Annotated in this window: 109 protein-coding genes, 3 pseudogenes and 1 riboswitch (1 of these 113 running past the window's edge); of the genes and pseudogenes, 69 read left to right on the top strand and 43 right to left on the bottom strand. The window is 70.0% G+C overall.

All coding sequences use genetic code 11. The features are described from left to right. A protein-coding gene (locus tag BJ964_RS29375; RefSeq protein ID WP_188123707.1) for a hypothetical protein crosses the window boundary here: on the top strand, positions 1-130 show its 3' portion. 308 nt of this gene lie to the left of the window's left edge; the window shows 130 of its 438 coding nt (coding positions 309-438); the start codon falls outside the window, past its left edge; its stop codon occupies positions 128-130. Positions 131-295: 165 nt separating this feature from the next. Here BJ964_RS29375 and BJ964_RS29380 read toward each other — a convergent pair whose 3' ends face one another. Continuing rightward, the gene (locus BJ964_RS29380; RefSeq protein ID WP_203832706.1) at positions 296-910 is read right to left on the bottom strand and encodes a DJ-1/PfpI family protein; all 615 of its coding nucleotides are present in this window, start codon (positions 908-910) and stop codon (positions 296-298) included. Between the two features lie 52 nt (positions 911-962). Between BJ964_RS29380 and BJ964_RS29385 the strand changes: the two genes are divergently transcribed. Both BJ964_RS29385 and BJ964_RS29390 read left to right on the top strand, forming a co-directional pair. Further along, positions 963-1,910 (top strand): GlxA family transcriptional regulator, encoded by a 948-nt coding sequence (locus BJ964_RS29385; RefSeq protein ID WP_188123709.1) that lies wholly within the window; start codon positions 963-965, stop codon positions 1,908-1,910. Between the two features lie 147 nt (positions 1,911-2,057). After that, a complete protein-coding gene (locus BJ964_RS29390) occupies positions 2,058-2,573 on the top strand; it encodes a GNAT family N-acetyltransferase (protein ID WP_229806791.1) in 516 nt (171 codons plus the stop codon). On the opposite strand, the gene BJ964_RS29395 is transcribed toward BJ964_RS29390, so the two are convergent. Together BJ964_RS29395 and BJ964_RS29400 are read right to left on the bottom strand one after the other, a co-directional pair. Next, the gene (locus BJ964_RS29395) at positions 2,549-5,734 is read right to left on the bottom strand and encodes a hypothetical protein (RefSeq protein ID WP_188123710.1); all 3,186 of its coding nucleotides are present in this window, start codon (positions 5,732-5,734) and stop codon (positions 2,549-2,551) included. The genes BJ964_RS29390 and BJ964_RS29395 overlap by 25 nt on opposite strands. A gap of 87 nt (positions 5,735-5,821) precedes the next feature. Then, the gene (locus BJ964_RS29400) at positions 5,822-9,670 is read right to left on the bottom strand and encodes a tetratricopeptide repeat protein (protein WP_188123711.1); all 3,849 of its coding nucleotides are present in this window, start codon (positions 9,668-9,670) and stop codon (positions 5,822-5,824) included. A gap of 203 nt (positions 9,671-9,873) precedes the next feature. Between BJ964_RS29400 and BJ964_RS29405 the strand changes: the two genes are divergently transcribed. Then, positions 9,874-10,260: a hypothetical protein gene (locus tag BJ964_RS29405; RefSeq protein ID WP_188123712.1), complete on the top strand. Its 387-nt coding sequence runs from the start codon at positions 9,874-9,876 to the stop codon at positions 10,258-10,260. On the opposite strand, the gene BJ964_RS29410 is transcribed toward BJ964_RS29405, so the two are convergent. Next, entirely contained in the window at positions 10,236-11,264 is a 1,029-nt protein-coding gene (locus BJ964_RS29410; protein ID WP_188123713.1) for an LLM class flavin-dependent oxidoreductase, read from the bottom strand. The two genes, BJ964_RS29405 and BJ964_RS29410, sit on opposite strands and share 25 nt — an antisense overlap. Before the next feature lie 100 nt (positions 11,265-11,364). On the opposite strand from BJ964_RS29410, the gene BJ964_RS29415 reads away from it, so the two are divergent. Continuing rightward, a complete protein-coding gene (locus tag BJ964_RS29415; protein ID WP_188123714.1) occupies positions 11,365-11,826 on the top strand; it encodes a pyridoxamine 5'-phosphate oxidase family protein in 462 nt (153 codons plus the stop codon). 4 nt (positions 11,827-11,830) lie between these two features. On the opposite strand, the gene BJ964_RS29420 is transcribed toward BJ964_RS29415, so the two are convergent. Continuing rightward, entirely contained in the window at positions 11,831-12,478 is a 648-nt protein-coding gene (locus BJ964_RS29420; protein WP_188123715.1) for an NADPH-dependent F420 reductase, read from the bottom strand. A gap of 64 nt (positions 12,479-12,542) precedes the next feature. On the opposite strand from BJ964_RS29420, the gene BJ964_RS29425 reads away from it, so the two are divergent. From BJ964_RS29425 to BJ964_RS29435, 3 genes are all read left to right on the top strand, one after another. Next, positions 12,543-12,896 (top strand): winged helix-turn-helix transcriptional regulator, encoded by a 354-nt coding sequence (locus BJ964_RS29425; RefSeq protein WP_188123716.1) that lies wholly within the window; start codon positions 12,543-12,545, stop codon positions 12,894-12,896. 101 nt (positions 12,897-12,997) lie between these two features. After that, a complete protein-coding gene (locus BJ964_RS29430) occupies positions 12,998-14,221 on the top strand; it encodes a cytochrome P450 family protein (protein ID WP_203832708.1) in 1,224 nt (407 codons plus the stop codon). Positions 14,222-14,320: 99 nt separating this feature from the next. Then, a complete protein-coding gene (locus tag BJ964_RS29435) occupies positions 14,321-15,187 on the top strand; it encodes an ABC transporter permease (RefSeq protein WP_188123717.1) in 867 nt (288 codons plus the stop codon). 79 nt (positions 15,188-15,266) lie between these two features. Here the strand turns inward: BJ964_RS29435 and BJ964_RS29440 are convergent, their stop codons facing one another. Continuing rightward, positions 15,267-15,755, bottom strand: a complete 489-nt coding sequence (locus BJ964_RS29440) for a hypothetical protein (protein WP_188123718.1) — start codon at positions 15,753-15,755, stop codon at positions 15,267-15,269. Beyond that, the gene (locus BJ964_RS29445; RefSeq protein WP_188123719.1) at positions 15,752-16,411 is read right to left on the bottom strand and encodes an MSMEG_1061 family FMN-dependent PPOX-type flavoprotein; all 660 of its coding nucleotides are present in this window, start codon (positions 16,409-16,411) and stop codon (positions 15,752-15,754) included. The genes BJ964_RS29440 and BJ964_RS29445 overlap by 4 nt, the downstream gene beginning before the upstream one ends. A 64-nt stretch (positions 16,412-16,475) precedes the next feature. On the opposite strand from BJ964_RS29445, the gene BJ964_RS29450 reads away from it, so the two are divergent. The 6 genes from BJ964_RS29450 to BJ964_RS29475 all read left to right on the top strand — a co-directional run bounded on the left by BJ964_RS29450 (position 16,476) and on the right by BJ964_RS29475 (position 20,939). Then, on the top strand, positions 16,476-16,817 hold the full coding sequence (locus BJ964_RS29450; protein WP_188123720.1) for a mycothiol transferase: 342 nt from the start codon (positions 16,476-16,478) through the stop codon (positions 16,815-16,817). Positions 16,818-16,954: 137 nt separating this feature from the next. After that, positions 16,955-18,292, top strand: a complete 1,338-nt coding sequence (locus tag BJ964_RS29455; RefSeq protein WP_188123721.1) for a lysyl oxidase family protein — start codon at positions 16,955-16,957, stop codon at positions 18,290-18,292. A 413-nt stretch (positions 18,293-18,705) separates the two neighbouring features. Beyond that, positions 18,706-19,299, top strand: a complete 594-nt coding sequence (locus BJ964_RS29460; protein WP_188123722.1) for a hypothetical protein — start codon at positions 18,706-18,708, stop codon at positions 19,297-19,299. Positions 19,300-19,455: 156 nt separating this feature from the next. Further along, positions 19,456-19,797: an ArsR/SmtB family transcription factor gene (locus BJ964_RS29465; RefSeq protein WP_188123723.1), complete on the top strand. Its 342-nt coding sequence runs from the start codon at positions 19,456-19,458 to the stop codon at positions 19,795-19,797. Positions 19,798-19,800: 3 nt separating this feature from the next. After that, positions 19,801-20,274, top strand: a complete 474-nt coding sequence (locus BJ964_RS29470) for an SRPBCC family protein (RefSeq protein WP_188123724.1) — start codon at positions 19,801-19,803, stop codon at positions 20,272-20,274. Continuing rightward, positions 20,274-20,939, top strand: coding sequence for a dihydrofolate reductase family protein (locus tag BJ964_RS29475; RefSeq protein ID WP_188123725.1), 666 nt, complete (start codon positions 20,274-20,276; stop codon positions 20,937-20,939). Before BJ964_RS29470 ends, BJ964_RS29475 begins: the two co-directional genes overlap by 1 nt. Here BJ964_RS29475 and BJ964_RS29480 read toward each other — a convergent pair. Both BJ964_RS29480 and BJ964_RS29485 read right to left on the bottom strand, forming a co-directional pair. Further along, the gene (locus tag BJ964_RS29480) at positions 20,918-21,826 is read right to left on the bottom strand and encodes a dihydrodipicolinate synthase family protein (RefSeq protein ID WP_188123726.1); all 909 of its coding nucleotides are present in this window, start codon (positions 21,824-21,826) and stop codon (positions 20,918-20,920) included. The two genes, BJ964_RS29475 and BJ964_RS29480, sit on opposite strands and share 22 nt — an antisense overlap. Before the next feature lie 21 nt (positions 21,827-21,847). Beyond that, positions 21,848-22,507, bottom strand: coding sequence for a TetR/AcrR family transcriptional regulator (locus tag BJ964_RS29485; protein ID WP_188123727.1), 660 nt, complete (start codon positions 22,505-22,507; stop codon positions 21,848-21,850). Between the two features lie 81 nt (positions 22,508-22,588). Between BJ964_RS29485 and BJ964_RS29490 the strand changes: the two genes are divergently transcribed. After that, on the top strand, positions 22,589-23,494 hold the full coding sequence (locus tag BJ964_RS29490; RefSeq protein WP_188123728.1) for an alpha/beta fold hydrolase: 906 nt from the start codon (positions 22,589-22,591) through the stop codon (positions 23,492-23,494). Between the two features lie 62 nt (positions 23,495-23,556). Here the strand turns inward: BJ964_RS29490 and BJ964_RS29495 are convergent, their stop codons facing one another. Beyond that, the gene (locus BJ964_RS29495) at positions 23,557-23,973 is read right to left on the bottom strand and encodes a protease complex subunit PrcB family protein (protein WP_188123729.1); all 417 of its coding nucleotides are present in this window, start codon (positions 23,971-23,973) and stop codon (positions 23,557-23,559) included. Between the two features lie 55 nt (positions 23,974-24,028). Next, the gene (locus BJ964_RS29500; protein WP_188123730.1) at positions 24,029-24,421 is read right to left on the bottom strand and encodes a hypothetical protein; all 393 of its coding nucleotides are present in this window, start codon (positions 24,419-24,421) and stop codon (positions 24,029-24,031) included. Positions 24,422-24,847: 426 nt separating this feature from the next. Here BJ964_RS29500 and BJ964_RS29505 point away from each other — a divergent pair, with 426 nt between their 5' ends. Genes BJ964_RS29505 through argF form a run of 4 tightly spaced genes read left to right on the top strand, consistent with a single transcriptional unit; the run spans position 24,848 to position 29,478 of the window. Continuing rightward, the gene (locus tag BJ964_RS29505) at positions 24,848-26,248 is read left to right on the top strand and encodes an APC family permease (protein ID WP_188123731.1); all 1,401 of its coding nucleotides are present in this window, start codon (positions 24,848-24,850) and stop codon (positions 26,246-26,248) included. A 15-nt stretch (positions 26,249-26,263) separates the two neighbouring features. After that, positions 26,264-27,229, top strand: coding sequence for a carbamate kinase (locus tag BJ964_RS29510; protein WP_188123732.1), 966 nt, complete (start codon positions 26,264-26,266; stop codon positions 27,227-27,229). Between the two features lie 13 nt (positions 27,230-27,242). Beyond that, positions 27,243-28,463, top strand: coding sequence for an arginine deiminase (locus BJ964_RS29515; protein WP_188123733.1), 1,221 nt, complete (start codon positions 27,243-27,245; stop codon positions 28,461-28,463). A gap of 13 nt (positions 28,464-28,476) precedes the next feature. Further along, complete coding sequence (gene argF / locus BJ964_RS29520) at positions 28,477-29,478, top strand: ornithine carbamoyltransferase (protein WP_188123734.1); 1,002 nt, start codon at positions 28,477-28,479, stop codon at positions 29,476-29,478. On the opposite strand, the gene BJ964_RS29525 is transcribed toward argF, so the two are convergent. Further along, the gene (locus BJ964_RS29525; protein WP_188123735.1) at positions 29,447-30,586 is read right to left on the bottom strand and encodes an ROK family transcriptional regulator; all 1,140 of its coding nucleotides are present in this window, start codon (positions 30,584-30,586) and stop codon (positions 29,447-29,449) included. The genes argF and BJ964_RS29525 overlap by 32 nt on opposite strands. A 46-nt stretch (positions 30,587-30,632) precedes the next feature. Here BJ964_RS29525 and BJ964_RS29530 point away from each other — a divergent pair, with 46 nt between their 5' ends. The 5 genes from BJ964_RS29530 to BJ964_RS29550 all read left to right on the top strand — a co-directional run bounded on the left by BJ964_RS29530 (position 30,633) and on the right by BJ964_RS29550 (position 35,228). Next, positions 30,633-31,874, top strand: a complete 1,242-nt coding sequence (locus tag BJ964_RS29530) for an MFS transporter (RefSeq protein WP_188123736.1) — start codon at positions 30,633-30,635, stop codon at positions 31,872-31,874. Between the two features lie 92 nt (positions 31,875-31,966). Beyond that, positions 31,967-32,347, top strand: coding sequence for a YciI family protein (locus tag BJ964_RS29535; protein WP_188123737.1), 381 nt, complete (start codon positions 31,967-31,969; stop codon positions 32,345-32,347). After that, entirely contained in the window at positions 32,344-33,606 is a 1,263-nt protein-coding gene (locus BJ964_RS29540; protein ID WP_188123738.1) for an RNA polymerase sigma factor, read from the top strand. Before BJ964_RS29535 ends, BJ964_RS29540 begins: the two co-directional genes overlap by 4 nt. A gap of 102 nt (positions 33,607-33,708) precedes the next feature. Then, entirely contained in the window at positions 33,709-34,911 is a 1,203-nt protein-coding gene (locus BJ964_RS29545; RefSeq protein WP_188123739.1) for a cytochrome P450, read from the top strand. Positions 34,912-35,021: 110 nt separating this feature from the next. Then, positions 35,022-35,228 (top strand): heavy-metal-associated domain-containing protein, encoded by a 207-nt coding sequence (locus BJ964_RS29550; RefSeq protein ID WP_188123740.1) that lies wholly within the window; start codon positions 35,022-35,024, stop codon positions 35,226-35,228. Between the two features lie 51 nt (positions 35,229-35,279). Here the strand turns inward: BJ964_RS29550 and BJ964_RS29555 are convergent, their stop codons facing one another. Then, complete coding sequence (locus tag BJ964_RS29555) at positions 35,280-35,867, bottom strand: C40 family peptidase (protein WP_188123741.1); 588 nt, start codon at positions 35,865-35,867, stop codon at positions 35,280-35,282. A gap of 6 nt (positions 35,868-35,873) precedes the next feature. Continuing rightward, positions 35,874-36,042: riboswitch (cyclic di-AMP (ydaO/yuaA leader) on the bottom strand. A gap of 676 nt (positions 36,043-36,718) precedes the next feature. Between BJ964_RS29555 and BJ964_RS29560 the strand changes: the two genes are divergently transcribed. The 5 genes from BJ964_RS29560 to BJ964_RS29580 all read left to right on the top strand — a co-directional run bounded on the left by BJ964_RS29560 (position 36,719) and on the right by BJ964_RS29580 (position 40,850). Continuing rightward, positions 36,719-37,465, top strand: coding sequence for a CAP domain-containing protein (locus tag BJ964_RS29560; RefSeq protein WP_229806792.1), 747 nt, complete (start codon positions 36,719-36,721; stop codon positions 37,463-37,465). Positions 37,466-37,556: 91 nt separating this feature from the next. Beyond that, entirely contained in the window at positions 37,557-38,585 is a 1,029-nt protein-coding gene (locus tag BJ964_RS29565; protein WP_188123742.1) for an aldo/keto reductase family protein, read from the top strand. A 100-nt stretch (positions 38,586-38,685) separates the two neighbouring features. Beyond that, entirely contained in the window at positions 38,686-39,522 is an 837-nt protein-coding gene (locus BJ964_RS29570) for a hypothetical protein (protein ID WP_188123743.1), read from the top strand. A gap of 122 nt (positions 39,523-39,644) precedes the next feature. Beyond that, on the top strand, positions 39,645-40,220 hold the full coding sequence (locus BJ964_RS29575; RefSeq protein ID WP_229806801.1) for a GrpB family protein: 576 nt from the start codon (positions 39,645-39,647) through the stop codon (positions 40,218-40,220). Positions 40,221-40,325: 105 nt separating this feature from the next. Continuing rightward, positions 40,326-40,850, top strand: coding sequence for a GNAT family N-acetyltransferase (locus tag BJ964_RS29580; RefSeq protein WP_188123744.1), 525 nt, complete (start codon positions 40,326-40,328; stop codon positions 40,848-40,850). A 31-nt stretch (positions 40,851-40,881) separates the two neighbouring features. On the opposite strand, the gene BJ964_RS29585 is transcribed toward BJ964_RS29580, so the two are convergent. Both BJ964_RS29585 and BJ964_RS29590 read right to left on the bottom strand, forming a co-directional pair. Continuing rightward, the gene (locus BJ964_RS29585) at positions 40,882-41,550 is read right to left on the bottom strand and encodes a potassium channel family protein (protein WP_188123745.1); all 669 of its coding nucleotides are present in this window, start codon (positions 41,548-41,550) and stop codon (positions 40,882-40,884) included. Then, the gene (locus BJ964_RS29590; protein WP_229806793.1) at positions 41,543-43,117 is read right to left on the bottom strand and encodes a TrkH family potassium uptake protein; all 1,575 of its coding nucleotides are present in this window, start codon (positions 43,115-43,117) and stop codon (positions 41,543-41,545) included. The genes BJ964_RS29585 and BJ964_RS29590 overlap by 8 nt, the downstream gene beginning before the upstream one ends. A gap of 268 nt (positions 43,118-43,385) precedes the next feature. On the opposite strand from BJ964_RS29590, the gene BJ964_RS29595 reads away from it, so the two are divergent. Genes BJ964_RS29595 through BJ964_RS29620 form a run of 6 tightly spaced genes read left to right on the top strand, consistent with a single transcriptional unit; the run spans position 43,386 to position 51,218 of the window. After that, a complete protein-coding gene (locus BJ964_RS29595; protein ID WP_188123746.1) occupies positions 43,386-43,475 on the top strand; it encodes a potassium-transporting ATPase subunit F in 90 nt (29 codons plus the stop codon). Then, a complete protein-coding gene (kdpA, locus tag BJ964_RS29600; RefSeq protein ID WP_188123747.1) occupies positions 43,475-45,121 on the top strand; it encodes a potassium-transporting ATPase subunit KdpA in 1,647 nt (548 codons plus the stop codon). Before BJ964_RS29595 ends, kdpA begins: the two co-directional genes overlap by 1 nt. A 32-nt stretch (positions 45,122-45,153) precedes the next feature. Then, positions 45,154-47,250: a potassium-transporting ATPase subunit KdpB gene (gene kdpB / locus BJ964_RS29605; RefSeq protein ID WP_188123748.1), complete on the top strand. Its 2,097-nt coding sequence runs from the start codon at positions 45,154-45,156 to the stop codon at positions 47,248-47,250. 5 nt (positions 47,251-47,255) lie between these two features. Further along, complete coding sequence (locus BJ964_RS29610; protein ID WP_188123749.1) at positions 47,256-48,074, top strand: potassium-transporting ATPase subunit C; 819 nt, start codon at positions 47,256-47,258, stop codon at positions 48,072-48,074. After that, positions 48,061-50,544, top strand: coding sequence for a DUF4118 domain-containing protein (locus BJ964_RS29615; protein ID WP_188123750.1), 2,484 nt, complete (start codon positions 48,061-48,063; stop codon positions 50,542-50,544). Before BJ964_RS29610 ends, BJ964_RS29615 begins: the two co-directional genes overlap by 14 nt. Then, positions 50,541-51,218, top strand: coding sequence for a response regulator (locus tag BJ964_RS29620; protein WP_188123751.1), 678 nt, complete (start codon positions 50,541-50,543; stop codon positions 51,216-51,218). Before BJ964_RS29615 ends, BJ964_RS29620 begins: the two co-directional genes overlap by 4 nt. Before the next feature lie 6 nt (positions 51,219-51,224). On the opposite strand, the gene BJ964_RS29625 is transcribed toward BJ964_RS29620, so the two are convergent. After that, entirely contained in the window at positions 51,225-51,719 is a 495-nt protein-coding gene (locus BJ964_RS29625) for a GNAT family N-acetyltransferase (RefSeq protein ID WP_188123752.1), read from the bottom strand. A 234-nt stretch (positions 51,720-51,953) separates the two neighbouring features. Here BJ964_RS29625 and BJ964_RS29630 point away from each other — a divergent pair, with 234 nt between their 5' ends. Then, positions 51,954-52,700, top strand: coding sequence for an alpha/beta fold hydrolase (locus BJ964_RS29630; RefSeq protein ID WP_188123753.1), 747 nt, complete (start codon positions 51,954-51,956; stop codon positions 52,698-52,700). Here BJ964_RS29630 and BJ964_RS29635 read toward each other — a convergent pair. Further along, entirely contained in the window at positions 52,688-53,047 is a 360-nt protein-coding gene (locus BJ964_RS29635) for a VOC family protein (RefSeq protein WP_188123754.1), read from the bottom strand. The genes BJ964_RS29630 and BJ964_RS29635 overlap by 13 nt on opposite strands. Before the next feature lie 32 nt (positions 53,048-53,079). After that, the gene (locus BJ964_RS29640; protein WP_188123755.1) at positions 53,080-53,478 is read right to left on the bottom strand and encodes a tautomerase family protein; all 399 of its coding nucleotides are present in this window, start codon (positions 53,476-53,478) and stop codon (positions 53,080-53,082) included. Between the two features lie 178 nt (positions 53,479-53,656). Here BJ964_RS29640 and BJ964_RS29645 point away from each other — a divergent pair, with 178 nt between their 5' ends. The 6 genes from BJ964_RS29645 (at position 53,657) to BJ964_RS29670 (ending at position 56,439) form a co-directional block, all read left to right on the top strand. Beyond that, a complete protein-coding gene (locus tag BJ964_RS29645) occupies positions 53,657-53,986 on the top strand; it encodes a hypothetical protein (protein ID WP_188123756.1) in 330 nt (109 codons plus the stop codon). A gap of 44 nt (positions 53,987-54,030) precedes the next feature. Beyond that, entirely contained in the window at positions 54,031-54,363 is a 333-nt protein-coding gene (locus BJ964_RS29650) for a hypothetical protein (RefSeq protein WP_188123757.1), read from the top strand. After that, positions 54,360-54,770: a MerR family transcriptional regulator gene (locus BJ964_RS29655; RefSeq protein WP_188123758.1), complete on the top strand. Its 411-nt coding sequence runs from the start codon at positions 54,360-54,362 to the stop codon at positions 54,768-54,770. Before BJ964_RS29650 ends, BJ964_RS29655 begins: the two co-directional genes overlap by 4 nt. A gap of 10 nt (positions 54,771-54,780) precedes the next feature. Next, complete coding sequence (locus tag BJ964_RS29660) at positions 54,781-55,119, top strand: YnfA family protein (RefSeq protein WP_188123759.1); 339 nt, start codon at positions 54,781-54,783, stop codon at positions 55,117-55,119. A 206-nt stretch (positions 55,120-55,325) separates the two neighbouring features. Next, positions 55,326-55,685 (top strand): hypothetical protein, encoded by a 360-nt coding sequence (locus BJ964_RS29665; protein ID WP_188123760.1) that lies wholly within the window; start codon positions 55,326-55,328, stop codon positions 55,683-55,685. A 262-nt stretch (positions 55,686-55,947) separates the two neighbouring features. Beyond that, positions 55,948-56,439 (top strand): GNAT family N-acetyltransferase, encoded by a 492-nt coding sequence (locus BJ964_RS29670; protein WP_188123761.1) that lies wholly within the window; start codon positions 55,948-55,950, stop codon positions 56,437-56,439. A gap of 49 nt (positions 56,440-56,488) precedes the next feature. Here the strand turns inward: BJ964_RS29670 and BJ964_RS29675 are convergent, their stop codons facing one another. Continuing rightward, positions 56,489-56,782 carry a YciI family protein gene (locus BJ964_RS29675; protein ID WP_188123762.1) on the bottom strand — a complete coding sequence of 98 codons (294 nt, stop codon included), beginning with the start codon at positions 56,780-56,782 and terminating at the stop codon, positions 56,489-56,491. Positions 56,783-56,794: 12 nt separating this feature from the next. Then, positions 56,795-57,352 carry a TetR/AcrR family transcriptional regulator gene (locus BJ964_RS29680; RefSeq protein WP_188123763.1) on the bottom strand — a complete coding sequence of 186 codons (558 nt, stop codon included), beginning with the start codon at positions 57,350-57,352 and terminating at the stop codon, positions 56,795-56,797. A 106-nt stretch (positions 57,353-57,458) separates the two neighbouring features. On the opposite strand from BJ964_RS29680, the gene BJ964_RS29685 reads away from it, so the two are divergent. Further along, positions 57,459-57,992 carry a DM13 domain-containing protein gene (locus BJ964_RS29685; RefSeq protein ID WP_188123764.1) on the top strand — a complete coding sequence of 178 codons (534 nt, stop codon included), beginning with the start codon at positions 57,459-57,461 and terminating at the stop codon, positions 57,990-57,992. Here BJ964_RS29685 and BJ964_RS29690 read toward each other — a convergent pair. From BJ964_RS29690 to BJ964_RS29715, 6 genes are all read right to left on the bottom strand, one after another. After that, positions 57,989-58,762 carry an ABC transporter ATP-binding protein gene (locus tag BJ964_RS29690; protein ID WP_188123765.1) on the bottom strand — a complete coding sequence of 258 codons (774 nt, stop codon included), beginning with the start codon at positions 58,760-58,762 and terminating at the stop codon, positions 57,989-57,991. The two genes, BJ964_RS29685 and BJ964_RS29690, sit on opposite strands and share 4 nt — an antisense overlap. Next, positions 58,759-59,517 carry an ABC transporter permease gene (locus tag BJ964_RS29695; protein WP_188123766.1) on the bottom strand — a complete coding sequence of 253 codons (759 nt, stop codon included), beginning with the start codon at positions 59,515-59,517 and terminating at the stop codon, positions 58,759-58,761. Before BJ964_RS29695 ends, BJ964_RS29690 begins: the two co-directional genes overlap by 4 nt. Next, complete coding sequence (locus BJ964_RS29700; RefSeq protein WP_188123767.1) at positions 59,514-60,293, bottom strand: class I SAM-dependent methyltransferase; 780 nt, start codon at positions 60,291-60,293, stop codon at positions 59,514-59,516. The genes BJ964_RS29695 and BJ964_RS29700 overlap by 4 nt, the downstream gene beginning before the upstream one ends. Then, positions 60,290-61,270, bottom strand: a complete 981-nt coding sequence (locus tag BJ964_RS29705) for an ABC transporter substrate-binding protein (protein WP_229806794.1) — start codon at positions 61,268-61,270, stop codon at positions 60,290-60,292. Before BJ964_RS29705 ends, BJ964_RS29700 begins: the two co-directional genes overlap by 4 nt. A 70-nt stretch (positions 61,271-61,340) precedes the next feature. Continuing rightward, a complete protein-coding gene (locus BJ964_RS29710; protein ID WP_188123768.1) occupies positions 61,341-62,051 on the bottom strand; it encodes an ankyrin repeat domain-containing protein in 711 nt (236 codons plus the stop codon). Between the two features lie 28 nt (positions 62,052-62,079). Then, positions 62,080-63,273, bottom strand: a complete 1,194-nt coding sequence (locus BJ964_RS29715) for an MFS transporter (protein ID WP_188123769.1) — start codon at positions 63,271-63,273, stop codon at positions 62,080-62,082. A gap of 61 nt (positions 63,274-63,334) precedes the next feature. Between BJ964_RS29715 and BJ964_RS29720 the strand changes: the two genes are divergently transcribed. Continuing rightward, a complete protein-coding gene (locus BJ964_RS29720; protein ID WP_188123770.1) occupies positions 63,335-64,336 on the top strand; it encodes an ArsR/SmtB family transcription factor in 1,002 nt (333 codons plus the stop codon). 40 nt (positions 64,337-64,376) lie between these two features. Here BJ964_RS29720 and BJ964_RS29725 read toward each other — a convergent pair whose 3' ends face one another. Next, the gene (locus tag BJ964_RS29725) at positions 64,377-65,435 is read right to left on the bottom strand and encodes an NAD(P)/FAD-dependent oxidoreductase (protein ID WP_188123771.1); all 1,059 of its coding nucleotides are present in this window, start codon (positions 65,433-65,435) and stop codon (positions 64,377-64,379) included. A gap of 125 nt (positions 65,436-65,560) precedes the next feature. Between BJ964_RS29725 and BJ964_RS29730 the strand changes: the two genes are divergently transcribed. Beyond that, positions 65,561-66,379: a helix-turn-helix domain-containing protein gene (locus BJ964_RS29730; RefSeq protein ID WP_188123772.1), complete on the top strand. Its 819-nt coding sequence runs from the start codon at positions 65,561-65,563 to the stop codon at positions 66,377-66,379. Between the two features lie 3 nt (positions 66,380-66,382). Here the strand turns inward: BJ964_RS29730 and BJ964_RS29735 are convergent, their stop codons facing one another. Next, positions 66,383-67,420: a magnesium and cobalt transport protein CorA gene (locus tag BJ964_RS29735; protein ID WP_229806795.1), complete on the bottom strand. Its 1,038-nt coding sequence runs from the start codon at positions 67,418-67,420 to the stop codon at positions 66,383-66,385. A gap of 209 nt (positions 67,421-67,629) precedes the next feature. Here BJ964_RS29735 and BJ964_RS29740 point away from each other — a divergent pair, with 209 nt between their 5' ends. Further along, positions 67,630-67,854 carry a tautomerase family protein gene (locus BJ964_RS29740; protein ID WP_183220859.1) on the top strand — a complete coding sequence of 75 codons (225 nt, stop codon included), beginning with the start codon at positions 67,630-67,632 and terminating at the stop codon, positions 67,852-67,854. Between the two features lie 63 nt (positions 67,855-67,917). Here BJ964_RS29740 and BJ964_RS29745 read toward each other — a convergent pair whose 3' ends face one another. After that, positions 67,918-68,709, bottom strand: a complete 792-nt coding sequence (locus BJ964_RS29745; RefSeq protein ID WP_203832710.1) for an IclR family transcriptional regulator — start codon at positions 68,707-68,709, stop codon at positions 67,918-67,920. 165 nt (positions 68,710-68,874) lie between these two features. On the opposite strand from BJ964_RS29745, the gene kduI reads away from it, so the two are divergent. From kduI to BJ964_RS29800, 11 genes are all read left to right on the top strand, one after another. After that, entirely contained in the window at positions 68,875-69,690 is an 816-nt protein-coding gene (kduI, locus tag BJ964_RS29750; RefSeq protein WP_188123775.1) for a 5-dehydro-4-deoxy-D-glucuronate isomerase, read from the top strand. Beyond that, positions 69,687-70,439: a 2-dehydro-3-deoxy-D-gluconate 5-dehydrogenase KduD gene (gene kduD, locus BJ964_RS29755; protein ID WP_188123776.1), complete on the top strand. Its 753-nt coding sequence runs from the start codon at positions 69,687-69,689 to the stop codon at positions 70,437-70,439. The genes kduI and kduD overlap by 4 nt, the downstream gene beginning before the upstream one ends. A 58-nt stretch (positions 70,440-70,497) precedes the next feature. Then, positions 70,498-71,583, top strand: a complete 1,086-nt coding sequence (locus BJ964_RS29760; RefSeq protein WP_188123777.1) for a sugar ABC transporter substrate-binding protein — start codon at positions 70,498-70,500, stop codon at positions 71,581-71,583. After that, positions 71,580-72,581 carry an ABC transporter permease gene (locus BJ964_RS29765; protein WP_203832711.1) on the top strand — a complete coding sequence of 334 codons (1,002 nt, stop codon included), beginning with the start codon at positions 71,580-71,582 and terminating at the stop codon, positions 72,579-72,581. Before BJ964_RS29760 ends, BJ964_RS29765 begins: the two co-directional genes overlap by 4 nt. Positions 72,582-72,654: 73 nt before the next feature. Then, a complete protein-coding gene (locus BJ964_RS29770; RefSeq protein WP_188123778.1) occupies positions 72,655-74,172 on the top strand; it encodes a sugar ABC transporter ATP-binding protein in 1,518 nt (505 codons plus the stop codon). Beyond that, positions 74,169-75,152 carry an ABC transporter permease gene (locus BJ964_RS29775; protein ID WP_203832712.1) on the top strand — a complete coding sequence of 328 codons (984 nt, stop codon included), beginning with the start codon at positions 74,169-74,171 and terminating at the stop codon, positions 75,150-75,152. Before BJ964_RS29770 ends, BJ964_RS29775 begins: the two co-directional genes overlap by 4 nt. Positions 75,153-75,170: 18 nt before the next feature. Continuing rightward, complete coding sequence (locus BJ964_RS29780; protein ID WP_188123779.1) at positions 75,171-76,658, top strand: aldehyde dehydrogenase family protein; 1,488 nt, start codon at positions 75,171-75,173, stop codon at positions 76,656-76,658. Next, positions 76,655-77,284, top strand: coding sequence for a bifunctional 4-hydroxy-2-oxoglutarate aldolase/2-dehydro-3-deoxy-phosphogluconate aldolase (gene eda, locus BJ964_RS29785; RefSeq protein ID WP_188123780.1), 630 nt, complete (start codon positions 76,655-76,657; stop codon positions 77,282-77,284). Before BJ964_RS29780 ends, eda begins: the two co-directional genes overlap by 4 nt. Next, positions 77,281-78,378 (top strand): sugar kinase, encoded by a 1,098-nt coding sequence (locus BJ964_RS29790; protein ID WP_229806796.1) that lies wholly within the window; start codon positions 77,281-77,283, stop codon positions 78,376-78,378. The genes eda and BJ964_RS29790 overlap by 4 nt, the downstream gene beginning before the upstream one ends. Positions 78,379-78,587: 209 nt before the next feature. Beyond that, positions 78,588-82,832 carry a LamG-like jellyroll fold domain-containing protein gene (locus BJ964_RS29795; protein WP_203832713.1) on the top strand — a complete coding sequence of 1,415 codons (4,245 nt, stop codon included), beginning with the start codon at positions 78,588-78,590 and terminating at the stop codon, positions 82,830-82,832. 144 nt (positions 82,833-82,976) lie between these two features. Further along, positions 82,977-83,369, top strand: a complete 393-nt coding sequence (locus tag BJ964_RS29800; RefSeq protein WP_188123782.1) for an STAS domain-containing protein — start codon at positions 82,977-82,979, stop codon at positions 83,367-83,369. 45 nt (positions 83,370-83,414) lie between these two features. Here BJ964_RS29800 and BJ964_RS29805 read toward each other — a convergent pair whose 3' ends face one another. Both BJ964_RS29805 and BJ964_RS29810 read right to left on the bottom strand, forming a co-directional pair. Further along, on the bottom strand, positions 83,415-83,939 hold the full coding sequence (locus BJ964_RS29805; RefSeq protein WP_188123783.1) for a BON domain-containing protein: 525 nt from the start codon (positions 83,937-83,939) through the stop codon (positions 83,415-83,417). A 167-nt stretch (positions 83,940-84,106) separates the two neighbouring features. Further along, the gene (locus BJ964_RS29810; RefSeq protein ID WP_229806797.1) at positions 84,107-85,702 is read right to left on the bottom strand and encodes a cellulase family glycosylhydrolase; all 1,596 of its coding nucleotides are present in this window, start codon (positions 85,700-85,702) and stop codon (positions 84,107-84,109) included. Between the two features lie 283 nt (positions 85,703-85,985). Between BJ964_RS29810 and BJ964_RS29820 the strand changes: the two genes are divergently transcribed. From BJ964_RS29820 to BJ964_RS29830, 3 genes are all read left to right on the top strand, one after another. Continuing rightward, the gene (locus tag BJ964_RS29820) at positions 85,986-86,441 is read left to right on the top strand and encodes a MarR family winged helix-turn-helix transcriptional regulator (protein ID WP_188123784.1); all 456 of its coding nucleotides are present in this window, start codon (positions 85,986-85,988) and stop codon (positions 86,439-86,441) included. Further along, a complete protein-coding gene (locus BJ964_RS29825) occupies positions 86,438-86,875 on the top strand; it encodes a hypothetical protein (protein ID WP_188123785.1) in 438 nt (145 codons plus the stop codon). The genes BJ964_RS29820 and BJ964_RS29825 overlap by 4 nt, the downstream gene beginning before the upstream one ends. A 509-nt stretch (positions 86,876-87,384) precedes the next feature. Beyond that, positions 87,385-88,389 (top strand): glycoside hydrolase family 26 protein, encoded by a 1,005-nt coding sequence (locus tag BJ964_RS29830; RefSeq protein ID WP_262479368.1) that lies wholly within the window; start codon positions 87,385-87,387, stop codon positions 88,387-88,389. Between the two features lie 42 nt (positions 88,390-88,431). On the opposite strand, the gene BJ964_RS29835 is transcribed toward BJ964_RS29830, so the two are convergent. Next, positions 88,432-89,409: a hypothetical protein gene (locus BJ964_RS29835; protein ID WP_188123786.1), complete on the bottom strand. Its 978-nt coding sequence runs from the start codon at positions 89,407-89,409 to the stop codon at positions 88,432-88,434. A 156-nt stretch (positions 89,410-89,565) separates the two neighbouring features. On the opposite strand from BJ964_RS29835, the gene BJ964_RS29840 reads away from it, so the two are divergent. The 6 genes and pseudogenes from BJ964_RS29840 to BJ964_RS29860 all read left to right on the top strand — a co-directional run bounded on the left by BJ964_RS29840 (position 89,566) and on the right by BJ964_RS29860 (position 103,406). Continuing rightward, positions 89,566-92,211, top strand: a complete 2,646-nt coding sequence (locus BJ964_RS29840) for a PEP/pyruvate-binding domain-containing protein (protein WP_203832963.1) — start codon at positions 89,566-89,568, stop codon at positions 92,209-92,211. Between the two features lie 214 nt (positions 92,212-92,425). Beyond that, a pseudogene (locus BJ964_RS49575) lies at positions 92,426-93,130 on the top strand (PA domain-containing protein); the annotation flags it as partial. Between the two features lie 27 nt (positions 93,131-93,157). Then, positions 93,158-93,853: pseudogene (locus BJ964_RS49580) on the top strand (M28 family metallopeptidase); the annotation flags it as partial. Between the two features lie 115 nt (positions 93,854-93,968). After that, a complete protein-coding gene (locus BJ964_RS29850) occupies positions 93,969-101,261 on the top strand; it encodes a hemopexin repeat-containing protein (protein WP_188123787.1) in 7,293 nt (2,430 codons plus the stop codon). 4 nt (positions 101,262-101,265) lie between these two features. Continuing rightward, positions 101,266-102,363: a Clp protease N-terminal domain-containing protein gene (locus BJ964_RS29855; RefSeq protein WP_188123788.1), complete on the top strand. Its 1,098-nt coding sequence runs from the start codon at positions 101,266-101,268 to the stop codon at positions 102,361-102,363. Between the two features lie 275 nt (positions 102,364-102,638). After that, the gene (locus tag BJ964_RS29860; RefSeq protein ID WP_188123789.1) at positions 102,639-103,406 is read left to right on the top strand and encodes a DUF5984 family protein; all 768 of its coding nucleotides are present in this window, start codon (positions 102,639-102,641) and stop codon (positions 103,404-103,406) included. A 15-nt stretch (positions 103,407-103,421) separates the two neighbouring features. On the opposite strand, the gene BJ964_RS29865 is transcribed toward BJ964_RS29860, so the two are convergent. The 5 genes from BJ964_RS29865 to BJ964_RS29885 form a co-directional block, all read right to left on the bottom strand. Continuing rightward, a complete protein-coding gene (locus tag BJ964_RS29865) occupies positions 103,422-103,781 on the bottom strand; it encodes a hypothetical protein (RefSeq protein WP_188123790.1) in 360 nt (119 codons plus the stop codon). 199 nt (positions 103,782-103,980) lie between these two features. Then, the gene (locus tag BJ964_RS29870; protein ID WP_188123791.1) at positions 103,981-104,655 is read right to left on the bottom strand and encodes a molybdopterin-dependent oxidoreductase; all 675 of its coding nucleotides are present in this window, start codon (positions 104,653-104,655) and stop codon (positions 103,981-103,983) included. A 97-nt stretch (positions 104,656-104,752) separates the two neighbouring features. Then, positions 104,753-105,136: a hypothetical protein gene (locus tag BJ964_RS29875; RefSeq protein ID WP_203832965.1), complete on the bottom strand. Its 384-nt coding sequence runs from the start codon at positions 105,134-105,136 to the stop codon at positions 104,753-104,755. 123 nt (positions 105,137-105,259) lie between these two features. Continuing rightward, positions 105,260-105,808, bottom strand: a complete 549-nt coding sequence (locus BJ964_RS29880) for a hypothetical protein (RefSeq protein WP_188123793.1) — start codon at positions 105,806-105,808, stop codon at positions 105,260-105,262. Positions 105,809-105,918: 110 nt separating this feature from the next. Further along, positions 105,919-106,179, bottom strand: a complete 261-nt coding sequence (locus BJ964_RS29885) for a hypothetical protein (protein ID WP_188123794.1) — start codon at positions 106,177-106,179, stop codon at positions 105,919-105,921. A gap of 283 nt (positions 106,180-106,462) precedes the next feature. Here BJ964_RS29885 and BJ964_RS29890 point away from each other — a divergent pair, with 283 nt between their 5' ends. Next, positions 106,463-107,062, top strand: a complete 600-nt coding sequence (locus tag BJ964_RS29890) for a DUF4291 domain-containing protein (protein ID WP_188123795.1) — start codon at positions 106,463-106,465, stop codon at positions 107,060-107,062. A 39-nt stretch (positions 107,063-107,101) separates the two neighbouring features. Here the strand turns inward: BJ964_RS29890 and BJ964_RS29895 are convergent. Beyond that, positions 107,102-107,925 (bottom strand): IS5 family transposase gene (locus BJ964_RS29895; RefSeq protein WP_203832997.1). Its coding sequence is split into 2 segments (ribosomal slippage): positions 107,102-107,590 and positions 107,593-107,925, totalling 822 coding nucleotides; the frame shifts between segments, so codons are not numbered across the junction. A 61-nt stretch (positions 107,926-107,986) separates the two neighbouring features. After that, on the bottom strand, positions 107,987-109,207 hold the full coding sequence (locus BJ964_RS29900; RefSeq protein WP_229807478.1) for an RNA-guided endonuclease InsQ/TnpB family protein: 1,221 nt from the start codon (positions 109,205-109,207) through the stop codon (positions 107,987-107,989). Here BJ964_RS29900 and BJ964_RS48240 point away from each other — a divergent pair. Then, a pseudogene (locus BJ964_RS48240) lies at positions 109,193-109,375 on the top strand (IS200/IS605 family transposase); the annotation flags it as partial. The gene BJ964_RS29900 and the pseudogene BJ964_RS48240 sit on opposite strands and share 15 nt — an antisense overlap. A gap of 249 nt (positions 109,376-109,624) precedes the next feature. Here the strand turns inward: BJ964_RS48240 and BJ964_RS29910 are convergent. Then, a protein-coding gene (locus BJ964_RS29910) for an IS5 family transposase (RefSeq protein WP_188123797.1) occupies positions 109,625-110,430 on the bottom strand; the annotation gives its coding sequence in 2 pieces (ribosomal slippage) (positions 109,625-110,100 and positions 110,100-110,430; 807 coding nt in all). Positions 110,431-110,510: 80 nt separating this feature from the next. Between BJ964_RS29910 and BJ964_RS29915 the strand changes: the two genes are divergently transcribed. Further along, positions 110,511-110,927: a hypothetical protein gene (locus tag BJ964_RS29915; protein WP_229807479.1), complete on the top strand. Its 417-nt coding sequence runs from the start codon at positions 110,511-110,513 to the stop codon at positions 110,925-110,927. 63 nt (positions 110,928-110,990) lie between these two features. Here BJ964_RS29915 and BJ964_RS29920 read toward each other — a convergent pair whose 3' ends face one another. The 3 genes from BJ964_RS29920 to BJ964_RS29930 all read right to left on the bottom strand — a co-directional run bounded on the left by BJ964_RS29920 (position 110,991) and on the right by BJ964_RS29930 (position 113,471). Then, entirely contained in the window at positions 110,991-111,848 is an 858-nt protein-coding gene (locus BJ964_RS29920) for a HEAT repeat domain-containing protein (protein ID WP_188123798.1), read from the bottom strand. A 105-nt stretch (positions 111,849-111,953) separates the two neighbouring features. Next, positions 111,954-112,667, bottom strand: a complete 714-nt coding sequence (locus tag BJ964_RS29925; protein ID WP_188123799.1) for a hypothetical protein — start codon at positions 112,665-112,667, stop codon at positions 111,954-111,956. A 339-nt stretch (positions 112,668-113,006) separates the two neighbouring features. After that, positions 113,007-113,471, bottom strand: a complete 465-nt coding sequence (locus BJ964_RS29930) for a DIP1984 family protein (RefSeq protein ID WP_188123800.1) — start codon at positions 113,469-113,471, stop codon at positions 113,007-113,009. Positions 113,472-113,858 lie beyond the last annotated feature (387 nt).

The raw sequence follows: 113,858 nt of genomic DNA on the forward strand, positions 1-113,858 counted from the left end.
TTCGTTCCAAGTCGAGTACGCGGGCGAGTTCATCGGCATGGTGGAGTCCGGTCGAATGGATTCCGGGCTTGCGGACAACCTGATCGGTGAGTGGGAGCGGGTTATCGATGCCGCGAGATCCGCGGAGTGACTGCCGACAGGGAGGCGCTCCCCGTCTCCGGCTGGTCCTACTTCCGGCGTACTCGCCGAGCATCCCTTCCGCCTTCCGCCAGGCCGCGCGAGTTTCATGCCGAAATGCCGCCAAGGAGAATCGCGGCGACGGCAGCGTCGACACGATTCCCACCGCCCAGCATCGTCACTGCGCCCAGTGGCTCTGGTGGTGACATATAACGCCCGCCTTCCAGACTGGTGACCGCAGGGAGAAGTCGATGCCGGTGGCCACCTCTGCGGCTCGTTCCGCGCCGAGCTCCCGCTCAGTCAGCCACAGGCCCAGATCCATTCCAGCGCTCAACGCGCCTGCGGTGACTCGATCACCGTCGTCGACCACCCGTTGCTCGATCACGTTGACGCCGTAGGCGCGTAGTTCGTTGTACGCGTTGCGGTTCGTCGTAGCGCTGCGTCCGGTCAGCAGACCCGCTGCGGCGAGCAGCATCCCGCCTGTGCACACCGACGCCGTCCACCGCGCGGAACCGGCCGCATCAGCCAGCCGCTCGGGCAGGACGCCGCGCTGCGCCTGCGCCCAGGCGCCTTCCTCAGCCCGGTTCACCCATCCACCGCCAACCACGATCACCCCGTCCGGGCGGCCCAGCACGCCGGGAATATCCAACCGGATGCCCCGCATGCTGCGCACCGGACCAGGCTTTCGCACGGCTACCAACTCCACGTCGAACCCGGCGCTGGACAGCACCTCGAACGGGCCGAAGGCGTCAAGCTCGTCGAAGCCGTCGAACACGATGATCTCTATTCGCACCTGCCCAGGCTCGTCGGTCGCGCCCTGGTGTGCCAGTGGCATCCTTGCCGTCATGCGTGAGGAATCGGCCATCCACCGTGTCGCCGTCCTGGCCCTGCCGCCGGTGGTGGCGTTCGACGCCGCCATCGCCACGCAGGTCTTCGGCCACGAGGGTTACGGCCGCTACGAGGCCGTGTTGTGCTCCCTGCAGGCGGGGCCGGTGCCGACCACCACGCCGGGATTCGGTATCACCGTCGCCGCGGGCCTTGAAGCCGTCGCGGCCGCCGACACCGTTATCGTGCCCGGCTTCCGGCGTGGACCGGCGCCGGCGGCCGCGCTCGACGCCCTGCGCGCTGCGCACCAGCGCGGAGCCCGGATCGTCTCCATCTGCAGCGGTGCCTTCGCCTTGGCCCAGGCCGGCCTGCTCGACGGCCGCCGGGCCACCACCCACTGGGCTCACGCCGGCGACCTCGCCCGCGAACACCCCGCCGTGTACGTCGACCCGGCCGTCCTCTACGTCGACGAAGGCACCGTGTTGACCAGCGCCGGGCTCGCCGCCGGCCTCGACCTGTGCCTCTACCTCATCGGTCTCGACCATGGGCAATCGGCAGCGATCCAGCGCGCCCGGCAGATGGTCACCGCACTGCACCGCACCGGTGGGCAAGCCCAATACAGCCTCGCCGGCGCGACCGCGGCAGGCGAGCGGCTCACGAGTGTGACGCAATGGGCGCTGGCCAACCTGCACCAGTCCATCACCGTGGCCGACCTTGCCCGGCAAGCGATGCAATCCACCCGAACGCTCAGCCGCGCCTTCGCGACAGAGCTAGGCACCAGTCCGCGCGCCTGGCTGATCGCCGCCCGGCTGCGCAAAGCCTGCACCCTACTGGAGACCGGCGACCTGACCGTCGAAGAAATCGCCCGGCGCACCGGACTGGGCAGCGCCGCCAACCTTCGACTGCAGTTCCGCCGAACCTACGCCACCACCCCGCTCGCCTATCGAAGCGCATTCCAACGACGCTGAGCGCTCGACCGACGGCATCCGGATCCAGCCGCGATCCAGGCGTCGACCCGGCCCGCTGCATCGCGACGCGACCCAGGGGTGATGGGTCGGCTCGCCGACGGCCGGCATCGGCCGGTAGTTTGCGTCCTCGTGAGGGATTTGACGCGCTTGGAAACGCCTCGGCTCGTGCTGCGCCACTGGACCGACGACGACCTGGATCCGATGGCCGCCATCAACGCCGATCCGGAGGTGATGCGCTGGATCCGCAACGGGCAGCCCCTCGACCGCGACGGCACCGCGGAACGTCTCGCCACCTGGCGCAGGCACTGGGACGAGCACGGTTTCGGCCTGTTCGCGCTCACCCTGCGCGACACCGGCGAGCTGGCCGGCTTCACCGGGCTGGCGGTTCCCACCTTCCTGCCGGAGATCCTGCCGAACGTGGAGATCGGCTGGCGCCTGGCCCGCCGGCACTGGGGCCGCGGCCTCGCCACCGAGGCGGCCCGGGCGGTGCTCGGGCACGCCCGCGACGACCTGGGCATGAAACACCTGGTCAGCATCCATCAGGTCGGCAACGAGGCGTCCGCCCGCGTCATGCTCAAGATCGGCATGCGCCTGGACCGGGAGACCAACGACCCGACCCACGGCACACCGCTGCGCGTCTACGCCATCGACCTGGCCGAGTAGCCGTCGAGGCCCCGGCGGACGCGGACCAGTTCGGCGGCGAGGTCCGGCGCCCGGCCGGCCAGATCCTCCAGCGAGGACCGGGTGTCCAGCAGACCGGTCCAGAGCACGCCGCGGCCACGTTCCAGCAGTTCCACGGCGCCGCCCGGATCCTGATTGGCCAGCGCGGCCGCGCTCGCCTGCGGGGCGGCGCCGGACCAGTTGCCCAGGGCCGTCTCCTGGCTGATCCGGCTGATGCCCCGCCAGGCCAGCGGGGCGAGCAGGCCGACCGCGTACGCGAACGCCGTCTGCACCTCGGGCAGGTCATCGAGCCATCGCGCCGCGTTCCCCCAGGTGGCGGCACCCTCGATGCGGGATTGCGCCGGCACCGCCGGGTGGTGTGCGGCCTCGCGGCCGTGGTCGCGGGCGACGGCCACCGTCGACGGGTCTCCGCGGTGCAGGCCGTCGGTCAGTAGCACCCCGGCCAGCACCGCGCGGAGCTGGGCGTGGTCGGGGGACGCCGGCTCCTCCCCGGCCAGGGCGTCCCGCAGGGCCGTGACCGCGGCGCGCAGATCCGCGTCGTCGTGGTACTCCCGCCAGCGCCGTTCCAGTGCCTGCCCCAGCGTGGTGAGAAACGACGACCGATACAGATCGTCGGCTGACGACACCTCGATCGCCTCACGGATCCGGTCGATCGCCTCCTCGAGGTGGGCGCGCTGTCCGGTGTGCTCGAACGCCGCGATCAGCGTGGCCGCCAGGTCGGTACGGAGCCGGCCGCCTTCGAAGTGACCGAGGTCCGGTCCGTCCATCGCCGCCGCGCGCCGCCCCACCGTGACGGCCTCGTCCAGGTCGCCCCGGGCCATCAGCAGTCGGCCGAGCCGGGAGAGCAGGCCGGCACGAGCGGTGTGGCCGTTGGCCCGTTCGACGGCGGTTCTCGACGCCTCGATCGCGTCGTCGAGGTCCGGCAGGTGACCGTGCAGGTCGTACCGGTTCTTGAGATGGGCGGACAGGTTGGCGGCGAACCGTGGATCCGGCTCGTCGTCGCCGGCCAGGGTGCGCCCGATGGCGATGGCCCGGTCGAGGTCCTCGGCCCGGCCGTCGCGGTGGAACCGCAGGACGAGAGCGGTGGCGAGATTGGCCGCGGCCACGCCGTACTCGATATGGGTTCGGGGAATCGCGTCGAGGATGTCGCGGAGCAGGCCGATGCCCTCGTCGAGGCCGTCCTCGCCGCCGGGCCGCTGCAACCTGGTGCGCAGGGTGATCTCCAGGAGGATGCTGCCGTACGAGCGGGTCAGCCCGGCCTTGGCGGTGACCGTGCGCATCAGGTCGGCCGCCGTCTCGATGTCGGCGGGGTCGCCGTACTGTTCGAAGCGCGCCGACAGGGCCATGGCCAGCTCCATCTGCGTGATCCAGCGGCCGATGCCCTCGACGGTCATCTGTGCCAGGGCCTGCCGGAGATTCACGATTCCCTCGGTGAGGTCCTCCGGTCGACCGTACGCATGGAATCTGAGCGTCAAGGCCGAGCCGAGCCGGCCGATCGCCTGCGCCCGGGTGACCAGCAGCGGATCGGGCCCGCGCAGCACCGCCCGCAGCAGGCCGACGGCCTCGTCCAACCGGCCGGCGTCCCGGAAACCGGCGGTCGCCAGGGCGTTCCCGAGCTGGTAGCGCAGCGCCGCCGCCTGGGTGGCGCGGCCGTCGACCATGCTCTCGGCCCGCCGTAGGACCGTGATCGCCTCGTGGATGCCGGCACCGCCGAGGTATCTCGCGGACGCCGTCAGGGTGGTGCCCAGCAGCAGGAGCCGCTCCACCACGTCACGGCGTGCGGGCTCGGCCGGATCCTCGCGGCGCAGCGCCCGGATCGCGTGGTCCAGGTCCTCCGGATCGCCGCCGATCTGGTAGGCGGCCAGGTAGGCGGCGCCGGTCGCGGTGGCGTGCACGGTCGCGGCGGCCGGACTCGGGCGGGTGCCGTCGAGCAGTGCCAGGGCCCGGCGGGCGTCGCCGAGATCGCCGCTGTGGTGGGTGGCCCGCACCGAGAGGATCATCGCGAGGATGATCCGGGGCTGCTCCTCGTCCTTCACCCCGGCGAGCAGTTCCACGGCCGCGTCGAGGTCGGCCCGGTCGCCGCGCTGGCGCAGCGCCTGCGCGCAGGCGGCGGCCAAACCGATCTCCAGGCCCGTCGGTGACGCCCGCAGCTCCGCGAACATGGCGAGGGACCGGTCCAGGTCGATGCGGTCGCCGTTGGCGAGAAACCGTCGCAGGTACGCCTGCCCGCCGGCCGCCAGCGCGCCGAGCCGGGCCACACCCCGGGTGGCCGCGGCGGCCTGCTCCGCCAGCGCCGCGGCCCGGTCGACGTCGGCGCGGCTGTCGGTCCGCGCCGACCGCAGCAGCAGGGCCTCGGCGAGAACCTGCAGCACGTCGGGATGTCGTTCCTCCGCGCTCAGCTCGTGGATCGCCAGCTCGACGTCGCCGGGATCCTCCGTGGCGATCAGGCATCGGGCGTACGCCGGAACGAGCTGCGCCCGCTCCCGGTGACCGGCCGGGATCGTGGCCAGCACGCTCGCGAGCAGCTCCCGCGCCTCGCCGACGGCCGCGGGGTCGCCGGTGGCCTCGGACAGCGACGCCAGCGAGAGCCCGAGCATGCTCGCCAGCGACGGCCGCTGCGGCGACCCGGGCGGCACCACGGCCAGGCATTCGCGCAGCAGGCCGATCTGTTCGCCGAGCTGTTCCGCGCTGGTCACCCCGACCGCCGTCCCGCGCAGGAACAGGGCGGTGGCGAGAAGATGCAGCACCGCCGGCGTACGCGGCTCGACCGGCCGCAGCAGGTCGACGGCGCGATCCAGCACGCCGATGTTCTGGCTGACGTAGTAGGCCGACACGTACGTCATGGCCGACGCGAGCGCCCATTCCGCATGATCCGGATCCGCCGGATCCGCCGCACCGAGGTCACCGGCCCGCCGCAGCACGCCGAGCGCCTCCCGCAGATCCCGCTCGTCGCCGGCGAGCATGAAACGGCCGGCAAGCAGATTCGCGATCAACAGCAAAACCTCGACCGACGGGGTACGCCCATCGCCGCCGATCGACCGCAGCCGCATCAGCAGCCGGTCCACCACGTGCCGGTCGCCGCGCCCGATCCCGTCCATGTACTCCCGGCGGATCTCAGCGAGGTCGATGTCCGGCGCCGGCATCGTTCCACTGTGCACATCCGCCGACCCGTCCGCCAGCCCCGCGGACGGGCTTGAGGGCCTCCGGTGCGGCGATGCAAGATCAACCGATCAGCCGTCTTCCGGGTGAGGTGCGGAGCCGGTGCCCCGCAGAAGCTCACCGATCTGCTGAGCGAGAGGTGTGAGCCCGACCTTGGTCGCTGCCGCGAGGCTCTTCTCCCATACCTTTCGGGCATCGTCCGGTTTTCCATAGGCGGTGAGAAGCACACCGAGGTTGGCTCCCACGACAGCAAGCCCGTCGGGCCGTCGCAAGCGATCGAAGATCTCGAACGCCTTGAGCATGTTGGACAACGCTGAGGGGAAGTCCTGGCGTTGCACCTGGATCTGCGATATGCCCCAGGTGGTGGTGGCGATGCCCTCCATGTCGTTCAGCCGTTCGGCCGCCGGCAGCACCATTTCGAGGCGGATACGGAGTGCTTCGTCGTAGTCGCCACGCTCGAAGAGGATCTCGGCGATTCTTTCCCAGTTGAGAGCGATGGCGCGGGTGTCGCCGAGTCGCTGGTAGACGGGTAGCTGGACCTCTTGGCGGATGCGGAGCGCATCATCGGACTCGCCACGCTGGTAGCGGATGTCGGCGATCTTTCCCCAGGTGACAGCGATGGCGCGGGTGTCGCCGAGTCGTTGGTAGACGGGGAGTTCGATTTCGTGGCGGATGCGGAATGCTTCGTCGAAGTCGCGGCGCTGGTAGCGGATGTCGGCGATCTTTCCCCACGTTATGGCGGTTTCGCGGGTGTCGCCGAGCCGTTGGTAGACGGGTAGCTCGATTTCGTGGCGGATGCGGAGCGCTTCGTCGTACTCGCCACGCTGGTAGCGGATGTCGGCGACAGCGCCCCAGGCGATGGCGGTGGAGCGGGTGTCGCCGAGTCGTTGGTAGACGGGTAGTTGGACCTCTTGGCGGATGCGGAGTGCTTCGTCGTACTCGCCACGCTGGTAGTGGATGTCGGCGATTCGTCCCCAGGCGATGGCGATGGCGCGGGTGTCGCCGAGTCGTTGGTAGACGGGGAGTTCGATTTCGTGGCGGATGCGGAGCGCTTCGTCGTAGCCGCCACGGAGGAAGAGGATCTCGGCCAGATCCCCCCACGCCGTTGCCGCCTCACGTTCGGATCCCGCGGTGGTGAACATTTCGCGGGCCTGGTTCAGCAACTGTTCGGCCTGTTCCAGCGCACCCCGGGTGATCAGGAGCTTGGCGTGTTCGCCAGTGACTCTGGCGTGGGTCAACGGGTCGGCCGCTTCACCTTGGGCCGTGACCTGCTGGACCGCCTGCTCGGAAAGCGCGACCGCCGTGTCACCGTCGCCGCTGATCTGTGCCGCGTCAGCAACATTGCGCAACAACCAGACCGGCGCAGACCTGGCGCACCGGTCGAGCACGGCGAGAGCCTGCTGCCCGAGCGCAAGCGCCTGCTCCGCCGGGCCCGCAAGCAGAGCCCGCACCGCGTCCCCGGAGCACAGCGCGACCACCGTCGGGTCCTCAGCCATCACCGCCAGCCGGGTGAGTTGTAGATCCAAGGCGGCGTTCCAGGTTGGTTGCTCGTCGGTGCCACCCCACGCGGTCAGCAGAGGCCGGACCACCGCAGTCGCGAGTTCGACCTGTTCAGCATCCGTCAGCGGGGTGAGCCGGCCGGCGGCCAGGGCGTTGACCGCGGCAGCGGTCGCCCGCTGATCGCGGGCGTCGGAGAAGGTGTCGGCCAGCCCGAGACCGCAGAGCCGCCGCACCGACCCGAGGGTGCGGCTTTCCAGCAGGTCGGTGACGGCCGCGGGCATCGGCAGTTCGAAGAGGGTCAGCGCTCGCAGCAGGGCGATGTGGGCGGCCCCGGCCTGCTCGATCAGCGCATCCAGAGCCAGGTTCTCCACGAATGCGCGGATCTCGGTGTCCGCCGGTAGATCGCCACGATCGAGGTAGCTCTCGATGTCGGTGACCGCCTGTTCGGCCCGGGCCAGGTCGACCTGCGGGCTGTAGACCAGCCGCAACACGACCAGATCCTGTAGGCCGGGGTTGCCCCGGCTCACCGCCACCGCCCGTGCCGCCAATGCGGTCCGCGTCAGCCGCAATCGTTCGGACGGCACGGCCTGCTGCCGCACCGCCAGCTTCCGTCGCGCCACCTCGGTCAACGGCGCCAACTGCACTCGCTCCAAACGATCCGGCAGTCCGTCGAGCGTGAACACGAACCGGCTGGTCAGGATCAATCGGCTGTCACCCCGTTCCGGGTCGAACGCCCGCAGTACCGCCGCCAGCACCGGCGCATGGCGGCCGGACACCCGGTGCGGGCCTTCCTCCTGTGGCTCGAGGACTTGTTCGAGGTCGTCGATGATCAGCAGTAGCGGCCGTTGCCCGTCGCTGCCGGGCTGGGAACAGGGGCCGGACAGCAGATCCACCAGCAGCCACCGCAACGCCTCCGGCTGGTCGCGCACCTCGGCCCGTTTCGCCTCGATCAACGACCGGGCCGCCGCGTTGTCCTCCACCGCTGCCGCGATCGCCTCCAGAATCCCCATCGCGGTGTAGTCGCCGAACACCACCGCCACCGCGCGGTCGCCGAACCGGTCCGCCAACCGTGCCGCCAGACTCGACTTGCCCAACCGGCCCTGGCCGTGCAGCAGCACCCCGGCGTGCTCGTTGCCGCGCAGCGCTCGCAACGCCCGCCGCATCTCCCGGCGCCGGCCGACGAACATCTCCGCCGTGGCCACCGGCACGTGCCGGCGCTTGAGGTCCAGGAACGTCTTCGTGCCGTGCAACGCCGACGTCCACTGCCGCTTGCGTGTTCCGGCGACCACCGGCCCGCCGCCGGCCGGGCCCAGCCAGATCCGGGCCAGGTGCCAATCCGCCCGCAATCGCGGCTGCTCACAGGCCAGCAGTTTGCGGCGAGCGTCACCGACCGCCGTGGCCAGGTCCAGCCGTCGCCCCAGGCGCTCGTAGAGATGTCGCGCGAACAGGGTCGCGGCGCCGTCGGTGACCGACCCGTCCCAGCCGACCACGGCGGGCACCCCGGCGCGCACCAGGCTGGTGGACAGCGAATGCGCCACCGGCACCACCTCGATGGTGCCGGCATCGCTGTCGGGCGGCTTGCCGGGGGAGCGGTGATCCTCGCCGGGAGGCAGGTAGCCTTCCGCGTCCGCCGGGGTCGCGGTCAGGCACGCCGAGACGAACATCAACCGTGGCATCACCGACAACCGGCCGATGAGATCGGGCGCCGTCACCGGCAGGCCGTCGCCGACCTCGTCCTCCATCATCAGCACCGGCACCCGAGGTCCGTCCGGAGACGTCGGCCAGCTGTTCACACCGTGGCAGGACAGATGCAGCACCGGAAGCCCGCCGAGGTCGGCCCACCGCAGGCCCAGCTGCTCCGGATCGCCGGTGTCCTCCACCACCAGGTCTGCCCGGGTATCGCCGACCGCGGTGAGGATGGCCGACTCCTCGGCCTCGAAGTCGAGTTCCCGCTGCCGGTGCGGGGCCGAGGCCATGAACATCAACCCCAGCCGGTACTCGTCAAGCGGTGTAGCGTCCGTCGGCGTCCCCAGGCGGCGAACCACCTCGAACCGGCGTATCCCGTCGGCAGCCAGGAATCCGGTCTGGTCGGCCAGTACCTCCCACGGCGCGCGTAGCACCGCCCACCCGGCCGTCGACGGCGACTGCGGCGCCCGAACCTCGAACACGAGCGGTGCCGTCACCTGTTCCAAACAGGTGCTCAACCGTCCTCGGCCGCCGTCGATCCAGTCGAACAGCTCCCGGCCCAGCTCTACGAGAACCGCATCGTCGGAGCCCGCATGCACCGCGTCCACATACCGGCCGGCGACATCGAGCAGCAACTTGACGTCAGGGGCGCCCAGTGGCCGTCGGGCACCCACCGGCACGCCGTCGACCAGCACTTCGAAGCCGGCGTCATCCAGAACCAGACCGGTAGTCACTCCGCGTAGTCCTCCTCACCCGACGCGGTCAGCACGGTGGGCCCACCGGGTCGTCACCTTTACCTGGCGAACAGACGTGAGCCGGGCTGTTCGGCGCCTCGCCGGGTGTGGCGGCCGGAGTGAGGATGTCGCTGGGATCGAACCGCTGGCCAGCGGCGTACGTAGACGCCTTCTGTTCGGGTCCATGTGACGAAAGGATTGCTGTGAACACGGTGGTTCTGGTGTTCGATCGCACTGATGTCGGATTGCGTCACATCGCGGGCGCGTTCGGTGAAGCGGCCTTCGTCGCCGGCAAAGTGGCCACAATCGAGCCGCCCGGAGGGCGGATGTACGTCTGTGAGATGTCCCCGATCGAGGAGGGGATCTTCGATGAATGGCCGCCGGAGAGGATTCCTGCCGTCCCGAAGGTCTTCTCGGTCGATTATCGGGAGACCGAGGCCGTGGAGGACCTGGTCAAAGGGCTCGCACCGCATCACGAATTCTGGATCGACAGCAATTTCGGCCGAGTTTATTCGCGGGATGAATTCCTGTCCGTGGCCGCCGATCCGGCCCAGCATTGGTGGAGTTACGACGACGAATCGTCGACGTGACTCTCTGTCAGGACTCCGGCGATCGCGTTTGCGGTCAGCGCGACGGATTCGAGGCGGTCGGCGATCCTCGTCGACTGGTGAGCGACGATCAGCTCATCGGCCCGCGCCTGCTCGGCGAACGCGGTGAGGTACTCCCGGACCTCGTCCGGGGTGCCCACCGCCGTGTAGGTCAGCATCGAGGCGAGCTGCCGGCCGTTCGGCGTCGTCAGGAAGGCGTCGATCTCCTCGTCGGAGTAGTCCCCTTTGACCAGGCCCCGGACCAGGATGCGGCGGGTGGCCTCGAACCGCTGCCGCGCCTCCTCGGACGAGGGGGCGGCCACCACGTTCACCCCGGCTATGACGTACGGCTCCGCCAGCTGCGCCGACGGGGTGAACTCGCTGCGGTAGAGCGCGACCGCCTCATGCAGCAGACCGGGCGAGAAGTGCGAGGCGAAGGCGTACGGCAGACCGTACGCGGCGGCGAGCCGGGCGCCGAACAGCGACGAGCCCAGGATGTACAGCGGCACGTTCGTCCCGGCGCCCGGCGTGGCCCGTACGCCCTCGACCGCTGACTCGTCGCCGAGATAGCCCTGCAACTCGCGAATGTCCTGCGGGAAGCTCTCCGCCGACATCGGGGTCCGGCGCATCGCCCGCATCGTGACCTGGTCGCTGCCGGGGGCACGGCCGAGGCCCAGGTCGATCCGGCCCGGGTGGAGCGAGGCCAGGGTGCCGAACTGCTCGGCGATCACCAGCGGGGAGTGGTTGGGCAGCATGATGCCGCCCGCACCGAGACGGATCGTGGAGGTGTGGCCGGCGACGTGCCCGATCAGCAGACTCGTGGCACTCGAGGCGATCCGGGCCATGTTGTGATGCTCGGCGTACCAGACCCGCTCGTAACCGGACCTCTCGGCAGCCTGCGCGAGGGCGACGGAATTCGCGATGGCCTGCGCCACCGTTTCACCGGGAGCGATCGGTGCGAGATCCAGGATCGAAAGGCGCAGGCCGGCCTGGGCGGTACGTGTCATACGCGCGGTAACACCCGGCCCGCGGTGATCGTTCCCGCCGGTGCGCCAGAACACAGCCGCCGGCCAGCGGTCTTCGCCGAGACACGGCATCGTAGTGGCTATGACCGATGAGTTGACCGCTCAGGCCCGTGCCATCCTCGCCGCCAACCGATACGCGGTACTCGGCACCGCCACCCCCACCGGGGAACCCTGGGTGAGCCCCGTCTACTTCGTCAACCTGGACTTCAGCAGGATGCTGTGGCTCTCCCGCCCCTCCGCGCGGCACTCGGAACTCATCGCCGACAACCCCCGGATAGCGGTCACCGTCTTCGATTCGGCGGTTCCGATGGGCGGCGCCACGGCCTTCTACGCCCGCGCCACCGCCGCGCCCTGCCCGGACAGCGACCTCGCCCTCCAGCTGCAGATCTTCTCCACCCGGTCGGTCGCCGAAGGCTTCCCCGCCTGGCGCCTGAACCAGGTCACCGGCGAGGCCCCGCTGCGCCTCTACCGCGCCGACATCACCGACGCCTGGCTGCTCCCCGCCGACGACGGCCCCGAACGCCGCATCCCACTCCCGCTGTGAACCCTCAGGGCTGAGGTGACTCGGCCGGGGACGGGAACACGGCACGCGGCTGCCCGCCCGCGAACCACAACCCGATCGCGAACGCCGCCGTGGCCTCCAGGTATCCGGCGCGGGCCAGGCCACCGCACGGTGCCGGTGTGCAGCCGATCGAGCTGATCAGCGTCTGCGTGACCACGATCGCGGTGGGGTGGTCGGCGCAGTAGGGCACCGACAGGGCGACGTCCTCGAAAACGGGCGGCCGCATGCTCCAGATGCTGACATGGCACATGTTGAAGGCCTTGACCACGTGTGCGCCGGGTGCGGCCATCGCGAGCCGGCCGGCCAGGGACGTCCCGTCGGAGGTGGCCAGCATCAGGCCTTCGCCGGTGGGCGCCAGCGGGTTGGTGCAGTCGACGACCGTACGCCCGGCGAGGTGTTCGGCGAGGCCGCCGACCACCGCGGGCGCCTGCGCCGCGGGGATCGCCACCAGTACGGCGTCGCCGTGTCCCGCCGCATCCGTGAGAGTGCCGTGCCCGGAGGCGCTGATGCGTTCGGCCGTTTGACGTGCACGTACCCGATCGCGGCCGCCGATCATCACGTGGTGTCCGGCCGCGGTCCAGGCGCTGCCGAGTGCCGCCGCCATGCCGCCCGTACCAAGGATGCCGATTCTCATCGGCTGAAAATACGGCCGCCGATACGCACGAAACGGTGTGTATCACGTCGGGCAGGATGGGCCGATGGATTTCACCTCCGACTGCCGCGCCCGCGTCGCTTTCGAGGTACTCGCCCATCGCTGGGACAGTGTCGTCGTGTTCACCATCGCCGCGTACGGTCCGCTGCGGCCGGCGGCGCTGCTGACCCGGATCGGCGGGATCAGCCCCAAGGCGCTCAACGACGCGTTGCGCCGGCTGGAGTACAACGGCCTGGTGGAACGGCGGCCGTTCCGGGAGACGCCACCCCGGGTGGACTACGCGCTCACCGAAGCGGGCGGGGCGCTGCTGGAGCCGATGCGCATGATGGGCGCGTGGGCCACCCGTTACGCCGACGCGGTCATCGACGCTCAGGAACGGTTCGGGGCGCGCTCAACCTGAGCCAGCGTCGCGGGCGGGAACCGTGTCACCCACCTGGGCGCCCGGCGGTAGCCCGCCAGGCTGGTACCAGGAGGAATCCCGGGCAACCCCTACGATGGTCGATGCATGTCCGCCTGGGGGAGGCACTACGCATGGCGCTGTTCGACGACGCATATCCGGCGAATCCGCATCCGGCGCTGGCCGAGCTGCGGCAGGCCGGGCCGGCACACCGGGTGACGTCGCCCGCGGGGATCCCGTTCTGGCTGGTCACCCGCTGGGACGAGGCCCGCCTGGTGCTGACCGATCCGTCGCTGTCCAAACAGCAGCCCATGGACGGCCTGCCCCCGCACCTGAGCTCGGCGCTGACGACGCAGATGCTGCTGCGCGACCCGCCGGACCACACCCGGCTGCGGCGGCTCGTCTCGGCCGGCTTCACCCCACGCCGTACCGAAGCGCTGCGACCGAGGATCGAGCGGCTCACCGACCAGCTGATCGACGGGTTCGCCGCGGATGCCGAGGTGGACGTGATCGACCGGCTCGCCGTGCCGCTGCCGTTCGAGGTGATCTGCGAACTGCTCGGCATCCCGGCGGCCGAACGCGGGCCGTTCCGGGCCTGGTCCGACACGATCATCGTGGGCGGCGCCGACATGGTCGAGGCCCTGTCGCAGAGCGTCGCCTACTTCCGTGACCTGCTCGCCCGCAAACGCGCCCAGCCGGCGGACGATCTTCTCAGCGCGCTCGCCGGGATCGTCGACGACGGTGACCGGCTCAGCGACGACGAGCTGGTCGGCATGGCGCTCCTGCTGGTGGTGGCCGGCCACGAGACCACGGCGAACCTGATCGGCAACACCGTCCACCTGCTGAGCCGCCACCCGTCGCAGCGCTCGCGGCTGCGCGACGATCCGGGCCTGGTGCCGGCCGTGGTCGAGGAGGTGCTGCGGATGGCCAGCCCGTCGGCGACCAGCACCTACCGGGTCACCACCCGCCCTCTCACCCTCGGCGACACCACCATCCCGGCCGGCGAGCAGGTGCTCGTCTCCCTGCTCGCGGCGAACCGGGACCCGCGACGATTCACCGGCCCGGACACGTTCGACCCCGGCCGGCCCGACGCCGGGCACCTCGCCTTCGGTCACGGCATCCACTTCTGCCTGGGCGCGCCGCTGGCCCGGATGGAAGCACAGATCGCCGTTCGCCGGTTGTTCGCCCGCCACCCCGATCTCGAGGTCACCGTGGCGCCGTCGGAGCTGCGCTGGCGTACCGGATTGTTGATGCACGGCCTGCGGTCCCTGCCGGTCCGCCTTCGGCCGGGCGGGTGTTTCTCAACATCGTTTTCGCAGGTAGCGTGAGCAGCGGCCGACGGGCCGGGGTCCCCCTGCGTTCGTACTTCCGTCACGGTGACGCCGGTACGAGCGACGGCCGCCTCTTCACCACGAAGGAGACCGCCGATGTCCGAGACCGGCGTCATTCATGACATCGGGTACCAGCGGTACTCCGGACCCCGGCTGGGCCGTGTCGCGATGCAGCGGGCCCTCTTCGTGCACGGGTTGCGCGCCGCCTTCGGGTTCGGCCGCTCCGCCAAGGCGAAGACCTTCCCCTGGCTCGTGGCCTGCATCATGCTGCTGGTCGCCGTCATCGTGGCGGCCGCGCGCTCGATCACCGGAGAGGTGTTCTTCACCTACCTCCAGTACGCCGACCAGATGAGCCTCCTGATCATCTTCTTCGCGGCGATCGTCGCGCCGCAGCTGGTCTCCCGCGACCTGCGGGCCGGGGTGCTGCCGCTCTACTTCAGCCGTCCGTTGCGGGCCGCCGACTACGTGATCGCCAAGTTCGCCGCCATGACGGCCGCGACCTGGCTGCTGCTCGGCGTGCCGCAGTTCATCATGTTCCTCGGCGCCGCGTTCACCACCAAGAGCGGCGTCAGCGGGGTGTTCAGCGAGCTCGGGGATCTGCTGCCCGGTTGGGCCTACAGCCTGCTCTGGGCGGTGATGTTCGCCGGTGTCAGCCTGCTGATCGCGTCGCTGACCGGAAAGCAGGCGTTCGCCGCCGGCGGCATCGTGGCGGTCTTCATGATGACCGTCCCGGTCGTCGGCGTGCTCGCCTCGCTGCCGAACACCACCGCCAACAGCCTGTCCGGGCTGGCCAGCCCGACCTTCCTGATCGGAGGCGTCGGCGAGTGGCTCACCGGGAGGACGAGCGAGCTCGACGTGGGCGTGGGCAGGTTCGGCCCGATCTACGGCATCGAGGCGGTGTGCCTGCTCGCCGCGTGCCTCCTGCTCCTGCTCGCCCGTTACCGGAAGGTGGCCTCGCTGTGACCACGCAGACCCTCGTGCCCGAGCCGGCCGGCCGAACCGGCGTGGCCTGAGGGCACCCCACGCGGCCGCTCGGCAGCGGTCATGGTTTCCAGCGCCGGTTCCAGGACTCGATGATCTGGTGCACGGTGGAGGCGTCGCTCGGCACGATCCGGGCCCAGATGTTGCTGCCGCGTTCGATGTTCAGGCGTACGTTGCTGCTCGTCCACTCGCCCTCGCGGTTGTACGTCTCCGCGTACAGGCCACTGCCGCCCGATGGCTCCCACTCGCGCAGGACTCCTACCGGTGTGTCGGTCGGGTCGTCGTCCCGTACCAGAAGAAAGAACTTGAAGTTGATCCTTCTTTCTCGCCGTTTCCGGATGCGGGCGGCCGCGCGAGGCGAAATGGACCGGAGCCGGTAGGGCGTCTCGCCGGCTTCGATGCGAGCCAGAAGCGCCGAGCGCACCCATGCGGCATCGTCGTTGAGCTGCAGAGCAACGGACGACCCGTCGATCACCCGCAGCACGGTGACCGGATCCTTGACGTCGTGCCCGTCGCCGACGACGGCGAGATAGCGATACGCCAGACTCATTCGTACCGGTATTTCAGCGCGTCCGCCTCGGTCTGCTCGATCTCGGCGATCGTCAGGTCCGGCATCCGCAACTGGGCCTGCGTCACCTCGGCCGAGGTCGGCTGGGCGTCCGCCGCGAGCCACTCCTCGGGCTTCCAGACCGAGCCGCGCAGGAACGACTTGGGGCAGTGCGGGTAGACCTCGTCGATGCCCACCACCAGCGCGCTGGCCGGCGGCTTACCCACTGCGGTCAGCTGCGACAGCAGGTCGGGGCGGGTGGAGACGCAGGCCCGGCCGTTCATGCGCAGCGTCGTGGCGCGCCCCGGGATGACGAACAGCAGCCCGGCCCGTCCGGTGGCGATGACGTTCTGCAGGGTGTCCAGCCGCTTGTTGCCGGTCGCGTCCGGAATCGCCACGGTCCGCGAGTCCAGGACGGTGACGAACCCGGCGGGGCCACCGCGCGGCGAGACGTCGTGGTTGCCGTCGGCGTCCGCACTGGCGATGAGGACCAGCGAGGAACAGGCGATCAACTGCCGGGTCTGGTCGGTGAGCTCGGTCATCTGCTTGCGCACGGCCGCGTCGCCGGGCATCGCATAGGTCCGGCGCAGCGTCTCCTGGTCGGGCACGGCGTCGAGGAGCAACGAGTCGAAGGCGCTGGTGGCGAGATCTGGTCGCATGCATAGACCTTAATAAAACCCTTCGGTGTACGGGGGGCGCGCGGCCGATGGCATCCTGGGCGGCATGACTGATCCGGACGCCAAGGCGAATCTTGTCCGCTACCTGCGGGAGGCCCGCGAGTCGCTGCTCGGGAAGCTCGACGGACTGTCGGAGTACGACATGCGACGGCCCCTCGTACCGACCGGAACGAACCTGCTCGGACTGGTCAAACACGTGGCCGTGGTGACCGCCGCCTACTTCGGAGAGGTGTTCGACCGGCCGTTCCCCAGGCCCCTGCTCAGCCTGACCGAGGGCGCCGAACCCAACGCGGACATGTGGGCCGGCGACAACGTCCACGAGGCCGACGAGGCGTGGTGGGCCGCCTACCGGGACAGGCTGGAAGCCACCGCGCGTTCCTTCGCCTGACCCGTCATCCGCGCGTGCGCCGACTTCCCGCCGATCGCCGGTACACTCCCGGCGGCGCAATTGTCCATTCCGGACTGTCGTGCTGCTCTCGACGCGCCGTTTCTGGGAATCCCCATCGAAGAGGACGGGACACGCGTATGAAGTCGTCGCTCTATTCCGTATCGATCCGATGCTCGCTGTCCGCCCGCCGTGCCCTGCGGCGGCTCATGTCGGCCCTGCTCGTGACCATGCTGGTCACGCTGGGCCTGCACGTTGCGCCCGGCGCCGCGGTCGCGGCCACTCCCAAGAAGATCAAGGTAACGAACGCCGGGCCCGCCAAGTTCTGGACCGGCTCCGTGCGGGTGGACGGCCCGGTCAACCCGGCCGTTCCCGAATGCCAGGCCGTCCATTGCGACCGGCTTGACCTCGCCGTCTCGCTGCCGCCGGGCATCTGGCGTCACCCCGGCGGCGTGCAGGTCGCGATCCGCTGGGACGGCGCCACCGAGGCCGCCCTCGGCCTTTACGTCTATCGCGGCCGGACCCTGGTGGCCAGCTCGGCGGCGGGGGTGGGCTTGGCCCAGTCGGTGCTGATCCCGTCGGCGGCCAACGGCATGTACACGGTCTATGTCTCGTACGGCGTCACCTACGGCGCCGTGGACCCGGACCCCGTCATCGCGTACGAGGGCCTCGCCGAGGTGGAGTTCAACCCGCCCAAGTATCCGATCCGCGACCTGCTGCCCGACCTCAAATCCATGCCGCAGGAGAACGTCACCTACGACAACCCGGGCACGATCTTCGACGACACGGCCCAGCCCGGACAGTCCTGCTTCGACAGTGAGCGGGGCGAGCAGGGCGCCGTCCAGTGCCTGCGCTTCGACCAGGTGTTGCAGAACGTCGGCGCCGGCCCGCTCGAGCTGCGGTTCAGCCGGCAGGCCGGGGTGTTGCAGGACGAGCCGGTGGTGCAGCGGGTCTACCGTTCCGACGGCACGTACACCGACCGCGATGCCGGCTTCGTCGAGTTCCACCCGGTGCACGGCCACTACCATTTCGAGGGCTTCGCCCAGTCCGAGTTGTGGCTGGCCGACGCGTCCGGCAGCCCGGTGGGCACCGCTCCGGCCGCGACCGGTGACAAGGTCAGCTTCTGCGTGGCCGATACCGACCTGGTCACGTTCGGCCAGAAGGGTGATGCCCCGATGTCGTACCCGGCGCCTGACTGTCTTGAACCGAAGCTGGTCGAGGGCGCCACCGAGTACTTCTGGTACGGCATGTCCCGGGGATGGGCCGACCGGTACAACTGGTACCTGCCGGGCCAGTTCATCGACACCCAGGGCCTGACCGACGGCACATACGTGCTCTACACCCGGGTCGACCCGGACGACAAGTTGCAGGAGGTCACCGAGACCGACAACTGCGGCAGCGTGGTGGTCCGGTTGACCGGGCTGGCCACCGCCGGCCCGCACGCCGACCTTCTCGGCACCGGCCCGGCCTGCGTCTGACCGCACGGCCTCCGCGGGCGTGTCCCGCGGAGGCCGCCGTCAGGTATGCCGCCTGGCGGTGGCTGCCTGCTGTCCACGGACAAGAGCCGCACTGTCACAGCAGGTCAGAACGGATCTCCTGCTGGAGTACTTGGGGGAACGGCCGCCAACGCCGGGCGGGCATCCGGTTGCGACCCGGGCTGGACAGGCGGTGGGATCCCTTCACGTTCGCGCGCAAGAAGTGGTGGCCCATCAACGGCGCCAACGTCTCCGCCGGCGCCGCCTACCAGGCAGCAGTACATGCGAGGTCGCTGCGCCGCGCGAGCGGCTGATCTCGTCGGCGGAGGCTTGGTACAGTCCCCGGCCGGGACGGCGATCATCGATCTATCGCGGAGGCTGCGGTGCGTGGAGTCAGAGTCGGTATTCCACTTCTCGTGTTGCTGGGTTCGGTGGCGCTCGCGGCGTGCGGCAGTGCGGATGCGGATGCGGGCGCGGCGCAGGCCGGAACAACGCCATCTCTTGGTCCGGGAAAGTACGCGGGGGACGACCTGACGCGGCCCACGCTTCCCGCGGCTCGTGGGCCCGTGCTGCACGTGGAAAACACGTACACATACACGGTGCAGGTGCTCGACGCCATGACGACGCTGTCCATGCCGTCCGACCCGCCGCCGCCGGCCGGCACGACGGCGCTGGTGCTGCTGCTGCGGGTGGAGGCCGATCCGCCGGAACGCCGGATCACCGCACCGATCCAGCACCTGAGCATCGACTACCCCAGCCGCAGGCAGGACCTGAACCAGTACATCGGGACCGTGTTCGACGGCCGCGAGCCCTATCTCACCGAGGACCAGGTGCTGTTCGGGGGTGACGGGGCAGAGGGTGTCGACGTCCTGGAAGCGAACACGGTGTACTACACCTGGGCCTGGCAGTTGGTCTCCGAGAAGGCCGATCTCGAGGGTGCGTCCCTATGCGATGTCAGTATCGCGGGCAAGGAGAACTGCATCCCCGTCGGAACGATCCGAGCCGACTGAGCGGAAGCGGACACCGACCTTTTCTCAGCCGGCCGCTCGCCGTACCAGATCGGTGATCTTCCGCTCGGTGCCGGCGGCCAATGCGGTGATCGCGAAGTAGGCGTGGGGCGTTGTTTCCGGCTTGACGCATTCCGTTATGGGAATATGATGGCTGTCATGGCACGAGCAGCGACGACGTCGGACGCGTTCAACGCGATCGCCGAGCCGCAGCGCCGGGACATCCTGGCGCTGCTGCGGGCGGGGGAGTGGCCGGTCACCGACCTGGCCCAGGAGCTGGGGATGAGCCAGCCGCGGGCGTCGAAGCACCTGCGAGTGCTCCGGGAGGTGGGGCTGGTGCGCGTCCGTGAGGTGGGCAAGCAGCGCCTCTACGGCCTGGATGCCCGCGGGTTGCAGCCGATCCACGAGTGGGTGGGCGGATTCGAACGGTTCTGGGCCGGCGGTTTCGACCGGCTGGAAACGTACGTGCAGGAGCTCAAGCAGACACGGCAGGAGGACTGACCGATGGCGGTAGAAGAGCGGGAGATCGTGATCTCCCGGGTCATCGACGCCCCACGGGAGCTGGTGTTCGAGGCGTTCACCGAGGTCCGTCACCTGTCGCGGTGGTGGGGGCCGGAGGGTTTCAGCACCACCACGCGGTCCTTCGAGTTCCGCGAGGGCGAGGTGTGGGATTTCGTGATGCACGGGCCGGACGGGACCGACTACTCCGAATGGATCACCTGGACCGAGATCGTCCCGCCCGAGCGGATCGCGCTGCTGCACGGGGAGTTCCACGACGATCCGAACGCGTTCGAGTCGGTCCTGACGTTCACACCGGACGGCGTGGCGACCCGGATCGAGATGCGCACGGTGTTCCCCACGAAACAGCTGCGCGACGAGGCGGTCGAGAAATACCACGCTGTCGAGGGTGGCCGGCAGACCCTGGGCAACCTGTCGGCGTACGTCATCGAGGTCTTGCTGAAGGAAGGGGCGAGCTGATGGCCGGAAAGGTGTTCTTCAGCGTGTCGATGTCGCTGGACGGCTTCGTCGCGCCCGAGCCGCCGTCCGTCGCCGATTTCCTCACGCCCGGGAAGCAGGACGATCCGGACGTGCGGCGCTGGATGAAGCAGTGGGGGGAGTTGCAGCAGTGGATGTTCCCGCTGCGGTTCTTCCGGGAGAGCCTCAAGATGGGCGAGGGCGGCGAGGAGGGGCGCGACAACGAGATCGCGCGGGAGACGTACGAGCGGATCGGCGCGAACGTCATGGGAAAGCGCATGTTCGACCTCGGCGAGCAGTCATGGCCGGAGGAGGCGCCCTTCCACACGCCGGTCTTCGTCGTGACGCACACCGAGCGGGAGCCGTGGGAGCGGCCCGGCGGGACTACCTTCCACTTCGTCAACGACGGCATCAAGTCCGCGCTCGACCAGGCCCGCGAGGCCGCCGGTGATCGTGACGTCCGCATCTCGGGCGGCGGGACGACGATCCTGGAGTACGTGAACGCCGGCCTGGTCGACGAGTTCACGATCGCGCTGGCACCCGTGCTCCTGGGATCGGGCACCCGGCTGTTCGACGGCGTGGACGCCTCCCGGATCAGGCTGGAGCCGGTCCGCTCCGAGCCGTCACCGCGGGTGACGCACCTGACCTACGCCGTGCGTCCTCGCTGACCGGACAGGCCCAGCCGTTCGACGACGTCGATCACCTCGGCGCGGTCGGCGCCGGACAGTCCGCGGATCGGGCGGGGCAGGGCCGGCGCCGTCACCAGTCCCAGGTGCTCGGCGACCACCGCGATCACCCGCAGGCTGCCGCGATGCCGGGCGAACAGGTCCCACAACGGTTGCAGCCGCGCCGACTCGGCCAACGCGGTGGCGGTGTCACCGGCCCGCACCGCACGGGTGATCGTCAGCGCCGGCCCGGGCAGGGTGCCGCCGATGACGCTGTACCAGGCGTCGCAGCCGGCGATCAGCCCGGCGGCGCCGTACGCGTCACCGGACACTCCGAGCGTGACGTGCGCGGGCAGCAGCCCGCGCAGCCGGGCGACGTGGGCGTTCGCCGCGGCCGGGTCGGCGGGGACTCCCGGGATCTTGATCGACGCCACGTTCGGCAGCGCGGCGACGGCCTGGTAGAGCTGGTCGGTGAAGGTGAAGTGGGTGGTTCCCGGATTGTCGTAGACGGTCAGCGGCACGGACAGTTCCCGGGTGACGTCCTCGTACAGGCCGTAGACGTCGTCGGCGGTCAGCGGCTGATAGGACACCGGCGCGAGCAGCACCGCCGACACGCCGGCCTTCTGCGCATCCTCGGCAAGATCGAGAACATCACGGGTACGGGTCGCGCCGATGCTCACCATCACCGGGATCCCGGCGGCGTGCTCCACCGCGAGACGCGCCAGCCGGGCACGTTCCCGCGGGCGCAGATAGGCGTACGACCCGGTCGAACCGAGCGGTGAGATCGAGTCGACCCCGGCCGCGACGAGCCGGTCGATCAGGCCGGTGAAGGCCCGCTCGTCAACGGTGCCGTCCCCGGCGAACGGGGTGAGAGGAAAGGCGCTGAGCACGTCGCCACCCTACTGTTGGGCTCATTCCCCCAGCAGGCCGGTGAGAACCCGCGACACCGTGTCCTCGAAACGTGGTGCGGGCGTCGCCGGGCCGCCGGCCAGCGCCGCCGCCAGGTGGGGGTGCCGTCCCGCCGCGATCGCGTGGGCCAGGTAGGCGCCCTGCCTCTGCGGGGCGCCGGAGCTCGCGTTGAGCTCGTGCAAGGTGAGGGCGGCGGTGAGCGTGGTCATCACGGCGAACGCCTCCAGCTTGCGGCCCGCGCCCGCCGGGTGCGCGGCGAGGATCGCCAGCACGTGTTCCAGCAGTTCGGTGGAGTGCGGGCCGAGCGTGGAGCGGGCGAGCAGCAGTTCCGGCAGCCAACTGTGCCGCAACATCACCGCGCGGCCCTGCCGGTACACCTCCAGCAGTGCCGGCAGCCAGGGGCCGCCCGGTTCGGGCAGTTGGTACTCGGTGGCCATCTCGTCGGTCATCAGATCGAGCAGGTCGTCCCGGCTGTCGACATAGCGGTAGAGCGACGCCGGGCCGGTGCCCAGTTCGGCGGCGACGCGGCGCATCGACACGGCGGCCAGGCCCTCCCGGTCGGCCAGGGCGATCGCCGCGGCGGTCACCTCCGCGCGGGATCGTTCGGCGGGCCGGCCCACTCCCGTACGCCGCTCCCGAAGCCACACCGGCACCGTCTCCATGCCACCCCTCTCCCGTTGTGCCCACCCTATCGTTCCGAGTACAGTGTTCGCGAACGCTGTTCCCGAATGAGTGAGGCAACGATGACCAGGACCCCGTACACCGCGCGCAACGGCGACGTACGCCTCGCGGTCGACGACCTCGGCGGCGCCGGCGGCGAGCCGCTGCTGCTGCTCATGGGACTCGGCGTCTCCCGCCTCTGGTGGCCCGACGGCATGGTCGCCGCGCTGATCGACGCCGGATTCAGCGTCGTCTCGTTCGACGGCCGCGACGCCGGCGGCTCCACCCGCTTCGACGACGCTCCGGCCGGCAACCCGGTCACCGCCCTGCTGCGCCGCCGCCCGCCCGCCTACACCGCCGAGGACATGGCCGACGACACGGTCGCCGTCCTCGACGCGCTCGGCTGGCAGCGCGCCCACCTGTTCGGCGTCTCCCAGGGCGGCCTGGTCGCCCAGCGCACCGCACTACGCCACCCCGGCCGGGTGCACACCCTGACCTCGTACGCCGCCGTACCCAGCGACGTTCGCGGCGCCGCCGTCCTCCGCTACGTGCGCCTGCCGTTCCTGGCGCGCCTGACCCGGATGCGCCACCCCGCCGGCCGCGACGGAGACGTGGCCGCGGGCCTGGACCTGTTACGGGCGGTCGCCTCGCCCGGCTATCCGTTCGACGAGCAGGACGCCCGCCTGCGCGTCGAACGCGAACTCGACGCCGGGCTGCCCAGCGGCGTCCGCGACAGCCGCGCCCAGGCCCGGCAGACCAGCGCCACCTGGCGCGGCCCGCGCCTGCGCGACCTCCGCGTCCCCACCCTCGTGTTGCACGGCGAGCAGGACCCGCTGATCCGCCCCGCCGCCGGCCGCCGCATCGCCGCATCGGTGCCGAATGCCCGCTACGTCGAACTGCCCGGCACCGGCCACGACCTCCCCCGGGAGATCTGGCCCACCGTGGCCCGCGAGATCCGAGCCCACGCCGACGAGACCGCCCAGATTTGAAAGACCCATCCGGGGTACGCGCGCCGAGGCGCTGATGAGAGTGCTCCGGCGGTAACACCTGATCAGTAGTCGGTCGCCTCGCAGTCCTGTTCGGCGACGAGCTTGATCAGGCTGGCCGGGGCGGTGCGGGCAGGCGTCGCAACGGCGTGGAACGGATGCGTGAGGGCGCACGTCACCACGCAGTTGCCGGGCCGGATCTCCCATGCGACGACCGTCAGCCCGCCGCCGACGACCTCGATCGTATTGATCAGGACTTGATAGCCGCCGCTCGGGCGCGTCCCGAGCGCGGCGACCACGCACATCTCGGTCTGCCAGTCCACTGCCGCCGCCGGGGGCCCGAACGACGAACCAGAGGATGATTTCGCCCAGTGCCGGGCCCACTCGTCCGCGTCGCGGACGACATGCAGGCCTTCCGAGAGGTCCTGCCTCGGCCGCACGAGGCTGCCGATGTCCCGGAACGGAAGCAGGCCCTCGACCATTCGGTCACTGTAACCGCGTTCGCGACAGTCCGAACAGTACGTCGCGTCGTCGGCCCTACGCCGTGGGCGCGCCGCGGCGGGCGAAGACGGTGTCGAACAGCGCCCATCCGTCGAGTTCGACCGGATCCGGCCGGTCCGGCCGCCACCCACCGTCCAGCGCCTCGTCCAGCAACGCCCGCACCGTACCGGGCTCGTGAAGGTTCAACCACCGGCCGGCGCCGCCCATCACCGCGCCGCTTTCCACCATCCCGTCCGGGACGAGGCGACCAGGGCCGGCGCGGAAGACGATCTCGAGCCGTCCCCGTGACCGGTGGCGGCGGATCACGACGATCTCACGGCAATGCGCGTACTTCGACGGGTCGTCGACCTCCTCGTGCTGGTGCCCGATGTTCCACAGGAACCGGTCTTCACCGACGGTCAGGAACCGCACCCCGCGTCGACGTGGCATCCCGCGACCCTACGGGACCAGCTGAGTTCTTGATACGGGTGAGCGGGAAGCGGCACTCTCGACACCGAAACCGTCATGTAACCCCCGCATGGTCGATCGTGGCCAATATGGTCCACCGTCTCACCGCAAATTATGCAGAGAATGAAATCGCCACGGACGGCTGGACAGATTTGCCCGCCCCGATTCCCGGTGCAGGCTCTTGACCAGTCCAAAGTCCAGGCCCGTGGGCGTCGGGGCCGCGAAATTCATCCGCTCCGGACGAAGTGAGGCGGGGGGATCGGCCGCCATCGTTCAGGTGTGGTTCGCCTCTGAGCGCGCGCCCCCACGGGCGCCGGGTGAATCGAGAGGCAACGGTAGTCGAAACGCAAGGTTAACGAACGTCAATAGTCATTCATGCGATGTCCACCCAGCATTGCGGGGAGAGCCATGGCAGAGGTCAGAGAAGCGTCGTCGAAGCCCGAGGCCGCCGCCAGCCTGGGGCTCCCGCAGGCCACGGCGCTCATTCTGGGCAGCATCATCGGGGTCGGCATCTTCAACCTGCCGTACTCCCTGGCATCCATCGGTCCGATCAGTATCGTCGCGATGGTCCTGACCACGCTGGGCGCGGTCGCGCTGGCGCTGATGTTCGCGTCGCTGTCGCGGCGGCTGCCCGCCGACGGCGGCCCGTACGCGTACGCCCGCGCCGGCTTCGGCAACGGCACGGGTTTCATGAACGCGTGGTCGTACTGGATCACGGCATGGGCCGGCAACGCGGCGATCGTCACGGGATGGGTCTTCTACGTCGAGAAGTTCGTCAACACGGGTCATGCGGCCGGCTGGTCGATCGTCATCGCCCTCGTCGGCCTGTGGATTCCGGCGGCCGTGAACCTCAGCGGCGTCAAGAACACCGGGGTCGTCCAACTGTGGACGTCGATCATCAAGTACGTGCCGCTGGCGCTGATGTCGACCGTCGGCCTGTTCGCCATCAGTTCCGGCAACTTCTCACCGTGGAACGTCAGCGGCGAGTCCGATCTGAGCGCGATCGGCAGCGCGATGGCGATCTGCCTCTTCAGCTATCTCGGGGTGGAGGCGGCCGCGGTCGCCGCGGCGAAGGTTCGCGACCCCGAACGCAACATTCCCAAGGCCACCCTGCTGGGCACATTGGGCTCCTCGGTGGTCTACCTGCTCTCGATGATCGCCGTGTTCGGCACGGTGCCCACCACGGAACTCGCCAAGGACGAGAACAAGGCGTCGTACTCGGTGGCGGCCGACGCGATGGTCGGCGGCGGCACCTGGGCGGGCTCGCTGGTGGCCATCGCCGTGATCGTCTCCGGCATCGGCGCTCTCAACGGCTGGATCATGATCTGCGCCGAGATGCCGCTCGCGGCCGCGAAGGACGGCCTGTTCCCGGAGGTGTTCGGCCGGCTCTCGAACCGTGGGGTCCCGGCGGTCAGCATCATCGCCTCGACCGTGCTGGGCAGCGTCGCCATGGCGGTGAGCTTCATGGGCACCAGCGGCGCCACCGTCTTCAACACCCTGGTGCTGATGACCGGCATCACCGCCGCGATCCCGTACGCGTTCTCCGCGCTCGCCCAGTTGAAGTGGCGGCTGCGTGACCGCCGGGAACTGCACACGCCCCGCTTCGCCCGCGATGCGACGGTGGCGGTCCTCGCCCTGGTCTTCTCGGTCCTGTTCATCGTGTGCTCCCGCAACACCGGTGCGGACAAATGGTACGAGGTGTGGAGCCCGTTCCTGATGGCGGGCGCGGCCATGCTCATCGGCATACCCGTCTACCTGCGCATGCGTACCCGGATGACCGAACCGCCGCCGGTCCCGCCCTACCACTGACCCGGAAGGATCCCCATGCGCATCGTGATCGCCATCGGCGGCAACGCGCTGCTGCAACGCGGCCAGAAGCCCGACGCCGCGATCCAGCAGGAGAATGCCCGCCGAGCCGTCGAAGCCCTGGCCCCGCTGGCCGCCCGCCACGAGCTGGTCATCACCCACGGCAACGGCCCGCAGGTGGGCATGCTCGCCCTGGAGAGCGCGAACGACCCCGAGCTGGAACGGCCCTATCCGCTGGACGTCCTCGGCGCGCAGACCCAGGGAATGATCGGCTACTGGCTGCTCCAGGGTCTGCAGAACGCCCTGCCCGGGCGGCAGGTCGCGGCGATCGTCAACCAGACCCTGGTGTCCGCCGCCGACCCGGCGTTCGCGTCGCCGACCAAGTTCGTCGGGCAGGTGTACGACGAGGCGACGGCGCGTCGGCTGGCAGCCGTTCGGGGCTGGGACGTGAAACCGGACGGGCCGCACTGGCGCCGGGTCGTCCCGTCACCGGCGCCCGAGCGGATCGTCGAGACCCGCATCATCCGCCAGCTGCTGTCCGCCGGCACGGTGGTGGTCTGCGCCGGCGGGGGAGGCGTACCGGTGGTCCGCAACGAGGCGGGCCGGCTGGAGGGTGTCGAGGCGGTCGTCGACAAGGATCTGGCCACCGCGGTCCTGGCCGAGTCGCTCGAGGCGGATGCGCTGCTGCTGCTCACCGACGTGCCCGCGGTGTACTGCGGCTTCGGCACCAGCCAGGCCGAGGTCGTGTCCCGGGCCACCCCGGCCGCGCTGCGCCGCGAGGAGTTCCCGGCCGGCTCGATGGGGCCGAAGGTCGAGGCCGTCTGCCGGTTCGTGGAGCTGACCGGTGACCTGGCCGCCATCGGGGCGCTCGACGAGGCCGAGCAGATCCTCGCCGGCAAGGCCGGCACGGTCGTGACCCCCGGCGGCGACTACGGCGGCCCGCACGATCTCAAACCTCAGTCCGTCCCCACCAACGCTCTCTAAAGAGGTGATCGGAATGCCTTTCGGGGTTCACTCAGAGGTCGGCAAGCTACGCAAGGTCATGGTGCACCGGCCCGGTCTCGAGCACACCCGCCTGACCCCGTCGAACGCCGAGGAACTGCTCTTCGACGACGTGCTGTGGGTCGAGCGGGCCGAGGCCGAGCACGACGCGTTCTGCGAGGTGATGCGCGGCCGCGGCGTCGAGGTGTTCGAGGTGGAGACCCTGCTCACCGAGGCGCTCGCCGACCCGGCCGCCAAGCAGTGGGTCGGCGAGCACATCCTCAACGAACGCGAAGTGGGGATCACCGCCGCCGACCGGGCCCGCGAGTGGGTCGGCGGCGCCGAGCCGGCACAGGTCGCGGACTTCCTGATCGGCGGGATCACCAAGGCCGACGTGGCCAACCCGCTCGGGCTCATGTGGGAGTCGGCGTCGGCCACGACGATGCTGCTGCCGCCGCTGCCCAACTTCCTGTTCCAGCGTGACCCGTCCTGCTGGATCTACGACGGCGTCACGCTCAACCCGATGACGAAACCGGCCCGCAAACCGGAAACCATGATCATGGAGACGGTCTACCGGTTCCATCCGATGTTCACCGCCGAGAAGTTCCCGATCTGGCTCGGCGGCGCCGACGAGGACTGGGGCCGCGCGAACGTCGAAGGCGGCGACGTCCAGCCGATCGGCAACGGCGCGGTGATGATCGGCATGGGTGAGCGCACCACCCCGCAGGCCGTGCTGTGGATCGCGCGCTCGCTGTTCCGGGCCAACTCGGCGCGGGTCGTACTGGCCGTGCTGCTGCCGAAGTCACGTAGCTACATGCATCTCGACACGGTGATCACCATGTGCGACCGGGACGTGGTCACCGCGTTCCCGCAGGTCGTCGATGGCGCCCGGATCTGGGCCATCCGCCCGGGCGACGACGCCGACGACCTCGTCGTCGAAGAAGCAGACGGTTCGCTGCCCCAGGTCATGGCGCGGGTTCTCGGGATCGGTGAGATGCGGGTCATCGAGACCGGCGGCGACAGCTTCGGCGCTGAACGCGAACAGTGGGACGACGGCAACAACGTGGTCGCCCTCGAACCCGGTGTCGTCGTCGGGTACGAGCGCAACACCAGCACCAACGCCGCACTGCGCAAGGCCGGCATCGAGGTGCTGCCGATCGCCGGCTTCGAGCTCGGCCGCGGCCGCGGCGGCTCCCACTGCATGACCTGTCCCATCCAGCGCGACCCCGCGTTCTGATCGGAGACCTTCCATGGCGTTCAACCTCAGAAACCGCCACTTCCTCAAAGAGATCGACTTCAGCCCACAGGAGCTGCGGCACCTGTTGCGGCTCGCCGAGGCGCTGAAACTGGCCAAGTACGCCGGCACCGAGGTCAAGCACCTCGAGGGCAAGGAGATCGCCCTGATCTTCGAGAAGACCTCCACCCGTACGCGGTCGGCGTTCGAGGTCTCGGCCTTCGACCAGGGTGCGCACGTCACCTACCTCGACCCGTCCGGGTCGCAGCTGGGTCACAAGGAGTCGATCGCCGACACCGCCGCCGTCCTCGGCCGCATGTACGACGCCATCGAGTTCCGCGGCAGCGCCCAGACCGACGTCGAGGAACTGGCCGCGCACGCCGGTGTGCCGGTCTACAACGGGCTGACCAACGAGTGGCACCCCACCCAGATGCTGGCCGACTTCCTGACCATGCACGAGGCGAGCAACAAACCCTACGACGGCCTGACGTACGCCTACCTCGGCGACTGCCGCTTCAACATGGGCCGCTCACTGCTGATCATGGGGGCGCTGATGGGCAGCGACGTCCGGCTCGCCGGGCCCGCCGACCTGCACCCGCCGAAGGACGTCGTCCAGCTCGCCCAGGAGATCGCCGGGCGTACCGGTGCCCGGATCACCATCACCGACAACCCGGACGAGGCGGTCGCCGGCGTCGACTTCGTCCACACCGACGTCTGGGTGTCGATGGGCGAGGCCAAGAGCGTGTGGACCGACCGGGTCCGGCAGCTCACGCCGTACCAGGTGAACAGCGACCTGCTGGCGAGGACCGGGAACCCGCTCGTCAAGTTCATGCACTGCCTGCCGGCCTTCCACGACAGCAACACCGTGGTCGGCGCCGAGATCATGGAACACACCGGCATGACCTCCGGCCTCGAGGTCACCGGCGAGGTCTTCAACTCACCGGCCAGCATCGTCTTCGATCAGGCCGAGAACCGTCTGCACACCATCAAAGCGGTTCTGGTCGCGACTCTGGGCTGACCGCCGGGTACCGGTTCGGCTGCGGCCGGGCCGGTACCCGGACATCGGGGACGCCGTACCGTGCGTTCAGGACCTGCATCGCGGCGCCCGCCGCGATCGTGTCGGTGCCGAGGCCGGCCAGGGTGACCTCGACGGACAGCCAGTCGGCGCGGGGGACCTGGGTGCGGACCGCGTGCTCGACGGCCCCGCGGTAGATCTCGCCGTGTTCGAGCAGGTCGGCTCCGGCGAGGACGATGTGCCCCAGATCGAGGGTCTGCAACAGGTTGACCACGCCGACACCGAGGACGGCCGCGGCCGCCGCGGGATCGCCGGCCCGATCGTGGACGGCCTCCAGGCAGCCGCGGCGGCCGCACACGCACGGCGGCCCGTCGAGCTGGACGACGGTGTGCCCGAACTCCCCGGCGTTGGTGTGCGCGCCACGGTGGGCGGCGCCGCCGAGCCAGAGCCCGGCGCCGACGCCGCTCTCGACCATGATCAGGGCGGCGTCGCGGAACCCGGCGCCGTGGCGCCACGCTTCGGCGGTCACCGCGGCGGTGACGTCCTTGTCGACGTGGACCGGCAGCCCGAGCCGTTCGGTGGCGAGGTCAGCCAGCGGGATGTCGTGCCAGTGGCGGAGCCGGTGCGCGTCGCGGACGGTGCCGGTGGCCTGGTCGAGCGGCCCGATCATGCCGATGCCGACCCCGGCCAGGTGCCGGGGCGCGCCTCCGGGCCCTGGGGCGGCGAGCAGTCCGGTGACCCCGGCGGACAGTTCGCTCAGCAGCTGCTCCGGGGTGAAGTCGGGTGGCAGGGCGGTCGTGACGCCGGCCCGGACGGTGCCGGCCAGGTCGGTCAGGGCCAGGCGCAGGGCGCGGCGGGTGACGTGTGCGCCGATCGCCCACCGGCTGTCGGGCACGAGCCGGTAGATGGCGGCCGGTTTGCCCATCGCGGCCCGGCGCACCCCGGCCGGTGCGATCAGGCCCTCCTCCAGCAGCCGGGCGAGGACCTTGGAGACGGCCTGTGGGGTCAGGCCGGTGACCTCGGCGACCGTGCCGCGCTCGATGGTCGGCCGGGTGCGGGCCAGCGTGAGGACCAGGGCCTCGTGGTAGTCGCGGAGGAAGGCGAGGTGCACGGGCTCACACTACAACTAACGCAACAGCGTTGCTAAAGTCCGGGTCATGACCGACATACGCAACAGCGTTGCAGAACTCGACGCTGTGGCTCCCCACCCCGGCGCCGACCGCCGCTGGCCGGCCCTGCTCGCCCTCGCCTTCGGCGCCGTCGCCATCGGCCTCACCGAGTTCGTCCCCGCGGGCCTGCTGCCCCAGATCGCCCAGGACCTGCTCGGCGCCGAGTACACCCGATCCCCGTCCGACGCCGTCGCGCACGCCGGCTGGATGGTCACCGCGTACGCCCTCGGGGTCGTCGTCGGCGCGCCCCTGATCGCCGCCGCGACCGCCCGCGTGCCGCGCCGCCGGCTGGTCCTCGCCCTGCTCGTGCTTTTCGTGGCCGGCACCGTCGCGTCCGCGCTCGCCCCCGGATTCACCCTCGTCCTGGTCGCCCGGTTCGTGGCCGGGCTGCCGCACGGCGCCTATTTCGGCGCCGCCGGCCTGCTGGCCGCCAAACTGATGGGCCCCGGCAACGAGGGCCGCGGCTTCGCCGCCGTGCTCAGCGGCCTGACCATCGCCAACGTCGTCGGCGTGCCGGCCGTCACCTGGCTCGGCCAGCAGTCCGGCTGGCGGATCGCCTACCTGGTCATCGCCGGTGTCTTCGCCCTCGCGCTGCTGGCCGTGGCCGCCACCGTGCCGGACGCGCCCGCCGCCGACGGTTCCCCCGCCGCCGAACTGCGCTCGCTGCGCCACCCGCTGGTCTGGCTGACCGCCGCCACCGCCGCCATCGGTTTCGCCGGCTTCTTCGCCATCAACAGCTACATCGCCCCGGTCACCACCGAGGTCACCGGCCTGTCCACCGGCACCGTGCCGTGGGTGCTGGTCGCCATGGGCCTGGGCATGACCGTCGGCAACGCGCTCGGCGGCTGGTACGCCGACCGCGACCTGCACCGCGCCACCCTGCTCGGCTTCACCGCGATGATCGCCACCGCGGTGCTCTTCGCCCTGACCGCCGGCACCACGGCCGGCCTGTTCACCGGCGCCTTCCTGATCGGCGCGACCAGCCTCTTCCTCGGTCCCGCCCTGCAGTCCCGGCTGATCACGGTCGCCCCCGGGGCGCAGCTGATGGGCGCTGCGGTCAACCAGTCCGCCATGAACATCGCCAACAGCCTCGGCGCGGCCCTCGGCGGCGCGGTCATCGCCGCCGGCCTCGGCTACCGCGCCCCCGCCTGGGCCGGCGTCGCCCTCGGTCTGGCTGGCCTCGCCCTGGCCGCCACCGGGTTCGCGCTCGACCGACGGCGGGCCGTTTGAAAGATTCTCCGGCGATGGTGTCGTATCAAGGGGCCGCCGTTCGTGGAACCGGTGTGCGGCGTCCGCCGGACCGGTATCAGAGGGAGACGACCATGCCGGAGTACCTGATCACCTTCAACGACGAGTGGGTGCCCCACCACACCGAGGAGCAGATCCGCGCGAAGTCCGAGGCGGTCCGCCCGGTGATCGACGAGATGCTGGCCGAGGGCGTGCTGATCTTCAGTAACGGCGGCCTCGACCGGTCCACCGCGGTGTGCAGCGTCGAGGCCGTCGACGGCGAGGCCGTCTTCACCGACGGCCCGTTCGTCGAGACCAAGGAGCACCTCGGCGGGTTCGCCGCGGTGGAGGTGCCCGACGACGCGACGGCGCGGTACTGGGCCGGCCGGCTCGCGACCGCGCTCGAGTGGCCCCAGGAGGTGCACCGGTTCCGCGGTCCCGGAGCCGACCGCGCCGGCCGCCTCGGGAACAAATGAGCGCTGGCACCACCGAGCAGGCGATCACCCGCGCCCACCGTCAGGAGTGGGCGCGGCTGGTCGCCGGCCTCGCCCGCCGTTTCGGTGATCTCGACATCGCCGAGGAGGCGACGGCCGAGGCGTTCGCGGCCGCCGCACAGCGGTGGCCGCGCGAAGGCGTACCGCCGAATCCCGGCGGGTGGCTCGCCACCACCGCATCCCGCAAGGCGATCGACTGGCTGCGGCGCGAGGCCCAGCGCGACGCCAAACACCAGGCGGCCCTCATCGTGTACGACGACAGCGCACCCGAACCCACCGGCCCCGTCGAGGACGACCGGCTCCGGCTCGTCTTCACCTGTTGTCATCCGGCGCTCGCCATGGACGCCCGGGTGGCGCTCACCCTGCGCCTGCTCGGCGGCCTCACCGTCGCCGAGATCGCCCGCGCCTTCCTGGTACGGGAGACCGCTATGGCGCAACGCATCACCCGTGCCAAGACGAAGATCAGGGCGGCCGGCATTCCGTACCGGGTGCCGTCGGCCGGTGACATCCGCGAGCGGCTCGCCGGCGTGCTCGCGGTCGTCTACCTGATCTTCAACGAGGGCTATCTCGCCGGTGAGGGTGACGATCCGGTCCGCGCCGACCTCACCGACGAGGCGATCCGTCTCGGCCGCCTGCTGCGTGACCTGTTGCCCGGCGACGGCGAGGTGGCCGGGCTGCTCGCGCTGATGCTGTTCACCGACGCCCGGCGGCGGGCTCGCGTGTCCGGCAGCGGGGAACTGGTGATCCTCGCCGAACAGGACCGCGGGCTCTGGGACCGCCACCTCATCGCCGAGGGCGCCGCGCTGGTCCGGGAGCGGATCGCGGCGGTGGCGGCCGGCGGCCCACCGGCCGGGCGCTACCAGCTCCTGGCCGCGATCAACGCCGTCCACACCGAGGCCCCGTCGGCCCGGGAGACCCGCTGGCCGACGATCATCGCCCTGTACGACCGGATGGCACGGCTCGACCCGTCCCCGATCGTGCGGCTGAACCGGGCGGTCGCGGTCGCCGAGGTCGACGGCCCGGCCGCCGGGCTCGCCGAGATCGACCGGCTCGCCGACGTCCTCGACGGCTATCACGCCTTCCACGCCGCCCGCGCCGACCTGCTGCGACGTCTCGATGACGGTGCCGCGGCGGCCGCCTACGACCGGGCCGTCGCCCGCACCGACAACGCCGCCGAACGGGCGTACCTCATCCGCCGCCGCGACCAGCTCCGGCGCCCGGACGATCGCGAAGCGCCTTGATTCGGCGTCCTTCGGGGCAGAACGGACGCGGACCGGGATAGCGTTGGTCCTCAGGGTTACGTTCCTGCCCGGCCCGAAAGGGTGCTCGCGGAGGGGCTTCCGATGACCTCGACGAAGAAGGCGCCGAAGCTGGCCGATCTGCTCGCCTGGCTTGAGCGGTTGCGCGGCCGGGGACAGGTCGTCCATGACGACAAGCAACGCTGTTGGCATGTGCTGGGTCACCCGGAAACCAGCGCCGTGCTCTCCGACCCCGGCGCCTTCTCCTCGGATCTGAGCGAACTGGTGCCGCGGCAGGAGGACTTCGCGCTCTTCGAGCAGGGCAACTTCGTCCGGATGGATCCGCCCCGGCACCGAAAGCTGCGCGGCCTGGTCAACCAGGCGTTCACGCCACGGGTCGTGGCCCTGCTGGAACCCCGGATCGCGCGGGTCACGAACGAATTGCTCGACGGCGCGGGCGGCGAGACCCGGGTGGACATCATCGAGCGGTTGGCCTACCCCCTGCCGGTGATCGTCATCGCGGAACTGCTCGGCATTCCGGCATCGGACCGGCCGATCTTCCACCGATGGGCCGACGACCTGTTCAACCAGCAGAACATCGATCCCGAACAGTCGCTCCTCGCCACCGCCACGGAGTCGATGGACACGGCCGTACCGACCATCCGGGAGATGAACACCTACCTGCTGCAACGCATCCGGGCGCGGCGCGCCGACCTCGCCGATGACCTGATGAGCAAACTGATTCTGGCCGAGGTCGACGGGGAGCACCTCGCCGACGAGGAGATCATCGGGTTCGTCGGCCTGCTGCTGCTCGCCGGGCACATCACCACGACAGCGACGCTCGGCAACGCGATTCTCTGCTTCGAGGAGAACCCCGAGGCCGCGGCGGCGGTACGCGACGACCCGGGACTGCTACCCGACACCATCGAGGAAGTGCTGCGATACCGTACGCCGTTTCCTCGCCTGGCCCGCCTGACCACCCGTGGCGTCGGGATCGGCGAGGTGGACGTTCCGGCCGGTGCCGTCGTCATGCCGTGGCTCGCGGCCGCCAACCGTGACGAACGGGTGTTCACCGAACCCGACCGGTTCGATGTCCACCGCACCCGCAATCCGCACCTCGCCTTCGGGCACGGCATCCACTTCTGCATCGGAGCGCCCCTGGCGAGGCTGGAGGCCCGGGTCGCTCTGGGCATCATGTTCCAGCGGTACGCGGACATCTCGGTCGCGGCCGACGAGCCGGTCGACGAGGTGAACCCGTGGCTGATGACCAGCGTGAACCGGCTGCCGCTGGACCTGCGACCGAACTGACAGCGCAGATCCGTGTGCCATTCGGTAATACCCTAGGGGGGTACCGGTATCATCGTGGGGAGGCGGCGGCGCCCTGTCCGCCGGAATTCGCCAACGACGAGGAGACCGTGATGGCCGCCAAGACCTACACCGTGACCGGCATGACCTGCTCGCACTGCGTCAACTCGGTGACCGAGGAGGTCGGCAGGATCCCCGGCGTCACCGGTGTCCAGGTCGACCTGACCTCCGGCGCGGTCACCGTCACCAGCGCCCAGCCCGTCGACGACACCGCGGTGGCCGCGGCCGTCGACGAGGCCGGTTACGAACGGGCGAGGTAGCCGTAGACGCCGACTGCCCGCACCCTGTGGTGGGTGCGGGCAGTGTCGTCATCAGGCCAGGCGCCGGACGACGTAGTTCGAGCTCCAGATCTTCTGCTTGCTGACCGGCTTGCCGGTCCGCGGCGCCGACCACATCATGCCGTTGCCCGCGTAGATGGCGGCGTGGATGCCGTACGAGCCCCTGCGGATGATGATGAGGTCACCGGGACGGGCGTCGGCCTTGCTGACCTTCTTGCCGTACTTCTGCTGCAGGTTCGCCTTGTGCGGCAGCTTCTTGCCCACCGTCTTCTTGTAGACGTAGAGGGTGAAGCCCGAGCAGTCGAATCGCTTCGGCCCGACGGCGCCGAACAGGTAGAGCTTGCCCTTGTGCGAGGCCGCCTCGGTCACGACCCGGGCGCCGATCGGCTGCGCCGCGGTCACGACCTTGGTGCTGGCAGTGGCGCCGGCCGCGGCCTCGACGGTGACGGTGCGGCTCACCGCCACGTTCGTCCGGACGGTGGCGACACTCGGCGCCTGTGGGGCGGCGGAGGCGGCGTGCGGTGTGCCGAGTCCTCCAGCGAGAAGACCGAGACCCACGGACAGGGCGATGGTGCCGGTTCCCAGGGTGCGGAAGTGCCGGCTCGAAGTACGTACGTGCACGGTGAAGGAATCCCTCCGGCACGCCTGCGAGGTTAGCTGTCGGGTTCGGGCGCGAAGGAATGCCCGGCCGCACGGTGGCGGCTTCACCCCAAGATCCGTCACCTGGCGGTGCCGGATCGATATGTGGTTCCCCCGTCCCTGCCCCCGATTGCCTCATGCTCGCCAAGTGGCTCGTGTCGCCGGACCGGGGCAGGGCTCGGCGTGGTCCGTGCTGACACGACCGGCGAGCAGGTGCCCGCCGCCCTTCCTTGATATCCCAGGTCCAGGGGCTGCCAACCCGCCGCGACATCCACGGGTGCCGATCGATCTGGCGAGTAGCGTCCCGGTTGCGGGACGGGTGCGAAGTTTTCCGACACGCTGTGTTCATGGGTGGTGACGGCGCGGTGATGATCTTGTGTGAAACTGATCACGATAAATCCGGATCGTCATCTCCGCGGCTACGCCGGCAGTCATCCGCTCCGTCGAGGGCGAGCCGACTCACCGGCCCGCCGGGCATGGCCGAGCGGCCGAATGCCGCAACCACCGGGCCGGGGCGTCAACAGCCGGGCGTTCACCGCACTCGCCTCCTCCGCCTCCGCATCAAGATCCCTCCGGCCGGTTGCGCTCGCACCCCCGGTGACCTCGGCCCGACGCCGGGCATCCGCGGTTCCAGGCCCTCAAGACCGATTTCGTACGGACGGAGCACCCGCCAACCGCAAGACGACCGCGAACGCCACCGGGACCCGGGCTCGATCGCGGCAACCATTCGGAAACCGGCAAACACCGATTCTGTGATCGTCGCGCCCGGCGCCTCGTCGAAGTGACTGGTGAGCCCGCAGACAGCGGGTGGAACATTCCGAAAGGGTCTGCTCTTGCGCCAGCTTCTTCGCCGCTTCGCCGTGACCGCTCTCCTCACCCCGGTCGCCGCGATCGGTGCCACCACGATGATCGCGAGTTCGGCCGAGGCTGCGCCGGCGAAGCCTGGCCCGACGCAGCCCGACTACGGGCAGTACGGCTCCTGGTACGGCTCGGGCAACTACGACTCGGGCCGGTACGGCTCCGGGAACTACGACTCCGGCCGCTACGGCTCCTGGAACCCCGGTCCGGTCAAGCGCAGCCCGTCGTGGCCGGCTCCGACCAAGCCGGCCCCGACCAAGCCGGCCCCGAGCCAGCCCGCCCCGAGCCAGCCCGCGCCGACGACGCCCGCCCCGGGCAACACCACGCCGGCCAAGTCGTCCGAGCAGGCCCTCCAGGACGAGATCAACCGCCTGATCAACGTCGAGCGTGGCAAGAACGGCTGCTCCGCCCTGACGGTCAACGCGCAGCTCACCCAGGCCGCCCGTGACCACAGCGCCTGGATGGCCCAGACTGGCACGTTCTCGCACACCGGCAGCGGCGGGTCCAGCTTCGTCGACCGCGCCAAGGCGGCCGGCTACGCCCAGCCGTCGGCCGAGAACATCGCCTACGGCTACCGCACCGCCTCCGAGGTGGTCAACGGCTGGATGAACAGCTCCGGCCACCGCGCCAACATCGTCAACTGCAAGTCCAAGACGGTCGGTGTCGGCGTGGTCCTCAAGGCCGACGGCACCCCGTACTACACCCAGGACTTCGGTTACTGACGCCTGACGCCTGATGCCCCAGCCGCCCCGTGCGGCTGGGGCATCTCGCTTCAGCCCTCGGTGACGGATCAGTTCGGTAGGATGATCCACTATGGAACATCGTCGCCTCGGTCGTAGCGGCCTCTACGTCAGCGAGATCACGTACGGCAACTGGTTGACCCACGGTGAGCTGGTCGCGCGGGACACCGCGCTCGCCTGCATCCAGGCCGCGCTGGACGCCGGTGTCACCACCTTCGACACCGCCGACGTGTACGCCCAGGGCGCGGCCGAACAGGTGCTCGGCGACGCGCTGCGCACCGTCCGCCGGTCCTCGGTCGAGATCGCCACGAAGGTCTGCCTGCCCACCGGCGACGGCCCCAACGACCGCGGCCTGTCCCGCAAGCACATCATCGAGTCCTGCCACGCCTCGCTGCGGCGGCTCGGCACCGACTACGTCGACCTCTACCAGGCGCACCGCTTCGACGAGCGCACCCCGATCGAGGAGTCCCTGATCGCCTTCGACGATCTGGTACGCCAGGGCAAGGTGCTCTACCTCGGCGTCTCGGAATGGACCGCCCCACAGATCGAGGCCGCCCTGCGGATCGCCGCCGACCTCGGGCTGCGCAGCCGGATCGTCGCCAACCAGCCGCAGTACAACATGCTGTGGCGCGTGATCGAACCGCAGGTGCTGCCGCTGTGCGAGCGTGAAGGCATCGGACAGGTGGTCTTCCAGCCGCTGGCCCAGGGCGTGCTCACCGGCAAGTACCAGCCCGGCCGTCCGCTGCCGGAGAACTCCCGCGCCACCAGCGGCGGGCGTGCGCCCCAGTTCATCAGCCGGGTGCTCGGCCCGGTGTTGCTCGACCGCGTGCAGCGGCTGCGCCCGCTCGCCGACGAGGCCGGCCTCACGATGGCCCAGCTCGCCGTCGCCTGGACCCTGCAACCCGGCAGCGTCAGCTCGGCGATCATCGGCGCCTCCCGGCCCGAGCAGGTCACCGAGAACGCCGTCGCCGCCGGGGTGCGGCTGCCCACCGATCTACTGTCGAAGATCGACGAGGTGCTGGGCGACCTGATCGACCGCGACCCCACCAAGACCGCCCAGATGATGTCCGTCAAGCCCGACTGGAATCGCCCGAAGCCCTGATCACCGCAGCCGTCCGGTAAACCACATCCGCCCAGGTCATGAGAGGCCGTGACGCCGGCCGTCGGTAGGATCCAGCGACAGTTCGAGAACTGGAGCGTTGATGACCTACCCGCCGCCGCCCGGACAGCCACCCTATCCGCCGTCGCCCGGTGAACCGCTCCCGCCGCCCGTCGACCCGTATGAGACGCCGCAGCACACCGCGCCGCTCTACGAACAGCCGAACTACGGTCAGCCCACCTATGCGCAGCCGGGCTACAGCCACCCCGGCTACGGCCGGCCCGGCATGCCGGCTGTCCCGTCTCAGCCGCGGGGACAGTCGCGAACGGTCGTGATCACCCTGTTGTCGGTGGCGATCGCGCTCGTCGTACTCGTCGGTGGTGGAATCGTCTTTTATCTGGTCGGTGAGACGTTCTCCCAGAACGGGAACGGTGGAACCGCGCAGGACAAGAAGGCGAGCCCCAGCCCGAGCGAAACGGCGAAGGCCGACATCAGCATCCGTGAGCCGAACACGCTGAACGGTCATTCCAAGATCGAGGCCGAGGAACTGTCCTCGCTCACCATGGACCTGGCGAAGGAACTGGACGGCTACCCGGGCGCCGCGAACGCGTTCGGTGCCTTCTACGGGTCCCTGGCCGACAAGAAGATGATCGCCGTCATCGCGGCCGAGGTCGACATCGACGATCCGCAGCGCATGCTCGACACCATGTTCCAGTCGTTCAGTGGCGAGAACCAGCTGACCCAGGTCTCCGCTGCCAGTACCGGCTCACTCGGCGGGGTGGCGCAGTGCGGCAACAGCGTCGTCGGCCAGGAGGACGTGGCCATCTGCGGGTGGGCCGACGAAGGTAGCGTCGGCATGTTTCTGCACTTCTACGAGACCGCGGTGGACGTGAAGGGCGACTTCCCCGACATGCGCGCGGAGATCGAGACCAAGAGCTGAACCCTTGGTATCGGCGGCGTGGCAACGCGGCTCGTACAGATCAATATGAAGGCGCACGACGGTGCCGGTGGCCGTGCCGTCGCGGCGATCGGCGAGTGGCGCTCCGCTACCGTGCTGCCGTGATGTTCATTGCCGCGTACGACCCGGATTGGCGACACCAGGGAGCGGCTCTGGCCGGCGAGTTGCAGGCCGCGTTGGCGCCGTCGGCGCTGCGGGTCGATCACATCGGCAGCACCTCGATCCCCGGGATGGCGGCCAAGCCGGTGTTCGACGTACAGGTCAGTGTCGTTGATCTCGACGATGCCGCGGCCGCGTTCGATGGACCGTTGGCCGCGCTCGGATTCTGTCGGCGACCGTACGAGCAGGATCATGTGCCGGCCGGTCGTGCGGATCCACCGCACCTGTGGGCCAAGCGGTACTGGAACCGGCGTGTACCCGGTGAGCAGCAGGTCAACCTGCATTGCCGGGTCGCCGGAGCCCCGAACGAGCGGCTCGCCCTGCTGTTCCGGGACTGGTTCCGGGCGCATCCGCACGCGGTGCCGGCGTATGCGCGGTTCAAGGGTGTTCTGGCCGAGGCGGTCGGTGATCGGGAGGTCTACACGCATGTCAAGGACCCGGTGGTCGACCTCGTTGTGACCGTCGCGGAGGAGTGGGCGGCCGCCACCGGTTGGTCTCCTTCGGTACCGACACCGGCATGAGTCTCGACTCGATACGTGCGGACGTCGCCGTACTCGACGCGCACCTCGACCACGAACGATCTCCAGAGTGCCGTGGCGGTAACCGCGCTGGCTAGATTCGGTGGTATGCGCACGATCATGAGCGGCCGGCTTCTGCTGCGTCCCTGGCAAGACGGCGACGCCGGCTTCCTCCTGGATCTGGAGTCGCGCTGGGAGGTCGTGCGTTTTCTCGGCGCGCATCCGGCGATCATGCGAACGAGGCAGGACGCGCTCGCCTCGATCGGACGGCGACGTGCCATCGACCACCCCGTGCACGGCATCTGGTTGATCACCACGGCGGACGGGGTGCCGGTCGGAAACCTTCTGCTCAAGCCGATCCCGCTGTCGGCGGGGGAATCCGCCGGCGGGCCGGGCGAGGTCGAGATCGGCTGGCACCTGCACCCGGACTCCTGGGGACACGGCTATGCCACCGAGGCGGCGGAGGCTGTCCTCAACGATGCGTTCGGTCGCGGGCTGGCGAGGGTCGTCGCCGTGACGGATCCGGGCAACCATGCCTCCCAGGCCGTCTGCCGACGGCTCGGCATGACCGCTCTGGGGCGGACAGCGAAGTATTACGACGCCGTTCACGAACTCTTCGAGCACCGCGGCTGAGCTCACGTGTCGGCAAGGGCCTCCCGGGTGGTCACGGCAGGGTGCAGAAGGCCTGGACGCTGCCGGGGTCGCCGGCGACGATGAGCATGTCGCCGGCGTAGACGGTGGTGGCGGCGGTCGTGTGGGTGAACCGCTCGCCCGGTCGTTTGATCGACATCACGGTCACGCCGTAGGTGTTGCGTAGTTCCATCTCGGCCAGTGTCTGTTCGATGACGGCCTCCGGCGCCCGGGTCTTGGCGAGCACGTAGTCGTCGTCGAACTGGATGAAGTTCAGGATCTGGCCGGTCACCAGGTGGGCGATGCGTTCGCCCATCTCCTGTTCGGGCAGCACCACGTTGTGGGCGCCGACGCGGCGCAGGATGGTGGCGTGCTGAGGGCTCAGCGCCTTGGCCAGGATGCGGGGCACACCCAGGTCGGTCAGCAGTGAGACGGTCATGATGCTGGCCTGGATGTCGGTGCCGATGCCGACCACGACGTTGGTCAGTTCGTGTACGCCCAGCTGGCGCAGTGCCTCCTCGTCGGTGGTGTCGGCGACCGCGGTGTGGGCGAGCGCCTCGGCGTGTGCCTGCACCGGCCGCGGGTCGGCGTCGATGCCGATGACCTCCCAGCCCTGGCTGGTCAGTTGCAGCGCCAGGGAGCCGCCGAAACGACCCAGCCCCAGTACGGCGATGCGCTCGTGGGTTGCCGGTTTCCTAGCCAACGATGGTTCGCTCCTCGGGTAGTTCGTAACGGCGGTTCCGGTGCCGCAGGGCCAGAGCCGCCGCGGCGGTGACCGGGCCGAGCCGTCCGATGAACATCAGCGCGATGAGGATGAGGTGCCCGGCCGTGCCGACCTGGGCGGTGATGCCGGTGGTCATGCCGACGGTGGCGAACGCGGAGGTCACCTCGAAGAGGACCTGGTTGAGGGTGAACGGTGTCAACGCCAGCAACGACAGAGTGGCGGCCATCACCAGGCCGACGCTGAGCAGTGCGATGGTCAGCGCCTGCCGCTGGATGCCGGCGGGCAGGCGCCGGCCCAGTGCGTGCACGCTCGGCTCGCCGCGGATCTCGGCCATGATCACGAAGCCGAGCAGGGCGAACGTGGTGACCTTGATGCCGCCCGCGGTGCCGCCGCTGCCGCCGCCGATGAACATCAATATGTCGTTGACGAGCAGGGTGACGTCGTTCATCTGCGCCAGGTCGACGCTGTTGAACCCGGCGGTGCGGGGCATCACCGCGGTGGTGAACCCGGCCAGAAGTCTTCCGGCGACTCCCAGCCGGCCCAGCGTGGCGGGGTTCGCCCATTCGGCCCAGGTGATCAGCAGCCAGCCGCCGGCGAGCAGTACGACGGTCATCGCCAGGGTGACCTTGGTGTGCAGCGACCACTTCCGTGGGGTGCGCGGCTTGCGGCGCAACTCGAACAGCACCGGGAATCCGAGCCCGCCGATGATGACGGCCGCGCAGAGCGGCAGACAGATCAACGGGTCGCCGACGAACCGCATCAGGCTGTCCGGGTACAGGCCGAAGCCGGCGTTGTTGAACGCCGAGACGGCGTGGAACAGCCCCAGGTAGGCGGCGTGGCCCCAGCTCTCGCCGTAGCCGGCGGCGAACCGCCACGTGAGCGCTGCCGCCACCGCGGCTTCCACCAGCAGACTGATCCGCAGAACCCCGAGGATCACCTTCCGGACGTCGCCGACGCCCATGGTCTTGGTCTCGGCCTGTGTGCCCAGTTGCAGGCGCATCCGTAGCCGGCCGGCCACCAGGAGCCCCAGCAGCGACGCCACCGTCATGATGCCGAAGCCGCCTATCTGGATCAGTCCCAGGATCACGGCCTCGCCGAACCCGGACCAGTAGCTGCCGGTGTCCTCGATGACCAGCCCGGTCACACAGACCGCGGACGTGGCGGTGAACAGTGCCGTGATCGCTCCGGCGCCGCGGCCCGACTCGGTCGCGGCCGGCAGCATCAGTAGCCCCCAGCCCACCATGACGGCCACCGCGAAGCCGGCTACCACCAGCCGGGAGGGGTGCCGTACCACGCGCCCGAGCGCTCGGATGACCGGTGCGGGGGGCCGTACCCGATGAAGTCTTTCCGCCGTTGCGGCGGCATGCCGCCACAGCCGGGCCCGGAGCGTGGTATCGGTGCGGCGGCGCGCCCACCGTGGTGCCCGTTCGGTGGCCGGCCCGGTCAGCGGCGCCCAGAGCAGTACGGCTACGCCGATGGCCACCACGGCGAAGAACCCGGCGATCGTCGCCAGTCCCAGCAGCAGTTGGCCCCACGTCGAGTCCACCCGGTCATGGTCCCCGAATCGGGCGGGATGGTGTTGCCGAGTCGGCCAACTGTCACCGGCGTCAACAGGGCGTCAATATTCGCGGGCTCCGCGTACGCATCGTGTGAACAGCCGTTCTCACCGGCCTTCCGGCGCGCTTGGCTGATGGAGAAGTACCCGAGACATCATCACCTTTCTGGGAGTCCTCCGTGGCTGATCTCCTGTTCGTCGTGCTCACGGTGACCGTGTTCGCCGTGTTCGCCGCGCTGGTGAAGGTGGTCGAACGTCGATGAACGCCGTCAACCTGATCGGTCTGATCCTGGCCGCGGCGCTGGCCGTCCTGCTGGTGGCCGCCCTGCTGTTCCCGGAGCGTTTCTGATGACCGGCTGGATCGCTGTGCTGATGCTGGTCGCCACGCTCGTCGCGGTGTACCGGCCGTTCGGCGACTACATGTACCGGGTGGTGTCCGGCCGCGACCACAACGTCGTCGAACGCGGTGTCTACCGCCTGGTCGGCGTGGACGCGAACGCCGGGCAGGCCTGGGGTGTCTACGCCCGCGGTGTGCTGGCCTTCTCCGCGGTGTCGGTCCTGTTCCTCTACGCCTTCCTGCGGTTGCAGGACCGGCTGTGGCTGTCGCTGGGCCTGCCGGCGGTCGAGGGCCACATCGCCTGGAACACCGCGGTCAGCTTCGTGACGAACACGAACTGGCAGGCCTACTCCGGCGAGTCCACGATGGGTCACCTGGTGCAGATGGCCGGTCTCGCCGTGCAGAACTTCGTCTCCGCCGCTGTCGGCATCGCGGTGGCGGTGGTGCTGGTGCGCGGTTTCGCGGCCCGTGAAGCCGAGACGCTCGGCAATTTCTGGGTCGACCTGACCCGCATCATCGTGCGGATCCTGCTGCCGCTGTCGGTGGTGTTCGCCGTCGTGTTCATGGTCGGCGGTGTGGTGCAGAACCTGTCGGCCGGCGTCGACGTGACCACGCTGACCGGCGGTGTCCAGCACATCACCGGCGGCCCGGTCGCCTCCCAGGAGGCCATCAAGGAGCTGGGCACCAACGGGGGCGGCTTCTACAACGCCAACTCGGCGCACCCCTTCGAGAACCCCACGGCCTGGACCAACTGGTTACAGATCCTGCTGATGCTGCTGATCCCGTTCAGCCTGCCGCGGGTCTTCGGCCGGATGGTCGGCCAGAACCGGCAGGGCTATGCCATCGCCGCGGTCATGGCGCTGCTGGCGCTCGGCAGCATCGCCCTGACCGTCGGGTTCGAGACGCACGGCGCCGGCACGGTGCCGCAGGCGGTGGGCGCGGCCATGGAGGGCAAGGAGGTCCGCTTCGGGATCCCCGGCTCGGCGACGTTCGCGGCCGCGACCACGCTCACCTCGACCGGGGCGGTCAACTCGTTCCACGACTCGTACACCGCGCTGGGCGGGATGATGCCGATGGTCAACATGATGCTCGGCGAGGTCGCGCCGGGCGGGGCCGGCTCCGGCCTCTACGGCATGTTGATCCTGGCGACCATCACGGTGTTCGTGGCCGGGCTGATGGTCGGCCGCACCCCCGAATACCTGGGTAAACGGATCCGGGTCCGGGAGATCCAGCTCGCGTCGCTGTATTTCCTGGTCACCCCGCTGATCGTGCTCGGCGGAACGGCGGCGGCGTTCGCCACCGGCAACGACGCCACCGCGCTCAACACCGGGCCGCACGGCCTCTCCGAGGTCCTGTACGCGTTCACGAGCGCCGGCAACAACAACGGCTCCGCGTTCGCCGGCATCACGGTCGCCACGCCGTGGTGGGACGTCGCGCTGGGCCTGGCGATGCTGCTGGGCCGGTTCCTGCCGCTGATCCTGGTGCTGGCCCTGGCCGGGTCGCTGGCCGGGCAGCATCCGGTTCCGGAGTCCGACGGCACCCTGCCCACCCATCGGCCGCTGTTCGTCGGCATGGTCGCCGGCGTGACCGTCGTGCTGGTCGCGCTGACGTTCCTTCCCGCGCTGGCGCTCGGCCCCCTCGCCGAGGGCCTGTCATGACCCGTACCGGCGCACGTGAGAAAGGCACCCCGATGACCGTGACCCTGGACGACGACCTGGTCGAGGCGGGGCCGGAGCCGGCACCGCCGGCCAAGCCGGTGAAGGCCGGCCTGCTCGACCCGAAGCAACTCCTGCGGTCGCTGCCGGACGCGTTGCGCAAACTGGACCCGCGCACCATGTGGCGCAACCCGGTGATGTTCATCGTCGAGGCCGGCGCCGTCTTCACCACCGTCCTGTCGGTCGTCGAGCCAAGCCTGTTCGCCTGGCTGATCACGGTGTGGCTGTGGCTGACCGTGGTGTTCGCGAACCTGGCCGAGGCCGTCGCCGAGGGCCGTGGCAAGGCCCAGGCGGCCGCCCTGCGGTCGGCCAAGCGGGACACCGTCGCCCACCTGGCCGACGGCCGGGACGTCCCGGCGACCGAACTGCGGCAGGGCGACCTGGTGACCGTCGAGGCCGGGCAGGTCATCCCCGGTGACGGCGACGTCGTCGAGGGCATCGCCAGCGTCGACGAGTCGGCCATCACCGGCGAGTCGGCGCCGGTGATCCGCGAGTCCGGCGGCGACCGGTCCGCGGTCACCGGCGGCACCCGGGTCCTGTCCGACCGCATCGTCGTGCGGATCACCCAGCGGCCGGGGGAGAGCTTCGTGGACCGGATGATCGCCCTGGTCGAGGGCGCGAACCGGCAGAAGACCCCGAACGAGATCGCCCTGAACATCCTGCTCGCCGCGCTGACGATCATCTTCCTGCTGGCGGTCGTCACCCTCCAGCCGCTGGCGATCTACAGCAAGGCCTATCAGGCGGCGGCGCCGGACACGACGGCGATCGACGGCCACGGCGTCACCGGCGTCGTGCTCGTGTCGCTGCTGGTCTGCCTCATCCCGACCACGATCGGGGCGCTGCTGTCGGCGATCGGCATCGCCGGCATGGACCGCCTGGTCCAGCGCAACGTGCTGGCCATGAGCGGCCGCGCCGTCGAAGCGGCCGGCGACGTCAACACGCTGCTGCTCGACAAGACCGGCACCATCACGCTCGGCAATCGGCAGGCGGCGGAGTTCGTACCGGTGAACGGGGTTGATCCGAAGCGTCTCGCCGACGCGGCGCAACTGGCCAGCCTCGCCGACGAGACGCCCGAAGGGCGGTCGATCGTGGTGCTCGCGAAGAACGAGTTCGGGTTGCGGGACCGGGAGCCGGGCCTGCTGGCCGGGGCGCGGTGGGTGCCGTTCACCGCGCAGACCCGGATGAGCGGCGTCGACGTCGACGGGCGCACGATCCGCAAGGGGGCCGCCGCGGCCGTGCTGACATGGGCCGGAGTACGCGACGCCGAGATCGACGAGATCGTCGACCGGATCAGCTCCGACGGCGGAACCCCGCTCGTGGTGGCCGAGAACGGTCAGGTCCTCGGGGCGATCAACCTCAAGGACGTGGTCAAGCCGGGCATGCGCGAGCGGTTCGACGAGATGCGCCGGATGGGCATCCGCACCGTCATGATCACCGGCGACAACCCGCGCACGGCGGCGGCGATCGCCGCCGAGGCCGGCGTCGACGACTTCCTCGCCGAAGCCACCCCGGAGGACAAACTCGCCCTGATCCGGAAGGAGCAGGCGGGTGGGCGGCTGGTCGCCATGACCGGAGACGGTACGAACGACGCGCCCGCACTCGCCCAGGCCGACGTCGGTGTCGCCATGAACACCGGAACGTCGGCGGCGAAGGAGGCCGGCAACATGGTCGACCTCGACTCCGACCCGACCAAACTGATCGAGATCGTCGAGATCGGCAAGCAGCTGCTGATCACCCGGGGCGCCCTGACGACGTTCTCCATCGCCAACGACATCGCCAAGTACTTCGCGATCATCCCGGCCATGTTCGCCGCCGTCTACCCGGGCCTGGACACGCTCAACATCATGCGGCTGCACTCACCCGGCTCGGCGATCCTGTCCGCGGTCGTCTTCAACGCGATCGTCATCGTGTTCCTGATCCCGCTGGCCCTGCGCGGTGTCCGCTACCGGCCGGCGGCGGCGAGCCGGCTGCTCAGCCGCAACCTGCTGATCTACGGCCTCGGCGGCGTGATCACACCGTTCGTCGGCATCAAGCTCCTCGACCTGCTCATCCAGCTCATCCCCGGGATCTGATCATCATGCGACTTCCCGCCTGGCTCGCCCAGCACCTCGCCGCCCTCCGCGCGCTGCTCGTGTTCACCGTCATCCTCGGCCTGGCCTACCCGCTGCTGCTCGTCGGGATCGGCCGGCTCCCCGGGCTGTCGGACAAGGCATCCGGCTCGATGGTCCCGGCCGGCAGCACCCTGATCGGCCAGTCGTTCGGCGGCGATCCCCGCTACTTCCAGAGCCGGCCCTCCGCGACCGGGTACGACCCGACCGCGACCGGCGCGAGCAACCTCGGACCGGAGAGCGTCGTCGACACGCTCTCCGGCGACCCGTCGCCGAGCCTGCTCACCCAGGTCTGCGCCCGCAGTCTCGCCGTCGGCAAGCTCGAGGGTGTCGACGGCCGCCGCCCCTACTGCACCCCCGACGGTGTCGGCGCGGTTCTCGCGGTCTTCCACCGCGACGGCTTCACCGGGCCGGTCACCCGGGTCGTGTCGGTCAACCAGACCGGCACCCCGTTCCTGGCCACCTACCATGGCGTCGCCGTCGAACCGGCCGAGAACGGTACGGACTACCGGGCCCTCGGCGCCGTGATCACCCCGATCCGCGGCGACGCGCCGGCCGACCCGGTCGTGCCCGCCGACGCGGTCACCGCCAGCGGCAGCGGCCTCGACCCGCACATCAGCCCGGCCTACGCCGCCCTGCAAGCGCCCCGGGTGGCCCGCGAACGTGGCCTTCCCGAGGCCCGGGTGCGGGAACTGATCGCCGAGCACACCACCGGCCGGGCGGTCAACGTCCTCGAACTCAACATGGCCCTGGACGGGCGGCAGAATGAGCCTCATGCCTCGCGGTGAACTGCGGATCTACCTCGGCGCGGCGCCGGGCGTCGGCAAGACGTACACCATGCTCGAAGAAGCCCACCGCCGCGCCGCACGCGGCACCGACGTCGTGATCGGCCTGGTCGAGACGCACGGCCGCAGGCACACCGCCGCCATGATCGGCGACCTCGAGGTCGTGCCGCGCCGCACCATGACCTACCGCGGCGCGGCCTTCACCGAGATGGACCTCGACGCCGTCCTGCGGCGCCGCCCCGACATCGCCGTCGTCGACGAACTCGCCCACACCAACATCCCCGGCTGCCGCAACGCCAAACGCTGGCAGGACGTCCAGCAACTGCTGGACGCCGGCATCAGCGTGCTCACCACCGTCAACATCCAGCACCTGGAGTCACTCAACGACGTCGTCGCCCGCATCACCGGCGCCGAACAGCGCGAGACCCTCCCGGACGCCATCGTCCGCGCCGCCGAGCAGGTCGAACTCGTCGACATGACCCCGGAGGCGCTGCGCCGCCGGATGGCCCACGGCAACATCTACCAGCCCGAGAAGATCGACGCCGCGCTCGGCAACTACTTCCGCACCGGCAACCTCACCGCCCTGCGCGAACTGGCCCTGCTGTGGCTCGCCGACAAGGTCGAGGACCAGCTCGACAAGTACCGCACCGACCACGCCATCGACGCCACCTGGGAGACCCGCGAACGTGTCGTCGTCGCACTGACCGGCGGCCTCGAAGGCGACACCCTCATCCGCCGCGCCTCCCGCATCGCCGACCGCACCAAAGGCGCCGACCTGCTCGCCGTGCACGTGGCCCGCAGCGACGGCCTCGCCGGCGCCGACCCGGCCGCACTGGCCCGGCAGCGCGTCCTGGTGGAGAGCCTCGGCGGCACCTACCACCAGGTCGTCGGCACCGACATCCCGCAGGCCGTGCTCGACTTCGCCCGCGGCGCCAACGCCACCCAGATCGTCCTCGGCGCCTCCCGCCGCGGCCGGTTCGCCCAGATCCTCTCCGCCGGCGTCGGCGTCACCACGATCGCCCGCTCCGGCTCCATCGACGTGCACCTGGTCACCCACGAACACGCCGGCCGGGGCCGCCGCCGCGGCCCGATGCCCGCGGCGCTGTCGCGCACCCGCCGCGCCGCCGGGTTCCTCACCGCGCTGCTCGGCCTGCCGCTGCTGGTCGCCCTGCTCAAGATCGGCCCGCAGCTGTCGCTCACCAACGACATCCTGCTCTTCCTGGCCGCCGTCGTCGGCGTCGCCCTGATCGGCGGACTCTGGCCGGCCCTGCTCGCCGCCGTCGGCGCCTCCCTGGCGCTGAACTGGTTCTTCACCCCACCGCTGTTCCGGTTCACCGTCGCCGAAGTGCAGAACCTGCTCGCCCTGGCCATCTTCGTCACCGTCGCCGTCGCCGTCAGCTGGGTCGTCGACACCGCCGCCCGCAAGACCCGGCAGGCCGCACAGGCGTCCGCCGACGCGCAGACCCTGGCCACCGTCGCCGGCAGCGTCCTGCGCGGCGAACGGCCCCTGATCGCCCTGCTCGACCGGCTCCGCGAGACCTTCGGCCTCGACTCGGTCACCCTGCTCGACGGCGGCACGGTCGTCGCCGCCGTCGGCCATCCGGTCTGCGTGACACCCGCCGACGCCGACGTCGAGGTCACCGCCGACGAGAACGTGACGGTCCTGCTGCGCGGCCGGATCCTGGAAGCCTCCGACCGGCGCATCGTGGAAGCCTTCGCCGCCCAGGCCGCCGTCGCCCTGAAACAGGAACGCCTCGCCACCGAGGCGGCCGCCGCCAAACCCCTCGCCGAGGCCGACAAGCTGCGCACCGCCCTGCTGGCCGCGGTCAGCCACGACCTGCGTACGCCACTGGCCGCCGCCACCGCGGCCGTCGCCGGGCTGCGCAGCCGCGACATCCAGCTCGACGACGAGGACCGCGACGAACTGCTGGCCACCACCGACGAGTCCCTGGCCCGGCTCGACCGGCTGGTGGCCAACCTGCTCGACATGAGCCGCCTGCAAGCCGGCGCCCTCGGCGTCGCCGCCATCGACGTCGGCGCCGAAGACGTCGTCCCCCGCGCCCTCGACGAGATCGGCCCCGACGGCCACGACGTCACCGTGCACGTCCCCGACGACCTGCCGCCCTTGCACGCGGACCCCGGCCTGCTCGAACGTATCCTGGTCAACATCGTCACCAACGCGCTGCGCCACAGCCCACCCGGCCGCCCGCCCGTCATCACCGGCAGCAGCCACGGCGACACCGTCGAACTACGCGTCATCGACCACGGCCCCGGCATCCCCCACGACCGGTGGGACGACGTCTTCCTGCCCTTCCAGCGGCTCGGCGACCGTGACAACGGCACCGGTGTCGGCCTCGGCCTGGCCCTGTCCCGCGGCCTCACCGAAGCGATGGGCGGCACCCTCACCCCCGACGAGACACCCGGAGGCGGCCTCACCATGATCCTCGCCCTGCCCGCCGGCGGCATGGCATGACCCGCCTGCTCATCGTCGACGACGACCCACAGATCGTGCGGGCGCTGCGGATCAACCTCAAAGCCCGCGGCTACACCGTCGACACCGCACCCGACGCCACCACCGCCCTGCACCACGCCGCCCGCAACCACCCCGACCTGGTCGTCCTCGACCTCGGCCTGCCCGACATGGACGGCACCGAGGTCGTCCGTGGCCTGCGTGGCTGGACCACCGTCCCGATCATCGTGCTCTCCGGGCGCGCCGGCAGCCTCGACAAGGTCACCGCCCTCGACGCCGGAGCCGACGACTACGTCACCAAACCGTTCAGCATCGACGAGCTGCTCGCCCGGATCCGGGCCGTCACCCGGCGGATCCAGCCCGCCGACGAAGCCGGCCCGCAGGTGCGCCTCGGTGAGTTCACCGTCGACCTCGCGGCCCGGACCGTCACCGGGAACGGCGGCGACGTCCGGCTCACGCCCACCGAGTGGCAGCTACTCGAACACCTGCTGCGCCACCCCGGCAAACTCATCACCCAGCAGAACCTGCTGCACGACGTGTGGGGGCCGGAATACCACAACCAGACCAACTATCTGCGCCAATACATGGCCCGGCTGCGGCGCAAACTCGAAGCCGACCCGGCCCGGCCCCGGCACCTGATCACCGAACCCGGCATGGGCTACCGATACCAGCCCTGAGCGCGGTCAGCCCACCAGGCTCTTCGTCAGCACGTGCTCGCGGCGGATCCCGTCGGGCATGAGACCGGCGATCTCGCCGGTGTCGCGGAACCCGTTGCGCTCGTACAGCGCCCAGGCGTTCTCGTTGCCCTCCGCCACGGCCAGCCGCAGCACCTCGGCCCCTCTTTGGCGGGCCCACCGCTCCACGGCGCCCACCAGCAGATCCCCGACTCCGCGGCCCCGCCCCGCCGGAGCGACGTACATCGAGATCAGCTCGACGATCTGCTCCTTGTCGCCCGGCACGCCGCTCGCCATCCCCACCGGAAGTCCGTCAACGGCCGCGACCAGGTTGATCGAACCCGGGATCGCGAGCCGTGCCCGCCACCGATCCTCGCGGTCGCCCTCACCCGACCAGTCCGCCAGCTGGGCGCCGAACGCGTAACCCGCCTCGCTCAGTGCGGCGAGCCGCAACTCCCGCCAGATCTTCCAGTCATCTGGAGCCAGTACCCGCGTCTCGACCATGTGTGCAGATTGCCGAATCAACATGGAGCATTCAACTCGATATCGCGTCGCTGCTCGCCATGTGTCTTGAGTAGTGCCATGCACTGCTCAAGGCGCACGAGGAACAGGGGCACGATCTGAGCCGTGGACAGGTGGAAGCCGTCCTGACAGCGCTCGCCCAGCGTCACGCCGATTCGCGGAACCAGCCGTAGCGCCGCGCGGCCGTTACCCTTCGCCGGATGGCATCATCCGGTGATGGATGCTGATCTGCGGGTACGTGCCGGTGGTGACGGTGAGCCGCTGCTGCTGTTGCTGCACGGGCTGGGCGCCACCGGTGACGTGTGGTCCGGCTGGTGGCCCGAGCTGGCGAACCGCTGGCCCGGCCGGTGGATCGCGCCGGACCTGCCCGGGCACGGTGGGTCGCCGGCGCCGCCGGAGTACACGTTCGACGCCCTGGCCGAGGCGGTGCGCCCGCTCGTGACCGGCGGCGGCCCCACCGTCGTGGTGGGGCACTCGCTCGGTGGGGTGGTCGCGCTCGCACTGGCCGCCCGCCTGCCGGTGGCCGCGGTGATCGGGCTCGGCATCAAGGTCGCCTGGAGCGATGAGGATCTGGAGCGTGCCGGGGCCATGGCGCAGCGGCCGGTCGCCTGGTTCGACTCGGCGGACGAGGCCGCCGCCCGGCATCTGCGGGTGTCCGGGCTGGCCGGGCTGCTCACCCCGGACGATCCGGCGGTACGCGCCGGGATCCACGAAATCGGCGGGCGCTGGCGGCTCGCGCTCGACCCGTGCGCCTTCGGGGTGGGCGCGCCGGACATGGCCCCGCTGGTGGCCGGTACGTCGGCGGCGGTCACGCTGGCCCGCGGCGAACACGATCCGATGAACACCGACGACCAGTTGCGGCAGTGGGGTGTACCGGTCGTCACCCTGGCCGGGCTGGGCCACAACGCCCACGTGGAGAGCCCGCGGCACTGCCTGGAGCTGTTGGCGGATCACGCCTGGTAGTACTGGACCAGGCAGAACTCGTGATTCTCCGGGTCGGCCATGACGACCACCACGCCTTCGTCGTAGTCGTGCCGTTCACCGGTGGACCGTCCACCGAGGGCCAGGACCGTCGCCATGGCCTCCTCGATGTCGTCGACGGCGACGTCGAGGTGGATCCTGACCTTGCCGGTGGCCGGCTCGGACACCGGCTGGAACACCAGCCGCGGCTGCGGGTCACCGCGCTCGCCGAGATAGACCCACCCGTGCTCCGACGGTCCGGGCTCACGGCCCAGCAGGACACTCCAGAATCGCGCCACGCGCTCCGGATCGAGACAGTCGATTGTCACACCCGACCAGACATTCGCCATGCCGAACGATGATGGCAGTACTGCTCGACCGGTCAGCTGGCGGCGGTGTCGCTGATGACCCTGCCGCCGAGGCCGGAGCGGGATGTGGGCTGGCCGACCAGTTCGACGAGGATCTCGTCGCGGCAGGCGGGGCCGAAGACGGCGGTTACGGCGTCGGTGAACGTGGACACCAGCTGGGCGACGACCCGGGCCGCGTCCGGTCGGGCGAAGACCTCCTCGCGCATGCCGAACGTGACCGAAGGCGCGGCGGTGGCGACCGCTACGCCGCCGCGCGCCCAGCGGCCGGCCGGGATGCCGATCAGCCGAACGTCCACCGAACCGCGCGCCCACTCGCCGTACACGGACACGACGGCGTCGGTCAGTTCGCGGATCAGGTCGGGTTCGCGCCCGGTGAGGTCCTCTTCGAGCGCGTAGAGCGTCACGTGCGGCATCGGAGGACTCCTCGACCTCGGGAAGCGGTGGGCGGGCTGTACCGAACGCCCGCGATCGAGCAGCATAGAGCGGTCTTTCCGCCGGAAGAAGCCATTTTCTGGACATCGAGCGCGGGTCGGCCGAGTTGGGTGTCCGCATGGCTACCCAGCAGTAGCCTTCGCTTCCTATCCTGACCGCATGAACGATGGATCGATGTCGAAGTCTTCTCCGGCCGGGCCGCTCACCGTCGCCGGCCTGACTCTCTTCTGGCCGGTGGCTTCGGTCGTCCTCGCCTACCTGACGCTCGTGGTCGGCTTCTCCACGTTTGGGGGAGAGCCCGACCCGGCCGTTGATTTCGCCGCCACTGCACTGTTCGTCGCGGCTCTGGTCGTCTTCGTCTTCGGTCCCTTGTGCATCGCGGGCATCGCCCACAGGTTCGGGCTGCACCGGACCGCCGTGGTCTACGCCGTCCTCAGCGGGCTTCTCCTGGTCGGCACGATCGTCCAGTTCCACTGGAGCCCGCTGTAAGAGGGCTTGCATCCGGTACCCGGGTACGGGCTTACCGTCGGGTCATGGCCACGACCGAAGACCATCCGTGGGTGCCCGAAGCGTGCACCCTGCCCGCCGTCGAGCAGCCTCTGCGCCTGGCCGAGTTCGACGACCTGTTCACCACGGCGCTTCAGCGGCAGCATCGGCTGACGGCTACAGCGTTGCGCTGGGAACTGGATCCGTCGGCCGAGGCGACGGCCCGGGATCTGACCGAACGGGAGCGCGGCTGCTGCTCGTTCTTCACCTTCACCTTCCGGCCGGGCGAGGGGGTGCTGTCGGTGGATGTGGAGGTGCCCACCGCGTACACCGAGGTCTTGGACGCATTGTGGCAGCGAGCCGCCGGAAGCCGATCGTGACCGGGTTGCGCAGCGGCCAGGTCGCCGACGCCGCCGGAGTGAACCTGCAGACCCTGCGCTACTACGAGCGGCGGGGGCTGCTGGCCGAGCCGGAACGCAGTCCGGGCGGACACCGGCTCTATCCGGCCGAGACCGTCACCGTGCTGAAGGTGATCAAAGCCGCGCAGCGGCTGGGGTTCACCCTCGACGAGGTCGCCGATCTGCTCGCCGCGGGCGGCCATCGGCACTCCGGCCCGGACGCCGGGTTGCGGGAACGGGCGACGGCCAAGTTGGCCGAGGTGGAGGCGCGGATCGCCGACCTGCGGGTCATCGCGTCGACACTGCGGGCAGCGGTCGCCGCCGGATGCGACGACCTGGTGGAGTGTGCCGCGCAGCCGTGCTGCCCGATCCCGTTCGCGAGCCGGTAGGTTGCCCGGTGTGACGATCGTTCGGTCCCTGCTGTTGTTCGTGCTGGCCGCGCTCGCCGAGATCGGCGGCGCCTGGCTCATCTGGCAGGGCTGGCGGGAGAACCGAGGGTTGTGGTGGGTCGCCGCCGGGGTCGCCGCGCTCGGCGCCTACGGGTTCGTGGCGACCCTGCAACCGGACGCCAACTTCGGCCGGATCCTGGCCGCCTACGGCGGCGTCTTCGTGGCGGGGTCGCTGGTCTGGGCCATGGTGGTCGACAAATTCCGCCCCGATCGGTGGGATGTCATCGGGGCGGCCATCTGCCTGGTCGGCGTCGCCGTGATCATGTACGCGCCACGCGCCGACCACTGACCGTGTCCTGCCCGGGTGCTCAAACACCGCGTTACGGCTGAGGCCGGTAAGAGTGGACAGAATCCGCTCGCGGAATCCCAACTGACGTGCACCGCAATCAGAATTTGGCCGAATGCGTTTTCGGGGATTTGCCGATCCGAGTTCAGAAAAGGTTTATAGTCATCGGCTGACTGCTTCTGAGTGAGTTACGCAGAAGGGATGGCCTCATGAAACGGATCGCGCGTATCTGGGCGGCCGCGACTCTGGCGGTGGCGGCCGGAGTGAGCATGTCGCCGACAGCGGCCTCGGCAGACCCGGCCGGTCGGACCGTACCGAAGGAAGCGTCGGTGTCCGCCTCGAATCCATGCTGGGACAATTACCACGGCGACCGCTGCCGCGACGATTACGGCGACCGGTATCGCGACCGTCGTCACGACTGGTACGACAACCGCCGTCACGACTGGTACAACAACCGCCGTCACTACCGCTACGACAAGTACCGTCACGACTGGTATAACAACCGTCGTCACGACTGGTATGACAACCGCTGCCACGACTATTACAGCAAAGGCTGCCAGATCTTTTAATCCTCGCTCCACCGGGATTGTCGTGTCTGCATGACCCCGGAGAAGGAGTCCGATCCCGGCTCGATCGCCGTCCGTTCCCAGGATCGCGTTTCCAGGAACGGGCAGCATCGGCCGGCTGCCTCTCCGTGCCGCGACCGGCGATGCCGCGCCGGTGTCCCGTCTCGCCCAACTGCTGGCCGCCCCCGCCAACGGAGTGCGACATCACCGGCGCGTCCGTGCTGCGCTCACCTTTCCTCGACCGCGCGCGGGAGAATGCCACACCATGACCGCGATCACCGCGATGACCGGCGAGCACGCCGACCAGGTTCTGGAGATCTACCGGCTCGGCATCGCCACCGGTAACGCCACCTTCGAGACCGAACCGCCCACCTGGGAGCGGTTCACCGCCGCCCGGCTGCCCGATCAACGCTTCGTCGCACTCGGCGCCGACGGCAGCGTGGCCGGCTGGGTCGCCTGCAGTCCGGTCTCCGGGCGGAGCGTCTACGCCGGCGTCGTCGAGCACTCCGTCTACGTGCACCCGGATCACGGTGGCAAGGGCATCGGCCGGGCCCTGCTCGACACGCTGATCACCGCGACCGAGGCGGCCGGGATCTGGACCATCCAATCCGGGATCTTCCCCGAGAACACGCCCAGTCTCGCCCTGCACGCCGCCTGCGGCTTCCGGACCGTCGGCACCCGCGAACGCGTCGGCAAACACCACGGCATCTGGCGCGACGTCATCCTTCTCGAACGCCGCAGCCCGATCGTCGGCTGAACTGCCGGAGGAGAAGGCCCGCCCCATCCGGGCCGGCGCGGCTGACGGCTCAGGTGGCCGGGAGCAGGAAGCCGAGCCGCTGGTCGGCCATGCCGGGCGCGATCTCCAGGATCTCGGCGTCGACGATCCGGTGGACGACGAACGGGTCCTCGGCCACCCGCCGTTGCAGGTCGGGCAGGGTGGTGCCGTGGGCGAGCACCGCGCCGCCGAGGCCGGGCTGGAGGCCGCCGACGAGAAGGAACACCTGGTCGTCGAGGCCCTGCCGGATCCACTGCTGGTGGCCGGGCATGTGCTCGGCGGCGGCCGCCCGGTTCTCGGCGAAGCGCAGTAACACGATGAACATGCGGATCCTTTTCTAGAGGGTGGCCTCGAGGTCGGCGACCTCACGGCGTACGAAATCGTCGTCGCCGAAGGCGTTGGACAGGGTGGCGATGCCCTGGCTGAAGGCGAGCACGTGCATGGCTTTCGCGTCAGCGGTGGCCGGATCGTGGCCGAGGGCGGTGAACTGGCCGGCCAGCCACTCCCGGAACAGGGTGAACAGGGCGACCGCCTCCGGCCGTGACGGGTGACGCAGCTTGGCCAGCTCCGCGGTCAGCGTGCCGACCGGGCAGCCGTAGTCGCGGATGTCGGTGGCGTTGGTCAGCACGATGCGGATGAACAGCCGGATCCGCTGCGCCGGGTCGGTGGTCTCGGCCGCCCATCGGCGCAGCATGCCGCGGGTGGCGTCGACCCGGGAGTCGATCACCGCGGCGAGGATCTCGTCCTTGGTGCGGAAGTGGTAGTAGAAGTTGCCCCGGGAGATCCCGACCGCCTCGGCGATCGACGTGAACGACGTGTGCTCGAAACCGTGCTCGTAGAAGAGCCGGCCGGCGGCCTCGATGATCTGCGCACGGGTCGATGCGGTCGCTGCCATCCGTGGATTCTAGGACGATCGTCCTAGTAGGCGTCAAGGAGCGGTAAGTAATTCGTAAGGTGACGAAGGGTGGCCGTCGTCCGGGCGGAGACGGTTGACTCGAAGGGTGATTCGCCGACTTCTCAGCAGACCCGTCACCTGGATCGCCGTCGCGGTGCTCGGTATCGGTGCGGCGGGTGGTCTCTACTGGTTCCAGCCCTGGCGGCTGTTCACCGACACCGTCGTCACCGACACGCTGTCCACGATGCCGCAGCCGTCCGGCCCGCCCGCCGCTTCCGTGGCCGCGCCAGTCGTGATCGCCCAGGGTGACTTCATCACCCACGAGCACGACACCAGCGGTACGGCGCGGATGGTGCGCAACCCGGACGGCAGCCACCAGCTGGAGATCGCCGGGCTGGACACCAGCGACGGCCCCGACCTGCGGGTGTGGCTGTCCGATCAGGAGGTTCGCACCGGAGTGGCCGGCTGGCGGGTGTTCGACGACGGAGAGTACGCGGAACTCGGCAAACTCAAGGGCAACCACGGCGACCAGGTGTACCGGCTCGCCGACGGGATCGATCCGGTGGCGTTCCGCAGCGTCAGCATCTGGTGCAAGCGGTTCTCCGTCTCGTTCGGAGCCGCCGAACTCGCCGCCGTCTAGGAGAGTCGGCCGTCGTCGCCGGCCTTGGCCAGCACGTCGTGCAGGTGGGCCACGCACTCCGCCACCGCCGGCAGCGCCGCGCTGCGGCCCAGTGACCGTGGCCGTGGGATGTCGACGGCGAGCACCTCGCGCACCCTTCCCGGACGTGGTGACAGGACCACGACGCGGTCGGCGAGCAGCACCGCCTCCTGGATCGAGTGGGTGACGAAGACCGTGGTCGCCGGCCGGGCCAGGTGCAGCGCCTGCAACTGGGCGGCCATGTCCTCGCGGGTAAGCGCGTCCAGGGCGGAGAACGGCTCGTCCATCAGCAGCACGCGGGGCTGCTGGATCAGCGCCCGGCACAGCGCCACCCGCTGCTGCATGCCGCCCGACAGCTCGTACGGATGCCGGTGATGAAAACCGGCCAGCCCCACCGCGTCCAGCAGCTCGCGGGCCCGGTCGGCGCCCTCGGCCCGTGGCAGCCGCGCGATCTCGACCGGCAGCAGCACGTTGCCCAGGGCGGTCCGCCACGGCAGTAGCGCCGGCTGCTGCTGCATCAGCGCCACGTCCCGGCGTGGCCCGCGCACCGGGCCGCCGTCCACGGTGATCGTGCCCGACGTGGGTTCGAGGAGTCCGGCGATCAGCCGCAGCAGGGTCGACTTGCCGCAACCGGAGCGGCCGATCACCGCGACGAACTCGCCCTCGGCCACCGTCAGGTCGATCTCGTGCAGGGCGGCGACGGTCTCGGTCCGGGCCGGGAACGTCCGCGACACCCGGGTCAGCGCGATCATCCGGAGATCGCCCGTGCCCACGGCACCAGCAGCCGTTCCAACAGCACGACCAGGTAGAACAGTGCGGTGCTGAGGACCGCCAGCAGGGTGATGGCGGCGAACGCGAGCGGCGTGTCGAACGACATCCCGGACAGCACGATCACCGCGCCGAGCCCGCCGGTCGGATTGTTGATCTCGGCGACCACGGCGCCGATCACGGCGAGGGAGATGCCGACCTTCAAGCCGACGAACATCTGCGGCAGCGCCCACGGCAGGCGGATCTTGACGTACGCCTGCCACACGCTCGCCGACAGCGACCGGCTCAGCTCGCTCAGCTCCGCCGGGGTGGAGGTGAGCCCGGCCATCGTCGCCACCACGACCGGGAAGAAGCAGATCAGCACCACCAGTACGATCTTCGGCTGCGCCCCGAACCCCAGCCACACCACCAGCAGCGGCGCGACCGCCACCTTCGGCACCGAGTTCAGCGCGACCAGCACCGGCAGGGTGGCGCGTTCCAGGGCCCGCCAGGCGGTCAGCGTCATCGCCAGCAGCAGCCCGGCGACCACGGCGATGCCGAATCCGGTCACCGTCACCGCCACCGTGGATCCGGCCTCCCGCAACAGGTACGCCGGTTGCCGCCGGAACGCCTCGACGATGTCCGGCGGCGCCGGCAGGAAGAACGACCGGATCCCGAACACGACGGTCGCCGACCACCAGACGGCGAGCGCGGTCACCGCACCGAGCAGCGGCAGCGCCCACGACCGGATCCGGGTCACCGGCGGCAGCCCATCGTCGAATACGTGAAGTGACTGCGTACCACCAGGGCCGGGTCGTCGGCCAGCCGGCACAGGCGCTCCAGCTCGGCCTCGGTCATGCCGGCCGCGCGCAGCCCGGCGCCCACCTGCGCCACGTTCACCGCGATCAGCCGGGCGCCCGCCGTGCCGCCGGCCCACGAACCGGCGCGGATCTCGGTGGTCACCTCGTCGAAACCCGCCGCCAGCAGCGCGGCGTGTGCGCGGCCGGCCCAGGCGGGATCGGCGCCGTTGGCCGGCAACAACTGATTCACCAGGATGCGGTGGTAGCGCTCGACCAGTTCGGCGGCGGCCGCGTCGGGGGCGGCCAACACCACATCGGGGTACGCCGAAAGCCAGTCCTCGACGACCAGGATCCCGCCCGGGGCGAGCGCGTCCGCGAGGCGTACCAGAATCCGGTTTTGATCGTGAAGGTGGGCCAGGACCAGGCGCGCGTGGATCAGATCCCACGGCGGCTCCGGGATCGGGTCGGTGGTGAGGTCGTGACGGCGTACCGCGTACCCCTGATTCTGGGGAATGTGCCGTGGGTTGAGGTCGGTGGCCAGCACGCGCCCGCCCCGCTCGGCCAGCCAGCGCGCCACGCTTCCGCCGCCGGCGCCGGCCTCCAGGCAGCGCAGACCGGTCAGGTCGCCGAGGGCGCGGAGCCGGTCGAAGGTGAACGGGTCGAGGATCTCGGCGAGCAGATCGTGCCGCAGCTCCGCGGCCGGGTCGTCGTTGTCGAAGGAGTAGGCGGCCCTCATGCCGTCGGCGCCAGCGAGAAGTCCACCACCGACTCCGGGGTCAGGCCGGGCGGAATCAGGCCGTTGCTCTCCAGGGTGGTCAACGCGTCGGCGACCTTGGTCTTGTCGATGACCCCGGACGGCTTCACGGCCGGCGTCATCAGCGTGATCTCGCCGACGGCGGCCGTCACATCGGCGGTCGGCTGCGCCTTCTTCAAGATCTGCGCGGCCTCGTCCGGATGGTCCAGGGTGTATTGCAGGCCTTTCAGCGCCGCGTCCCGGAACCGGCGGACCATGTCCGGATCCGCCGCGGTGACCTTGCTCGACGCCATCAGGCCGTTACCGAAAAGACCGGGCAGGAATTCACTGTACGGAAGGACGACCGTCTTCTTGCCGCCCGCCGCCTTCTCGATGCCCCGGGCGCCGATCAGGAACGTGCTGAGCGCGTCGACCCGGCCACTGGCCAGCAGCGACGGCAGCTGAGCGGGCGCGGCGTTGACCCACTCCACCTTGCTCGCGTCGATGCCGGCCAGTTTCGCGTACGCCGGGAAGAGCAGCTGGTTCACCGAGCCGGTCGCCGCGCCCAGCTTGCGGCCCTCCAGGTCCTTCGGCTTGGTGATGCCGGAACCCTCCAGCGCGATGATCGAGACGAGGGTCTGCTGATGCACCGCGGCGAACGCCCGGATGTCCGGGGCCTGGCCCTTGCCCGCCAGAATCCAGGCGCCGGTCATGTCCAGATTCGCGAACTGTGCCTGCCCGGCGCTGAGCACCTTGATGTTCTCGCCGGTCGCGGCGCCGAGCTGGATCGTGACGTCCAGGCCCGCGTCGCGGAAGTAGCCCTTCTCCTGCGCGACCCAGGCGAAGGCGTCGCGGCCCACCGCACCGAACGCGGTCAGGTAGGTGACCTTGTCGGCGCTGGTCTCCGGGGCATCCCCGGAATCCCCGCAGCCCGTGATCAACAGGATGATCGACAAAGAAATGGCAAGTATTCTCTTCATCGCCATGATCCCCCGCATCGGCGGCAAATGCATCGGAAACGATACGCCTCGATGGGCAAGATCGGTGCACTCAGGACGCTCGTGCCGCCCCGCGTTCGTGTAGCCAGGCGATGACATCGGCGTCGCCGCCGCGGATGGCGGCGTCCAGCGGGGTCAGATTCTCCCAGCGGGGGATCCAGTCGAGGTCGGCGCCCCGGTCGAGCAGGAACCGGGCGGCCTCCAGCTGTCCGCCGTGGCAGGCGCCCCAGAACAGGTCACCGACATCGGCGGGCTCCGGCCCGTCGAAGGCCGCGTGCAGAAGATCGAGCCGGCCGAGCGTCGCGGCATGCCACAGTGTCACGTGGGCGCCCCGCTCGACCAGCCGGCGGGCGGTCCGCCACTGCGCGAACGCGGTCGCATCGTCCAGCGGCGTGCCACCGGCGATCACCGCGCCCGGCGCGTCGATGTCCGCGCCGGCGTCCAGCAGCGCGTCGAGCACGGCGACGTCGTCGCAGCTGGCCGCCCAGTGCAACGGCGTCTCGGCGTGCGACCCGGTGAACCGGGCGTTGACATCGGCGCCCGCCTCGACGAGCGCGGCCACCGTGGCCGGCCCGTCCGGGTAGTGGCCGGGCCAGTCGGTGACCACGTGCAGCAGGGTCCGGTCCCCGATACGGGCGGTGGCCAGATCCGGGCGCTCGGCCAGCAGCTCCCGCAACCGCGCGACGTCCCCGGTCCGGATCGCCGCGACAACCGCGACCGCGAGCGGATCCTCAGTGTCGAGTTCGGGTGTGCCGGCCGCCATGCCGCCCATGCTACGGACGGACCCGTGCTCAGTGAGCGATCGTGGTGTGGTCCGGCGCCGGCGCCGACCGCCTCAGTCCCGGTGCCAAGGCCACCGTGCTGCACAGTGAGGCGACCGCGAGCGCGCCCATCGCGTACGCGGGGCCGAGCCAGGTGGCGAGCAGACCACCGATCGTTGCACCGACCGCCTGTCCCACCATCAGCCCGGTCGAGTAGAGGCCGAACGCCTGGCCGCGGGAGTCTGGCCCGCTGACTCGGACCAGCCGCTCCTGCAGGAGCAGCGAGGCCGAGAAGCCGATTGACGCGACGAACCCGCACGCGAGAGCGATCGCCGGCGGCGGTGCGAAGAAGAAGCCGAGGTACGGCAATGCCAGCAGCATCCGCAATGGCCCGACGAGCCGGTCGCGGTGCCGGGGCGGGAGGAAACGGCCCACGACGACGTCGCCGAGCAGCATGCCGGCCGCGGTGGCGGCGAACAGGTATCCGGCGCCCGAGTGACCCGCGTACGGGACGAACAGGGCCTCGCAGCCGACGATGAGCCCGTTCGGCACCCACAGCGCCAGGTAGACCGGCCGGGTTGTCGGCGAACCGAGCAAGGCGCGGTTCGCGTCCCTCGTACGCGTCAGCAGGCCCTTGTCCGACGCCACGCCAGGCCGTTCGCGGAGCCCGAACCGCAGGGCTGCCACCGCCACCGCCATGGTCGCGCCCGCGACCAGGAAGAGAGAAGAGACCGAGAGCCAGACGAGCATTACGCCGCCGAGCCCGTACCCGGCAACCTGCATGACGCCGACCGCGATGTTCAGGGTCGCCCGCCCGAGCACGAAGCCGTCCGGCGGCAGAATTTCGTGCATCAGCCGCATGAACGAACCGCTGGTCGCCGAGCCCGCAAGGAAGGGCATCGCGAGGATCGCGAATCGCAGCCCCCAGGACAGGTTCGGCAGGGCCTGCAACAGGAACGCGACCGAGTAGGCGATGGGCATGATCGTCGACGCGCGACGCGGACCCATGGCATCCGAGGCGCTGAGAACGGTGGCCGAACCGAGCAACGTGATCAGCGGCCCGCCGAACATCGACAGTGCGGTGAGCACGGGCGAACCGGTGCTGGCGTAGGTGGTGGCGCCGAGGGCGAGGCTGCCGATCGATATCGCCGCCATCGTCACGCAGCGGACGAGGAACAACACCCGGAATTCAGGCAGGGCGAGGACCTCTCGGTAGGTATGCACGACGCGAGTCTGGAAGGGTAGGCCCCGCGGTCTCCAACTATTCGCGGAGAGGCGAAACGTCATGGGCTCCTGGCGAGTGTCCGCCGACCTGCTCGCATCGAGCCGGTTCGTGCTGTCCCCGATGGCCGAGACGGTGGCCGCGCTCACCCTGCTCGAGGTGCCACGGGGTCCCTGGCAGCAGGCATTCCACGCCGCGAACCGAGATGCGTTCGCCGAGATGCTGGCCCGCCACCCGGTACGGCGTGACCTCGTGCGCCGCGCATGGCGGCCCCGCCGCGGCGACCTGCCCGGCTGGATGGCCGACTTCCTCGGCATCGTGCCCGAGGCCCCCGGCATGTCGTTCAATGACGAACTCGACCAGCTTGCCGCCGAATGGGACGACGACCGTATCCGCTCGGAACTCCGCACGGTCCGGCCGGGCCCGCTCGCCGAGACACTGCTGCGACCAGGCCTGCACGCGGAACTGCTCGGGCTGCTGCGCTGGATCTGGACGGCCACCGTCGAGGCCGACTGGCCCCGCCGGCGGCGGGTGCTGCAGGCCGACATCGTGTCCCGCACGACCACGCTGGCCGCTCACGGCTGGGCCGGTCTGATCCCCACGCTGGGTGCGAAAACACGGTGGCTCGGCGACGGACTACTGCAGATCAACCATTTCGACCTGCCCGAGCGTGACCTATCAGCGGCCCGGACGTTGCTGTTCGTCCCGGTGCACGGCAACGGCTCATGGGTCATGTGGGACGAGCCCACCCGGTACGCCCTCGTCTACCCGGTCACCGGCGCGCTCGCCACGATGGCCGTGGCCGACGTGCAGGGCCTGGCCCGGTTGATCGGCGCCAACCGGGCCAGGCTGCTGCTCACACTGGACGACCCCCGCTCCACCACCCAGCTCGTGGCCCTTTCGGGATTGCCCCTGGGCTCGGTCGGCAACCACCTCAAAGTGATGCTCGATGCCGGCCTGATGCTCCGCCGCCGCGCCGGACGCGAGGTCCTCTACTGGCGAACAGCGCTGGGCGACTCGTTGGCAGCAACAACCCGCCAGCCCACGGAACACCCGCCGACATGACGCGGGCGGTCACCGTGCGAGGGCGGCGCCCCCGCACGGGTTACGCGCCGAGCTGGTCGCGGAAATCGGCCAGGCGGAAGGTGCCCTTGAACTGGGTGGTGGCGGTGGCGTCGAGGAAGCCGAGTTCCGGTATCCAGCCGGCGCCGCCGGACGGGCCGAGGGTGAGGATGACGCCGTCCGGGAAGGGCTCGTAGGTGGTGAGTGGGCCGTCCTCGATCAGGGCGCGGATGTTCGCGGCGGCCACCTCGCCCTGGTGCCCGGCGGCGCGGGCCGTCTTCAGCTCGGGTGTGTCGTTGGCGTCGCCGACGGCGAAGACCCGGTCGTGGCCGGTCACCCGCAGATGTTCGGTGACCGGTAGCCGGCCGTCCGGGCGCCGGACCGCGGACAGGGCGGCGCCGAGGTGGCCGCTCGGCACGGTCGTTCCGTAGCAGGCGAACCACAGGTCGGAGGAGATCGTCTCGCCGTCGGCGGTGGTCGCGGTGAACGGGTGTACCGTGCCGGCCGGGGTGTCCGGCAGGGTGTCGAGTTTGGCGCCGAGCAGCACCCGGACGCCGAGGTCGTCGAGTTGCCGGGCCACCTCGGTACGGAGTTCGGCGGTGAACCGGCCGCCGAGCAGTTCGGGTGCCGGGTCGACGACGGTCACCGGCTTTCCCGGCCAGGCCGCCGCGATCTCGCCGGCGAACTCGAGGCCGGTCGGGCCGGCGCCGAGCAGCAGCACCCCGGACGCCGCCCGGAGAGCCTCATGAGTTTCGCGCAGCCGTTGCCGGCCGGTGTCGAGCCGGTGCGGGAAAGCGCCGGTCGAGCCGGTCGCCAGCACCACGTAGTCGGCGTCGAGCCGTGTTCCGGAGGCGAGGTCGACCCGGCCGGGCCGCACGTCGGCTGCCATGTCGCGGAGCACACGGCCGCGGGTGAGCAGTCCGTCGTACCGGATGAAGATCTTGTCGGTCCAGGCCGGGTCGGTGGCCGCGCGCAGTTGGGCGACGACGTGGACGAAGGTCTCCTTCGGCTCCACCAGCGTCACCTCCGCGATGTCGTCCAGGGCCCGGGCCACCGCGATGCCGCCGTAGCCGCCGCCCACCACTACCACTGTCGAAGCCATGTCGGGACTCACCTTTCGTCGGGTCGTCTCGACTGTCGTGCGTTCCTCGTGCGGCAGGGAGACCGCGCTCATGGTGGTAGTCGCGGGGCCACCTTCGGCGGGCCGCGCGTTGTTACTGTCGGCGGGTGGGTGACAACGAGCTGGGGCTGTTCCTGCGTGCCCGGCGTGCGGAGGTGACCCCGGCGGAGGTCGGTCTGCCTTCCGGCACCCGTCGGCGCACGCCCGGGCTGCGCCGTTCCGAGGTGGCGATGCTCGCCGGCATCAGTGTGGAGTATCTGATCCGGCTCGAGCAGGGCCGCGACCGGCGTCCGTCGCCGCAGGTGCTGGCCGCGCTGGCCGGCCCGTTGCGGCTGACCGCCGCGGAGCGCGCCCATCTGCATCGGCTCACCCGGACGGCCCGGCTTTGTGGTGGGCTGGTCAAAGATCAGGATCAGACGGTACGACCTGGGCTGCGCGGGTTGCTCGACCAGCTGGAGCCGGGCGCGGCGATGCTGGTCAACCAGGTCGGTGACGTGCTGGCGTACACATCGGGGTTTCGTCGCCTGGCCGCGCCGATCGGTCTGCTGGCCGGTGATCCGCCGAACCTGAACCGCTACGTCTTCACCGACCCGCGGGCCCGCGAGGCGTACCCGGACTGGGCGCATGTGGCGGATGAGCAGGTGGCGGCGCTGAAGGACGGCCCACCGCGCCCGGATTTCACCGGGGAGCTGGAGGCTGCGGCGGGTGACGAGCTCACGCAGCGGCTGCGGCGGGTGCCGGGCCTGCCGCGGGCGCACGGGCTGCTGCGCCTGGAGCATCCCGAGGCGGGGTCCCTGCGGCTCGCGTACGAGACGTTGAAGTTGCCGGGCGACGACAATCTGCGGCTGGTGGTCCAGTTGCCGGCCGACGAGGCCACCGCCGAGGCGCTGCGGAGGATCGCGCCGCTGCGGCTGGTCGCCGGCTGATCGTCACAGCCAGCCGGCGCGGCGCAGCACCCAGTAGAGGCCGGACGCGCTGACCAGCATCAGCAGTGCCACGCTCGGGTAGCCGTAGCGCCAGCCCAGTTCGGGCATGTGGGTGAAGTTCATGCCGTAGACGCCGGCGATCGTGGTGATCAGTGCGGCGATCGCCGCCCAGGAGGCGATGCGGCGCATGTCGTTGTTCTGGTCCACGGTCAGCTGGGTGAGGCGGGCCTGGAGGAGGGCGTTGAGCACCTCGTCGAGGGCGACGACCTCCTCCATGACCGCGGTGTGCCGGCCGGCGACGTCCCGCAGATAGCGGTGGATGTCCTTGGACGGCCCGGCGAAGCTCCGGCCGGCGAGGGTGGCGAGCGGCCGGTGCAGCGGCAGCACGGCCGCCTTGAACTTCATCAGCTGGCGTTTGAGCTGGTAGATCTGTTCGATGGCGACATTCTCGCCGGGCGTGAAGACGGCCGCCTCGGTCAGGTCGGCGTCGGTCCGTAGTGCTTCGACGATGTCGGCGTAGACGTCCATCAGACGGTCCAGGATGGCGTGCACCACCGACCACGGGCCCGCGGCCAGCTTCTTCGGGGTGGGAGTCAGCTCCGGCTGTAGTGCGCTGAGTTCCGTGAGGGTGCCCTGCCGGACGACGATCACGAAGTGCGGACCGGCGAAGAGGCGGAGGAAACCGGTGCTGACGATCTCGCTGGTGGCGGTGAACCGCTCGTGCTCGGCGTAGTGGGCGGCGCGGATGACGAGGAACACGACGTCGTCGTACCGCTCGAATTTGACCCGTTGTTCGCGGTGCAGAACGTCCTCGACCGTGAGCGGGTGCAGGTCGAACACCTCGGCGACGCGGGTGAGCGCGGCCTCGGTGGGTTCGTGCAGGTCGAGCCAGACGAAGCCGCCCTGCTCCCGGGCCCTCTCGTGCAGGTGTGCCAGGTCGGCGGCCGAGCCTGGGCTCTCGACGGCGATCCCGTCGACGAACAGGTCGCAGCCGACGATGGCGGTGTGGTCGGCGCGCCGCCGTCCCGCCGGGCTATGCACAGCCACGATTGTCGTCACCCACGACGGCAGCCTACGTCGGGCGGTGGCGTCCTTCGCGACTTCAACGCGGTGGTGGCCTGCCGGGTCACGGGTTTCAAGGATGCGAACCGTGTTCGGAATAGATTGCGGTGCAGCAGTCCAAACTGTAAGGTCGGTTCACATTAGTGAACTCGGATCCATCTTGTGGACAGACGAGAGGAGTTTGCGTCATGCCCAACATCACCGTCGAGCTGCTCGCGGGCCGGAGCCTGGAGCAGCGCAAGGCCTTCGCCCGGGCCGTGACCGAGCATGCCGTCGAGATCCTCGGCGCCCGTCCGCAGGACGTCCGCATGGTGTTCAACGAGATCAGCCCGGACGTGGTGGCCAACGGCGGCGTGCTGGCCAGCGAGGACGCCAGCCGTGCCGGGGTGCTGGCCGCGCTCGAGAAACGGTGACGGCATCGGGCGCCGTCGTGGGCCGCGATACGGCCTGCGACGACGCCCGATGAAAGGTGGCGGTCAGCGCATCAGGCGGTTGTCCCGCGTCGCCGACAGGCGGGCCTTCACGCTCAGCAGCGTCTCGATGATGAAGTCCTCCCGGCCCTGGCCGAGGCGGCTGATCGGGACCGCGACGCTGATCGCGTCGACCGACCGGCGGGAGAAGGGCAGTGCGACGCCGAAGCAGCGTACGCCCAGGCAGGACTCCTCGCTCTCCTCCGCGTACCCCACCTGGACGGCCTTGTCGATGATCGCCATGAGGGCGTCCCGGTCGGTGATCGTCTGGGCGGTGAGCGCCTTGATCTCGTGGGGGACGAGCGTGCCGCGGACGTCCTCGGGCATCTCGGCGAGCATGGCCCGGCCTAGCGCCGTGGTGTAGGCGGGCAGGCGCCGGCCGACGGCCGAGTACATGCGCAGCGGGTGCTTGGACTCGCGCTTGGCGGTGTAGATGATCTCCGCGCCCTCGAGGCGGCCCAGGTGCACCGTCTCCTCGGTGGCCGCCGCGACCTCGTCCATCACGGCGCCGGCGCGGGCGAGCACCGGGTCGCCGTCGAGATAGGCGGAGCTGACCGTCAGCGTGTGGACGCCGAGCCGGTAGATGCTGCCGGTCTCGTCGGTGTCGAGCCATCCGCGGGCGCACATGGTGCGCAGGAGCGCGTGCAGGCTGCTCTTCGGGATGCCGAGGCGCTTCGCGAGCTGCAACTGGGTGCCGGGGCCATGGGCGGCGATGTCGTCCAGGACGTCGAGGACGCGGGCGGCAGACTTGACCTGCGAGGTGGCGGAGCTGCCGTTGACTGTCTTCTCCGTGTCCACCGAGACCTCCTCATCACACATGGCGCGGCGTTCGCGGTCGCACAACCTTACACCACGGTTCACATAGGTGGACTGGTTTCACTCCCTTGACCTGTGATCGGAGTCATAGGTATCTTCGCACTCAGTTCACGTAGCGGAACACGGTTCACAAACGAGGAGCAAGTCTTGATTGAAGTTAGGTACTCGACCTCGCCGGGCGAAGTGGAGACGGCGACGAATGCGGACCTGCGCAAGAACTTCCTCGTGGAGCAGCTGTTCCGTACCGGCGAGGTGCGCGGCGTCTACACCCACGACGACCGGCTCGTCGTCGGCGGCGCCGTCCCCGGCGACGGCCAGCTCGAACTGCCGGCCTGGGACGTGCTCGGCGCCCCCGCCCACCTGACCCGCCGCGAACTCGGCATCGTCAACGTCGGCCAGCCCGGCCACGTCCTGGTCAACAACGAGAAGTTCGAACTGCGCCACCTGGACGGACTGTTCGTCGGCCGAGGCAGCGAGGTCGTCTTCGCCGGCCCCGACGCCGCCTTCTACTTCGTCTCCGCGCCGGCGCACGCCACCTACCCCACCACCCTGCTGAGCCGCGCGGCGGTCGAGCCGGTCAAGCTCGGCAGCCCGCAGGGCGCCAACGAACGCAGCCTCTACCGCTACGCCTGGGGCCAGGAGCTACAGACGGCGGTCCTCCAGTTCGGCGTCACCGTCATCGCCGACGGTTCGGTGTGGAACACCTGCCCGCCGCACCTGCACGACCGGCGCACCGAGGTCTACCTCTACGTCGACCTCGACGAGAAGGACCGGGTCTTCCACTTCATGGGCCGGCCCGGCGCCGCCCGCCACCTGGCGATCCGCGACCGCGAGGCGGTCATCTCGCCGCCGTGGTCGATCCACTCCGGCGTCGGCACCGGCTCGTACGCCTTCATCTGGGCCATGGGCGGCGAGAACAACGACTACACCGACCTCACCCCGGTAGCGCTGGAGGACCTGTGACGCCGTTCGGCCTGCACGGTCGCCGCGCCGTCGTCACCGGCGCCGGCCGCGGCCTCGGACAGGCCATCGCCCACGGGCTCGCCCAGGCCGGCGCCGACCTGGTCCTGCTCGGCCGCCCCGGATCCCAGACGGACACCCGCGACCAGGTGGCCGCCCTCGGCCGCGACGTCCAGGTCGTCGACCTCGACGTCAGCGACCACGACGCCGTCGAGCGGGTCGCCGCCCAGATCGCCGGCGACCACCGGGTCGACATCCTGATCAACAACGCCGGGATCATCGACCGCGAGGACTCGGTGGACGTCAGCCGGAAGTCCTGGAACCGCGTGGTCGACACCAACCTGACCGGCCTGTTCCTGCTCTGCCAGGCGTTCGGGCGCCCGATGACCGAACGCGGCCACGGCAAGATCGTCAGCGTCGCGAGCCTGCTGTCCTTCCAGGGCGGGATCCGCGTCGCGTCGTACGCCGCCAGCAAGCACGGCGTCGCCGGCCTCACCAAGGCCCTGGCCAACGAGTGGGGCCCGCACGGCGTACAGGTCAACGCCATCGCCCCCGGCTACATGGCCACCGACAACACGTCCGCGCTGCGTGACGACCCCGACCGTAGCCGGGCCATCCTCGAACGCATTCCCGCCGGCCGCTGGGGCGACGCCTCCGACGTCGCCGGAGCGGCCGTCTTCCTGAGCTCCACCGCCGCCGACTACGTCAACGGCCACGTCCTGGTCGTCGACGGAGGCTGGATGGCCCGCTGACCGTTCTCTCCGTTCCCCGCCGGGGCCCACCGGCGATTCACGAAAACGAGGTTCGATCATGAGATTCACCGCTCGACCCGCCGCAGCCATAATGTCGCTGTCCCTGGCCGCCGCCGTCCTCACCGGATGCAGCGAACAGGCCGCCGGCGGAAACGACGCCGCCGCCGAGGGCGCCTGCCAGCCGTCCGACGTCCGGCTGGTCGGCCAGGTTCGCAACGAGTCCAACCCGTACGAGGCCTCGTGGCTGGCCGGCGGCGACGCCTACGCCAAGTCGGTCGGTCTCACCCAGGAACGCCTCACCTACGACGGCGACTCCACCAAGCAGCAGGAACAGATCAGCCAGCTCCTCGCCGGCGACACCAAATGCCTGGTCATGAACGTGCTCCCGAACGGCGACTCGGACACCGCGCCGATCGTCAAGGGCGCCGACCAGGCCGGCGCCTACCTCGTCACCCAGTGGAACAAGCCGGCCGACCTGAACCCGGCCGACCACGCCACCTGGATCAGCCACATCACCTACAACGGCGTCGAGTCCGGCCAGCAGATCGGTGACGCGCTCGCCACCGCGATCGGCGGCACCGGCGGCATCATCGCGCTACAGGGCATCCTCGACACCGCGGCCGCCAAGGACCGGTTCGCCGGCCTCCAGGCGTCACTGAAGAAGAACACCGGCGTCCAACTGCTCGACCAGCAGGCCGCCAACTTCTCCCGCGCCGAGGCGCTGACCGTCACCAAGACGCTGCTCACCAAGCACGGCAACCACGTCAAGGGCATCTGGGCCGCCAACGACGACATGGCGCTCGGCGCGCTGGAGGCACTCCAGCAGCAGGGCCTGGCCGGCAAGGTCGCGGTCGTCGGCATCGACGCCGTACCGGACGCCGTCAAAGCCGTCCAGGGCGGCACCATGACCGCCACCGTCTCCAGCGACGGCGCCTGGCAGGGCGGCATCGGCCTGGCGATCGGCTACTGCGTGGCCACCGGCAAGCTGGCGGTCAAGGACATCGCCGCCGCCAACCGGGCGTTCTTCGCCGAGCAGTTCCTCATCACCAAGGACAATGCCGCCGACTTCGTGGAGCCGAAGACGAACCCGGCCGACTTCGAGTGCGCCAACGTCTTCAACCGTGTGGCCGGGCCCCTGACGTGACCGTGACAGCCGGTGTCACCGCTGCTCCCCGCCGTCGCACGCGGCGGGGGGCAGCGTTCCGAGACGCGGGCCCACCGGTCGCGCTGGTCGTCATCTTCGGCATCTTCGCGGCCCTGAGCCCACAGTTCCGCAGCGTCGACAACGTCCAGAACATCGTGGACGCGGCCGCGGTGCTCGCCGTCGTCACCTGCGGCATCACGTTCGTACTGATGATGGGGTCGATCGACCTCTCGGCCGCCGGCGTGATGGGCGCCGCCGCCCTGACCGTGTCCCTGCTGGTGGCCAACAACCGCAACGACAACGACTTCGGGCTCCTCGGAATTCTGGTCGCCGTCCTGCTGGGCTGCGCGTTCGGCTGTCTCAGCGGGCTCGCCCTGGTGCTACTGAAGGTGCCCTCGTTCATGGCCACGCTGGGGGTGTCGGCCGCCGGGCTCGGCGTCGCGACGCTGCTGTTCGCCGGAGTCCAGCCCAACATCTCCGACAGCATGCTCAAGGGCTGGGCCATCGAGCGGTTTCTCGGGTTCTCCTGTCTCACCTGGATCGCCGCCGCCTGCGTGCTGGTGGGATGGCTCGTCCAGCGCTACACCCGCCTCGGGCGGTACGCCTTCGCGATCGGTGGCGCCGAGGAGGTGCTCACCCTCTCCGGGGTGCGCGTCAAGCCGTACAAGATCGCGGTTTTCGCTCTTGCCGGGGCCTTCTACGGGCTGGGCGGGGTCATGGTCACCAGCCAGCTCGGCGCCGGCCTCGTCCAGGCCGGCGACGGGTACGACTTCTCCGCCATCACCGCGGCCGTCGTCGGCGGCACCCTGCTCACCGGCGGCCGGGGCGGCGTCCTGCACTCCGCCGTCGGTGTCCTGCTCGTCATGGTGCTCACCAACGGCCTCGTGCAGGTCGGCGTCAGCCCCTACTGGCAGGGCGGTGTCGAGGGCCTCATCGTCGTGGCCGCGGTCGCCGCCGCCGTCATCCCGCAGCGCCGAAGGAACCAGGTGGTCAAATGAGCGAGCTTGCGAGCGAATCATCGGGCTCAGTGGAGTTCTCGTGGCGCCGCTGGAGCGAAGCGGAGGCGGCGGCATGAGCGTTCCGGCCTTGGAGGTTCGCGGCCTCGTCAAGCACTACCCGGGGGTGAAGGCGCTCGACGGCGTCGATCTGGTCGTCCGCCAGAACGAGGTCCTCGGCCTGGCCGGCGAGAACGGCGCCGGGAAGTCCACCCTGCTCAAAGCGCTGGTCGGCCTGGTCACCCCGGACGCCGGTGAGATCTGTGTACGCGGCGAGCCGGTCAAGCTGCGCAGCGTCGTCGACGCCGCCGACCACGGCATCGGCATGGTCTTCCAGGAGCAGTCGCTGGTGCCGAACCTGACCGCCGCGGAGAACATCGTCCTCGGTAGTGAGGGGGCCGCCGTCCGGCGGGGCGTCTACCGCTGGGACACCATGCGCCGGCTCGCCCAGGAGCAACTCGACAAGATCGGCTCGGACATCGACCCGCTCGCCCGTACCGACACGCTCACCTTCGCCGACCGGCAGATGGTCGAGATCGCGAAGGTGCTGCGCATCGAGGAACGCAGCCAGCACCCGCCGGTGATCATCCTCGACGAGCCGACCTCCGTGCTGGAGTCGAAGGAGATCGACACCCTGTTCGCGCAGATCCGCCGGCTGCGCGAGTTCGCCTCGGTCATCTTCGTCTCGCACCGCCTCGACGAGGTGCTCGACGTGTGCGACCGGGTGACCGTGCTGCGCGGCGGACAGTCGGCCGGCGAGGTCGCCGCGGCCGGCGCGGAACCCCGTGAGCTGCACCGGATGATGATCGGCTCCACCGGCTCCGACGACCATTACCACGAGAACGCCGCCGAACCGGTCACGGCCGGAGAGCCGCGGCTGTCCGTACGCGGATTGTCGGGAAAGACCTTCCACGACATCGACCTGGACGTCGCGGCAGGGGAGATCGTGGCAATCGTCGGCGTGCACGGGTCCGGCCGCGAGGACGTCTGCCGCGCGCTGTTCGGCGCCGAACCGACCACCGCCGGCGAGATCCGGATGGACGGCAAGAAGATCGACCTTCCCGGTACGCGTGCCGCATGCGCCGCCGGCATCGGCTACGTGCCGGCCGAACGCAAGATCGAGGGCATGGTCGGCCCGATGTCGGTGGCCGAGAACATGACCCTGACCAAGCAGAAGGCCCGCTGCAACGGACCGTTCGTGGCGCCCCGCAAACAGGCTGGCCTGGTGGACCGCTGGATCGAAAGGCTGTCCATCCGCACGCCGGGCCGCGACACCGCCATCGGCCGGCTCTCCGGCGGCAACCAGCAGAAGGTGGTCCTGGCCCGCTGGCTGGTCGGCGGCGACATCCGGCTGCTGCTGCTCGACCACCCGACGCGTGGCCTGGACATCGGCGCCCGCTCCGAGGTGTACCGGCTGATGCGCGAACTCGCCGCGAGCGGTGTGGCCACCGTGCTGCTGGCCGACAGCCTCGAGGAGGCCATCGGCATGGCCGACCGGATCCTGGTCATGAACGACGGCCGGGTCGCGGCCGAGGTCGCCTGCCCGAGCGGCGGCAAGCCGAGCCCGCTCGACCTGGTGAAGGAGATGGTGTGAGCATCCCCGTCGCGCTGGAGCCGGCCGTTCTTCAGAAAAAGACTCGCGCAGCCGGGCGGCTCACCGGTTACATGCCGATCATCGCCCTGGCGGCGCTGGTGGCCGCCCTGACCGTCGCCGATCCGGGCTTCCTGACCCAGCGGAGCCTGACCGCGGCGTCACGGACCGCCGCGCCGCTGATCGTGCTCGCCGCGGGGGCGACGCTCGTCGTGCTCTGCGGCGGTATCGACCTGTCGATCGCGGCGCTGGCGTCACTGTCGACGGTGCTGCTGGCGCTGTGGTTGCCGGACCTCGGTGGCCTGGCCACTCCGGTGGTCATTCTGGTCGCGGCGGTGATCGGCGTCGTGCAGGGCGCGGCGCACGTGCTGCTGCGGATCCCGTCGTTCATCGTCACGCTGGGCGGGTTGAGCATCCTGTCCGCGGTCGCCCTGGTCGTCTCCGGCGCCGGCACGGTCCGGGTGGTGGACGACTCGGCGGTCAAGTGGCTGGACCTGTACGTCGGCGGCTACGTGCCGATGTCCTTCATGGTCGCGGTCGTCGTCGTAGCGCTGATCGCCCTGGTCCTCAAGGTGACCCCGCTGCACAGCTGGATCTCGGCGACCGGCTACTCCGAGTCGGCCGCACGGCTCGCCGGCACGCCCGTCGACCTGGTCAAGATCGGCGCGTTCTGTGTGTCCGGAGCCTGCGCCGGGCTGGCCGCGGTCATGCTGGTCTCCCGTCAGTTCAGCGGCGGCCCGACGATGGCCGACAACCTGCTGCTGCCGGCGGTCGCGGCGATCGTCGTCGGCGGCACCGCGATCACCGGCGGTCACGGCAGCGTGTGGCGCAGCCTCGCCGGGGCGCTGGTGGTGACGCTGCTGCGGGTCGGCCTGCCGATCGTCGGGGTGCCGTCCGCCTACGAGCAGATCCTGTACGGCGTGATCATCGTCGTCGCTGTCGCGCTCACCCTCGACCGGTCCCGAGTCTCGATCATCAAGTAACCCCTACGGAAGGCAACCATGAACACTCACCTGCTGCCCGCCGTCCGTTCGTTCCTGGCTTCGCCCAAGCGACTGCTCATCGACGGTGACTGGGTGGACGCCAAGGACGGCCGGACGTTCGCCACGGTCAATCCGTCGACCGAGGAGACGCTCGCCGAGGTCGCGTACGCGTCGAGCGTCGATGTGGACCGCGCGGTCGGGGCGGCCCGCACCGCGTTCGAGCACGGCTCCCCGTGGTCGCGGATGACGCCGCGTGACCGCTCCCATCTGCTGTGGCGTATCGGCGACCTGATCGACGCCCACGCCGACGAGTTCGCCCAGTTGGAGGCCCTGGACAACGGCAAGCGGGTCGAGGCGGCCCGGGACGGCGACGTGGCGGTCTCCGCCGAGCTGTTCCGCTACTTCGCGGGCTGGGCGACCAAGATGGAGGGCACCTCGATCCCGATGTCGGTGCCGGGCCGCGAGTTCCACGCGTACACCCGCCGGGAGGCGATCGGTGTCGTGGCGGGCATCGTGCCGTGGAACTTCCCGCTGCTGATGGCCTGCTTCAAGATCGTTCCGGCGATCACCGCGGGCAACACGGTCGTCCTCAAACCGGCCGAGCAGACGCCGCTGACCGCGCTGCGGCTGGGTGAGCTGCTGCTCGAGGCGGGGCTGCCGGCCGGTGTGGTGAACATCCTGCCCGGCTTCGGTGACACCGGCGCCGCCCTGGTCGACCATCACGGCGTCGACAAGGTCGCCTTCACCGGCAGCACCGAGGTGGGCAAGAAGATCGCCGCCGGGGCCGCGGGCAACCTGAAGAAGGTCTCCCTCGAACTCGGCGGCAAGGCCCCGAACATCATCTTCAACGACGCCGACATCGAGGCGGCCATCGCCGGGGCGGTGCTGGGCGGCTACTTCAACGAGGGGCAGTGCTGCGTCAACGGCTCGCGCCTCTACGTCCAGCGTGGCGTCTTCGACCAGGTCGTCGAGGGGGTGGCCGCGGCCGCGGCGGCGATCCGGGTGGGCGACGGGTTCGACCCGGCCTCGCAGATGGGCCCGCTCGTCTCGAAGGAGCAGCACGAGAAGGTGCTGGGCTACATCCGCGGGGCGGTACGCGACGGCGCCGTCCTCAACGCGGGCAGCGCCGACGCGGTCGGTGACCGTGGCTTCTTCGTACAGCCGACGCTCATCACCTCGGTCTCCGAGCGGATGGCCGTGCAGACCGACGAGATCTTCGGCCCGGTGGTGACCGCGGTCCCGTTCGACACCGAGGAGGAGGTCGTGGCGGCCGCGAACGACACCGTGTACGGGCTCGCCGCGGGCGTCTGGTCGAAGGACATCGGTACGGCGCACCGGGTCGGCGCCCGGCTGCGGGCCGGCACGGTGTGGCTCAACACGTGGCACGCCGACGACGTCACCCTGCCGCGCGGCGGTTTCAAGCAGTCCGGGTGGGGCCGTGAGCTCGGGTCGTTCGGCCTGGACGACTACACCGAGCTCAAGACCGTCATCGCCGAGCTGCGGTGAACGCCACCGACGTGTTGCAGGGGCACCGGGTGGTGCCGGTCGTCGTCCTGGAGGATCCCGACCGTGCCGACGATCTCGGCGCGGCCCTGGTCGCCGGTGGTCTGCCGGTCGCGGAGGCCACCTTCCGCACCCCGCGGGCGGCCGCGGTTCTGCAACGGCTGGCCCGGCGCGGTGACCTGATCGTGGGGGCCGGCACGGTCATCACGGCCCGGCAGGTCGACCTGGCCCACTCCTCGGGCGCGCGGTTCGTGGTCTCGCCGGGTCTGAGCGCCGGCGTGGTACGCCGCTGTCAGGATCTCGGGCTGCCGGTGATCCCCGGGGTCAGCACCGCCTCCGAGGTCATGGCGGCGCTGGACCTCGGTGTCGACACGGTCAAGTTCTTCCCGGCCGAGGCGAGTGGGGGACTGCCCACCGTCAAGGCCCTGTCCGCGGCGTTCCCCCAGGTCCGGTTCGTCCCGACCGGGGGGATCACCGAGCGGAACGCGCCGGACTATCTGGCCCACCCGGCGGTCGCCGCGGTCGGCGGGAGCTGGATGGTGGCGCCCGGCCTGCTCGCCGACGGGCGGTGGGACGAGGTCGCCGCCCGGTGTTCCGCCGTTCACGACCTCCAGGGGGCCGCACCGTGATCGAGATCCGCCCGGCAGCGGACTGCGAGTTCGACATCGTCGCGCTCGGCGAGGTGATGCTGCGGCTCGACCCCGGTGAGGGCCGGGTCCGGACAGCCCGCCGTTTCGAGGTGTGGGAGGGCGGCGGCGAGTACAACGTCGCCCGCGGGATGCGCAAGGTGTTCGGTCATCGGGCCGCGGTGGTGACCGCGCTCGCGGACAACGAGATCGGCCGTCTCGTCGAGAACCTCGTCATGCAGGGCGGCGTGGACACCTCGCTGATCCGCTGGGAGAGGTACGACGGCATCGGCCGTACCGTGCGCAACGGGCTCAACTTCACCGAGCGCGGGTTCGGGGTGCGCGGTGCGGTCGGGGTGTCCGACCGTGCCCACACGGCGATCGCCGGCGTGTCACCGGGCACGTTCGACTGGGACGACCTGTTCGGCCGGCGTGGGGTGCGATGGCTGCACACCGGTGGGATCTTCGCGGCGTTGTCGGAGAGTTCGGCGGCGGTGGCCGAGGAGGCGATGGCCGCCGCGCATCGCCACGGAACGGTCGTGTCGTTCGATCTCAACTACCGGCCCAGCCTGTGGGCCGGTATCGGTGGCACACAGCGGGCACGGGAGGTCAACAGCAGGCTGGCCCGGCACGTCGACGTGATGATCGGCAACGAGGAGGACTTCACCGCCGCTCTGGGCTTCGATGTGGAGCACGTCGACGAGCATCTGCGGTCACTGCCGGTCGACGGTTTCGCGCGGATGGTCGACACGGTGGCGGGCAGGATGCCGTGGCTGTCGGTCGTGGCGACGACTTTGCGGACGGTCCACACGGCCGCCGACAACGACTGGCAGGCGATCGCCTGGTCATCGGGGACCGGCGTGCTGACCTCGGCCGCACGCGACCATCTCGGCGTCTTCGACCGGGTCGGTGGCGGCGACGGGTTCGCCTCCGGGCTGATCTGCGGCCTGTTGGAGGGCGAGGATCTCCAGGCCTGTCTGGAGCTGGGCGCCGCGCACGGCGCGCTGGCGATGACGACACCGGGGGACACCTCGATGGCCACGCGCGAGGAGGTCCGGGCGCTGGCCGGCGGCGGCAACGCCCGGGTGCGCCGCTAACCGGGAGAACTGACGGCAGAGGTGGGTTCCAGGAGCCCACCTCTGCCCTCTATTTCAAAATCAAGTTCACATATGCGTACGGATAAAGCTCTTGTTTCATGGATATGGATAGGGTTCTTGACTGAATATCCATGAGCGTCTTAGGTTCAGCCCACTCATGGCGGTGGCCGTCCTCCCCGCCATATCTGCCGAACCTCAAGGGGATCCACATGAAAGTGCCCCGCTCCCGATTGTTCGCCGTGCTCCTCGCCCTGCTTCTGGCCGCCGGTTCGATGTCCCCGATGCCGGCCAGGGCCGCTGCCGTCGACGACGGCCGGCTCAACGTGCTGCTGTTCTACAAGCCCAACTTCCACGCCTCGAACGTGCAGGCCCGTCAGGCCGTCCGTGACCTGGCCAACCAGCTCGGCACCCAGTACGACCAGCCGGTCGAGATCCAGGAGACCGACGACCCGGCCGCGTTCACCACCTCCAACCTGGCCGCCCGCGACACCGTGGTCTTCGCGCAGACCGGTGGGGTGCTGTTCAACGCGGCGCAGCGGTCCGCGCTCGAGGCCTACATCCGCGGTGGCGGCGGATTCATGGGCCTGCACTACACCGGCTGGTCGGTCGGTGAGAGCGAGCACGACGTCAACCCGTTCTACGCCCGCCTGGTCGGCGCGGTCTCCGAGGGGCACCCGGAGAACCCCGGCGTCCGGCCCGGCCGCGCCGTGGTGCGCGACGCCTCCCACCCGCTCACCCAGGGCGTGCCGGCCACCATCACCCGCAGCGACGAGTGGTACGACTGGGTGGTCAACCCGGCCCCGAACGTGCGCACCCTGATCGAGGCCGACGAGGCGTCCTACGGCGGCGGCCACCAGGGCACCCTGCACCCGGTCACCTGGTGCCAGAAGATCGACTCCGGCCGGTCCTGGTACACCTCGATGGGCCACGAGGGCACCGCCTACTCCGAGGCCTACATGCTCGCCCAGATGAAGAACGGCCTCGCCTACGCGGCCGGGCTGCTCGCCGCGGACTGCTCGCCGCCGGTGAAGGACCGTAACGGTGCCTGGAGCGGTGTCACGCCGTGGCCGCTCGTGCCGATCAACATGTCGCTGACCTCGGACGGCAAGGTGCAGTCGTTCGGCAGCGTCGGCGGCTGGAGCAACGACACCACGCCGTACGACTGGGGCGGCAACGACTCGGTCACCCAGGGCGGCCAGATGGAGGTGGACATCTGGGATCCGGCCCAGCCCCGCAACCTGGCGAACCTGCGTGCCGGCATCCTCCCGAACACCACCTACGCCGACCTGTTCTGCTCCATGCAGGTGCAGAACCCGCACGACCACTCCACGATGACGGTCGGCGGCGACGACGGCCTCGGCGGCAACAGCCCCAACGACGGCACCCTCGGCGTCACCAGCTACACCACCAACAACGGGCTCCAGACCAAGGCGCCGATGAACTACCCCCGCTGGTACCCGACCGGCACCACCATGCCCAACGGCGACATCGTCGTGCAGGGCGGCAGCCTGCGCGGTGGGCCGGGCGGCGCCGGCGTGCACACCCCGGAGATCTACACCCCGCAGTCCGGCTCGGGCTGGAAGACCCTCGACGGAGCGAGAAGCCCGGCGGCGTACGGCGACGGCGGATCCGACCACGCCGGCGCCGACGAGAACCGCTGGTGGTACCCCCGGGCCTTCGTGGCCCCGGGCAGCGGAACCCTGTTCAACATCAGCGGCACCCAGATGTTCGAACTCAACCCGGCCGGCAACAGCGGCACCGGACAACTGGTGCTGCGCGGCACCCTGCCCACCGCCATCGCCGACCAGGGCGCCAACGGCAACCCGGTCGGCGCCACCTCCACCGCCACCATGTACCGCCCCGGCAAGATCCTCCAGGTCGGCGGCGGCTGGTGGGGCAACGGCGGCGGCCCGGACGGCGCCCGCGCCGGCTTCACCGTCGACATCACCGGCGGCACCGCCAGTCCCGTCGTCACGGCGACCCAACCTATGAAGTACCAGCGCCACTGGGCGACCTCGACGGTGCTGCCCGACGGCGACGTGCTCGTGACCGGCGGCGCCCGCGAGAACAACGGCAACGGCGGGTACGTCACCAACGCCGAGATCTGGGACCCGGACACCGGCAACTGGACCGAGGTCGCCGTGCCGTACGAGCACGCCCGCCTCTACCACTCCGCGGCCCTGCTGCTGCCCGACGGTCGCGTGATGATGGGCGGTGGCGGCACCCCCGGCCCGCGCAACTACACCGACGTGGAGTACTACTCCCCGGCGTACCTGTTCAACGGTGACCAGCCGGCCCCGCGCCCGGTGATCAACACCGCGCCCGCCAAGATCGGCTACAACGGCGGCTTCACCGTCACCGCCTCCGGCACCGTCTCCCGGGTCACCCTGGTGCGCAACGGCTCGGTGACGCACGGCTTCAACAACGACCAGAACTTCCAGGACCTGGCCTTCAGCCAGTCCGGTGGCACGGTCACCGTCACCGCGCCGGCCGACGGCACGTACGCGCCGCCCGGTTCCTACATGCTGTTCGTCTGGGACGCCAACGGCACCCCGTCGGTCGCGAAGATTCTCCAGATCGACCCCGCGGTGAAGCTGACCCAGCTCAACCCTCGGGTCGTCGACCAGTTCGAATACCCGCGCCTGCCCGCCGAATGGCGTACCGCCAACCCGCCCGCCACCGTCGACGTCGCCCCGGGCAACACCCGGATGTCACCGTGGACGGTCGACAGCCAGGTCCAGCTCGCCCGCGGCACCGTCACCGGTCAGGGCGGCCTCGGGCTCACCGGCTATCAGCTCGGCCTCGGCAACGCCGGCAACATCCGGCGCACCCTCACCGACCTGACACCGGGAACCACGTACCGGGTCTCGCTGCGCTACGCCCGCGACAGCAGATCGACCGGGACCGCGGCGGCGACGGCCGCACTGACCGTCGGCGACCTCAACGCCACCCTCACCGCCACGACGAGCCTGCCCTCGACCGGCGCCTACGGCACCTACGTGGGCACCTTCACGGCCGCGACCAGCACGCAGACGCTCACCCTGAAGGGTTCCGGAACCGGCGCCGGCCTCATGGCCGACGACCTGGTGGTCGTGGGCGACGACCCGCCGCCGCCGACCTCCGGCATCCCGGTCCGCTACGAGTTCGAGGAGGGCCAGGGCGCCACCGCCGCCAACACCGGCACCAACGGTGGCGTGGGAGCCGCCGTCCTGACCGGGACCGCCGGCTGGTCCGCCAACGGGGTCATCGGCAAGGCGGTCAACCTGCCCGGTGGCAGCACCGCCAACGCGGTGGACCTGCCGGACAACCTGCTCCAGGGCGCGGCGAACTTCTCGACCGGGTTCTGGGTGCGCCCGGACACGAAGGCCAACTGGACCGGCCTGTTCCACATCGGTGACGGGCTCGGCTCCGCCGGAAGCTACTTCCAGATCCAGATGCAGACCCAGGCGGGCGGGAGCACCGGGCTCGCGGCCACGTTCAAGGCGAAGACCGGCCCGGAGGAGCGGGTGTACGCCGGCCCGGTCCGGGACGTGACCGCCGGTCAGTGGAACCATGTGGCCTTCACCCGGCAGGGTCCGGTCGGGACGCTCTACCTCAACGGCGAGGCGATCGCGACCCGTACCGACCTGACGATCGACATGACCGCGATCGGCCCGACCGCCAACAACTGGCTGGGCCGCAACGGATACCCGGACGCCGCCTTCGACGGCTTGATCGATGATGTACGGGTGTACACGTCAACGTTGAGCAGTGCTGACGTGGCCGCCATGTACAACGAGGGCGTCCCGGTGCGCTACACCTTCGACGAGGGCACCGGCACCTCCGCCGCCAACACGGGCACCAGACCGGCGATCGGCGCGGCCACACTCCAGGGCACCACGGGCTGGAACACGGCCGGACGGACCGGTGGCGCGGTGTCGCTGCCGGGCGGCGCCGCGGACTCGGGCAACCAGATCCGGCTGCCCGACAACGTCGACGCCGGACTCGACGAGCAGTTCAGCGTGTCGTTCTGGGCCCGCCCGGACACGCTGCCGTCGTGGGTGCCGCTGGTGCAGATCGGCAGCAGCACGGACACGTTCTTCCTGTTGCAGTCGGCCACGAACGGCGGGACCACCGGATTCGGGGCCACGTTCAAGGCGCCGGGGGTGGCCGCACAGGAGCGGCTCCTGCTCGGTTCGGGACGGGACCTGCCGCTCAACCAGTGGACACACGTGGTGTTCACCATGAGCGGCTCCACCGGAAGGATCTACTTCAACGGCGTCCTCCAGGCGATCCGGACGGACTTCCCGATCAACCTCGGTGACGTCGGTGTGGGCGGCAACACCACGGCCAACTTCATCGGGGGTACGAGCTGGGGCGACGCCAGGTTCGACGGGCTGATCGACGACTTCCGGCTGTACGGCTACGAGCTCAGCGCCGAGCACGTGACACAGCTGTACTCCGGCCGCCGATGAGCTGGTAGGCGAGGCCCCGGGAATCCACCCCGGGGCCCGCGCTGTCGTGTCGTCACACATTTGTCATGCAAACGCCGGCATACCGCGGACCGGAGAGGGGAATCTCGAACAGGACCATCCGCGCAAGTGTGGCGAGGAGTGAGCATGGGGGCTGTTCCGGTCATCGGCGAAAACGACGGCACCCGGATCACGGTGCGTGCCATGGCCGGCGCATCGGTGGTCCGGATCATCGGGGACCTCGACCTCGCGGTGGCGACCCGACTGCGTACGGACCTGGAGTCCGCGATCGCCCGGTGCCCCTGGGCCATCGTGGACCTGCGCGGTATCGGGGCCGTCGACTCCATCGGGCTCGGTGTGCTGCTCGCCGCCCGTCAATCAGCGCTCCGCCAGGGCGGTGACCTGTTGCTGGCGGCCGCGCCACCGTTCTTCCTGTCGGTCCTGCGTGCCGCCCGGATCGACGCGGTCTTCACGACCTTCGACACCGTGCCCCAGGCGGTCACGCGGGCGCTGGCTCCGCGCGCCGCCGCCGGCCGCTGATCGGGCCGGCCTGACCCCGGGCGGCCGGCACGGCCGCCCGGCAGATCAGCGAGAGGTGCGGGACCGGCGCCGGGCGGCCCGGATCAGCGTCACGGTGATCAGCAGGCCGGGCAGCACGGCCGCCAGGGTGACGCCGCCGTACCGGGGCAGGAGCAGCACCAGCGCCAAGACGGTGGTGACCGCTGTCGCGGCAGCGGCCGCGAGCAGCAGTCGTAGCCTCATCGGCCGGCGCTCGATGACGCCGCCCCACTGGGCGACGAGTTCGTCGAACGGGTCGGGCCGTCCCGGTGTCGCCGGGACGCGGGCCGGTTTCAGCCGGTTGCAGATGTCGGTGACGCCCGGTGTGGCGCGGGCCAGGTCGGCCGCCGTCACCCGGGCCTGTGGGGAGGTGGCCGTGCCGATCAGGGTGACGACGCCGTTCTGCGCCTCGACCGTGATCCGTTCACCGGCGAGCCGGGGATCGTCGAGGATGCGCTGGATGACGCGGCAGGTCAGTTCCACGTCAGGACGGGTGGCCGGGCGGGCCTTCCGGTCGAAGGCGTGCCCGTCCTCGGACGGTAAGGGCCACACATCGAACTCCGCGGTCTGCCTCTGCCTGATTCGCGAACGGGTGCCGGCGCCCGAACCGCTACGCCGTCACCCGTCGCGTATCAAGACCCTTCTCCTGGCCTCGGGTGCGAGTGTTCACCCGGGGCTTGGCAATTCTGTCCCTGTCGTATGACGACGCTGTGACAGTTTCAGGCGCCGATGATGGCGTCGATGATGCTCTGCTGGGTCACCGTCGCGGAGGTGCGGTCGAACAGCGCGAACCCGTACTGGCCGTTGTGGCCGTTGTCCCAGTAGGCGGTCGCCGCGCCGTACTTCTTGGCGGTGGCGACCAGGGTGCGCGCGTAGTCCGCCCGGTACCTGTTGTTCGTCGAGTCGAACGCCGTCTTGTCGATCGAGCCGTACTCGCCGACGAACACCGGGTAGCCCTTCACCACGAAGGCGTCGTACATCTTCTTCAGCTGCGCGTCCATGAAGTCCTGCTGGCCCCACGTCGACTTCTTCGCCGCGTCGGTGGCCGCCGGGCCCCACTGCGTGATGGTGCCGCTCTCGGTGCCGGTGAAGTCCCACGGGTCGTAGTAGTGCACGGAGATCATGATGCGCTGCTCGGCGGCGGGGATGGCGGCCGACCGGTACTGGTCGGTGGGCAGCGTGAAGCCGTAGCTGCCCGCGGTGTAGTCGATGTTGGTGTTCCAGCCCGGCACCAGCAGCCACCGCGACGTGTTGTTGCCGCCGGTCTTGCGGACGGTGTCCACGAAGATCTGGTTGTAGGCGTTGATGTTGGAGTAGCACGGCTGGGTCGGGTTGCCGTACTGCCCGTCGAAGTTCTCGTTCATCGACTCGAAGATGAGGCGGCCGCTGTAGCTCTGGAACTTCGTCGCCACCTGCTGCCAGACCTTCTGGTACTTCTCCTTGATCGTCGTCTGGGAGGACGAGTCGCAGATGAGCCAGGCGCCGTTGATGGTCTTGTAGCCGTCACCGTGCATATTGATCAATACGTACAGTCCACGGTCATGGGCAAGATTGACGACCTCCTGGATCCGGTTCAACCAGGCGGAGTCGACGGTGTAGTTCGGCGCGGCCCCGATCTTGCCCAGGTAGGAGACCGGGATGCGGATCGTCTTGAACCCCGCCGCCTTCACACGGTCGATGAGGGCCGCCGTCACGACCGGGTTGCCCCAGGCCGTCTCGCTGGGGATCCCGTTGCTGTTGGCCTCCAGCTGGTTGCCGAGGTTCCAGCCCTTGCCCATGTCCGCGACGAGCTGCGTGCCGTTGCCGGTGATCGGCCCGGTGGACGTCGAGGTGGACGGCGACGCGGACGGGGACGCCGACGGTGAGGTGGACGGCGACGTGGCCGGCGAACTGCTCGGGGTGGTCACGCCTCCCGTGCAGGCCGTGCCGTTGAGGGTGAAGGCGGTGGGCACCGGGTTGGTGCCGGTGAACGCGCCGTTGAAGCCGAACGACGTGGCGCCGTTGGTGGCGATGCTCCCGTTGTAGGACGCGTTGCGCACCGTCACGGCGGCTCCGGACTGGGTGAAGGACCCGTTCCACAGCTGTGTGACGGTCTGCCCCGCGCCGAAGGAGAACCCGAGACTCCATTGCGTGATCGGGTCGCCCAGGTTGGTGATCTTCACGTCGGCGCCGAAGCCGCCCTGCCACTGGCTGGTCACCGTGTAGTCGACCTTGCAGCCGGCGGCGGCGCTCGCTTGCAGCGCCACCGCGACCGAACCGCCGACGGCGACCACGGCCATCGCGGCCGCGGACAGCACTTTTCGTGTTCGAGACATGGGGATGGTTCCTTCGGGGATATCGGGAGCGCTCCCATTGGGGGATGGGTGACCGCTCCGCCAGGCTTGGGGATTTACGCATACTATGCCTGACGAAGCCGCCGAGGTATTCACCCACTTCGACCCCTCCAAGCGCAGCGGCCCACCCCGATGGCCCTGACCAGCTCGAAGTCGCCGCGAAAACCGCGGGGCCGCAGGTCTTCGGGTGTCCGATCGTGCCGATGGGCGGGCGCGAGGGCCGTGGCATCGCATGTTACCTCGCATGCGAGGTAACATGCCTCGCATGCGAGATAGCGAACAGCTGCCCGCCGCCGTCGAACTGTTCTTCCAGTTCAAGCACGCCCACCATCGGCTCACCACGGCCGTGGCCCGCCGCGTCGAGAAGGCCACCGGCGTGCCGGCGGCCCAGGTCAGCGCCGTAATCCACCTCGGGTTCCTGGAGCCGTGCCCGACACGCGAGCTCGGCGAGCGGCTCGGCCTCAACAGCGCCGGTATCACCGGTCTGGTGTCGCGGCTGGAACAACGCGATCTGGTACGGCGTGAGCCCGATCCGCACGACCGGCGCGCCGTGCGGCTGCGGCTCACCGACGACGGCCGCGACGTCGCCGCCCAGGCCCGGCCAATCATCGCCGAGTGCGCCGAACGGCTCACCGCTGGCCTGTCCGACGCCGAAACCGCGGTCGTAACCCGGTTCCTGTCCGACATCACGCAGACGTTCACCGAGCAGGCCGGCCAGTGAACGCCTGGGACCGGATCGAGCGCTGGTCCCTGCGCCTGGCCGGCACGCTCGTCCTGGCCATCGGGATCGGGCACGCCTTCCTGCCCACACTGGGCTACCCGATCGCAGCCACCGACGGCATGAGCCCCGAGGCCAAGGACCACTTCTACTATCTCGGCACCTACGCGATCGGCACGTTCCTGCTCGGCTTTGCCGTTCTCTCGTTCATCTACAGCACCCGGCCGTCGCCCGTCTTCTCGACCACCATGGCCGCCGTCTGGACCATGCGTCTCGCCCTCGAATACGCCTACCCGGCCGACGTGCCGATCTTCCTCCTCCAGCGCCCGCACACGCTCATCGCACCGATGCTCGCGATCATCGCGGCCGCCTACACGACCGCGACGCTCGCCGGCCTGGCCCGGCACCGAACGCCCGCCGCGATCAATGGAGCATGACCAGGTCGCTCCACGCTGCCAGGCGTGACATCGAGCTGCCACAGGCCCCGGCGGTCCCGGGGTCGCAGCTGGGTCAGTCCGCCCCGGCGAAGGCCGGTCTCCTAGTTCTCCCCGGGTGCGCAGCTCGATCATGTGGTTCGGCGGCCACTCGTCCACCACGTACGTCTGGAAGGTCTGTCGCCCACGCCGGGGATCTCCGGCCCGGCCGTCGCCGCCCGCTGCCATGTCTTGCCGGACTCGGGGCCAGATGCATCAGCAACTTTCCATGATCCCCACGCTCGTGTCGATGATCGCTCGGGTTTGGTAAACCTCGCCTTCTGCTGGTCGATTACCCGTGGCGAGTCGTTCGCCCCGGGGTCTGAAATCCCGCAACCGGGTGGCACCGGTTCGGGCACTTGGTGTGCACCTGCCGCCCTGGAATCTCTTTCACATGCCCGGCCGACTTCGAGGCCGGACTAACGGGGGAGATTGTTTTGCGACGCGCCAAGCTGCCGATGATGCTGACAGCCTTGACCGCCGTATTCGCGGGTGGCACCGCTGTCGTGGCGCCGACTGCCGCTGTTGCGGCGCCGGCCAGCAAGTGTGTTACCGACGCCAACCTTGTCCCGTCCTGTGGCGTGTTGTGGGGTGGTGCGGCTGGTGGGTTCACCAGCAAGCCCCGCGACCTGGAGCACAAGAACTGGGAGAAGATGTCCGGGCGGACCGCGACGATCTTCCACACGTATCACAAGGGTGACGAGGAGTTCCCGACCAAGGCCGAGATCGCCATGACGCAGGATCCGGCGAACCCGCGGGTGCTGCTGCTGAACTGGAAGATCGCCTACGGCTCGTCGTGGGCGAAGGTCGCCAAGGGTGAGCAGGACGACCGGATCGACGCGTTCGCCAAGCGGATCAAGGCCTACGACAAGGACGTGTTCCTCGTGCTCAACCACGAGCCGGAGAACGACGTCAAGCCGAAGAAGGGCTCCGGCTGGGAGGCCAAGGACTTCAAGGCGATGTACCGGCACACCATCCAGCGGCTGGAGGCGCAGGGCGCCGACAACGTGGTGAACGTGATGGCGTACATGGGTAACGAGCGGTGGATGGCCCAGTCGTGGTGGAAGGACCTGTACCCGGGCGACGACGTCGTGGACTGGATCGGCCTGGACTCGTACGTGAGCGTGGAGAAGGGCTACTACCACTACGGCACGTTCGGTGATCTGCTGGACCGTAAGCCGAAGAACGGTGGCCCGGGTTTCTACGAGTGGGCGACGACCAAGCACCAGGGCAAGCCGATCATGGTCGCCGAGTGGGGCGGGTATCACCGGATCGGTAAGAAGACCGACAAGTCGGCGGTGTACAACAGTGTGCTGCCGCAGCTGAAGAAGCGTCCCGCGATCAAGGCGATCGTGCACTTCGACACGAAGGCCGATGACCAGGGCAACCGGGACATCAGCATCAACAGCACCCCGGCCAGCCTCGCCGCGTTCAAGAAGCTCGCCGCCAACCCGATCTTCAACGTCAAGCTGAGCTGACCTGACACACCACGAGCCGCCACCCCACCAGGGGTGGCGGCTTCAGTGTTCGACCAGCACGGACTTCACCTCGGTGGTGACGCGGGCGTCGTACCGGCCGGTGGCGGTGGCCCACCCGGTCTCGCGCAGCGTGACGCCGGCCTTGACGTCGCGCCGGGCGGCGCCGTTGATGGTGGCCGACCCGGCGCCTTTGTCCAGACGTATCCGGATCGGGGCGCCCGCCTGGGTGCGAACGATCAGCTCACCCAGCGTGCCGGTGACCGTCAGCGGGACGGTGCCTTTCGGCTTGGACAGGGTCAGCGCGCCGCGCGGGACGTCGCCGGCGAGCGCGAAGCCCGCGAGACCGCCGGCCCGCGCGTCCACGTCGAGTTCCCGCACCCCGTCGGTGACCTTGAGCGTCCAGGCGACCGTGGAGTTGAGCACCACTTCCGCGCCCGCCGTGACGACCGCGCCGGGCGCCAGGGCGAGCAGCGACCCGTCGGCCGATTCGGTCAGCTGAGGTGCGACGTTCGGGTCGAGTGCGGCGACGGTGAACAGCGATTCACCCAGCGCCGCCGTGCGGATGCGCAGGCTGGTCGCCGCGCCGGTGATCTCCAGCCGCCGCTGCTTGACCGCGCCGAGCGGGGCGGTCAGCGGCACCGGCGCCGGGATCGCATCGGAAGGGACGGGCTGCGCGGTCGCCGCCGCGCGCGGCGAGGGCTGCTGGTAGGCCTCGGTCTGGCCGAGAATCACCCCCACGGTCAACGACACGAGTACGGCCGTGAACCCCAGCAACCGCCACGGCCTGCGGACCTGCTCATAGATGAGCACGACCCGCCCCACGTCCGGTGGTGGCCGGCGGCCCCGCACGGTGGGGGCGGCCGGCGCGTCGGCGAGGGAGACCGGCCGTCCCGGAAGGGGAATGGTGGGCCGGCCGGCCGCCGGAACGCTGGACGGGTCGCCGGTGAAGACCCGCTGACGGAACTCGGGGACGGCGACCTCCGCAGACGCATCGCGACGACGGTCGGACTGGTCAACCACCCGGCACCTCCGCTCACGGGGACACCTGCCCCGCCGCTACGGAATACGGTAGGCGAAGCGGTATCGGATCGATGAAGATCGTCGATTTCTGAAAGACGCGGTGTCGCCGACCGGCGTTGGCTAGGGTCGGTTTACCCCGCTCGGAGGAGGTTCGCCGTGCCCGCGGAGTCCCGGTTCGTGCTCGACTTCGCCGACATCGACGCCGGCATGCTGCCCGAGGTCGGTGGCAAGGCGGCCAACCTGGGGAAACTCGCCCGTGCCGGGTTGCCGGTGCCGCCGGGCGTCTGCGTGACGACCGACGCCTATCGGCAGGCGGCCGATGCGGCGCCCGGCCTGGCCGGGATCATCGAGGAGCTGACCGCCACCGCCCCCGACGACCTGCCACGGCTGACCGAGTTGGCCGGCCGGGCCCGTGAGGTGCTGCTCGCGGCACCCCTGCCGGCCGAGGTCGCCGCGGCCGTCGCCGACGGGTACCGCGGCATGGACGCGGTCGCGGTGCGTTCCTCGGCCACCGCCGAGGACCTTCCGTTCGCCAGCTTCGCCGGCCAGCAGGACACCTACCTCAACGTCGTCGGCGAGACCGCGGTGCTCGACGCCGTACACCGTTGTTGGGCTTCGTTGTGGACCGACCGGGCCGTCACCTACCGCGCCGCGAACGGCATCGACCACGGTGCCGTCCGGCTCGCCGTGGTGATCCAGCGGATGGTCCAGTCGGCGGTCGCCGGCGTGCTGTTCACCGCCAACCCGGTCACCGGCCGCCGCCGGGAGGCGGTCATCGACGCCAGCCCGGGCCTGGGCGAATCGGTGGTGTCCGGCACGGTCAACCCCGACCACTTCGTGGTCGACACCGCCACCGGCAGGATCCGCGACTGCCGGCTCGGCGACAAGAAGACTTCGATCAGAGGGGTACGGGGAGGAGGCGTCGAGCATGTCACCACACCCGGCGACACCGGTCGCGCCTGCCTGACCGATGCACAGGTACGGGCGGTCGCGGTCCTCGGAGCCCGGGTCGAGGCGAGCTACGACGGCCCGCAGGACATCGAGTGGGCCATCGACCCGGAGGGCACGCTGTGGCTGACCCAGGCCCGGCCGATCACCACCCTCTACCCGCTGCCCGCCGCCCGGGACGGCCTGCGCGCCTACCTGTGCGTCACTCTCGCCCAGGGCCTGATCCGGCCGATCACCCCGCTCGGGCTGGCCACGTTCCGGCTGTTCAGCAGCAGTGTCGCGGAGCTGTTCGGCCGCCCGCTGGCCGACCCGGTCGCCGGTGCGGCCGCGGGCGCCCAGGCCGGCCTGCGCATGTTCGTCGACCTGACCGGCGTCCTGCGCAGCCCGGCCGGCCGGATGATCGTGCCACGGCTGTTCGACGTGATGGAGGCGCGCGCCGCCGTGGTGATGCGGTCCCTGTTCGACCGGCCCGAGTTCGCGCTCACCAGGCGTTCCGTGCTGCCGTTCGTCGCCCGGCTCGCGGACGTCGCCGTCCGGCACCGGCTGCCCCTGCACGCCGTACGCGCGCTGCGAAACCCGCAGCGGGTCCGCCGTGACCTCGACGCCCTGGCCGACCGCGCCCGCCGCCGCCTCGACCTGCCCGCCGGCACCACCGCCGCCACCCGGCTCGACCAGGCCGAACAGGTCCTCGTCCACGAGGGCTTCACCGCCGTCATGCCGATCGCCGCACCGGCCGCGCTCGCCGGGTTCGGCATGCTCGCGCTCGCCGGCCGACTGGTGCCCGACCTGGCGCCGGGCGAGTTGCAGACCGTGCTGCGCGGCCTGCCGAACAACGTCACCACCGAGATGGACCTGGCCCTGTGGCACCTGGCCGGCCGGATCCGCGGCGCCGGCGAGACCCTCGGCGCGGATTCCGGCACGCTGGCCGGCCACTACCACGCCGGCACGCTGCCGCCGGTCGCGCAGCAGGGCCTGGCCGACTTCCTCGACCGGTACGGCCACCGGGCGGTCGCCGAGATCGACCTCGGTCTGCCGCGCTGGTCCGAGGATCCCCGGCATGTGCTCGGTGTGCTTCTCAACTACCAGCGTCTCGACGATCCGGCCGCCGCCCCGGACGCGGTGTTCGCGGCCGCGGCCCGCGAGGCCGAGGAGACGATCGCGACCCTGACCGGCCGCGCCCGTGGCGGGCTGCGCCGCCGTGCCGTCCGGTTCGCGCTGGACCGGGCCCGGGCCCTGGCCGGGCTGCGGGAGTTCCCGAAGTACTACTTCGTCGTCGTGCTCGCCGCGGCACGCCGGCAGTACGCCGCGGTCGGCGCCGAACTGGCCGCCGCCGGCCGGATCGACACCGCCGACGACGTCTTCTTCCTCGACCTGCCGGAGATCCGCGCCGCGCTCGCCGGCCGCGACCAGCACGCCGTGGTCGCCGCCCGCCGCGCCGAATACGACCGGGAGATGCGCCGCCGGCAGATTCCGCGGGTGCTGCTGTCCGACGGCACCGAACCGGAACGCGAACTACCCCGCCCGGCCGCCCCGGACGGCGCGCTGGCTGGAACCCCGGCCTCGGCAGGTACGGTCACCGGCCCGGCCCGGGTGATCCTCGACCCGGTCGGCGCCCACCTCGAACCCGGCGAGATCCTGATCGCGCCGTCCACCGACCCCGGCTGGACGCCGCTGTTCCTCACGGCCGGTGGCCTGGTCATGGAGATGGGCGGCGCCAACTCGCACGGCGCCGTGGTGGCCCGCGAATACGGCATCCCGGCCGTCGTCGGCGTCCCCGACGCCACCACACTCCTGCACACCGGCCGGCAGATCACCGTCGACGGCGCCACCGGCCTGATCACCCGCGCCGGCTGACCACCAACCTCATCGTGGGCCCGTCCCGTATCGAACGAGTGTCTGCTGTGGACGACAATCGGCGGGGTTGTCGTCCTGTTCCCCATGCGCTCCGAGCGACCACCGGAACAGGCCCGATCGGGCCATCCCTGACGTCGGGAACGCGGTTACATTCGGGCGACGCGTGTCACGAAGATTCGTGGAGATCAATCTGATCATCTCGTTCGGGGGAACCATGCGCATCAACTCTCGTAAGGGGGTCTACGGCGTCGTATCGGTCGCCGCGACCCTGGCCCTACTCGTCGCCCAGCAGGCGCCGGCCGCCGCCACCCCACCCGATGACCTGTTCGCCAAGATCCTGGTCAAACAGGTCACCGGAGCACACGCCAAGCAACACCTCGACGCTCTGCAGAAGATCGCCGACGCCAACGGCGGCAACCGCGCGGCCGGGACGCCCGGCTACACCGCATCCCGCGACTACGTCGCCAACAAGCTGCGCAAAGCCGGCTACAAGGTCACGCTCGACCCGATCAACTTCGTCGAGTCGTGGACGGAGAACAGCCCGCCCACGCTGAACCAGACCGCACCGAACAGCAAGACCTACGTCCCCAACGAGGACTTCCACACCTTCCAGCCCTCGCCCGCCGGCGACGTGACAGCGCAGGTCCAGGGCGTCGACCTCACCCTGCCGCCGACACCGACACCGACCTCCAACAGCGGATGCGAGACCGCCGACTTCAACGGCTTCGTGGCCGGCCGGATCGCGCTCATCCAGCGCGGCACGTGCGCGTTCGCCACCAAGATCCGCAACGCCGGGTTCGCCGGCGCCTCCGGGATCATCATCTTCAACGAGGGGCAGCCCGGGCGTACCGACGCCTTCCCGCTCGACATCGGGGAGTGGCGGGCCGGGATCCCGATGGTGTTCGCCGACTTCGCCGTCGGCAACGAACTCGCCGCCAACCCCGGGACCACCGTCCAGCTCAAGGTCGACTCCACCCTGACGCTCGGCACCAACCACAACGTGATCGCCGAGACCCGGACCGGCAACCCGAAGAACGTCGTGATGGTCGGCGCCCACCTCGACAGCGTGGAAGTCGGCCCCGGCATCAACGACAACGGCTCGGGCAGCGCCGCGATCCTGGAGACCGCCCTCCAGCTGAAGCACTTCCCGGTCAAGAACAAGGTCCGCTTCGCGTTCTGGGCGGCCGAGGAGATCGGGCTGCTGGGCTCCGACCAGTACGTCGAGGGCCTGTCCACCGCCGAGCGGGACAAGATCAAGCTGTACCTCAACTTCGACATGGTGGCCTCACCCAACTACGCCTACAAGCTGTACGACGGCGACAACTCCGACGCGGTGGGCTCGCCGGCCGGACCGCCCGGATCCGCGCAGATCGAGAAGCAGCTCGAAGCCTTCTACGACTCCCGCGGACTCGGCCACGTCGGCACCGACTTCGACGGCCGCTCCGACTACGGCCCGTTCATCGCGGTGGGCATTCCCGCGGGCGGCATCTTCACCGGCGCCGAAGGCATCAAGACGCCGGAGGAGGCGACCCTGTTCGGCGGCACCGCCGGCGTCGCCTACGACATCTGCTACCACCAGGCCTGCGACAACACCGGCAACATCAACCTGACGGCGCTCGACGTCAACGCCGACGCCATCGCCGACTCGACGGCCAGATTCGCCTTCAACACCACCGCCATCCCCTGAGCCGACCCTCCGGTGGTGAAGCGGCGCTTCACCACCGGAGGCCACAGCCGGATTCTCGATGGAGGCCTCCGTGAACTCCGAGAGCTCGTCCCGATCGGTCTACTCCCCGGCGGCCTACCTGGCGGAGCTGCTGAAACTGGCGGGTCCCGGGCCGGAGCTGACCGGGCGGCGGCCCGACCTGGCCGGTCTTCCATCGTTCGAGGACGGCTACGCCGAAGTTCCCCACCTGGACATCGTCAACGAGATCCTGGCGCGCGAGATCGAGCGCGGCGGCGCCGAGCTGCCGTCCTCGGTACGGCACGAGCGGATCCGCGCCTACCTGCGGCACCTGGGCGTCGAACCGGCCGAGCTGTACCGGCTGTACGCCGCGCCCGCCGACCCCGATGTGGTGGCCCGCGAGTCCCTGGGCCTCACCGCGGACGACGTGGCGACGGCGACCACGCCACTCGACCTGGCCCGCCGGCTCGAACTGTCCTCCACCGACGTGGACCTGGCGTTACGGACCCTCTGCGACGGGGTGCTCGACCGGCGGGCGATACGCGTCCTTGCGGTTGTCGAGCGCTTGCACCGTACCCTCGCATTGTCTTTTGACGTTGTGGTCGGTCTGGTGGGACCGGTCGACGTGCTTCCGGCACTCGTGCCGGCCGATGCCGGCCGGCTGCGGGTGGCAGCCGCGCTGCACACCGACGAGAAATCGCTGACCACGATCGTCCGGCGGTACCGTGGCCGGATCCCCGGGACCGGCCCGTTCGACCCGGGCGCCGACCCGAACCGGATGCTCCGCCTGCTGCACCGGATCACCCGGCTGGCGGCGGCGCTCAGCCTCTCCGTGGGCGAGCTGCTGGACATCGTGGAGGCGGTGCGGCTCGACCCGGCCCTTGCCCTGCCCATCCTGATCGACACCGAGGTGACCGGCGGAGACCCTTACCAGATCCTCGACCAGGGTGACCCGGACTCGGCGCTCTGGCTGGTGCAGACGCTCGTCGCGCTGGCCGGCTGGCTGCGGTCGGCGAAGCTGACCGGAACCGTGCTGCGCGACATCATCGGCGGCGCCCGGCCGGCGGGCCTGGCCGCGCTCCGCGCCCGCCTCGACGGGTCGACCCCGGATGTGCTCGCGATCTTGCGGGAGGAGTTCGGGACGCCGGCGATCGAGGCGATCTGCGTGGCCGTCGCCGGCAGCCTGACCGGCGCGGTGCGGGTGCTGACCGGGCCGGCCGGGGCCGCCGAGCTGGCGGCCCGCCGGATCCGCGGGTTCGCCCGGTTCGCCACCCTGCTCGGCCTGAGCCCGGCGGAGGTCACGGCCGCGTTCCGGGACCGGGACCTGGCCGCCAAGTTCGGTGAGCCGCTGGAGCTGCCGCCCGGCGTGGACCGCATCGACGCGCTGCTGGAACGCGCGGACGGCACGGTTCACCTGTTCCACGGCCGCGCCTTCTGGACGTATGCGGCCGGCTCCCGGGAGCTCACCGCCGGCCCGGCGGCGATCGACGCGTTGTCCGTGCGGTTCGCGCGGCTCGCCGCGGTCGATGCGGCGTTCGTCGACGCGGCCGGCACCGAATGGATCGTCGGCCGCGACACCGACGGCAGGTCGCAGAGCTTCACCCGCCAGGGCGGGCAGCCGGAGTTCCTGCCCCGGCCGCAGACCTGGGGCGTGGTCCGCAACTCCTTCGCCGATCCGGCCCACATCGATGCCGCGTTCACCGACGAGCAGGGCCACACCTACCTGTTCGCCGGGGATCAGTACGTGCGCTACTCCACCGCCGACCACACGACCGTCGACGAGGGCTACCCGCGCCTGATCGCCGACGACTGGGCCGGCCTGGAACGCGTCGACCAAGCCTTCGTGCTGGACGGCCAGACCTACCTGTTGTCCGGCGACCGCGTGCTGTCGCCCGGAACCGGGGAACACCCCCTCGCCGAGACCTGGCCACAGGTGACGAACGCGCTCGCCGGCACGGGCCGGGTGGACGCCGGGTACGCCGACGGCCCGGCGATGCTGTTCTTCGCCGGCAACCAGGTGTTCCGCCACTCCGACAGCATCGAGAACGACGGTGTACGGGTGGACGAAGGCTTTCCGCGCCGCATCGCGTCGGTCTTCGCCGACCTGCCCGCGGCATTCGCGGACGGCGTGCAGGCCGCCTTCCGTGACGCGAACGGGACCGTCCACCTGTTCCAGGACGGCAGCACCGTGGCGCTGGGCCCGGACGGCGCATCGGTGGCGCCGACCGCGGAGCGCTGGGGCCGGCTCGCTCCGGCGCTGCCCAGCGGCACGGTCGACGCCGTCCTGGCCGGCCGGGACGGGCACACCTACCTGTTCAGCGGCACCCACTACCTGCGCTACACCGGCGCCGACTACACGACCGTCGACGAGGGCTACCCGCGCCTGATCGCCGACGACTGGTCCGGCCTGGAACGTGTCGACCACGCCTTCGTGCTGGACGGCCAGACCCACCTGTTCGGCGGCGGCCGGATGCTGCGCTACTCGGCCGCCGACTACACCATCCCGGACGCCGGCTACCCGCAGCCGGCGCCGGAGAACTGGTGGCGGCTGCCGGAGCGGCTGTTCGCATCGTTGGGGCGGGTGGACACCGTGTTCATCACCCGGGACGGGCGCATCCACCTGTTCTCCGGCGGCGAGTTCGTGACCTCCGACGCCCGGCGCCGCCGCTGGTCACCACCGCAGACGCTCAAGGAACAATGGGACAGCCTGCCGTTCGACCGGGTGGACGCGGCCTTCACCGGCGCCGACGACCGGACGTACGTGTTCAGCGGCACCCACTACGCGCGCTACTCCGACCCCGCCGTCACCCGGATCGACGACCAGTATCCCGCGATGATCGACCAGTTCTGGGGCAGGCTGGTCAGCCCGATCGCCCGGACCGGCCGGGTCGACGCGGCCCTGGTCGCCGGCGAGCACACCTACCTGTTCTCCGGCGACCGGTACGTCCGCTGGACCGGCACCGACCCCGGCTACCCCCGCCGGCTGGCGCAGCTCTCCTCCGAGCCCGCGTTCGCCGGCCTGACCGTGACGCTGACCAGCGTGGACGCGGCCGTCGCCGACCGCGGCACGGTCTATCTGATCAGCGGCCGGCAGATCCACGCCGTCTCGACGGCCACCCACCGCCGGTATCCGGACCTGGCCCTCGACGACGTACGGACCGCCTACCTCGACAGCGGCGGCGTGCGGATCGAGCATCCGGACGGCTGGCGGCACTACAGCGCGCTGGAGGGCCGGACCGTCACCACACAGCCGGACCGGCCGCGAGCGCTGCGCACCGTACCGGCCCAGTTCCGTAGCGGCCTGGACGCGGTGCTGACCACCGTGGACGGCAACGTCTTCCTGTTCAAGGGCGAGACCTGCTTCGACACCCGGCTGGGCCGACGGCTCCCGCACCCGCACGTGGACGCGGCGGTGTCGGCCGGCGGGCACACCTACCTGTTCTCCGGCGATCAGTACGTGCGCGCCGCGGCCACCGACCCCCGGCTGGCCGACCCCGGCTACCCCCGCCGGATCGTCGGGAACCTGCTGGCCGAACCCGGGTTCGCCGGCCTTCCGGCCGCCTTCGAGGAGGAGATCGACGCACGGTACGCCGACGGCAGCCCTTCGATGATCGACGCCGTGCTCGCCGGGGAACGCACGATGTACCTGTTCGCCGGCCGTACCTGTCACGCGGTGAGCACCGCCGCGACCGCGACCTACGAGCTGGACCGGCTCGGCCGGATCCGCAACACCATCGCCGAACGCGGGCGGGTGGACGCGGCCCTGGTCGACGGCGAGCACACCTACCTGTTCTCCGGCGACCAGTTCGTCCGCTACACCGGCGGCGACTACCGCCGGGTCGACGACGGCTACCCGCGGCCGCTGGCCGACTTCACCCTGGCCGAGCTGCCGCCCGACGGCGTCGACGCGGTGTTGCGGGCGCCGGACGGCGAACTGTACGTCTTCGCCGGCCGCGAGTACCGGCGCGGGAACGGCCCGTCCACCCCGATCGCCGGCGCCTGGGGCCGTGTCGCCAACGAGTTCGACGGGGACCGGCCGCTGGACGCCGCGTTCGTCACCGCCGACGGCGAGCTGTACGCGTTCCGCGGCAGCCAGTTCGTGCGGTACGCCCTCGGCAGCACACTCGACACGGTGGATCCCGGCCACCCGCTGCGGATCAGCGGCCGCTGGGGCCAGCTGCCGGCCCGGTTCCAGGCCGGCGTGGACGGCGCGTTCCGCCTGCACGACCAGATCTACCTGCACCTCGGCGACGAGGTGGTGCGCCTCGGCGACGACCACGGCGAGCCGGTCACTTTCCGGGACCTGCTCCCACCGTCCGCCGACTACCGGATCGGTGACCTGCGGGCGATCCAGCTCGCCCGTGGCGAACCCGGCCGGGACGAGGACGAGCTGAACTGGTGCCGTGGCTTCGGCGCGGACCCCGCCGACGCGTTCGCGCTGGCCGACAGGTTCGGTGTCGGCCCGTCGACCGTGCACGCCGACGTCTGGACGCGTCTGTACGGTCCCGAACCGGATCTCGACGCGGCCGCCGCCGCGCTGCAAACGCTGATCGCCGCCGAAGCCGGCGCCGTGCTGCACGGCGAGATCAACGTCCGGACCCGGGACGCGCTGGTCGCCGCGTTACTCGCCGGCCTGGGTCTGCGACATCCCCGCGAGCTGTCCGACCGGTTCCTGACCGACGTCGAGGCCGGCGCCCAGGCGATGACCTCGCGGATCGGTGAGGCGATCGCCGCGGTGCGGCTCTACCTCCAGCGTCGCCGGGCCCGGGTACCCGGCTATCAGGAGTGGGCGGCCGAGCGCAAGCGCCTGCTCTACCCGGAGAACCACCTGCGGCCCGGCCGGACGCCTCCGTTCGAGACGCTGGAACAGGACCTGCTCGACGGTGACCTCGGTGACGCCGCGATCGAGCGGGCGTACCGCCGCTATCTGGACGAGTACACCGAGGTGTCCCGGCTGATCGTCGCCGGCGGATTCGCCGACGCCCCGAACGGTCTGGTGCTCTTCGGCCGCAGCCGCATCGAGCCACGCCGCTACCACCACCGGCAGGCCGAACTCAACGGCCCCGACGCGCGGTGGACACCCTGGCAGCCGGTCGGCGTGCCGATCGACGCCGACCGTGTCCACCCGGTGCGCGCGTTCGGCCGGATCTTCGTGTTCTGGGTCGCGCCCGAACCGCGGCGGCTGCGGATCCGCTACTCCTACCAGCGGCTGGACCACGATTGGGTGCCGGCGCAGACCCTCGGCGCCGGCGAGGAAGGCGCATTCAAGGCGGCAAATCTTCTGGTACGGGTGCGGACGGACTCGATCCTGGTGTCCTGTTCGTACACCGTCTCAGCGGACGGGCAGACCGACCGGCGGGCGGCCGCGGTGTTCACCCTCCACCCCGAGCTGTACGTCGACGACACGCCACCGGACACGGCCCTCGCCCTGGCCACCGACCTGGAGACCCGCACCGAGGCGGCGGCGACCACCGACCGCGTCGCCCAGAACTTCGCGGACCCGGTCGCCGACGTGGTGCGCTTCGACCTGCCGGCCGGAGCCGAGTCGTGGCCGTGGTTCAGCGTCGACATACGCGGCGCCAGCCACCTGTGCCGACCGGTGACGGTCCCCGAAACGGAGAAGCCGCCACTGCGGCCGCTGCGGGGCAACCCGGACCGGCTTCCCGCGTGGGACCGGATCGACGCCGGCTTCGAGCTGCCCAACGGGGACCGGTACTGCTTCGACAACGGGCGTGGCGTGTTCACGGTCATCCCCGCGCGCGGCGGGCGGACACCGGCGGCGCAGCCGATCAGCGCCCGGTTCGGCCGGCTGCCGCAGGCGCTGCCCGTCCCCGGCCCGGTCGATGCCGTCCTCACCCGGGCGAGCGGGCACACGTACGTCTTCATCGGCGACACCTGCCTGCGCTACACCGGGCCGGCGTTCGGCCGCGTCGACCCCGGGTTCCCCCAGCGCATCGAGCAGGCCGCCGCGGCCGAAGGGTTCCCGGCGTGGCCGCGGATCGATCTGGCCTTCACCGACGTACAGGGAAATGAATGGTTTTATCAGGAGAGCGCCGGCGTCGTGATCAACTCGGCCGAGCCGGGCCTGAAGATCCCGATCGCCGAGTTCCAGCAGGGGCTCAACCTGGGCCCGGACTTCGGCCGGATCGTCACGGTGCTGGTCACCGGGCCGATCACCTACGTCATCGGTGAGACCCGGTACGCCCGCTACAGCTTCCGGCCGGGGCTCGACTGGTGGGGGGAACCCGACCGCGGCTACCCGCGCGCTCTGCGCGGCAACGTGGACGGGCTGCCCGGCGACCGCATCATCAGTGAGGCGTTCGAGGAGCAGGGCAACACCCATTACATCGACAACCATTCCGGTACGGTGCTGAGCGTCGCGCCGGACGGCGGCCGCACCACCCGGCCGTTGCACGCCACCAGCGAGATGACGGAAACCTCGCGGGTGGACGCCGCCTGGCTGGCCGACAGCCGGCTGTATCTGACGTGCGGGCGCGAGTACCACCGCTACACGCTCGGCGCCGACCAGACGATCCCCGACTTCCCCGACCCGGGATACCCGCAGCGGATGCCACGCGACGTCTCGGCCGCGTTCCGCCGTGGCGAGCACCTGTACCTGTTCACCGGGGACCATTACTGCCGCGTTCCGGCCGGTCAGGAGCCTCATACCCTGCCCACCGCGCGGCCCGTGGCGGGCGCCTGGTCCTCCGGCACGTCGTTCGACGGCGTCCTCGACGGCGCCGACGCCCTGTTCCTGTTCGTCCCGGGCGGCTACCACCGGCACGCGAAGAACGTGGACACACCCCATCCGTACGAGCTGGCCGCCCTGCCGTTCGAACTCATCCCGCTGACCGGAGGCGCCGCGACCGAACTCAACCGAAAGCTGCTCACCGACGGCCTGCCGGCGCTGCTGTCCCGCACCACCCAGCAGCCCACCGTCTTCCGCGGCGCCGACGGCCAGTACCACTGGGAGATCTTCGGGCACGGCCCGCTGCTGGTGGCCCGGAAGCTGCGGGCCGCACAGCGTTTCGCGGACGCCCGCCGCTGGTACGAGCACATCCTCGACCCGGCCGACACCGGCGCTGTCTGGCAGCTCCTGCCGCTGCTGGACCCGGACGCACCGTTCACGGCCTACCGGAACGCCGTGGTGCTGGACTACCTCGGCAACCTGCTGGAGTGGGCCGACCAGCTGTTCCAGCAGAACACCCGGGACGCTCTCGCCGAGGCGCGGCTGCTCTGCCTGCTGGCCGAGGACCTGCTACCCCAGGAGCACGACCTGACCGACGGCATCTTCACGATCCCGGAGAACGAGGTGCTCACCGAATACCGCTCCCGGATCGCGGACCGGCTGCGCCGCCAGACATGACCCGATGCTCACCGTCGTAGGGACCGGCTTCTTCGAGGTCCTCCGCCGGGCGTGCCGGACCACCACCAAACTCCAACGGTCCGAGATACAGCCCGATGCGGTACTGGAAGGCCTGGTGGGCCGCTACCCACCGCTTCGCCCGGTGCTGCGGCCGGCGCTCGGCCAGGACACCGGGCGGCAGGATCCCGGCGAGCACGTCGAACTGCCACCGGACGAGGAACGCGAACTGCTGCACGCCATGCGGGAGGCCCGGTGGGAGGCGTGCGGCTGGTCCGCCGACGGCCTTCCCCGATGGGCCGCCGACACCGAGGCCTCCCTGCGATTGGCGATGGCGATCGCGGTGGCCCGGGACCGGCCGTGGGTGGGCCCGGACCACCTGCTGGAGGCGCTGCTCGACGATCCGGGCACGGCGGTGAACCACGTCATCGACTTCGAGGCCCTGACGGACGTGGCCGACCAGCTGTGGGCCGCCGTCGGCTCCGTCGGGCCGCGGCGGGAGATGTCCCGCCACCTGCACATGATCGGGGTCCTCGCCGATCCGGGCGGCGGCGGGAAGCCACCGTCGCGCGCGATGACCCACCTGGTGATCCCCGGCCTCCGGCTGTTCACCGGTGCCAGCATGGCGTTGGTCTATCTGGAGACCGAGGCCATCGCGGAGACCGTCAGGTTGGGTCACGACCGGACCACGCCGGCGCATCTGCTGCTGTCGCTCATGCTCCTCGAGGAACAGATGGACGACACCGGCCTGCAACCGGCCGCCGAGTATCGCACCGCGTGCGACCCCATCCTGCGCCCGCTGTTGGCCGACCGGGAGCCCGCCCTGAAGATAATGGCGGAGACCACACCGTCCGGGCCGCCCGCGGCACCACAGCGACGCCGGATCTGGCGCACCTACGCGAAGAACCCACCATGGACGGTCTCGGCCGCCCGCGTCGCCGAGGCCGCCCGCACCGCGGGACCCGAACCGGCCGGCAGCGCCCACCTGCTCCGGGCGATCCTCGCCGACCCGGACGACAGCGGCCGCCGGCTACTGCGGAACTTCGTCGACCTCGCCGAGGTCACCGACCTGCTGGCCCACCGCCTGCCACCCCACACCACCTGACGATCGTCTCGACAGCTCATTCCACGTCGCCGCCTTTCACGTCCGCAGTGACCGGCTCGTCGGCCGCGGCCCCGATACGGCCTACCGGAACCGGCTACCTTCGCATTCACAGCACCGTTGTTCATACTGCCCCTTTACCAACGGAACGTCCGGGTCGTACCCGGACGCCGGGTTGCGGTCACCTCAAGGCGCGTAATCGCACGGGAGCAGTATTCGGAGGATGGGCCAAGGGGGTCTGGCAGGATTCGGACCTGACCGTCCGGAGAGGTGATTCGTTGTTGAGGTTCCAGTTCGAGTGCCGGCCGCTTGCCGATGTCTCTCCATGGGGTCGCAGTCAGCTGACACTGCACTGGTTCGGGCTGAGCGAAGGCTGGTTCTGGTTCGACAGCGAGGACCGGGAGGTCCTGCGCTACCGCGATGAGGCGGTCCGCCGTTGGGATCTCGAACGGCCGTACCCGGACTACTACATCGCCCGGATGTGGGAAGACCTGATACTGCTGCGCTGGGTGCTTGAGGAGCCGGTGCCCGACGACCTCGTGCCGTTCGTCGATGGCACGTTCCCGAGCCGCGAGATTCCGGACGACGACGTATACGGCGATGACGTCGATGTTGCTTTCAGCGTGCAGAGTGACTTCAACGTCTATCTGGGCTATCTGGCGCAGTCGCCGACCTTGAAGTGTTGGCGGCACAGCGTCGAGGGCGGCGACGTGGTGACACTCAGCCAGCAGCTCACGACGGAGGAAGCCAGCACGTTCGACGGGCCGCCCCGGCTGGAGTTCAGCTTGCCGGCGGCGGAGTTCTTCGCAGCGGTCGAGGACTTCGACCGGCGATTCATCACGGCAATGGAAGAGCGTGTCGTGGAGCTGGAACGAAGCGGACCACCCGCAGGCGTCGCTCTCGACCTGGACGACCTGCGGCGAGAGCACCTGCAGCGCAGCCGCTGGCTGGAGCAGCGCCTATCCGAGCCACGGAAGGTCGACTGGGCCGCGGTCCGGAACGGAGTCGCTGAGATCTGCTCGTGGCCGTCAGCCGTCGAGATGTGATCCGAACCAACCGTTTCAGCTGGTGATGCGCCCTTCAGCGGTGTCGACGACGAAGCACGCACAATCCAGGATCTCCAGAAGCGCGGCTCGGGCCCGCCGGATCGCATCGTCGTCGACGTCGAGCTGCAGCCGACAGTCCCGTGGGAAGCCCAGGGTCGTTGCGGCCGTGGGGCCGAAGTCGAGGCACAGCTCGCGGCCGATGAGAGTCCAGGCTCCCGGACCGGGCGCGATCTCACCGGCCGGGTTGATCACCTCGTCCACCCAGCCCGCGTAGCGCAACCGGATCAGCATGACGTGGACCCCGGCCGCCCCGAGGATCAGCGTGAGCTCGTCATCGTCCTGCCGGACGTCGACCCGGTCGACATGCCTTTCCACGTGCGGACCGTACCGCGGTGTCTCCCACTCACGCGAGGGCAATACGACCGGCCCCTACAACGTGGAGTTCTCCGGTTGGATGCAGGCATGCCAGCTCAACAGGTAGCCTCGCCCTGCCGGACATCTTCGTGCTGCGGAACCGTTCGCGCGTTCTGGCGGCGCTGGATGCGGCATGGACACGGAGAGAAGATCCAACCCGTTAATTGGTACGACGATGGCTCAGCGACCGCTCAGCCACGTACGCGGTCGGGGCGATCATCAACCGGTACGGCAGCCTGACCAGCGGACTCGGCAGTCGCGGATGCCGTTCCTCGAAGGCGACGCGAGCTCGGAGGTGTTCTTTCGACATGAGCCGGGGCTGTTCGGCGCGGAATTCTATGGCGATGAGGTGCTTGACGCTCTTGTAGCCGTACTGGCTGGGAGCCACGAGCCGCAGAGGGGCGCCGTGCCTGTCATCGAGGGCGGCGCCGTTGAGACGGGTGGCCAGGAGCACGTCCTCGGCGACGGCGTCTTCCCAGGTGAGGACGGCCTCGCGGCGATCGCCTGCACGGGCCACCAGGTACGGCGCGGGCGCGTCGGACATCCCCACCGAGGCGAGAACCTCCCGCAGCGGAACGCCGGTCCATACCAGCCCTGTCACCGACCACGTCGTGACGCAGTGGAAGTCGGCCGTATGGTCGCGCGGTCCGAGCGCCCGCAGGTCAGCGGCGGTCAGGACGGCGACCAGCTCGCCTTCGTTCCTGATTTCCAGTCTGGGCGCGGTCGGCATGGCGGGCGGAGGGAGGTGGGGGAGGTCGCTGAATCGGGGCATCTCCGCCATCAGGCGCTGCCCGGGCGGTAGCCCAGGGGCGCGCCGCGGCCAGTAGCGCATCATGCGAGACTCCCTTCGGCCTGCGTCGGTCGCGTACTTCGCGCTGGGTTCCCTGGGAAGCCGCGAGTAAGCAATCGAGGTCAGCGCATCGGCACGAGTGCTATGCGACGCGTTTGTCCTCCACGTGCACGACGTTCAGTTCGCGACCGTCGCGGTCCCGCTTGGCGCGGCCGTGCAGGCCCACCTCCAGATCGGTACCGCCCGTGATCTCGTCGGGGCCGACGTAGGTCAGCACGTCGTTGTGATGCCCGTAGACCACCCACCCGGGGCCGGGCTCCAGGGTGAGGGTGCCGAAGTCGCCGGCGGCCGAACCGGCAAAGAGAGGCCCGTACTCACGCAGAATGTCCACCGCCTGCTGCGCCAGATCATCGGCCGGACCGGGCGCGGGCAGCACGACGCATGTGGCGTGTGCGAACACCACCCACGACTTGCCGTCACCTCGAATGATCCGCCGCCACACCCCGGCCAGCTCATGCTCCGCCATGGGGGAGATCATGACGTACTCCAGCCCACCGCCGCCGCCCCTCAGCTCGTCGGGATTCGCGTCAGCCGGCGTGGTGGCAAGCCTTCGCGATCACGAGCAGCGCGTCGACAGTCTGAGATCACGTCAGTGGTCGTAGAGCACGACGAAGGCGAGTGCTTGGTCCGGCGCCAGGTAGAGGTCAGTCCACTGTGTGCCCTGCGAATGCGTCTCAGTCCACGTTCGGCTGTGTAGCCAGCGTGTGCCGTCCGGGACGAATGGAACCAGGGCGGGCCACATCTGGTTCGGCGTTTCGAACTCGTACTCCTCGGAGTACGACGGGATGACCGCCGGCACCGGGCGCCAGTCGTACCGGTCGGCCAGCGCTGTCGCGTCCTCCGGACGTAGCCGGATGACACCCTGATAACGCCAATCGGTTGGCCCCGGTGCCCGAGAGCAGGGATTCCCGGCCGCTTGGGTCTGCCAGTGAATCTCGGGATAGCTGCCGACTCCCGGGATGTCCGCCTCGGTCCAGCGCCGGTCGGTGTGAACCGTTGCTTGGCCGGCGGCGAGTTGCTCCGAACAGTCCGTTGCGCCGGCGTCGGCCTGCCACGTACCAACCACGGCGAGAATCGACCCGACAACCGCCGCCGCGGCTACAACACCGCCGACCACCGTCAAGAGAACCCGCCGCATCGCCGCATTCTAGACACCATTTGTGTTCAGGGTCCGGTCGGTGACCGTCCGCCCACCGCCCCAGGCGTAGGACCTGGGGCGGAAGGCACGGACCGGCTCGGCGCGCCGCCTTACGGCACGCAGTCCACGTCCGCCGGGTCACAGTCGAAGGTGGGCATCGGCGGCGGGCTCAACGTCCCGTACGTCGGCGGCACCGGCTCGACCGGCCCGCTCGGAATCGGCTTGGCGGGCGGTGTCGGGAAGCTCGGCTCGACCGAGACGGTCGGCGTAGGTGCGGGCGTCTCGTCGGCGAAGGCTGGCCAGGCCGTCGCCAGGAGACCGGCGGTGACGGCCGCGAGCGCGGCCACGGACAGAGCTTGCTTGTGTCGCATGTCATTCCCCCGTTTGGAGCTCACGATCCGCCGTCCGGCGGATCGACGGGAGTCAAGGTAGCAGCCGACCAGTCGTGCCCACCGCCCCGTCCATTTTGTTCGGCCCGCTGGCCCCCTGGTGAACCACATCCCCTCGCCGAGCCGGCCCCCCTCGGCCGCTGAACCTCCCCACCCCGCGGCCGGAGGCGCATGGCACGCCAGGGCGAAATCAACTGGTCGGGCAGCGCCCAAGGGTGGCAGAGTTCGGCATCGATCAGATCTTGCCGGACGACAGGGTGGGCCGATGCCGTTACTGCGCCGGATCCGCGCCGATTTCGACGCCGACACGATCGTGATGTACCAGGCCTTCGGGCCGGCGATCACGGATGCGGCACTGGCCGCCGGGCGTTTCGTGGCGCCGTTCTCGTTCACCCGGATGACCTGGATCAAACCGTCCCTGCTGTGGTTGATGCACCGCAGCAACTGGGCTCGCAAGCCCGGCCAGGAACGTGTCCTGGCCGTCCGGATCACCAGCGCCGGCTGGGAGCAGGCGCTGTCGCAGGCGGTCCTCACCGCGCCGGTGCCGGCGATCCACGGCAGCGCGGCCGCCTGGAGCACGGCGTTCGACGCCGCGAGCGTGCACGTGCAGTGGGATCCGGAACGCTCGGCCCGGGGAGCGGCGCTCAACCACTACAGCATCCAGGTCGGCATCGGCCGCGCGCTGATTCGCGCGTACGCCGAGCAGTGGGTCGTCGGTCTCACCGACCTCACTCCCACCGTGCACAAGATCGATGCGCTGATCCGGGCCGGCCAGGCTGCCAAGGCCCAGCGTCTACTTCCGCCGGAACGCCCTTACCCGCTCGACCCCGCAACCGCTCGCCGGATCCAGGCGGACACCGCATAGGAACACGGCCGGCCCCGATGTTTGCGCTTAGACCGCATCTCATTTGGGGTTGCTGCCCGGCAACAGGTTCAGTTTGACGGCGCGGCGGAAGCAGATGACAGCGCAAGCCAGGCGCAGGAATCCGCGGAAGTGGGAAGCCTTGCGGTCGTAGCGGCGGACCAGCCGCCGGAACCGGGTCACCCACTCCAGGCAGCGCTCGATCACGTAGCGGTGCCGGCCGAGGCGGGTCGAGGACTCGATGCCCTTACGGGCGATACGCGCCTTGATCCCGCGCCGGGCCAGGGCCTGCCGACTCGTGCGGTAGTCGTAGCCCTTGTCGCCGTGCAGCTTCGCCGGCCGTCTGCGCGGGCGGCCGACCGGCTGACGCACCGGCGTCAGGCCGTCGACCACATCCTCCAGGACCATGTGGTCGTTGACGTTGGCAGCAGAGACATCAGCATGCAGCGGAAGCCCGTTCCGATCACCAACCGCGTGGATCTTGGAGCCGGGCTTACCGCGGTCGACCGGGCTCGGCCCGGTCAGGTCCCCCCTTTTACCGCCCGCACGTGCAGGGCGTCGACGCTGGCCCGCGACCAGTCGATGTGCCCGGCAGCGCCGAGCACATCGAGCGTCGCCTGGTGCAGCGCGGCCATCACACCTTGCTCGACCCACTCACTGAACCGGCGGTGCGTACTCGCCGACGAGATCGGAAACGACTCCGGCAACTCGTTCCAGGCGCAGCCGGTGTCGAGAACGAACAGGATCGCCGCAAGCGCCACCCGGTCGTCGATACGCCGCCGGCCGCCACCCTGATGCCGTTTCGGGTGCCCGGGCAGCAGCGGCTGCGCGAGGCGCCACAACGCTTCCGGGCAGTACTTCTCCACATCACCCACACCCGTACAACGAACGACCCCGCGCTACAACAACCCCAAACGAGATGCGGTCTTAACGATCCCCACGGATGAATCCGGGGGATTTCCCTCCGGGGCCAGGCCCTGGATTCCCAGCTCGGACCGCACCTGATCCACCATCCCGGAAGGAGGCGATCAGATGTCTCACGTCGTCAGTACTGGCACGGTCGCGTTCAGCCGTGGCGAGGATCGTCCTCGCGGCGTTGAGGTCGCGGTCTGCGGTGTAGCCGCAGGCCGTGCACTCGAAGATGCGGACGCCCAGTCCGAGGCGGTGATTGGCTCTCTCGCCGCACCCGGAGCAGGTCATCGTGGTGTAGGCGGGCGGCACCAGCACCACTTTCCGGCCCGCCCGCATGCCACGCTCGATCAGTTCTCGTTTGCACGCGCCGATCGCCGCGTCAGCGGCCTTACGGGCCATCCGGGACTTGGCCAGGAACTTCGGCTTGAAGTCCTCCACCGCGATCAGGCTGTGATGCGCGGTGACGTTCTTCGCCCAGACCCGGGCGTCGTGGGTGTTCTGCCGGGCGGCCTTCTTCGCGATCCTGGCGGCCTGCTTCCTGGCCTGCTGGTAGCCCTTCGACTGCGGCCGGCCCTTCGGCCGGCGGCGGCGGGCCATCCTGCGCTGCGCTTTGGCCAGTTCGGCCGCGCACCGTCGGCGATGCCCGAGGTGCGGAAGGTCGAACGCCGGATCGGTCGTGGTGGCGGTCGCCTTCACACCCCAGTCGACACCGATGCCGGGCAGATCCGCCCCAGGTGTTCCGACCGTGTCCCGACGGACCACGAACGAGGCGTACCAATGCCCGAGACTGTCACGGTAGACCCGCACGCTGGACGGTTCGGACGGCAGTTCCCGGGACCAGACGACCGGGATCGTGACCTTGCCCGGGAGGCGCAGACGGCCGCCCTGGATCGAGAAGCCCCGAGTCGTGTACTCCAAGCTCGGCAACGCGTCCTTGAGCCTCTTGGCCCTCGGACGGCCCCGGCCTTTCACCGTGAACGAATGGTTCAGGGCAGTGCCGTAGGTGCGCAGCGTCTGCTGCTGGGCGACCTGCGACCCGGCGCGCAGCCAGGCGTTGCGGCTGCGGGCGTCGGTCAGCAGCTTGGACAGCGTGCCGAACGTGGGTTTACGGCCGGTTCTCTGCTGGTGGACGGCTTCGTTCCACAGCCACCGACAGCGGCCCCACTCGTCGAGAAGTGCGGCCTCCGCGATGCGGCCGGGCCGCAGGCGGTAGCTGTAACGCACCGTCTCGTCCACATCAGACAGCGTATCAAGGGCCGATCGTCCCGGCTGATTCGACAGCAGTTCCCGCAGCTCGAGTCCCGGATGCCGACCCTGTTGACCACTTCGTACTTCGTCGCCACGACCGGCGCAGCCACCCTGGAAGCGGTCAAAAAGTATGTCGAGAACCAACGCAACGTCTGACCAGACGCCCATTCGCCTTGACGGCGAATGGGCTACCCCTGACCTGCTCCGCAGGGGTTCCATTTCCTCCCCACGGCTAAAGCCGGGGGTTTCCACGGAAGGTATTCGATGACGTGCATCGTCGGGATCACGGATGGGCGGACCGTCACCATTGGTGGGGACTCCGCGGGGAGCGACGGGTGGCACGTCGCGGTGCGGTCGGATTCCAAGGTGTTTCAGGTAGGGCCTTACAAGCTCCTAACACGATCTCTACGCGGTCCATTTGATCAAGCGGCGCCAGCAGATCATGACGCAGGCGAGGCTGACGAGGCCGTCGTGAATGTCGAGGCGGCGTTCCCAGCGCACGGCGATCCGCCGGAACTGATGGAGCAGGGCGAAGGTCTGTTCGACGACGTAGCGCAGCTTGCCCAGGCCCTTGATGTTGGGCGTCTTGGGCTTGGCGATGATCGGTTCGGTACCGCGTTCGCGGCAGGCTTGGCGGAAGGCCTCGCTGCTGTAGCCCTTGTCGGCCAGCAGGACGTCGAAGCGGCGCCGGGGGCGGCCGGGACGTCCGGCGATCGGTGGGTAGCAGTCGAGAAGATCGAGAGCACGGCTGATGTCTGGGACGTTCGCGCCGCTGGTCAGGACGTAGATCGGGGTGCCGTTGCCGTCGCAGATCAGGTGGTGCTTGGAGCCTGGTTTACCGCGGTTGACCGGCGACGGCCCGGTTCCGGCGCCCCCTTTTTCGCGTCGATGTGACTGCCGTCCATCGCCGCTCTCGACCAGTCGATCCGGTTCGCCGCATTCAGCCTGGCGAGCAGTATCTGGTGAACCTGGTCGAAGACACCTGCCTCGGTCCACCGCTCGACCCTGCGCCAGCAGGTCATACCGGACCCGAAGCCGAGCTCCTGCGGCAGATCCTCCCAGCCGATCGCGGTGTAGAGCACGAACAGGATGCCTTGCAGGCAGAGCCGGTCCGGGACCGGCTTCGGCCCCGGGGCCTTCTCCGGCCACGGCGGCAGCACCGGCTCAATCAACTGCCACAACTCGTCATCGACAATCCACGGCTTCGCCACGACCAGCGAACGAGACTGATCTTTACCTCGCGACGCCGATCATCATCGATTCAACAGATCGTGTTAGGAGCTCTTACCTGATGGGCTTCACGACCAGCTATCGGATGGGTCAACTCCTGCGCTACTCGCTGAATGTCGGTGAGCCCGACACCTGGGACGTCGACCGGTTCATGGTGACCACGTTCATCGAGGCCGTCCGCCAGTGCCTCTCCACCGGCGGCTATGCGAGGACCGAGAACGGCCAGGAACAGGGTGGACAGTTCCTTGTCGGCATTCATGGTCGCCTCTATGTCGTCGGCGACGACTATCAGATCGGGCATACGATCTCGGGTTATGCGGCGGTAGGGTCCGGCTATCTGGTCGCCTTGGGGTCGCTGCACTCCACGGCCAGGACGCCTGACGTCAGTAGCCGCCAGCGTGCGGTGATGGCGCTCGAGGCGGCGGCCGAGCTCACCGAGGGCGTGCGGCCGCCCTTCACCGTGGTGCAGTCGGAGTGAAATGCGGCCGCAGCGTCGCCGATGAGTGGGCAAGGTCAGCGGTGCAAGCTTGACCGGGCCCGATCAGCGCAGCAGCGGCTCGCCGTATCTCGCCAGCGCAGCTCGAAGATTGTCGGGCCACTCGTCGATGGGGTCGTCCAGGAAACGGTCCCGCTCTGCGAGCAGGTGGGGGCGCAGGCGGGGAGCCGCGGTGGCGGCCGCGAGCGCGCACAGCGCCTCGGACACCAGCCCAGGGTCGGACGGCTCCGGAGACGACTCCAGGATGTCGAGCAGCGGCTGCATCGCCCGTTCGTCACCGCGGGTGGCCAGCCCGTGTACGGCCTCGACGCGGGTGTCGGCATCGTCGTCGTCGAGCCGGTCGGCGAGCGCGTCGCGCAGCCGGGGGAAGTCCTCGTCGGTCTGGCGTGCGAGGCCGAAGGTGGCCCAGTCGCGCACCTTGGCGTCCTCGTCGGCAGAGAGTGTGATGAGGGTGTCGAGAGCTGCCGTACCCGGGCGGCGAAGCAGGCCGAACACGACGCCGTACCGGACCTCGGCGTCGGGGTGGGTGTGCAGTCTGATCAGGGGTGCGAGGCTACGCTCGTCGCCGATGTGCCCGAAACCGGTGGTGATCGAGTAGAGGACGTCCGGATCGGATTCGTCCTGCGCCATGTTGAGGAGTACCGCCAGGGAGCGTTCGCGGAACGGCCCGTCGGCCGCGGCCTGGCCCGGTGCCGCACCGAGCTGGCTGAGCACGGCGGCGGCCAGTTCGCGGCGTGCGGCATCGCGGTGATCGGACAGCCGGGCGGCAACCTCGAGAGCCTCCTGCCCGCCATGGGCGCGCAGGTGCGAAATCAGCTCCCAGAGGCGTTCCTCGTCGCCGGCGGCGCCGGCCTGAAGTGCCTCGTCGAAGGCTTCGGTCACGCTGAGTTCAGGCGTCGGCATAGCGGTCATCGTGTCCGGCCTTGACCGGAGCGGCAACCGGTTTGAAAGCGGTCATGGCGCTGGCGAAGGTCGCCGGCCGTACGTCGAGCGCGGACTTGTGCCCGATCAGTGCCTCCAGGAAACCGGCGAGGATCCCAGATCCTCTCCAGCGGGCTCGGCAGTCGCAGCCAGGGGGTACCCGAGTTTCTCGGCCTGTACCCGGACGTGAGCCGAATCGATCCCAGGATTGAGGGCCTGGACAACGGCGTCGGTCAACGGCAGGAACGCCACGACGTGCTCGATTGCGGACAACGGCAGATCGACCTCCCAAACCTCATCGGCGTACTCGCGGTACTTCTCCACGATGTCTTCGAAGAGGATGTTCAGCAGCCAGGAACCGTCGGGGTCGTCTTCTTCGACGTCCGCGGGAGAGAAGTCGATGTCGTCTCCGGCGTGCCATCGCCTGTCGTCGGTGCGCCGCCATAGGACGAAGCTGGCATCGAGTGTGCCGTCCGGGCGGCAAAAGGCCGGTTCGGACACCTGGGATCGGAACTCCTCGGGAAGGCCGTCGAGGAGGCCCGGCCACAGCCGCCCATCCGCGTACTCGAACATCGGCGAATCGTGGTAAACGCCACGGATGAAGGCGCCGTCAGCGGTGAAGACGATGTCGTACTCCTCGCCGCTGCCATTGCGCATCGATCCAGCCTCGCCGGCACCCCATGCAGGGTCGTAGCGGTAGTAATCGCCTTCGATGATCGTGTCAAGCATCGCCAACGCCTGGCACCTGCGCCGTACTACGTCGATGGATGGCAACTGGGTGGCGATGTCGTAGACAGTCACGTCGGCATCGTAAGGCTTGGATGATCAGGCTCACGCGGCATGTCAGGACGCCGGGTCGGCGCCGGCCAGCTGACTCGCGGCAGAAGAAGAACGCTGTTTGCTGGTGGTTCGCTTCAATGGGACGCGGAGTTCCCCATTCCCGCCCTCGCCGTCGTGGATCTGCACTCGGTAGTGTGCCGTGCCCGGTGCGCCGTCACTTGTGCTCCGTACTGGGCATGCGATGTATGCCGGGGAGTCGAACCCCAGCGCCTGCCCTCGGCGCGCCAAGAAAGGAGCCGATTTACCCGCCGGCTCTCGGGTCTGTGCACGCCTCCACGTCGGCTACCTGCTCCGCGTCTCTCAATCGAGTAGGTCGGCCTCCCAGTTGGTCCGCTGGATCAGCGTGTCGACCTCACGTAGCTGCCGGGCGAGGTCGTCCGCCTGGCGTCGCAGGTCGGCCACCGGCAGCGCCGGGACCATCTTCAGTTCGGAGCGCAGCTGCCGGAATCCCCGCTGACCTTCGCCGGCCGCAGCATCGGCCGCCGACGTGACGATGCCGTGCCGTAGGCGCAGGACGTCGCGGCGGGCGAGCGCGTCGGTGAGGCTGCCTCCCTCGACCGGGGTGGCGGCGTTGGTCCGGTTGATCCGCCGGATCAGCGACTCGAGCTCGTCGAGCACCGCACCGGTCTCGGCCAGCAGCGACGCGGCGTCCTCGGCCGGCGCCTCTCCTTCCTGGTAACGCGCGCTGCCGGTGACCCGGGAACGGAGCTGTTCAGCGCGGCGCGACGCATCTGCGCGCAGCGCGAGAGCCTCGGCAAGTTTCATGGGCACCAGTATGGCGGTTCAAGATCGACATTGCGCGCCATTTTCTTGCCTGATCCCAGCAGAGGCGCGCCGGCCGCACTGGAGCATCTCACGTCGCCGGCGGCCTGCGAGAAAGCTCAAGCTGCCCCGCCGTTACCAGGCCGTGTTTGCGTACTGGGCGCGGCAGAGAGGGCCGGGCATCAGCGATCGAGGCGACCGTCGATGAGTGCACCCAGCCTTCCCGCAGCCGTGCGTCGTGAACAATGATCCCGGTTTGATCGCAAGCGGACGCATTGACAGGACGACAAGAACGGCAGTGGTGAACGCTCCCGCCAGCGGCTCGGATCGCGGCTATGGCGTTCGTGCAATTCCGCCAACGGCATACCCTTGACCCTTCGTGAACGGACC

Source organism: Actinoplanes lobatus, assembly GCF_014205215.1.
Taxonomy (GTDB): Bacteria; Actinomycetota; Actinomycetes; order Mycobacteriales; family Micromonosporaceae; genus Actinoplanes; species Actinoplanes lobatus.

Coding starts and splice junctions, on each gene's coding strand:
- BJ964_RS29855 (WP_188123788.1), top strand. CDS start 101,266: ATGCTCACCGTCGTAGGGACCGGCTTCTTCGAGGTCCTCCGCCGGGCG.
- BJ964_RS29930 (WP_188123800.1), bottom strand. CDS start 113,471: ATGAAACTTGCCGAGGCTCTCGCGCTGCGCGCAGATGCGTCGCGCCGC.
- BJ964_RS29495 (WP_188123729.1), bottom strand. CDS start 23,973: ATGGTCGAGGGCCTGCTTCCGTTCCGGGACATCGGCAGCCTCGTGCGG.
- BJ964_RS29725 (WP_188123771.1), bottom strand. CDS start 65,435: ATGGCTTCGACAGTGGTAGTGGTGGGCGGCGGCTACGGCGGCATCGCG.
- BJ964_RS29505 (WP_188123731.1), top strand. CDS start 24,848: ATGGCAGAGGTCAGAGAAGCGTCGTCGAAGCCCGAGGCCGCCGCCAGC.
- argF (WP_188123734.1), top strand. CDS start 28,477: ATGGCGTTCAACCTCAGAAACCGCCACTTCCTCAAAGAGATCGACTTC.
- BJ964_RS29595 (WP_188123746.1), top strand. CDS start 43,386: ATGAACGCCGTCAACCTGATCGGTCTGATCCTGGCCGCGGCGCTGGCC.
- BJ964_RS29630 (WP_188123753.1), top strand. CDS start 51,954: ATGGATGCTGATCTGCGGGTACGTGCCGGTGGTGACGGTGAGCCGCTG.
- BJ964_RS29875 (WP_203832965.1), bottom strand. CDS start 105,136: ATGGCGGAGCATGAGCTGGCCGGGGTGTGGCGGCGGATCATTCGAGGT.
- BJ964_RS29575 (WP_229806801.1), top strand. CDS start 39,645: ATGTTCATTGCCGCGTACGACCCGGATTGGCGACACCAGGGAGCGGCT.
- BJ964_RS29470 (WP_188123724.1), top strand. CDS start 19,801: ATGGCGGTAGAAGAGCGGGAGATCGTGATCTCCCGGGTCATCGACGCC.
- BJ964_RS29425 (WP_188123716.1), top strand. CDS start 12,543: ATGGATTTCACCTCCGACTGCCGCGCCCGCGTCGCTTTCGAGGTACTC.
- BJ964_RS29810 (WP_229806797.1), bottom strand. CDS start 85,702: ATGTCTCGAACACGAAAAGTGCTGTCCGCGGCCGCGATGGCCGTGGTC.
- BJ964_RS29465 (WP_188123723.1), top strand. CDS start 19,456: ATGGCACGAGCAGCGACGACGTCGGACGCGTTCAACGCGATCGCCGAG.
- BJ964_RS29620 (WP_188123751.1), top strand. CDS start 50,541: ATGACCCGCCTGCTCATCGTCGACGACGACCCACAGATCGTGCGGGCG.
- BJ964_RS29395 (WP_188123710.1), bottom strand. CDS start 5,734: ATGCCGGCGCCGGACATCGACCTCGCTGAGATCCGCCGGGAGTACATG.
- BJ964_RS29500 (WP_188123730.1), bottom strand. CDS start 24,421: ATGCCACGTCGACGCGGGGTGCGGTTCCTGACCGTCGGTGAAGACCGG.
- BJ964_RS29665 (WP_188123760.1), top strand. CDS start 55,326: ATGAAACGGATCGCGCGTATCTGGGCGGCCGCGACTCTGGCGGTGGCG.
- BJ964_RS29675 (WP_188123762.1), bottom strand. CDS start 56,782: ATGTTCATCGTGTTACTGCGCTTCGCCGAGAACCGGGCGGCCGCCGCC.
- BJ964_RS29920 (WP_188123798.1), bottom strand. CDS start 111,848: ATGCCGACGCCTGAACTCAGCGTGACCGAAGCCTTCGACGAGGCACTT.
- BJ964_RS29625 (WP_188123752.1), bottom strand. CDS start 51,719: ATGGTCGAGACGCGGGTACTGGCTCCAGATGACTGGAAGATCTGGCGG.
- BJ964_RS29450 (WP_188123720.1), top strand. CDS start 16,476: ATGACTGATCCGGACGCCAAGGCGAATCTTGTCCGCTACCTGCGGGAG.
- BJ964_RS29915 (WP_229807479.1), top strand. CDS start 110,511: ATGGGCTTCACGACCAGCTATCGGATGGGTCAACTCCTGCGCTACTCG.
- BJ964_RS29770 (WP_188123778.1), top strand. CDS start 72,655: ATGAGCGTTCCGGCCTTGGAGGTTCGCGGCCTCGTCAAGCACTACCCG.
- BJ964_RS29780 (WP_188123779.1), top strand. CDS start 75,171: ATGAACACTCACCTGCTGCCCGCCGTCCGTTCGTTCCTGGCTTCGCCC.
- BJ964_RS29535 (WP_188123737.1), top strand. CDS start 31,967: ATGCCGGAGTACCTGATCACCTTCAACGACGAGTGGGTGCCCCACCAC.
- BJ964_RS29545 (WP_188123739.1), top strand. CDS start 33,709: ATGACCTCGACGAAGAAGGCGCCGAAGCTGGCCGATCTGCTCGCCTGG.
- BJ964_RS29485 (WP_188123727.1), bottom strand. CDS start 22,507: ATGGAGACGGTGCCGGTGTGGCTTCGGGAGCGGCGTACGGGAGTGGGC.
- BJ964_RS29760 (WP_188123777.1), top strand. CDS start 70,498: ATGAGATTCACCGCTCGACCCGCCGCAGCCATAATGTCGCTGTCCCTG.
- BJ964_RS29690 (WP_188123765.1), bottom strand. CDS start 58,762: ATGATCGCGCTGACCCGGGTGTCGCGGACGTTCCCGGCCCGGACCGAG.
- BJ964_RS29475 (WP_188123725.1), top strand. CDS start 20,274: ATGGCCGGAAAGGTGTTCTTCAGCGTGTCGATGTCGCTGGACGGCTTC.
- BJ964_RS29410 (WP_188123713.1), bottom strand. CDS start 11,264: ATGACACGTACCGCCCAGGCCGGCCTGCGCCTTTCGATCCTGGATCTC.
- BJ964_RS29490 (WP_188123728.1), top strand. CDS start 22,589: ATGACCAGGACCCCGTACACCGCGCGCAACGGCGACGTACGCCTCGCG.
- BJ964_RS29640 (WP_188123755.1), bottom strand. CDS start 53,478: ATGCCGCACGTGACGCTCTACGCGCTCGAAGAGGACCTCACCGGGCGC.
- BJ964_RS29550 (WP_188123740.1), top strand. CDS start 35,022: ATGGCCGCCAAGACCTACACCGTGACCGGCATGACCTGCTCGCACTGC.
- BJ964_RS29720 (WP_188123770.1), top strand. CDS start 63,335: ATGGGCTCCTGGCGAGTGTCCGCCGACCTGCTCGCATCGAGCCGGTTC.
- BJ964_RS29565 (WP_188123742.1), top strand. CDS start 37,557: ATGGAACATCGTCGCCTCGGTCGTAGCGGCCTCTACGTCAGCGAGATC.
- BJ964_RS29435 (WP_188123717.1), top strand. CDS start 14,321: ATGTCCGAGACCGGCGTCATTCATGACATCGGGTACCAGCGGTACTCC.
- BJ964_RS29670 (WP_188123761.1), top strand. CDS start 55,948: ATGACCGCGATCACCGCGATGACCGGCGAGCACGCCGACCAGGTTCTG.
- BJ964_RS29540 (WP_188123738.1), top strand. CDS start 32,344: ATGAGCGCTGGCACCACCGAGCAGGCGATCACCCGCGCCCACCGTCAG.
- BJ964_RS29415 (WP_188123714.1), top strand. CDS start 11,365: ATGACCGATGAGTTGACCGCTCAGGCCCGTGCCATCCTCGCCGCCAAC.
- BJ964_RS29870 (WP_188123791.1), bottom strand. CDS start 104,655: ATGATGCGCTACTGGCCGCGGCGCGCCCCTGGGCTACCGCCCGGGCAG.
- BJ964_RS29455 (WP_188123721.1), top strand. CDS start 16,955: ATGAAGTCGTCGCTCTATTCCGTATCGATCCGATGCTCGCTGTCCGCC.
- BJ964_RS29430 (WP_203832708.1), top strand. CDS start 12,998: ATGCATGTCCGCCTGGGGGAGGCACTACGCATGGCGCTGTTCGACGAC.
- BJ964_RS29885 (WP_188123794.1), bottom strand. CDS start 106,179: ATGCGACACAAGCAAGCTCTGTCCGTGGCCGCGCTCGCGGCCGTCACC.
- kdpA (WP_188123747.1), top strand. CDS start 43,475: ATGACCGGCTGGATCGCTGTGCTGATGCTGGTCGCCACGCTCGTCGCG.
- BJ964_RS29610 (WP_188123749.1), top strand. CDS start 47,256: ATGCGACTTCCCGCCTGGCTCGCCCAGCACCTCGCCGCCCTCCGCGCG.
- BJ964_RS29645 (WP_188123756.1), top strand. CDS start 53,657: ATGAACGATGGATCGATGTCGAAGTCTTCTCCGGCCGGGCCGCTCACC.
- BJ964_RS29795 (WP_203832713.1), top strand. CDS start 78,588: ATGAAAGTGCCCCGCTCCCGATTGTTCGCCGTGCTCCTCGCCCTGCTT.
- kdpB (WP_188123748.1), top strand. CDS start 45,154: ATGACCGTGACCCTGGACGACGACCTGGTCGAGGCGGGGCCGGAGCCG.
- BJ964_RS29510 (WP_188123732.1), top strand. CDS start 26,264: ATGCGCATCGTGATCGCCATCGGCGGCAACGCGCTGCTGCAACGCGGC.
- BJ964_RS29445 (WP_188123719.1), bottom strand. CDS start 16,411: ATGCGACCAGATCTCGCCACCAGCGCCTTCGACTCGTTGCTCCTCGAC.
- BJ964_RS29385 (WP_188123709.1), top strand. CDS start 963: ATGCGTGAGGAATCGGCCATCCACCGTGTCGCCGTCCTGGCCCTGCCG.
- BJ964_RS29710 (WP_188123768.1), bottom strand. CDS start 62,051: ATGGCGGCCGGCACACCCGAACTCGACACTGAGGATCCGCTCGCGGTC.
- BJ964_RS29740 (WP_183220859.1), top strand. CDS start 67,630: ATGCCCAACATCACCGTCGAGCTGCTCGCGGGCCGGAGCCTGGAGCAG.
- BJ964_RS29615 (WP_188123750.1), top strand. CDS start 48,061: ATGCCTCGCGGTGAACTGCGGATCTACCTCGGCGCGGCGCCGGGCGTC.
- BJ964_RS29650 (WP_188123757.1), top strand. CDS start 54,031: ATGGCCACGACCGAAGACCATCCGTGGGTGCCCGAAGCGTGCACCCTG.
- BJ964_RS29800 (WP_188123782.1), top strand. CDS start 82,977: ATGGGGGCTGTTCCGGTCATCGGCGAAAACGACGGCACCCGGATCACG.
- BJ964_RS29440 (WP_188123718.1), bottom strand. CDS start 15,755: ATGAGTCTGGCGTATCGCTATCTCGCCGTCGTCGGCGACGGGCACGAC.
- BJ964_RS29530 (WP_188123736.1), top strand. CDS start 30,633: ATGACCGACATACGCAACAGCGTTGCAGAACTCGACGCTGTGGCTCCC.
- BJ964_RS29515 (WP_188123733.1), top strand. CDS start 27,243: ATGCCTTTCGGGGTTCACTCAGAGGTCGGCAAGCTACGCAAGGTCATG.
- BJ964_RS29700 (WP_188123767.1), bottom strand. CDS start 60,293: ATGAGGGCCGCCTACTCCTTCGACAACGACGACCCGGCCGCGGAGCTG.
- BJ964_RS29570 (WP_188123743.1), top strand. CDS start 38,686: ATGACCTACCCGCCGCCGCCCGGACAGCCACCCTATCCGCCGTCGCCC.
- BJ964_RS29420 (WP_188123715.1), bottom strand. CDS start 12,478: ATGAGAATCGGCATCCTTGGTACGGGCGGCATGGCGGCGGCACTCGGC.
- BJ964_RS29635 (WP_188123754.1), bottom strand. CDS start 53,047: ATGGCGAATGTCTGGTCGGGTGTGACAATCGACTGTCTCGATCCGGAG.
- BJ964_RS29820 (WP_188123784.1), top strand. CDS start 85,986: ATGCGAGATAGCGAACAGCTGCCCGCCGCCGTCGAACTGTTCTTCCAG.
- BJ964_RS29705 (WP_229806794.1), bottom strand. CDS start 61,270: ATGAAGAGAATACTTGCCATTTCTTTGTCGATCATCCTGTTGATCACG.
- BJ964_RS29890 (WP_188123795.1), top strand. CDS start 106,463: ATGCCGTTACTGCGCCGGATCCGCGCCGATTTCGACGCCGACACGATC.
- BJ964_RS29580 (WP_188123744.1), top strand. CDS start 40,326: ATGCGCACGATCATGAGCGGCCGGCTTCTGCTGCGTCCCTGGCAAGAC.
- BJ964_RS29880 (WP_188123793.1), bottom strand. CDS start 105,808: ATGCGGCGGGTTCTCTTGACGGTGGTCGGCGGTGTTGTAGCCGCGGCG.
- BJ964_RS29680 (WP_188123763.1), bottom strand. CDS start 57,352: ATGGCAGCGACCGCATCGACCCGTGCGCAGATCATCGAGGCCGCCGGC.